This is a genomic window from Salinicola halimionae (assembly GCF_003206065.1).
Taxonomy (GTDB): domain Bacteria; phylum Pseudomonadota; class Gammaproteobacteria; order Pseudomonadales; family Halomonadaceae; genus Salinicola; species Salinicola halimionae.
Genome location: NZ_PZJQ01000004.1, coordinates 115,343 through 230,685, shown reverse-complemented (window position 1 = coordinate 230,685; position 115,343 = coordinate 115,343). Strand labels below are relative to the sequence as shown.

Sequence of the window (115,343 nt, the reverse complement as noted above, 5' to 3'; positions counted from 1 at the left end):
CGACGCGTGCATGGCGTGAGCATGATGACCCGTTGCCACCGTTTGCCGAGCATCACCAACGATGCCAGCATCATCGATCGGACTGACGCTGACGACATCATCGCTGTAGGAAGCGCCAAACAAATAGCTCCCGCTGGGATCGACATCGATATTCGCCATGCTGACAGGCAACGTGCCGCTCCCCTGCTCGGTGAGCACGCCGCTCGCGGAATCGAGACGATACGTCACGACACGATAGGGCTCGCTGCGTATCGCGGCGTACAGATGATGCTGATCGGGACTCAACGCCATGGGCATGACATTCCCCCCAGCCGCCGTCGTCACCAGCGGCTGGAGCGTACCCCGGTCACGGTCGAGCGTGTAGCTGGTGATCGTGCCGTCGTCGGCATTGGAGACATAAACGTAAGTGGCGGCTTGGGCCGAGGCTACGTGAGTCGAGAGCAGCATCCCGGTCATCAGACCGGCAAAAGCCATGCGTGAAGTCATCGGATTTCCGTTCGCGTTGAATGAGTCGGTTACGCCATTCAAGCGACTTTGTCATACAAACCCCATTCATCTTTGGTCGCGCATGTGCTTATTCAGGCTTCTCGACACGAGACATCGATCCAGGGTATCGCCATTAGACTCTCTCCGCCGGATCAGGCATCCGCGGGAACCGTGGCGGGTGCGCTTTCATATAGGCATGACAGGCGCGCAGAACGCGTACGTCGTCATGCTTGCCACCGGCCAATTGGAACCCCACTGGCAGACCGGCCTCGGTGAAGCCACAGGGCACGGAAGCCGCCGGCTGCTGACTCAGATTGAAAGGATAGGAAAACGGCGCCCACTCTTCCCAGTCGCGCATGTCGCGGCCCGGTGGCACTTCATGGCCGGCCTCGAACGGCCCGATCGGCACAGTCGGCGTCATCAACAGATGATACTTCTGGTTGAATCGCTCCAGGCACTCGGTGAAATTGGCCCTGCGGCCGAGAGCCTGAAACAGATCGAGTGCGCTCCATTGCTGCGCATTACGCGCGTTGGCAACCAGCCCGGGGTCGAGCTGTTGACGCTGCTTTTCGCTGCACTTCGACCAGAAATCCAGCGATGCGGTGAACCAGAGCTTCTGGAAAATATCGATCGGCGACTCGAAGCCCGGATGAATCTCTTCGACCTCGGCGCCCAACTGCTCGAGGTTACGGGCGGCTTCGCGCACGCGGGTGGCGACCTGCTCGTCGACCTCGGCATAGCCCAGTGTCGGCGAATAGGCGATACGCAGCCCGCGTAAATCACGATCGAGATCGGCCCCCCAATCCGCAGGCTGGCCACGAGTGGCGTAGGGGTCGCGATAATCGTAGCGTCCGATCACGTTGAGCATGCGTACGGCATCGTCGACGCTACGTGTCAGTGGCCCGATATGAGACAGTGACGGCTCGGTAGCCGGTGGCCATTGGGGCGTCCAGCCATAGGTCGGCTTGAACCCGAAAACGCCGGTGAATGAGGCGGGAATGCGGATCGAGCCACCGGAATCGCCACCCTGGTGTAGTACGCCCATATTGAGCGCGGCAGCGGCAGCAGCGCCGCCGGAGGATCCTCCCGGTGTCAGCCGGGTATCCCAGGGATTGTAGGTCGCCCCGAACACCCGGTTGTCGGTCACTGCCTTCCAGCCGAACTCGGGCGTATTGGTCTTGCCCAGAATCACGGCACCTGCTTCCCGGAGCATCCGGGCCGGGGGGCAGTCCTCTTCACACAACGCCTCCGACGAGGTCAGCGAACCGCCACGCGCCGGCATGCCGGCCACTTCGGCAAGGTCCTTCATCGACACGGGAATACCATCGATGGCGCTCAGCTGCTTGCCTTGACCCCAGCGGCGTGCCGACGCTTTGGCAGCCTTTTCGGCGCCCTCGTGATCCACATGAACATAAGCATTCACGGCATCGTTGAAACGATCGATACGGCCTAGCGCCGCCCGTGTTGCCTCGAGCGGAGATGCCTCACCGGACCGATATAATCGCTCGAGCTTTCCGGCGTCCATGTTTCCAAGATCAGCCCCCAGATCGGTATTGCTCACAATCCCTCCACGTCCTGTGCTACACGATTTTTGTCACGCTCAAGCCTAGTCGGCGATTCAGCGGCGGCGCAACGTCGATATCGGGAGCGGCTTTACGCCATCGGGCGCTTCAAAAGTCGTGCTCGGCTGCACTCGGTGCCGGGGAATCGGCATTCATACGTTGCAGATGCAGCCGGCGAACCAGGCGAATGACCGGTCGAATCAGCATCTCGACGCTGCCGATCACGAACAGCCAAGTCCCGGCATAGGCCAGGGAATCATAGAAAAAGAAGATACTGCCGATGACGAACCAGACACCGATCAGGATATCGTTGGCAATACTCAATATTTCGTAGCGTTGACGAATGACGAGCTCGTCACGGCCAAAATGAAGCGTCAACGACTCGTTGCCGGCAGACGTCTCGGCAGGCTGTCGGGAAATACGACTCATGATCACGCGACTCCGTTAAAACTGGAAGACAAGTCGGAGCAGTCTGGCTCAGCCCGCCGGGACGCGCAAAGAAGATGCTGCTGGGAATCGTCGAACCAGGAATCGTCGAATCATATTCACTGGCTCCCCGACAGATTGTCTTCCATGATGGGTTCAGACGAGACGACCTGCTCCTGGCAACCCACATGACGAGGTGAGAGTCCGTGCCCCATTCGACGCAAGCGCAACATGAGCGGACACCCGCTGCCGACAACACCACGATGTTCATTTTTGGCGCCGGCGGAGATCTGGTGAAGCGGCTATTGATCCCTTCACTCTATAACCTGGACCGGGATCGACTGATCGACCTTGAAATGCAAATCGTCGGAATCGATCTCGCCGAGCATGACGACGACGGATTTCGCACGCATCTCAAGCAGTTCATCGCCGACAAGGCCGCAGATAATCACTCGGAAGGTCGTGGCAATACGCTGGACGAATCTCGCTGGGCCGAGTTCGAGAAACGGCTCCATTATCTGCAGGGTGACTTCACCGATGAAGCCATTTATCACGAGATCAAAGAAGCCATTGTCTCTTCTGGTAGTGATAATGCGATCTTCTATTGTGCAACGTCTTCCCGGTTCTTTAGTGACATCGCCAAACAACTAGGCCAGGCCGGATTATTGACCGAGCAGGGCGGGAATTATCGACGGGTCATCGTCGAGAAACCTTTCGGACATGACCTCGAATCGGCACAGGCATTGAATGCGAACCTGCTAGAGGTCATGAAAGAAGACCAGATCTATCGGATCGATCATTTCCTGGGCAAGGAGACGGTTCAGAACATCCTCGTTGCCCGCTTTGCCAACGTGCTGTTCGAGCCATTCTGGAATAACCACTACATCGATCACATTCAGATCACCGCAGCGGAAACCGTGGGCGTCGAGGAGCGTGCGGCTTTCTATGACAAAGCTGGCGCCATGCGCGACATGGTCCCCAATCACCTGTTCCAGCTACTCGCCATGGTTGCCATCGAACCGCCGGCCGCTTTTGCCGCCGACGCCTTGCGCAGCGAAAAATCCAAGGTGTTGGGTGCCATTCGCCCCTGGACGACCGAGGAAGCCGCTCATCATTCCGCCCGTGGCAGGTACGAAGCCGGGCAAATGGATGATCGGCAGGTACCGGGCTATCTCGAGGAGCACGGCGTCGATGCCGACAGCCAGACCGAAACTTTCGTCGCCATGAAAGTGATGGTCGACAACTGGCGCTGGGTCGGCGTGCCGTTCTACCTGCGCACCGGCAAACGCATGAGCGCGCGGGATACCGAGATCGCGATCTGCTTCAAACCGGCACCTTATGCCCAGTTTCGCAACACCGATGTGGAACGGATGGCGTCCAACTGGCTGATCATCCAGATCCAGCCCAACGAAGGAATGTGGTTCGATTTCCAGGCCAAGCGGCCCGGGCCCGAGCTAGAAATGGACACCGTCAAGATGGGGTTCGCTTACAAGGACTTCTTCGACCTGCCTGCCGTCACCGGCTACGAAACATTGATCTACGACTGCCTGACCGGCGATCAAATGCTGTTCCAGCGCGCCGATACCATCGAAAACGGCTGGCGTGCCGTGCAGCCTTTCCTGAAAGCCTGGTCCCAGGAATCCAGCGCCGAGGAGCCAGGGATCGAAGGTTATGCCGCCGGTACCGACGGCCCCGACAGCGCCCACGAGTTGATTCAGCGCGACGGCCGGCTATGGCACAAGGTCGGCGAGCCCACCGGGCCCGGCGTCGCGCCGGTGCCGAGTGGCCGGTGAGGCATTACCAAACCCTGCATCATCTCTAGACATCCTCAGGAGCACTCCATTGAACGTGGAGTGCTCTTCTTTTTTCTAATCCTTCTCGCCCACTCCCACGCCGCCTGGCTCATCCCCGGGCTCAACGCGTTAGCGTCACTGATTCGTGTCAATCTGACCGCATTGAGGCTTCTCTCGAAAGAGCCCCGTGAATATCGTTAGCCTCACGTCACCTCGAGCAGAAGCTGTGGATTCGGCAACCCATGCACTAACGTGCAACAAAGCGCATAAAATTGCACGCAAAATGCAATATAATGCATTCTGCGTGCATGAAAACGTACGGGCCTGAAGCAAAGCGCTTCAGGGTAGCGTTCCCTAGCAGAGAGTCCCCATGTTCAACGTGCCTGAAACTCGTCAGCAACGTCTGCTCGATATGCTTGCCAGCGGTGATCCGTTGGTCGCGCAGGAACTCGCCGAGGCGTTCGGCGTCTCGTTAGACACCATCCGTCGCGACATCATCGCGCTGGAGCAGCTGGGCAAGGCGCATCGCGTCCGCGGTGGCGCCGTGCCCACCGCACCGATATCGCCGGCCCTGCCGTATCGTGTCGTCCCTCCGACGTCGGCCATGGACGCGATCATCAGACGCGCCCTCAGAGAGATCGATGACATCAAGACGCTATGGCTCGATGGAGGAACCAGTGTGCTTGCGTTGGCCGAGAAACTGCCAGCTATCCCTGGGCGACTGGTCATGACCCCCTCCCCCTGGATTGCGGTGGCATGTCAGAAAAACGGGGTAGAGGTGTACATGCTGGGAGGCGCGCTGAGCCCGAGCGGAGGTATCAACGTTGGTGAGACTGCCGTACTGACTGCTTCGACCACCTACGCGGATCTCGCCGTGCTAGGTGTCTGCGGCATCGACAGTGAATTCGGCCTCAGCGCCGACAACCTGCAGGAAGCACAGCTCAAACGCGCCATGGCAGAGGCCGCCGAGAGCACTATGGCACTGGCGTCACGAGACAAAATCGGCAGACGCGCGCGTCATCGGGCGCTCGAATCACAGTCGCTGGACTATCTGGTGACTGACGCCACCGAGGCCGAGGTAGCCGCCTTCGACCACCCAAAACTGGAAATCTTGCATGCCTAGCGTCAAGAAGACCTGGATCGCCGTCGCCGCAATGTTTGTCTTGAACGGAGGACTGTTCGGCACCTGGGCGTCACGCATCCCCACGGTAGTCGAACGCCATGCCCTCGATGGCGGCCAGCTGGGGCTGCTTCTGTTGACCCTGGCCGCCGGGGCCATCGCCTCGTTTCCGCTAGCCGGACGGGCCTCGGATACTTTCGGCGCGGCGCGTGCGACGCTCGTCATCGCACTGGCTTACACAATCGCGTTGATCCTGATCGCCTGCGCGCCCAACGTCTGGCTGACCGGCGTGGCCTTGTGTCTGTTCGGCGCCGGCCATGGAGGCATGGACGTCACCATGAACAGCTGGGCCGGCGAGGCCGAAAGACATATCGCCAAACCGGTCATGTCCACGTTTCACGCCATGTGGAGCCTGGGTGCCGGCGTCGGGGCGGTGGGCGGCTACCTGGCGACAACATTCGAACTTGGTCTGATGGCGCATTTCGCGCTGGTCGGCATCGCGTTCTGGGCTCTGACCACTTGGCTCGCCGCGATCGGCTGGCCATCAGAGACTCGCAAGCCGATCAAGGGAGCCAGGCGCTTTCCGCTGCCCCATGGCGCTCTTTTCTGGATCGGTCTCGTCGCGATGTGCGCCGCTCTCGGAGAAGGCGCCATCGCCGACTGGAGCGCGCTGTTTCTGGTCAGCGTCACCTCGGCGACTCAGGCTCAGGGGGCGCTGGGTTACGCGGTGTTTTCGGCGGCAATGGTCGTCATGCGCTTGTTCGGAGCGAGCGTCATCACTCGCCTGGGGGAAGTTCGTGTCGCCCGGCTCGCCGGTTGTTCGGCCGCAGCTGGCGTTCTGCTGGCAGTCATTCCCGCCAGCTTTACGACGGCGTTGGCGGGCTTCGTGTTGCTCGGGCTGGGCTACGCGCTGATCATGCCGCTGGCCTTTTCACGCGCCGCCAACGACCCGCATACTCCGCCAGGTGTGGCCATCGCGAGCGTCGCTACCCTCGGCTACGGTGGGATCCTGATCGGCCCGCCGCTGATCGGCTTCACGGCGCACTTCATCACGCTGCACTACGCCTTCGCCCTGCTCGGCGTTCTGGCACTGGTGATCGTCGTCAAGGCCTCGGCGCTGAAACCGGCTCCTCGAACTAGCCTCGAGAAAGCACCGGAAGACTCACCCCAATCTTAAACAACCCATGATTCCAGCGGTGCTGGCGTTCACTTCATCAGCCGGCCCAGCGCAAAACCGGCAATCGCGGTGTCCTGCACGCCGGTGCCGGTGAGGTCGCAGACGGTGATCTGGGAAGCCGCGCTACGCAGGCTCTTGCCGCTGGCGATCACGCGGCCCAGCTCGTTGACGGCAAACGGCGGTTCGTGGCCGGCGTAGGCCTTGAGCTCACCATTGTTCTCGCTCTGCGCCCGGGTATCGACGACGTAGTGATCGGCTCGCTCCATCACCGAGGTATCCAGCTCGCGCTTATCGGGGCTATCCGAGCCCATCGCGGTGACATGAACGCCCTCGCGTAGGTGCTCGCCGCTCAGCAACGGTTCCCGCGAAGGCGTGGTGGTGACGATGATGTCCGCTTCGCGGCAGGCCTCGCCGATATCGGTATGGACCGCTACGGTCAGGCCGTAGGTTTCCTGCATTCGCGCCGCGTAGGCCTCGGCTTTGGCAACGTCCCGCGCCCACACGTCGAGGGTGTCGATATCGCGTACCAGCTTGAGCGCGGCGACCTGGAGTTCCGCCTGCAGCCCGGCACCCAGAACCGTCACGCGACGGCTATTCGCACGCGAGAGATGCTTGGCAGCGATGGCGCCGGCCAGCGCGGTGCGAATATCGGTGAGATAGCCTTCGTCGAACAGCACCGCCTCGACCAGCCCGGTCTTTGCCGAAAAAACGATCATCAGGCCGTTGAGACTCGGCAGGCCCAATTTCGGGTTATCAAAGAAACCCGGGCTGACCTTGATCGCGAATCGCGAGTTGCCCTTGATATGGGCGGTCTTGACGTCGACCTCGCCGTTGGCCTCCTCGATCGCCATCGACAGAATCGGCGGCTGCACCACGTTGCCTTCGCCCAGCGCACGAAAGCCTGACTCGACGGCTTCGAGAGCAGCGTGATCGAGACTGACGACGTCCTGAATCTGTTGTCGGTTATAGAGTTCCACCGGGGTAGCTCCTGAGTCCGTTCATTTGAATTCGTAGCATCATTCGGGCGATCAGCGCTCTGGATAGTCGAGCATGGCGCGAGCACGCATCAGGGTTGCGGCGTCGACGCCATTACCCGAGACGATCAGCGCGACCTTTTCGCCCCGAATATCGATGGTGTGCTCGTCGATGGCGGCCAGCCCGACCACGGCGGCGCCCTCCACCAGCATCTTTTCCTGCTCGAAGAAGTGCAGCATGGCGCGGGCAATCGCCGTTTCCGACACCTGGTAATGGTCGTCCATCACCTCGCGCACCAGCTCGAAGGTGCAGCGGTTGTGAAGCCCAATGCCTCCACCCAGAGAGTCGGCAAAGGTTGCCTCTTCTTCGACGTCGACCGGGTGGCCAGCGGCCAGGCTTTCGATCATCGCCGCACCCTCCTGCATGCTGACGCCGGAGACGTGGATCCCCGGGTTGATGCCCTTGAGCGCGCGGCCGACCCCGCCGAGCAGACCGCCACCGGAGAGGCCAATCAGCACACGGTCGAGATCGGGGACGTCTTCCATCAGCTCGAGCCCGATGGTGCCTTGCCCCGCCGCAATCAACGGATCGTCGAAGGGTTCGATCAGCGCCATGCCCTCCTCGTCGACGAGACGCCGCGCCTCGATGAAAGCATCGTCCTGAGAACGACCGATCACGCGGGCTTCCGCGCCCAGTGCCTCGATAGCGGCCACCTTGTTGGCCGGTACCAGCTCGGAGAGGCAGACGATCGCGCGAGCGCCGAGACGCTTCGCGGCCCAGGCCACCGCGCGGCCGTGATTGCCTGTGGAGGCCGTGGTCACGCCACGTTCGAGCTGTTCTGGCGACAGCGACGCGATCTTGTTGAGCGCGCCTCTTAGCTTGAACGCGCCGCTCGGCTGCATGGTTTCGAGCTTGAGGTAGACTTCGGCATCGAAGCGCGCCGACAGATTCTGCGACAGCAACAGCGGCGTACGTGCTGCCTGTCCGGCGATGCGCTGACGGGCCAGGTAGACGTCGTGAAGCGTGACAGGGTCGGACATGCAAACTCCCAGATCGATAGACGAACGCGGCAGGATGGAATGCTCCACCCTGCCGCAGGTTCGCGGCGTCATCAAGACGCCGTAACGTGGCTTATCTGCGTAGCTTGCCTCTTTACCCGCTCAGCTTGCCTTCGCGCGTCAGCTCATCGGTCACCTTGTCGATGGCACGCTTGGCCCGCGCGATCACTTCATCGACCTGGCCACGATCGATCACCAGCGGCGGCGCAAAGCCGAGAATGTCACCGTTAGGCATGGCGCGGGCGATCAGGTTCTCTTCCATCGCCGCGGCCGCGACCCGGGCACCGACCTTGAGCGAAGGATCGAACGGCGTGTACTCACCCTTGGTTGGCGCGAATTCCAGCGCGGCCATCAAGCCCTCGCCACGCACGTCGCCGACCAGCGGGTGCTCGCCGAAGGTCTTCTTGAGCTGGGCATTGAAGTAGGCACCGGTCTCGGCAGCGTTACCCACCAGATTTTCGCGCTCGATGATATCCAGGTTGGCCATGGCGGCAGCGGCACCCAACGGATGGCCGGAATAGGTCCAGCCGTGGCCGATCGGGCCGTATTCGCCGGTGCCATCTTCCAGCGCCTTCCACACCCGTTCGCCGACGATTACGCCGGAAAGCGGCTGATACGCGCTGGTCAGTCCCTTGGCGATGGTGACCAGATCCGGCTTGATGCCGTAGTGCTGAAAGCCGAAATCGCTGCCCAGCCGGCCAAAACCGCTGACGACCTCGTCGGCGATCAGCAGGATATCGTGACGCTTGAGCACGGCCTGAATCGCGTCCCAGTAGCCTGCCGGCGGCGGAATGATGCCGCCAGTACCCAGCACCGGCTCGCCGATGAAGGCGCCGATGGTTTCCGGCCCCTCGCGCTGAATCAGCGCCTCGAGCTGCTCGGCGCAGTAGGCGGAGAACTCCCGCTCGCTCATATCGCCCCGTTCCCGGCGATAGTAGTAAGGGGCTTTGGTATGTAGCACGCCATCGATGGGAAGGTCGAAATGCTGATGGAACGCGGGCAAGCCGGTCAGCGAGCCTGCAGCGATGCTGGAGCCGTGGTAGCCGCGCTGACGCGCGATGATCTTTTTCTTCTTCGGCTGTCCGGTGACGTTGTGGTAGTAGCGCACCAACTTGATCTGGGTCTCGTTGGCGTCGCTACCGGAAAGTCCGTAATAGACCTTGTTCAAACCATTGCCGGCGAGCTTGGCGATGCGCTCGGAAAGCGCGATCAGCGGCTCGTTGGAGTGGCCGACATAGGTATGGTAATACGCCAGTTCCTTGGCCTGGGCATAGATCGCCTCGGCGATTTCGGTGCGCCCGTAACCGATGTTGACGCAATAGAGCCCGGCAAAGGCGTCGATCATCTCGCGGCCGTCGCGATCGACGATGGAGATCCCCTTGCCACCAGTGATGACGCGTCCCGGCGCATCGCCGTGGGCGTAGTCGCGCAGATGAGTGGACGCATGGAAAACGTGGCGGCGATCGTTGTCGATCAGGGTACGGGTATCGGTCATAACCTTTCCTTCCCAAAATGAAACGCCGCCTGTTGTGGGCAGCGTTTCAGGCGGCGGGCGCAGCGATCGGAGTGATCCTTGTGTCATACCCGCTATAAAATCGATCAATCTAAGAGTTGCTGGCAGAGGGCATATTGCCGAGACAGTAATACTTGGTGTCGAGATATTCATCGAGTCCGGCAGCCCCGCCTTCGCGGCCGAGCCCCGACTGCTTGACGCCACCGAACGGAATCGGCGCGCCGGTCATCTTGACGCTGTTGACGCTGACCATGCCGTACTCGAGCCCGCGCATCAGCTTCCAGATACGCCGCACGTCGTTTGTATAGACGTAGGCGGCCAGACCGTACTCGGTGTCGTTGGCGAGCCTAAGGACTTCGTCGTCATCGTCGAACGCACAGACACCGGCGACCGGAGAAAAGGTCTCCTCGCGGAACACGCGCATCTCCGGCGTGATGTCCGCCAGCAACGTCGGCATGAAGAAGTTCTCGCCGGGCGCCTGGTCCTCTCCCCCCAGCTGGCGCGCGCCCTTGCTGACGCCGTCCTCGACGAATCCCTTGGCCATGTCGACCGCGCGCTTGTGAATCAGCGGGCCGATATCGTTTCCCTCCAGGCCGTTGCCGACCTTGAGCGCCTGCATGTGTACCAGGAAACGCTCGATGAAGGCGTCGTAGATACCGCGCTGAACGAAGATGCGGTTGGCGGCGAGACAATCCTGCCCGGCGGTCTGGAACTTGGCGGCGACCGCTTCTTTCGCCGCGGCATCCGGGTCCATGTCGTCGCAGACGATGAACGGCGCGTTACCGCCCAGCTCCAACGACATGCGTTTGACGCTGGAGGAGCTCTGACGCATCAGCAGCTTGCCGACACGAGTCGAGCCGGTGAACGAGATGTTGCGGATGCGGTTGTCGTTGCATAGCACTTCGGAAACGGTCGCCGGATCGCCGGTGACGACGTTGAACACGCCCGCCGGGATACCGGCCCGCTCGGCCAGTTCGGCCAGTGCCAGCGCGGAATAAGGCGTCTCGTTGGCCGGCTTAACGATCACCGTGCAGCCGGCAGCCAGTGCCGCCCCTGCCTTGCGGGTGATCATCGCCAGCGGAAAGTTCCACGGCGTGAACATCGCCGAAACGCCGACCGGTTCCTTGATCGTACCCAGCGCCGCGTTGGGAATATGGCTGGGGATGGTCATGCCATAGGCGCGCTTGGCCTCCTCGGCGAACCATTGAATGAAACTGGCACCGTAGTCGACCTCACCACGCGAGTCGTCGAGCGGCTTGCCCTGCTCGTAGGTCATCAGCAGCGCCAGATCTTCCTTGTGCTCGTGCAGCAGGCGATACCAGGTGTATAGCTTTTCGGCGCGCTCATGGACGTTGATCGCCCGCCATTCGGCGAAAGCGTTCTCGGCCGCGGTCACCGTGTCGGTGATCTGCGCCGCTTCCAGCAGCGCGCAATGCCCCAGGACTTCGCCCGTGGCAGGATCGACGACCGCCTCTTCGCGGCCCTCGCTGCCGTGAGTCCATTTGCCATCGATATAGGCGTACTGCCGAAAAAGTCGGGGATCGTTGAGTTTCATATCGCCTCCTGCTTGGGTCTGGACAACAAAGGCTGTCGGCGGTGAGCAGAACGTAGTGCCTATCCTGCGAGTACGATCATGGTATCGAGTCGGCGGCAGAAAACTTTTCGTCTCGATCGCTTTGCGGCACGCTTTCTTTCGAAAGGCCGCTCAGGAGTTGCGGTTTTTTTGGTATTCGAGCGTCGCGATCGAAAGCCTGGTTATTGGATAGTCGATTGAACAAACATTGCCGCTCCATGCTGGACGGCGAGTCAGCTGGGAGAAACTGATGACACCGCGCTTCAAGCAGATAGATCACATACACGTTCATGTTCTCGACAGAGCGACCGCCGAAAAGTGGTACGCCGACACGCTCGGCTTAAAGCGACTTACCGAATTCGAGCAGTGGGCCACTGCGGATGGCCCATTGATGATTGCAGACGATGAGCGAGCTGTTTGTCTCTCGCTTTTCGAGCGCCCGGCCAGCGACAGGCACGCCACGATCGCATTCGGCGTCGATGCTGCGGAATTCATTGCTTGGAAAGAGCATCTCGAGAAATATTTGGAACGACCACCGAAACTCGAAGACCACGAATTATCGTGGTCTCTCTACTTTAAGGACCCGGATGGCAACCCTTTCGAGATCACTTCATATGACTGCGGAAGGCTCAAACACCATCTAATGAGCTAGTCAGGTATTGAAGGTAGTAACGGCGGCCCTTCGCGCTTGACCGTCTTGGTGACGATGTAAGTGAAGTAGCGCTCGATGCCGAGATCAGAAACGAGCCAGGCATCGATCAGGCGCTGATAGGCGTCGATGCTGTCGGCAGCGATCTTGACCAGATAATCCACGCCGCCGCCGACCGCGACGCATTCGGCAACGACAGGCTCATCGCGCATGGCGCTCTCGAAACGCTGAAAGCTTTCGGCATTGTGCTGCTTGAGCTCGATCTGCACCCATACCGGCGTGCGTTTGACGATGGCGTCGGGATTGATGCGGGCGCTGTAGCCTTCGATGACCCCGGCTTTCTCCAGCCGCTTGACCCGCTCCCAGCAGGGGCTGACGGAAAGACTGATCGCCTCCGCCAGCCGCGACTTGGTGATCCGGCCGTCGCGGCTGAGGATCTCCAGAATCTTGAGGTCGTAGCGATCAAGCTTCATTCGACCAGCTTCGGGGCCGATGAACGAGCTTCGGCCGGCTTCGGGGCCGATGAATGAACTGCGGCCGGCTTCGGGGCCGATAAAGATTGCGCGCGCTCCAGCGACTCGACCACTTCCGCGACCACAGCGATGGTATCGCCCATCCCGACCTTGGCCGGGAACCGCCGAGCGATCAGCACTCCATCACGCTGGGCACGATATTCGACCGGTTCGGCCCCGGTGCGACTCATGTCGTAGACCCGCGCCAGCACGTCGCCCTGCTCGACCATTTCCCCCAGCGATACCGTCAACTCCAGCAGACCGGAATGCTCGCTCTGGACGTAGCAACTGGCATCCGGCATATCGACGTAGATCATGGGTTCGGTCGGCTTTTCTAACTCGCCTTCGACCAAGCCCGTTTTCAGCAAACCATAGTGCACCAGGAAGTTGCGCACGCCGCGCTCGGTCAGCGCCAGACTCTGTGGCGTCGAGGTGCCGCCCCCGCCGAGCTCGGTAGTGACGAAGGTCTTGCCCTGAGACTCGACCGCGGTGTCGTAAAGCTTGGTGGCGTCGAGCTCGAACATCATCATCGCGTAAGGCGCGCCGAAGGCCACCGCACCGGCGAGGCTGGCACTCTCCTGAGCGAGATCGTCGAGCCGGTGCGCCGCGGCGAACGGCACGATGTCCAGCGTGCGACCGCCGGAGTGCAGATCCAGCGCCACGTCGCACATCGGTACCAGCACCCGAGTGAAATAGTCGGCGATCTGCGAGGTCACGCCGCCGTTGGGATCGCCGGGAAAGCTGCGGTTCAGATTACCGCCGTCCAGCGGCGAGGTTCGTTTGCCAGCCTCCGCCGCCGGTGTGTTCATCATCGGCACGATGATCACGCGGCCCCGCACGTCTTCTGCCTTGAGCGTGCTGGCGAGCTTGAGCAGCGAGGTAATGCCTTCGTACTCGTCGCCGTGATTGCCGCCGGTCAAGAGAGCCGTCGGCCCTTCGCCGTTGGCGACCACGGTAATCGGGATCATCACCGCGCCCCACGCGGAGGTGTCGATGGAGATCGGCAGCTTGAGAAAACCGTGCTGAACGCCTTGGGCGTCGAAGTCGACGGTGGCGCTGATCGGGCTGGGACGCTGAGATGCAGACATGCGCAGGCTCCAAAGTGGAAACGGATGACGCGCCCTAAGCTCATCGCTGACAGGCGCGTCATGGAAAGGTAACAGGAATGCCGGGGCGATCCGTCAATGCGACCTTATCTTACGAACAACTGACGCGTCTTATTTGACGAACAGCTCGCGGCCTATTTGACGAACAGCTGGCGAGGGAAGTGGCAAAGCGGCTCGGCACCGTTTTCGGTGATCAGAATGCTCTCGGTGATTTCGAGCCCCCAGTCGTCCATCCACATACCGGGCATGAAGTGGAAGGTCATGCCGGGTTCGAGAATGGTCTCGTCGGACGGGCGCAGACTCATGGTGCGCTCGCCCCAGTCCGGCGGATAACTGATCCCGATCGGATAACCGCAGCGCGCGCCACCCCGGTCGAAGCCGTATTTGTCCATCGCCGAACCCAGCGCCAGGGCGATATCGGCGCAGCGATTCCCCGGCTTGGCTACGGCCAGGCCATTATCGATGCCTTCGAGCAGGGCGGATTCCCCCCGGATGAAGTCCTGCGGCGGTTTTCCCAGGAAGACGGTGCGCGACAGCGGTGCGTGATAGCGCTTGTAGCAGCCGGCAATCTCGAAGAATGTACCCTCCCCCTTGCGAAACGGGGTGTCGTCCCAGGTCAGGTGGGGCGCGGCGGCATCGCTGCCGGTGGGCAGCAGCGGCACGATGGCCGGATAGTCACCGCCGTATACGGTGCCATGCTCGTCGGTCCAGCCTTCGGTGCCCACACGATAGATCTCGGACACCAGCTTGCTCTTGGCCAGGCCGGGCTCGATCATCTCGATGATCCGCGTATGCATGCACTCGACGATACGCGCCGCCGTGCGCATGTAAGCGATTTCCTGGGGCGACTTGATCGCCCGGCACCAGTTGACCAGCGCCGTGGCGTCGATCAGCTGAGCATGCGGTAGCTCCTTGAGCAGGCTGACGTAAGCCTTGCCCGAGAAGTAGTAGTTGTCCATTTCCAGACCGACGTTGCCGGTATGCCAGCCATACTCCGGCAGCACTGACTGTGCCAGGTACTCCATCGGATGCATGTCCGGATTCTGAACATAGTAGTCGGGGTAGTAGCGCACGCGCTCGGCGTCCATCCAGCAGGTACGCCAGGCACCGTTGGCATCCTGGCGCCGCCCGTACCAGACTGGCTCGCCTTCCAGGCCTACCAGCACACACTGGTGCACGTAGAACGACCAACCGTCATAGCCCGTCAGCCAACCCATGTTGGAGGGGTCGCTGACGACGAGAACATCGATTCCGCGATTCGCCATCGAAACACGCACTTTGTGCAAACGGCTGGCGTACTCTTCACGCGAGAAAGGCAAGGAAACCTGAAACATGGCGTCACTCGACTAACGGGACTGAATGATCGAGACATCGGCCATCGAGGGGATCGGGTCGAATGTCCTGCCGCTTGCCGACCGGGTGAGAAATTGTCATGATTTAAACTACTGTATTCATGACAATTATCGGTCAATGCATCGGCGACGATAGTAGCATCGTCGCTCAGCGTGCCGTCAAAGGCTTTATTGCATCATGACAATCGACCTGACGCCCTTTCTCGGTGGGCACGGCCCCAAATACCTTTCCATCGCCCGCGCACTCGCCGAGGCGGTCCGCCACGGCGTGCTGACCCCCGGCATGCGCTTGCCTACCCATCGCGAGCTGGCCGAGACGCTCGGTGTCAGCGTGCAGACGGTATCTCGGGCCTATGAACAGGCGGAAAAGAGCGGTCTCGTTCAGGCGCGTGTCGGTAGCGGCACCTGGATTCGCGATGCCGAAGGCGACTCCGAAAACGAATACCTGCGCGCCCCGGCTGCGGTCACCGATGCCGCGCCGATCGATCTGTCGATCGCCCATCCCGTGTGTCCACCGTCTCATCATCGGCGCTTTCGGCAGGCGTTGGCGGAACTCGCCGAAACCGCCCACGCCGACGTCATCGGCGCCTGTCGCCCCATCGCTGGCTTGCAACATCAGCGCGAGCGCGCCAACGCCTGGCTGAAGGAGCGCCTCGGCGTCCCCGGTGAGACCGACGACCGGCTGCTCTGCAACGGCGCCGCCCACGGGCTGATGCTGGCGATCGCCACGGTCGTGCAGCATGGCGATATCGTGCTGACGGAGACACTGACCGACCACGGCCTTATCGCCCTGGCGCGCACGCTCGGCTTTCAGTTGCACGGCGTGGCGATCGACGAACAGGGCGTCATTCCCGAAGCGCTGGAGGCGGCCATCGTCAAATACCGCCCGCGCGCCGTCTGTCTGACGCCGACCCAGCTCAACCCCACCGGGGCCACCATGGAGAACGCCCGGCGCGATATCGTGGCCGATATCCTGCTGCGTCACGACGTCTGGCTGATCGAGGACGACGTCCATGCATTGCTGGAACCCGCGGGGTTGATTCCACTGACCGCCCGCCTGCCCCAGCAGAGTTTTCACGTCACCAGCCTGACCAAGGCGACGGTACCCGGGCTGCGTGCCGGCTACCTCAGCGTGCCTCGCGGCCAGATGCATCACACCTTGCCTCGCCTGCGTGCCACCAGCTGGATGGCGACGCCGCTGGTCTTCGAAATTGCGGATTACTGGCTGGCCAGCGGCATGGTCGACACCCTGGCGCATGAGCAGCGCCAACTGCTGGCGGAGCGTCAGGCAATGGCCGCCCGCAAGCTGGCGGGCCATGCCATCGAATCGCGCCCCAGCAGCCTGCATATCTGGCTGGCGCTGCCGGAGCCATGGCGCGCGGAAGAGCTACAGCAGCAGGCGCGTCAGGAAGGCGTCGCCATCACCACCGCGCAGCCGTTTCTGGTCGAGCAGTCCGCCATGCCGCGCCGCGTGCGTATCAGTCTGGGGGCCGAGCCGGACCTGGCGCGTCTCGCCAGCGGGCTGGACGTGCTGAGCCAACTGCTGGGCGAAGCGCCGCCGCCGATGCTGGAAATCGCTTATTGAAGGCCACGAGCTGCGCAAACAGCGTCAACTGATTAGCAAACCCGCCAAGCTGCACGCATCGATTTCTTTCGCCATGGACAACCTGCCATGATGGCGAACGCCAACAATAGAGCCGCAACGGAGCCGAGATGCGAGTCCTGATCTATCACAACGATGCCGAGCAATGGCGCCACATTCTGCGCGAGCGCCTGCCGACCGCCGAAATTTTCGTCGCGAAGGACAGCGGCAACCCGCAGGTCGATTACCTGGTCGCCTGGAAGCCGCCAGCCTCGGTCTTCGACGAACAGACGGCGCTCAAGGGCATCGTCAATCTGGGTGCCGGGGTGGATGCCCTTTTACAGAACCCCTCGCTGCCCCGCGAGCTCCCCATCGTCAAGCTGCGCGACGCCGGTATGGGCGAGTTGATCGGCGACTACGCGCGCTACGGCGTGCTGCATTTCCAGCGCGACTTCGACCGCTATCGACGCCAGCAGGCGACGAGCGAATGGCGCGAGGTTCCGGTCGTCGACAAGCCCGACTGGCCGATCGGCGTGCTGGGTCTCGGCGCCATCGGAACCCGTGTCGCACAGATTCTCGCTACCGATGGTTACCCGGTCCATGGCTGGAGCCGCTCTCCCAAGAAGATCGAAGGCATCAACTGTCATCATGGCGATGACGGGCTCGACACGCTGCTGCGACAGGTCAAGACGCTGATCACGCTGCTACCGGATACCCCGGCCACGCGACACATCATCGACCGCGACAATCTGGCCAAGCTCCCCGCCGGTGCCAGCCTGATCAACCCCGGTCGCGGCACGCTGATCGACGAGCCCGCCCTGCTCGACGCCCTCGGCGTGGGAGAGTCCGAGGGTCGTCTGCGCGGCGCTCTGCTGGATGCGTTCCCGAATGAACCGTTGGCCGCAGACAGCCCGCTATGGCGCCATCCGCGCATTCTGATCACCCCGCACATGGCCGGACCGACCCCGATCGGCGCCGCCGCCGACCAGGTCGCCGACGCGCTGGATGCGATGTCGAAGGGCAAGGCGGTCAAGACCATCGATCCCGACGCGGGGTATTGAGCGGCTCGGCCGGGGGAACCTGGCCGAATGATTAGCGTCTCAGAGGCATCCTCTTTTCATGATCGGAGCTTCGATGCCGACGAGCGTTTTCAAACCCCGTTTCACTACCCTGATGCTGGCAGTCCTTTTTCTCTGGAGTGGTTCGGTGTTGGCCGCGCCGACGCCATTCACCGCCCACTATCAGCTCGACATCAACGGCTGGCCGGATGCGACGATTACCCACCAGCTATCGCGCGTGGGCAATGACTCGCATCCCGGCGATGTGTGGCAGAGCGCCATGAGCGCCAGCCTCAAGGTCGCCAGCGGAGAAGAGCGCGGGCGCTTCCAGTTGGACGGCGATCGCGTGCAGGCGCTGGATTACACCAGCGCTTATTCGCTGGTGGGGATCGGCGACGAATATCATCTGGATCGGTCGCAGCTGCAGTCACTGCCGGACCGCCAGACGGCACTTTTCGAGCTGTCGCAGAAAGCCCCCGCAGCCCGCTGTGCCAGCCCGCAGGTTTCGCCCTGCGAGCTCGACTACCAGAATCACAAGGGCAAGACCGAAACACTCTACTATCGCGTCATCGAGCAAGCCGACATCAAGACACCCGCCGGTAATTTTCCGGGCGTTACCGTGGACACCTGGGATCCGGAAAAGCGTGACCGCCATCTCTACTTTACCTTCCATCGCGAGATTCCCGGTCTGCTGCTGAAGATGCGTTACGTCCGTGAAGACGAGGAACGCAGCCATCTGACGCTGACCGACCTCACTCTCTCCAAGTCCGACAGGATCAAAAACGAAAGACCGTAACGTCCTGGCGAGCAAGAATTGCTTGGCTTTTCTTCCCTCTTCAGCCCGTATCCTCTAGAGTCTTTAGCCATTCACGGGCGCCGATTTATCGGCGTCCGTTTTCGTGTTGTGCTCGCTTTCCCTTGATCCCGCGCCTGGAGTCGGCATGCTGCTTGGACTGTTGTGGATTCTGCTCCCTCTGATCGTGGGCTACCTGATTCCGGTCCGGCAATCTGGCCTTCGCCAGATGATCGACCGCGGCGTCAGCGCGTCGGTCTACGTGATCCTGCTGTTGATGGGCATCAGCCTGGGTGGGCTCGAGGATCTACTCGGCCAGCTCTCACGTATCGGGTCCACGGCACTGGTCCTGTTTCTGGTGATCTCGCCGATCAACCTGCTGGCGCTGGCCTGGTTGTCGCGTCAACGACTGGCGCGTCGGAAATCGCAGATGAATAGCGAAAACAGCGCAGCTCCCGCTGGCAAATTGCAGGCAATAATGGGGTCGTTGCAGTTGGCGGGCGTCGTGCTAGTCGGCGTATGCCTTGGTGCTGGCGCTCAGGCTCTCGGTTGGCGCCCGGCCGCACTGGCGGAAACACTCGCCACCTGGGCACTCTACGTCCTGCTCTTCCTGATCGGCTGTCAGTTGCGCAATTCCGGCCTCGGGCTGCGCCAGATTCTGCTCAATCGGCTGGGGCTGGCGATCGCGGTAACGGTCTTCCTGAGTTCGATGCTGGCGGGGCTGATTGCCGCGCCACTGCTGCAGCTGCCCTGGAACGAAGGCATGGCGATGGCGGCAGGATTCGGCTGGTATTCGCTCTCCGGCATCCTGATCGGCGATCAGCTCGGCCCGGTTCTCGGCGGTGCGGCGTTCTTCAACGATCTGGCGCGGGAACTGCTGGCCTTCCTGCTGGTGCCGCTGTTCATTCGTCGCGCGATGCCGCTGGCCATCGGCTACGCCGGCGCCACCTCGATGGATGTCAGCCTGCCGGTGATCCAGCAGTACGGCGGCATCACCTGTGTACCGCTGGCTATCGTCAGCGGCTTTCTGCTGTCGCTGTTGTCACCGCCGCTGATTCTGTTGTTGCTGTCTTTCTAACTCCGAGCTTTTCTTCTGACCTCACCAACAGCCATGCCTACGACCATGGCCCAAGGGAAAGGGTCAAACCTGGCATGATAATCTGATCCGAAGTTACCGGTAACAATTGCAATAACAGCCGATCATGGCCATCGACTTTCGGGGACTCCCATGCCGCGTCGTTCGTCAGGGCGCGTCACGCTTCAGCATATTGCCGAACGTGTCGGCGTCACCAAGATCACGGTGTCACGCGCCCTGCGTGAGCCCCATCTCGTCTCCGCGGCGCTGCGTTTACGGATCGAATCCGCCATCGACGAGCTCGGCTATATTCCCAATCATTCCGCCGGCGCGCTGGCCAGCGGCCGCTCGCACAGCGTGGCGCTGCTGATTCCCTCGCTCTCCAATTCGGTGTTTTCGGAAATTCAGCGAGGTATCGAGGAAGGGTTGAGTGAAGCCGGTTACCAGGTACTGATTGGCCACACCGGCTACTCGATTCTCGAGGAAGAACGGCTGATCGACACCTATTTGCGCTATGGCGTGGAAGCGCTGATTCTTCCCGGCTCCCGCCACACCGATCATGCTCGCCGCCTGCTCACGCGCGCCCGCGTACCGGTGGTCGAGACGCTGGAACTGACCGAAACGCCGCTGGACATCAACGTTGGACTCGACCAGCACGAAGCCGGCAAGGCGATGACGCAAACGTTTCTCGATCAAGGCTATCGTCGGGTCGGCTTTCTCGGCGCACGCATGGATTATCGCGCGCAGTTGCGTATGGCGGGATGGGAAGCAGCCATGCAACAGGCGGGACTCTCGACCGAGCGCTGCCTGACGACGCCCCATCCTTCGTCTTACCGGCTGGGTGGAGAGATGCTGGCGTCGATGCTGGAACGCTGGCCGGATCTGGAAGGCATCTTCTGCGGCAACGACGATCTCGCCGCCGGGGCGCTGTTCGAGTGTCAGAGACGTCGTATGAACGTCCCGGGTCAGTTGGCGCTGGCAGGCTTCAACGGCCTGGACATCACCGAAGCGACCTCACCGCCACTGGCGACGGTGGTAACCCCGCGACGCCGTATCGGGGAGACCATCGCCACACGCTTGCTGGCCCGACTTCAGGGAGCACCGCCAACCCCGATCAGCGAGAACCTGGGATTCCAGATTCGACGTGGCGGCAGCCTGTGACGAATGTCTCGAATCCAATGATCACAGCGTGGCGTTTTACCGCTCCGCGGCCAGAAAGCGCTTCTCGAGTTTCAACACCGCTTCATTGACCACCTGATCGAGGGTACCGGTGATATCGACGGTGACGGCTTCGTCAGCGCCCGGTGCCTCGAGCGTCGCCAGCTGGCTGTCGAGCATCGCTTCGCCCTTGAAGAAGTGATCCCGACGCGACTGAATGCGCTGCAGCAGCAGCTCGCGATCACCGGCGAGATGGACGAAGGTCAGTGCCTCGTCCCCTTTTCGAAGGATATCGCGATAACGACGTTTCAATGCGGAACAACCGATGACCAGCGTCTCCCCTTGCGCCTGGGCTTCAGCCAGAAACTCCGATAACCGGTGCAGCCACCCGGCTCGATCGTCGTCGGTAAGAGGTTCGCCTTGGGACATCTTGGTGACACTTTCCGGTGAGTGATAGTCGTCTCCGTCCAGGAAACGCCCTCCCAGTGCGGTCGCCAGCCGCTGTCCGACTTCGGTCTTGCCGCAGCTCGATACGCCCATCACGACGATGCGCTGACCCATCTTTGCGTCCATGACGTTGCCTTCCGATTGATACGTGTGTGAATGATGCATGAGGGAATCATGCATAGATGATTTTTGCACAGGCCGTCATGCCTGTGTCATTGATGTCGGTTCGCCGCCGACTTTCCTCTTTCTGTTGTCTTCCATCCCTGCCCCCTTCCATCCCTGTTCTCTTCTATAGCGCTAGGCAGCTTCGATCGATTCGAAAACTCAGGGCCTGAAACCAATATGACGATTGTGTGCCCTAAACCAATTCAGCCAGGCTTGTCTCTACATCTTTAGGCGCATTGTTGGGATCATATTGTTACCGGTAACATCCATTTTCTCCAACTCCACCGCGAAGCACAACGCCACCAAGGACGTATATCCAGTCCTTGCATCGCTTGTTCTCACCAAGGATTTCACTGCCATGGATAGCCCCACTTCCCTGATACTTGCCGCGCTGGGCAGCATCATCGTGCTGCTTTATCTGGTCATGAAATTGCGCCTGCACGCGTTCGTCGCCCTGCTCGTCGTCAGCGGGCTGGTCGGACTGTTCACCGGCATGGACGTCGACCAGATACTGGACACGGTCGAAAAAGGCATGGGTGGCACGCTAGGCTTCGTTGCCACCGTGGTCGGCCTGGGTGCCATGTTCGGCAAGATGCTGGAAGTCTCGGGCGGTGTCGACCGTCTGGCCAGCACGCTGCTCGATAAATTCGGCGAAGATCGCTCTCAGTGGGCGATGGGCGTCACCGGCTTCCTGGTGGCGATCCCGGTCTTCCTCGATGTGGCGTTCATCATCCTGGTGCCTTTGATCTATGCCCTGACGCGCCGCACAGGCCGCTCGCTGCTTCATTACGGCATTCCGCTGCTGGCCGGTCTTGCGGTGACGCACTCGTTCATTCCGCCGACGCCAGGCCCGATTGCCGTCGCCAAGCTGATCGGCGCCGATCTCGGTTACGTGATTCTGTTCGGTGCCATCGCCGGTCTGCCGGCCATGATCATCGCCGGCCCGCTATTCGGCCGCTGGATCGGCAAGCGTATCGATGCGCAGATCCCCGAGTACATGGAGCTGCCGAAAAACGACATCGATACCATCGGTCTGCCCAGCTTCAAACTGATCCTGTCGATCATTTTGCTGCCGCTGGCACTGATCGTGCTCAACACCGTTTCCGGGTTGATCCTCCCGGACGACAGCTCGCTACTGGCAGCCCTGACGTTCCTGGGCCATCCGTTCGTGGCACTGACGCTGGCCACGCTGCTTGCCTTTACCCTGCTTGGAACACGCCGTGGCATGACACGTGAACAGGTCATGGAGGTTGCCACCAAGGCGTTGGAGCCGGCCGGCATCATCATTCTGGTCACCGGCGCCGGTGGCGTGTTCAAGCAGGTGCTGATCGATTCCGGGGTGGGCGAAGTGATGGGCAACATCATGGCCGACAGTGCCCTGCCCCCGATTCTGCTGGCGTTCCTGATCTCCGCCGCCGTGCGCGTGATTCAGGGGTCGGCCACGGTCGCCATGATCACCGCCGCCGGTCTGATGGCGCCGGTCATCACCACGCTCAATCTCGATGGCCCGGTGCTCGGCCTGCTGGTGATCTCGATCGCTTCCGGCGCCACGGTGCTGAGCCACGTCAACGACTCCGGGTTCTGGCTGGTTAACCGCTACTTTGGCCTCACCGAAGCACAGACGCTGAGAAGCTGGACGGTGATGGAAACCATCATCGGCCTGGTCGGACTGGTCATGTCGCTGATCATCGGGTTGTTCCTCTAAGCCGGCCTATTGCCAAAACTATCGCCTAAAGCGAGACAATCGAATGCAAAGCGCCCGCTGCGTGAATCACGTAGCGAGCGCTTTCGTTACCGATGTCGGCCTCTCTTTAGCGCGCTCCCAGTGCTTCCCGCACCGTTTCCTCACGCCGCCGTGAAAGCTCCTCGCCAAGCGCTGGCCCGCGAAAGCCTTCGTCGAGCAGCGCCTGGGGCAATATCTGCGCGGCCAGCCGCCAGGCCAGTGCCAGGTCGTCCGCCAGTTCGCCGTCGTCGTGCGCGATCAGGGCCAGCAGCGGCGCCACCCGCTCCGGCCGTCGCCAAGCATCGATGGCGTCGAGCCAGGTCATGATCGCTTCGGCGCGATCACTTTCGGCCGCGGGTCGCCCCTCGCCCAACTGCTGACGCAAACGGCGAGACAGGGCGGCGAGACGCATGGCATCCCGGTACGCATTGGGCGCCTTGACGGCGTCGTTGAGCCGGGCCTGTTCGACGTCCTCGAGATGCTCGCCGAGTCGCGCCCAGCGCCACAGCGCCTGCTGCGACGTCGTGGACTCGTCCGGCACGCGACCGAGCCTGGCAATCACGTCGGCCAGTGCCGGCGTCGCCAGCGGCGGCATCAGCTCGGCCAGTGCCCCGCAGTCGTCGAGCGTCTCGAAGTAGGCGCCGGGGTCGGCTTCGCCGAGGGCCTTGTGTGTCTCGGTCCAGACGCGTTCGGCGACCAGATGACGCATCTCGCCACTGGCCACCAGCTGACCCATCAGCGCCTGGGTTTGCGGGGCGATCGTGAAACCCAGTTTGCGATAGCGGGCCAGAAACCGGGCCGCCCGCAGCACGCGCAGAGGATCTTCGACGAACGCCGCCGAGACGTGCTTGAGCTGTCCGGCGGCGAGATCGGCGGCGCCCCCATAGGGGTCGATCAGCTCGCCGTCCGGCGTCTCGGCCATGGCGTTTATGGTGAAGTCGCGCCGCGCGAGGTCAGCCTCCAGCGTCACGTCGGGGCTGGCGTGAATCTCGAATCCGGTATAGCCGTGGCCGTGCTTGCGCTCGGTGCGCGCCAGCGCATATTCCTCAAAGGTATCGGGATGCAGAAAGACCGGGAAATCCCGGCCGACCGATTTGAACCCGCGTTGACGCATGATTTCCGGCGTCGCACCGACCACGACCCAGTCGCGATCGCCGACCGGCCACCCCAGGCGAGCGTCGCGAACAGCGCCACCGACCAGATAGACTTCCAGTCCACTGAGACGAGGATCGGGACGTGAATCGGGTTGCGTGTTCATCGTCTGGCTCCGTAGTCAAGTTCGGGGCAAAAACTTAACGCTCGACGTTTTCGGGCCGGCGATGCTCCCAGTCCACGAATCCACCATCCAGGCTGTAGACCTGGTCGAAGCCCTGGTCGGCGAGCCAGCTCGCGGCTTGCTGGCTGGAGTGGCCGTGATAGCAGACCACAACCAGTGGCGTCTCGCCGGGCGTCTTGTCCACCAGCTCAGCTACGGTGGTGTTATCGAGATGGCGGCTGCCGGGGATATGGCCTTTCGCAAAGCTCAACGGGTCGCGAATATCGACCAGCTGCAGCGAGCGCCCTTCGCTCAGCCATTGCGCCAGCGTCGTCGGGTCGAGATGTTCGAAGGACTGGGTCATGGATCACTCCTGGATTGGGCTCGGGACAAGATAGAGGGGGCTCGGGATGAAATAGGTGAGGCCCGAAACGAAATAGACTGACCCCTGAGCTAAAAAAGGTCGGGCTGGGCGAAACAGCCCGGGCAACTCAGCGACCGACAGCGCTGGCAAGTACTTCGATGCGTTCGCCGCTGGCAAGGTCGATAGCGGTCAAAGTACCACCCCATACGCAACCGGTATCCAGAGCTTCCACGTCGATCCGGGCCCCTGGGGTGTGCCCCTCCAACGCGGCCCAATGGCCGAAAAGCAGCGCGGGCTCATCACCACCGACAACGTCACCGTTACGCGGATAGGTAAACCAGGGTGCGTAGCCCGCCGGGGCGCTGTCGAGCCCCTCCTTGGCAGCGAAGTCCAGGGTGCCGTCGTCGGCAATGAAACGCATGCGGGTGAAGACGTTGATGATGGCTCGGATACGATCATGACCGGCCAAATCAGACGTGAATCGTGCCGGAACATTGCCGTACATCACGCTCAGAAAATCATCCACATCATCGCCACACAGAACGGCTTCGGCCTCGGCGGCGAGTTCGCTTGCCTTAGCGATCGACCACTGCGGCAACAACCCGGCGTGGGTCATCACATAGTCTCTGTCGACATAGCCATTTTGAATAGAGCCGCGGGCAACAGGGTCTCGCCCACCATCAGCAACCATCAGCGGCTGACGGCGCAGCCATTCCAGCATCTCGGTTCGATCCGGGGCATCGAGAATCGCTGTCAGCGTGTCATGGCGCTTGAGCTTGCCGTGACCACGGGCCACCGCCAGCAAATGCAGATCATGGTTGCCAAGTACCACGCTGGCGGCACCATCCAGCGCCACGCTCCTGCGCAGGCAGCCGAGCGAATCGGGGCCACGGTTGACCAGATCGCCGGCCAGCCAGAGATGATCCCGCGAGGGCGAGAAATCGAGACGCTCGAGCAAGGCTTCGAACTCGGCGTAACAGCCATGCAGATCGCCGATTGCGTAGGTGGCCATACTCTATCCTCGTGATGATGGTCCGATCCTGGCCCAGAATCGAATCCCGATCGGAAGCAGCCGATAGCGGATGCTAGCCAAGACTGCCGATAATCAGTGGATCTGATTGGGTCCGGCCAGACGAAACGGTGCGATGGCGACATCGAAGGAGGCCTGGCTGGACAGATCGACACAGGTATAGCTGCCCTGCATGACGCCCACCGGACATTCGATCACCGCACGACTGGTGTAACGGAAGCTGTGTCCGGCGGCGATCGTCGGTTGCTTGCCGACCACGCCGTTGCCGCGCACTTCCTGCACCTTGCCGTGGCCCTGGGTGATCTTCCAGTAGCGCGACAGCAGCTGTACGCTGCGCTCGGATTGGTTGTGGACCGTCACGGTGTAGCTGAACACGAAGCGCTTGTCGCTGAGCGACGATTCGTCTTCGCGAAACTCCGGCTCGATGTCGACCGTGATGGCAGGAGGCGCTTCGCTCATGACGGCTTCCCCGTTACAGGATTGCTCGTTGAATGAGTGTCCATCGGATCGCCGTCCGTCGCATCCGCGGCCGTCAGATAATTACTGATGGCGACCAGCTCGTCGACGCGCAGCGTCTGCGGGCGGCGCCCGGGATCGATACCCAACGCTTCCAGGGCCTCGACGTCGATAATCCCCTTGAGGTTGTTGCGCAGTGTCTTGCGCCGCTGACCGAAGGCCTGTCGCACCACATCGGAGAAATGCGCCTCGTCATTGGCCGGTGACGGCAGCTCCGAAAACGGTGTCAACCGCACGATCGCCGAGTCGACCTTGGGCTGCGGCACGAAGGCATCCGGCGAAACCACGAACAGCGATTCGACCTCGCAGTGATATTGGGTCATCACCGATAGCCGGCCCCAGTTGGTCCCTCCGGGTTCTGCCGCGAGGCGCTCGACCACTTCCTTCTGCAGCATGAAATGCATGTCGGCAATCGCCCCACGGGACGCCAACAGATGGAAGATCAACGGCGTCGAGATGTTGTAGGGCAGATTGCCCACGACTCGCAACTGCCGCCCGTCCTTCTCGGATAGCTCGTGAAAATCGAACTTGAGCGCGTCGCCTTCGTGGATCGTGAAATCAGGATAATCGTAGAACTGGACCCGCAGACCGGGGATCAGATCCCGGTCGAGCTCGATCACCTCGAGCGCCCCGGTGGCCTCGAGAATCGGGCCAGTGAGGGCGCCCTGCCCCGGCCCGATTTCCACCAGGCGATCCCCGGCACGCGGGCCGATGGCCCGCACGATGCGCGAGATCACTCCGAAATCCTGGAGAAAATTCTGACCGAAACGTTTCCGGGCGCGAGGCAACGGGGAGCGATCGGAGGAGCGTGTAGACATGAAAAACGAATTCCTTCAGTGGGCGCGGGCGGTCATCTGACGAGCAACCTGCAATGCGACCCGAAGGCTACCCACGTCGGCCAGACCACTTCCGGCAAGATCGAGCGCGGTGCCGTGATCGACGGAGGTACGCACCATACCCAGACCCAGCGTGATATTGGCGGCCTGCCCGAACCCGGCATATTTGAGTACCGGCAAGCCTTGATCATGGTACATCGCCAGCACGGCGTCGGCGTGATCGAGATGGCGTGGCGTGAACAACGTATCCGCCGGCAGCGGGCCGACGATATCGAGACCCGCCGCACGCAGCCGGTCCAGCGCGGGGATGATGATCTCCAGCTCCTCTCGGCCTAGATGACCGTCCTCGCCCGCATGCGGGTTGAGTCCGCAGACCAGTATCCGAGGAGCGGCGATGCCGAACCGCCGAGTCAGCTCCTCGGCCAGAATGCGGGTGACGCGAGTCAAGCCCGCATCGGTGATCGCGCTGGACACTCGGGAGAGCGGTAGATGAGTCGTTGCCAATGCTACTCGCAGCGGCCTGACGGTACGTTCGGTGGCCAGCATCATCACCACCTCATCGACACCACAAGCATCGCGCAGATATTCGGTATGCCCCGTGAAACCGGCGTGTCCGCCTTCGATGATCGCGCCCTTGTGCAGCGGTGCGGTCACCATGGCATCGGCCACTCCCCGCCGACAGGCCTCGATGGCGACATCCAAGGTCTTCAGCACGTAATCGGCGTTGGCGGGTTCCAAACGACCCGGTGTCGAAGGTGTCGCCAGCGCCACCGGCCATACCGGCAGCCGGCCGTTGACCGGCACCGGCAGCGGATCGCCGGGGTTCACAATCTCCAGCTCGATCGGCCAGCCCAACTGCCGTGCGCGTTCGGCCAAGAGATCAGGATCGCCCACGGCGACCACTGCCGCCTCGAGTCGCTGCCAGTCACGAGCCGCCGCCAGGGCGAGCTCGGGACCGATACCGGCGGGCTCGCCGGTGGTCAACGCCAGTACCGGGAATGCCATCAATCGTTATCGAGGCGGTTGTCGATATAGGCGCTGGCACGGATCTCCTGGGTCCAGGCCTCGATCTCGTCGCTGACCTTGCGCTGGAAGATCGCCTGGCTGGCCTGATCTCGACTCATATCGCCACCGTCACCACCGCGAGTATCAAGCAGCTTGACCAGGTGGAACCCACTGGGGCTGCGAATCGGCTCGCTGACCTCGCCCTTGGAGAGATCGGGAATCACGTCGGCAAAAACGGACGGAATCTGTGCCGCCTGTCGCCAGCCGAGATCGCCGCCTTCGAGTGCCTGGGAATCATCGGATTCGGCCACTGCCAATTGCTGGAAGTCGGCGCCATCCTGAAGCTGCTGGTAGACCTTCTGCGCCTCTGCCTGAGCCTGGGTCACCTGATCCGGTGTCGGCGACTGCGGCACGGCGATCAGTATCTGCGCCAGATGATAGGCGACGTTGCTATTCTCGCTGCGCTGCGACAGGAAGCGGTCGACTTCACGATCGGATACGGTGATCTTGCTGGCCACCTGGCTCTGCTGAACCTGCCGAACCAGCAGCTCACGGCGAACCTGTTCGCGGACTTCGGCCAGACTCTGGCCCTGCTTCTCCAGCGTATCGGCGAACTCGTCCAGGCTCATGCCGTTGTTCTGGGCGATACCGCGCATGGTGCTGTTGAGCTGGGTCTCGTCGATGCTCAGCTTGGCGTCGTCGGCCATCTGCAGTTCGATCTGTTCGACGATCATGCGATCCAGCACCTGGCGTTCCAGCGCCTGCTCGGGCGGCATCTGGATATTGTTGCTTCGAAGCTGATCGCGCGCCTGGGCAACACGACTTTCGAGCTGACTGTGCATGATGGCATCGTCGTTGACCACGGCAACGATACGATCCAACGGCACGACCTCCGCCATTGCGGGCAACGGGGATAACAGCATTCCCAGCGCCAAGGGGATCCATACTCTAAGACGCATGCCTACCTCTCTTGCTTTGATGGAGAGGCGGATCCCGAGGGGCCCGCCCTATACGTTAATTGACTGACGTTAGTGAACTGAATGGTTCGTGGCTTGACTGGCGTTCGTTGGCCGACGGATCGACGTTCGTTGATCGACGAACGTCGACAGCCTGTTTCTCTATTCGTTCGGCTATCAGCAGGCCGCACGACGATCAGAACTGCGTCGCCTGGTAACCCGGTACCGATCGCGCGAAGTAGCTGTCGGCATTCTGACCGACGCCACCTAGCCCCTTGAACACGAAGCGCAGAAACAGACCCCGGTCAGAGTAGTCGTCGTCGATGGTGCTGGCGGTGTCATTGTCATCGACCCACTCACGCCATACCACCTGCACCGCACTACAGCAGCTATTGAACTGGACGCCGGCCAGCGTTTCCAGATCGCGACTGTTGGTGTTGTCGTACAGATAGCGTCCGATCAGATCCAGCGATGACGTCGCCTTGTAGGCGAACGAGACGTCGAAGTCTTCACGGTTGTAGTTGAGTCGGTCCTCTTCATCGCCGGACGGATCGAAACCTTGGAGCTGCCAACGATAGCCAAGGTTCACTACGTGACCGGCCGGGCTCAGATACTGGAGATAGGCCGAAGCCTTTTCGGTCTTGGAGCGGTCCGCATCGTAGAACCATTCGTAACGCGAACGCCACTGGTCGTTGATTCGCCAGTCCAACTGGGTGATGACCGGTGAACGATCACGCGTGGCCCGGTACCAGTCTTCGTAGTCGGTTTCCTTGTTCGGCAACGTATCCGGATCGCCCTCGATATCGATATTACGATCGGAGAAGTAGGCGCTCTGTCCCACCGAGAGGGACAACCGCTCACGTCCGGTATCGTCCTCGAGGAATCGCGTCGAAGCCCCGTAGGAAAGCTTGTTGACGTCGCCGACGCGGTCGGATCCGGTAAAGCGATACGGCGACCATAGCTGACTCCAGGAAATCGCCCGCTCGTCGGTATCAAAGTCCGGGAATTCCGACTGGTCGCGTTCCGGCACGTAGGCATAGTAAAGACGCGGCTCGAAGGTCTGCTTCCACTGCTGATCGAACAGCGACACGTCGCGCTCGAAGATCAGGCCTGAATCCAGCGACGATACCGGCACCGTGCGCGAGAGACTCTCGTCGCGGTCGGTGTCTCGGTTGCCATAGTCGAGCTGATAGTTGGTCTGCCACAGCTGGAAACGCGGCTCCAGGAAGCCCCAGCTGGGCTGTCCACGCCAACCGACGGCAGGCGTCAGATTGACGCGAGAGCCATTGGCCGCTTCGCGCAGACGAATCTGGCGCGTGTCGCCGGTCTCTTCGTCTTCCCAGAAGCCGTCGCTGTCGACACCGTGCAAGTCGCGCCAGAAGTAGGTCGCGTTGGAATTCCACTCCTGATAGAAACCGTTGTCCTGATCCCAACGCGCATTGGCGGTCAGGCTCGGTAGCTTGTAGTAAGGCCTATCATCCTCGTCCAGCGGATAATCCAGACGCTGGTAGCCCTGCGCCCGCGCATCGAGATTCCAGGTCGTGCCCTGATAACTCAATCGCGCCAGCCGCTCGAGGTATTCGGTGTCCTGCTCGCCGAAGTCGCGTCCGAAATCTTCGAAATAACGCCCGTCGCTGGCAGCGCCATAGCGCATGGCATAATCCAGTCGATCGGTGAACCGGCCGTAATGGCTGTAGTCGATGTACCAGCGATCCTCGCCATCGAAAGCGTCATTCGGATCGTTGGGGTTCTCGTTTTCACCGCCGCTATCGTTGGGCAGGTAGGCGCCTTCGATGGTCCCCTGATCGCTGCCGAACAGATAGCGGAACTCACCGCCCAGCATGAAGCCGTGATCGGTGATGGCACGCGGCGTGATCGTGGCGTCGTAGTTGGGAGCCAGGTTGAGATAGTAAGGCTGGCTGTAGTCGAGACCGTCACTGGAGATCCCCATCGTCGGCCACAGGAAGCCGCTCTGACGCCGATCGTCGATCGGGAACCTTACCCACGGCCAGTAGAAGACCGGGACGTCGCCCATCTCAAGCCGCGCATTGGAGGCTGTGCCGAAACCCTGTTCACGATCGATGGTGACGTCACTGCCGACGATACGCCAGAGGCGGCTATCCGGTGCGCATGTGGTGAAGCTGGCTTCGGTCATGCGATAGCGGCCGTCGTTGAGACGCTGCATCGATTGAGCATCACCGCGCAGACGCTGATCGTGGACCACATAGTGAGCGTCGTCGATACGAGCGGCATCGCTGTCGAGCGATACCTGGCCCTCTCCGCCCCGCACCAGCATGCCGGGATAGCGGATCGTGAGCGGACCTTCGGCAAATGCCGTATCCCGAGCCGCGTTGACCCGCACCTGCGGCGACTCCAGCTGGCTCTCGCCGCGACGCAGCACCACATTCCCGCCCAGAATGGTTTCGCCATCGTCGCCATACTCGGCCGATCCCGAGTTGGACAGCACTTCTTCGGGAGTCTTGCCTTCGGGCAGGAGATAGCCCGGCTCGATATAGCGGCCACCACACAGTTCGCCGGCCGGCGCTTGATCGCCCCATGGGGCCCAATCCAGTTGATCCGCCGGTAATGGCGCGGGGGGCGCCGCCTGAGCCGTCGATGAAATCAGGCCAGTCAGGGCAGTCCAGACCAGTCGCTTGCCCATGTCCTCTGTGTCCTTGCCGAGTGAAGCCGGTAGTATACAGACCTCGACGGGAGTTGCCGCGAAGCCATTCCTTATTGAACCGTCTGGGCCTTGGCCGAGCCATCCAGCGGAATCCGACGAGGCCCTTCGATTTAGTGACCCAAGCGATTCAGCGAGGCGTCTAAATATGGCGGTGACTTCGTGTCCGTCGCCGCCTATGCGATTTGGCGACGCTGGGCAAACGCGGCACACTGGCCACCAGCCGCGGTGCCATCGTCACGGTCGTTCTGCAAGATGCCGTGGTGCCACCAAGGTGGCGCACGGTTCGCACCGCGAGCCCACAATGGAGCCCAGCATGCGGTGCCATTCCCGGCCCGTCAACTCGCTGCGGCGCCGGCTAACGCCGATGCAGCATAACTACCGTTATCACGATCGCTACACGACCCCACCAACGACCGGAAGCCTGCATGACCTTGCGCCTTGATGCTCTTCGCCACTGGATCGCTGCCCGACATCATCTTTCACCACAGACGTGTCGGTTGGAGGCGGTCGCCGGTGATGCCAGTCTTCGCGGCTACTGTCGCGTGATCTTCCCCGACGCCAGCACCCGGATCGTCATGGATGCGCCGCCGACGCTGGAAGACAGCCAACCCTTCGTGGCCATCGGGCGTGAGTGGCACGCGGCGGGCTTGCCGGTGCCGACGATTCACGCCGTCGATCTCGAGCAGGGATTCATCGAGCTCGACGACCTCGGCAACGACAGCCTGCACCACCACTTCGATACGGACGCCGGCGCCCGCGCGGCCACGATGCGGGCGCTAGACGTGCTCGACGAGATCGAGCAGCACGCCCCGAGCGCGTCGCTGCCACGGTATGACCTCGACTTTCTCGAAGAGGAGATGGATCGTTTTCCCGAGTGGGGCCTGACACGCTGGCTCGGCATCGAGACGCCGCCGCAATGGCCGACGGTCAAACGTTACCTGCTCGACACTATCGCAAGGCTTCCCACCGTCGCCGTGCACCGCGATTTCGATGCCATGAACCTGATGGTTTACCGGGACCGACTGTGGGTCATCGATTTCCAGGGCGCGCTGGCCGGCCCGCTCGGCTACGATCTGATATCGCTGCTGCGAGGCCGATATCATCGCTGGTCGCGGCGAGAGATGGATGACTGGATCGAAGATTTCCACCAACGATGTGCCAAGGCCGGGCGAATCGCACCGGATCTCGACGTTGAAGGCTTCCGGGCCGGGGTCGAAGCGATCGGTGCCCAGCGTCAGCTCAAGATCCTGGGCCAGTTCTGCCGCCTCTACCTGCGCGACGGCAAGCCGCGCTATCTCGAATGGCTGCCCCACTTCTACGCCCATCTCGACGAAGGCCTGGCCGCACTGCCGGCGCTCGGCGAATTCCACCGCTGGCTGCGCGATACTTATCGCCCGGCAATGGAGGCACGCCTGGCCGAGCATCATGCGGCCATCGGCAGTGGAGCCTCATCATGAAAGCGATGATTCTCGCCGCCGGCCTCGGCACGCGGATGCGCCCTCTCACCGATCACTGCCCCAAGCCGCTGCTGCCGGTGGCCGGCAAACCGCTGATCGTCCATCATCTCGAGCGCCTGGCGGCAGCAGGAATTCACGACATCGTGGTCAACGTCAGCTACCGCGCGCAGCAGATCATCGACACGCTCGGGAACGGCGAGCGTTACGGCGTATCGCTGACCTTCAGTATCGAGGAGACACCGCTGGAGACCGCGGGCGGGCTACGCCAGGCGCTACCCGAACTGGGCGAGGCCCCTTTCGTGCTGGTCAACGGCGATGTGTGGACGGATTTCCCGCTCGAGCGACTCGCGTTGACCAAAGGCGATCTGGCCTCACTGGTGATGGTGGACACGACCGATTTCCATCATCGCGGTGACTTTCATCTCGATACTCGCGGCCGCCTGCATGCCGAGGGCGAACCGCGACTGATCTATGCCGGCCTGGGTATCATCCACCCCAATCTGATCGCCGAACTGCCGAACGGCGCCGTCGCCAAGCTTGCCCCGCTGCTGGTCGAAGCGATGCAGGTCGGCCGTGTCGGCGGCTGGCATCATCGCGGCGACTGGGTCGATGTCGGCACCCCGGCTCGGCTGGCCGAACTCGAAGCGCGCCTGGTTTCGAATTCAGCCGCGCCCCAACCCGGCGCCACCGGTCTTGATGACGCCTGGCAATCTTGATGTTGCCCAGATAGAACAGCCGATTGGCGGGAATGTTATCCTGCCGTCATCGACCCACGAACGATTCGATACGCGATTCGACACCGAATTCCACAGCAAGGAACCCTCGTCATGAAAGCCACAGTCAAATGGACCGACGGTCGCCAATTCGTCACCGAATCCGGCAGCGGCCATAGCGTCGTCATCGACGGCAATCCCAACGATGGCGGTCGCAACACCGGCCCGCGTCCCATGGAAATGGTGTTGATGGGGCTGGGCGGCTGCACCTCGTTCGATGTCATTCAGATTCTCGAGAAGGCACGCGCCGACGTCACCGATTGCGTCGCCACCCTGGAAGCCGAACGCTTCGACGGCACGCCCAGCGTATTCACCAAGATCCACGTTCACTTCGTCGTTACCGGCAAGGGGCTGAAGGACGCCGTGGTCAAGCGCGCCGTCGACCTCTCCGCCGAGAAGTACTGCAGCGCCTCGCTGATGCTGGCCAAGGGTGGCGTCGAGATCACTCACGATTACGAGATCGTCGAAGGCTGAGATCGGCCCGCGCGACGCCGGATCGCGTTCTCCCCAAACGCAAAAGCCAGCGACGTCGCTGGCTTTTGCGTTTTCAGAAAGACGAACGTCAGATTCGATAGACGCTCGTCGTCATGACCTTCGACACCAGCCGCATGCCCCATTTCAGCGGCAACGGAAAGCGCTGGCCACCGGACTCGAGCGCCGAAAGCTCATGCTGCGCTTCGTCGATGCGCATCTGTTCCAGCACCGCTCGCGAGCGCTTGTCGTCGATCGGCAATTTACGCAGATGAGCTTCGAGGTGCCGCCCGACCTGCTCCTCCGTCGCCGCGACGAAGCCGAGACTCACTCGATCGCCAATGGCACCGGCCAATGCGCCCAGCCCGAAAGAGGCGGCGTAGAACGCCGGGTTGAGATAGCTGGTGCGACTATCGAGCTCCTGCAGACGCTGATCGCACCACGCCAGATGATCGATCTCCTCCGCAGCCGCCTCTTCCATGCGCTTACGAGTCTCGGTCAGCCTGGCCGTCAATCCCTGGCCCTGATAGAGCGCCTGGGCACACACCTCGCCAGTATGATTGATGCGCATCAACCCCGCGACCTGATGACGCTGCTCCTCGTCCAGGGCGCTTTCGGGCTGGACGTTGGCCGGCGAGGGTCGACTCGGCTGGGCGGCCTTGGGCACTAGCGTGCGCAGCACGGTATCGAACTGGTGAATCAGATTATCGGCGCGAGAAATCTGGCGAGTCATCGATGCCTCCTGGCAATCTAGCAGCTGAACAAGGTCGGTCACTGTCGGCGAACGGGTAGAAGATGCGCCTCAAGCGCGTCTTCATTCAGCCCGGCGGCCATTGCATCGAACGGCCACCCAGCAGATGCATGTGGATATGATAGACCGACTGACCGCCCGCTTCGTTGCAGTTCATCACCACTCGATAACCGTCTTCGGCGAATCCGAGCTGCTTGGCCAGCCTGGCCGCGGTGTACTGTAGCCGCCCGACCAGCGCCAGATCGTTTTCCTCGATGTCATTGAGAGTGGCGATCGGTTTCTTGGGGATGATCAGAATATGTGTAGGCGCCTGCGGATTGATGTCGTTGAACGCCAGCACATCGGCGTCTTCATAGACGATATCCGCGGCTATTTCGCGATCGATGATCTTGCTGAAGAGTGTCGGCTCCATGAAAACTCCTGAGTTCGAGATGATTCGCCGGTATCGGCGGCTGGACCTCAGCGAAAGCGCCGCTGAGCCAGCAGTTGGCGCACCTGGGGCGCGAGGATCAGATCCATCGCCAGCGACAGCCGTGCGCCTGGCACGACCAGCGTGTTGGGGCGGCTCATGAAGGCATCATGAATCATGGTGACCAGATAAGGAAAGTCGACGGCCGCTGGGTCCCGAAAACGAATCACCACGAATGACTCTCCGTCGTTGGGCACATCCTGTAGCTCGAACGGATTCGAGGTATCGACCGTCGGCACACGCTGGAAATTGATGTGCGTTCGCGATAGCTGAGGCTGGATATAACGCACGTAATCGTGCATGCGGCCCAGAATGGTATCGATGACCGCTTCCTGAGAATAGCCGCGCAGCTTGGTATCGCGATCGATCTTCTGCAGCCATTCGAGATTGATGGTCGGCGCCACGCCGATCAGCATGTCGACGTGCCTGGCAATATCGACCTCATGGGTCACCAGCCCGCCATGAAGCCCTTCGTAGAGCATCAGATCCGTGCCGCTGGGAATCGGCTGCCAGTCGGTAAAGGTCCCGACCTGCCAACCCGCTTCGATCATGCGCTTGTCTTCGGCATGGATGTAGTGGCGATAGGTTCCCTTGCCGTTCTCGCCATACTCCTGAAACAGTCCGTCGAGCTGATCGAGCAGATTCGCGTTGACCGAAAAGTGCGAGAGCTCGGCCTTGCGTTCCGGTTCGGTCTGCAGAATCTGCGCCAGCTCCGCCCGCGAATAGCGGTGGAAGGCATCACCGTCGATGAACGCGGCGTGCACGTCCTCACGCGCGAACATTCGCTCGAAGGTTCGCTTGACCGTGGTGGTACCTGCCCCCGAGGAGCCGGTCACCGCGATGATCGGAAATTCACGCGACATGCCCGGTCTCCCTCGCGACAGGATTCGACGAAATCCCGTGGCCGCTCTTAGGCTCGAACCGTGGTGCGGATGTTAGCTGACGCGTCACTCGCGGCATGGCGGCTTTCCTTGATCTTCGAGGACGTCTTAGTTTTCAAGACGACCGGCTTCTTCGGGACGTTCGACGTCTCAGGACGACTGACGCTCTCTGGCGATCGCGCGATAAGCGATATCCCGGCGATATTCGGCGCCAGGCCAGCGAACGATATCGACACCGGCATAGGCCTGCGCCGTCGCCGCGCCAACCGTCTCGCCGAGAGCGGTCACACATAGCACGCGGCCGCCGCTGGTGACGACGCGACCATCGTCGCTGACTTGGGTTCCGGCATGAAACACCTTGCAACCGGTGGCATCCGCCGCGTCGAGCCCGGTGATCTCGTCGCCCTTGCGATAGCTGCCGGGGTATCCCTCAGCTGCCAGCACCACGCCGACGGCGGCACGTGAATCCCACTCACACTCGACCTGATCGAGACGCCGATCGAGTGCGGCCTGACAAAGTGCCACCAGATCGCTTTTCAACCGCATCAGAATCGGCTGGGTTTCCGGATCGCCGAAACGGCAATTGTATTCGATCACCTTCGGCGCGCCGTCGGCATCGATCATCAACCCGGCGTAAAGGAAACCGGTGTAGGGATGCCCTTCGGCGGCCATGCCACGAACAGTGGGCAGGATCACCTCATCCATGATGCGTTGATGGACGCTCGCGGTGACCACCGGCGCCGGCGAATACGCGCCCATGCCGCCAGTGTTGGGGCCGGTATCGCCATCACCGGCGCGCTTGTGATCCTGGCTGGTCGCCATCGGCAGCACGTGCTCGCCATCGACCATGACGATGAAGCTCGCCTCCTCGCCATCGAGAAACTCTTCGATGACGACCCGTGCGCCGGCGTCACCGAAGGCATTGTCTTCGAGCATGTCGCGAATCGCCGCTTCGGCCTCGACTTCGGTCATCGCCACGACGACACCCTTGCCTGCCGCCAGTCCGTCGGCCTTGATCACGATCGGTGCGCCCATCCGCTCGAGATAGGCGAGTGCCGGCGTGACATTGCTGAAGGTCTGATAATCGGCGGAAGGGATCGAGTGCCGGGCCAGGAAGTCCTTGGTAAATGCCTTGGAACCTTCGAGCTGCGCAGCACCCTCGCGGGGACCGAAAACGGCCAGCCCCGCTGCCTGAAAGGCATCGACGATGCCGGCCACGAGAGGCGCTTCCGGCCCGACAATCGTCAGTTCGACGGCGTTGTCGCGAGCAAAGGCGATAAGCCCCTCGCTATCCATGACGTCGATGGCAACGTTGGTCAGCTTGGATTCGCGCGCGGTACCGGCATTGCCCGGCGCCACGAAAACCGTCTCGACCTGCGACGATTGTGCCGCTTTCCACGCCAGCGCATGCTCGCGTCCGCCTCCACCAATGATCAAAACCTTCATCGCTAGCCTTCTTGTGCCGAGCCTTGGCTGGCTGTGTGTGAGGATACGTACGAGAAGCGTACGTATGAGTAGAGTCTGTCTGAAAGAGTAAAGTGGGCATTATGTCAGAAAGGTGTTCCGCTCGCCGCTGTGTTCAGGGTCCGCCCCTTCGGGCAGAATGGCCGCCTGCTCGAACCCTTTTCACGACGCCTCGAACCCCGCCCATGAACTTGATTCTGCTGCAACCCGAAGAGTGGGAGAACGACACTCACGCCACCATCCGCGATCCGCGCCGCCTGCATCATCTTCGCGAAGTACATCGCGCCGAACCCGGCGATACACTGACCGTGGGCGCCCTCGAAGGCCTGATGGGGCGTGGCGAATTGCTCTCGTTGAGCGATACCGAAGCAAAATTCCGGATCGTTCTCGACCGCGAGCCTCCAGTGCCACTGCCGGTTCACCTGCTGCTGGCGCTGCCGCGGCCGCGCATGCTGGCCCGAACGTTGGAGCACGTCTCGGCACTGGGGGTCAAGCGCGTGACGCTGATGCACACTCGCCGCGTCGAGAAGAGCTATTGGCAATCTCCCGAGCTGAAGCCGGAAAAGATCCGCCAGCATCTCCTGCTGGGGCTGGAACAGGCTCGCGATACCCGGCTGCCGGAGATCACGCTGGAAAACCGTTTCAAACCGTTCGTGGAAGATCGATTGCCGGCCCTGCTCGAGGGCCAGCGCGGCCTGCTGGCGCATCCCGGCCGGAGTCAGGAATGCCCGCGCGGGATCAGCGATCCGACGCTACTGGCCATCGGGCCTGAGGGTGGCTTCGTCGATTACGAGGTCGAAAAATTTCTCGAACTGGGCTTCGAAGGCATTCATCTGGGAGAACGCATTCTACGAGTGGAGACCGCCGTTACGGCGTTGCTGTCTCGACTGTTTTGAGTCGATGACCTGCCAGGGTCGGGCAAGCAGTAACCGACAGACCGGACGAAGGGCAAATGCACCGGACGCCGGTTAGTCGCCCTAACCACTCGCGGCCGATAACCGACCCGTGACGCGCAGACGACGCTGCCAGTCGGCGGGATCGCGCGTCAGCTCGACGTTCAGAAAGCGCTTGAGGGCCGCGCTCAGATTGTCGAGCTGGCGTGCTGTCGGCGAATCCAACAGCGGATGGATGCGTCGATCGCAGGCATCGTGAAGCCAGAGCAACAGCGGCAAGGGGTTGGCGGAAGCCGGCGACGCAGCGAGGGACATCAGGGCGCGCTTGACGCAGCGATAGAGATCGGCCGCATCGACCCCAGCCGTGTCGACCCAGAGCATCCAACCAGTCACCGCCGACGCAGGGGTGCCCCGTACCGCTTGCCAACGCCGGTTCTCGATGGAAGGGAGTTGCACCAGGGCTCGCATCAGCAGGTCCTCCCCCGGCTCGCCGATCACGCCCAGCATCAAGGAGTCGGCGCACTCCGCCCAGACACGTAGCCCCGCGGCCTGATCGGTCACGCCGCAACCGTTCGACCGGGAGACGCGACGACTCCCGCCTGGGTCAGCGCATCATGGGCACTCAAGGTATCCATCAATGCTTCCAGCAGCGCCTTGGGCCGACGCCCACAGCGGCGCTGTGCAATGCCGGACAGACGCGCGCGGACATCCATCGCCCAGGCGGCGTCTTCCGCGCCCAACCGCAACGCCATCGCGGCCAGCATCGAAGCCAGATGCCAACGCTGCTCCCGATCCTCCATCAGACCCCGCTCCCCCATCAGTCGATCAGCCTGTCGAGCCAGCCCGGGCAACGCTTCCGCAACCACGGCCTGGGGCAGACGCGAAGCCATATCGAGCCCCGTCTGGCTGCTGCTCAACCAATAGCGCCGCGCGAGTCGACGGCCATCATCGACATCCCGGATCTCGCCATACCAGGCGACTACGGGCAACCCGTGCGAATCCTGCCGGCGTTGACTGACACTTGTCTCCAGACGCGTCAGGAGGAGGCTGGCGGTGCGCCCCTGATGGCGAACGGGTTGCGGTTCGACGGTCTCACCGAGCGCCATCGCCTGAGACAATGTCAACCATTCGCCAGCGTGGCGAATGCGGCGAGCGCCAGTCACCACTGCCAGCCAGCCGCGACCGGCGGCGTCGAAGCGTTCGAGGTCAACAACCGCCGGAAGCTGCATCATCAGGTGCCAACCGGCCCCCAGCCTGTCGGCCCAGCGCAGCTGTTCGACATGACCCGCGGGTAACCGATGTCGCGGCCAGCTCAACGGCTGCGGCATGCCCTGATGGTTCAGCGAGATCAGCGGCATGGCCCGTTCGATACCACTGACGGTGGAGGTCTTCGACCAGTAAAGCGCATGTGGAGCGTCGGCCGCCGTCAGCAGGCCCTGCTGAGTAGCGTCAGCCATCAATTGGGCGAACTTGTCGGGGGCGACGTCGGGGCGTTTAGCCCGTTGCCAGATTTGCTCCAGCAGCGTCATGCCCAGATTGTGCTGTCTCAAGGTATCGAGAGTCGCCGCCAGGGCATCGCTCTGGCGCAGCACGCCTCGCGATAGCGCCTGCTGTCGTGCCTGCTGTGGAAGTAATTCGCGCCCAGCCGGATCGCCGGAAAACGCGGACTCCCCCGCCAGCGATAGCGCTTCATGCAGCAACGTCTCGGCATCCGCGCGCTCGAGATCTTCCGGCACTCGTTGCCCACGCGAGACGTAGCAGAGCTTGAGCCGGTGACGCATGACCACGTCCAGCACGCTACCCAGGCGGGCCGCTTCATCGAGCTTGGTCAGAATGCAGCCCCACAGCGGCTCTCCCGCCTCCATCGACGCCTGCTGCCAGGCCTCGATGACCTGCGCCAGGGTATCGCCATGACTGGCCGCATTGAGCACCAGCACTCGCCGGACCGTTGACGGGCCGCTGCCCAGCCGCGCGATCTCGCCCATCAGACGCTGATCGCGCTGGCTCATGCCGACGGTGTCGATCACCGTCAGCTTTTTCCCCGAACTGCGCGACAGCAAGGCGCGGCGCGGCTGGGTCAGACGCGTCAGCAGATCGCCGAGATCACCGTCGGCTTCCAGCGCGTGGACTTCCGTGCCCAGCAGCCGCGCATAGATGCGCAGCTGTTCGGCAGCGCCGATCCGGTAACTGTCCGTCGTCACCAACGCGACATCCTTGGGACCGTGACGCATCACATAGCGTGACGCCAGCTTGGCCGTCGTGGTGGTCTTGCCGACGCCGGTGGGCCCGACCAGTGCAAACACGCCACCGGCTTCGAACAAGGCGTCCTCGTCCTCCAGCAACGACAGCCGCGAGCGCAACTGACGCACCAGCCAAGCCTTCACCGCGGGCGATTCAGGGGCTTCGTCGCGCAATTCCTCAGGCGGATCCTGCAAGACGTCGTCGGCAAGCGTGGCGCTGAACCCGGCCTCTATCAGATGCTGACGCAATTCGGCAGTCAACGTCGGTGTACCGGATGTCGCGGCTGCGGTGCTCTCACGCAACATGGCGCGAACATCGTCGAGCAGCTGTCGGTTGAGCGCCTGCAGGGCCTCCATGGCGGGATCGGCGGCCGGCACTGCCACTGAGGCTTCCGCCGCCGAAGGGTCGAGAGAGGAAAGTGCCTGCTCATGCTCCTGCTCGGGCATGGCAATGATCTCGACTCCGCCTTCGACGGATCGGTTGGAGAGAATCAATACCTGATCCCCCAGCGTCGATCTCACTTGACGCATGGCTTCGCGGCTATTGCTGGCAATGAAACGCTGGACGCCCATGGTTTCCTCGGAGGTTCCAGGCAGCCGATTGGTTATCGCGGGCCACCTCTAGAAATCGCGCGCATAGTCTGCCAGCCGAAGAGCCCAGGGGAAGGGCCGGAATGGCATTGAAATCGGCGCCAATTCGCAGCGCGAACGAGCCCGACGAAGACCGAGGATCGTTATGGAGGTCGTTATGGATAGTGTCAGCGTCTGAAAACGTGATGGCTGACAGGAGAATGAATAGAACAGACCGGCGCCATGGATCGGGCGCCGGGTCGGCAGCATCGGTCAGCTCTCGATCAGCTGCTGAATGAGCGACTGAGTGGGATAGCCGTCGGGAACGACGCCGATACTGCGCTGATAGGCGCGCAGTCCAGCGCGAGTGTTGGGGCCCACCAGACCGTCCGGCGTACCGACCTCGAAGCCGTGATCGTTGAGGCCCTGCTGCATGCGACGAATACGATCTCGCGACAGGGCCGGCTCGGTCCGCGGCCATTCGCCCTGGATACCCGGACGCCCGGCCAATCGATCCGACAGTGTCGCGACGGCCAGCGCGTAACTCGTCGATGCGTTGTAGCGCATGATCACGCGGAAATTGTGTCCGACCAGAAAGGCCGGACCCTTGGCGCCGGCAGGCGCGATCACCGAGGCCTGTTCGAAGTTCGGAAGCGCACTGCCGTCCAGGCGCTTCACGCCCTGGGTCTGCCATGCTTGGGTGGCATGACGAACCGACAGCTCGGTCTGCGAGTAGTCGAAGTCGTGCGGTAGCGTGACCTCGACGCCCCAAGGCTGACCACGCTGCCAGCCGGAAGCGTCCAGGTAGTTGGCGGTCGATGCCATCACATCGGGAATGCTGCCCCAGATATCGCGTCGGCCGTCGCCATCGTCATCCACCGCATAGGCCAGAAAACTGCTCGGGATAAACTGCGTATGGCCCATGGCACCGGCCCAGGAACCGCGCATGCGGTCGCGATCAATATCGCCGTTTTGCAGAATCTTCAGCGCAGCCATCAGCTCGCCACGCGCGAATGATTGACGTCGACCGTCAAAACCCAGCGTGGAAAGCGCGTCGATGGTCTCGAAGTCACCGAAATTGCTGCCATAGTTGCTCTCGATACCCCAGATGGCGACGATGACTTCGCCGGGAACGCCATAATGCTGCGTGACCTCATTTGCCGTTGCGCGATTGGCAGCGAGACGCTCGCGACCATTGGAGACGCGAGTCGACGATACGGCCGTATCGAGATAACTCCAGATCTGACGAGTGAACTCCGGCTGGGATCGATCGAGCTCGAGAATCCGCGGCTGATAGCTCGCCCGATCGAAGGCCTCGGCCAAGGTCGCCCGATCGATGCCCTCCGCGGCTGCACGCTGGCGAAAATCGTCAACCCAGGCATTGAACTTCGAGGCATCCCGAGAAACGTTCGAGCTGGCCTCAACGCCCTCATCGGCCGTTGCAGACTTGGACGCTGGCGGGTTCGATGGTTGGGAACCGGACGATGTCGTTTGGGATGAGTTCGCTCCGGACGGGTTCGTCTTGGAAGCCGCGCCGGAGGGCGACGCGGAAACCTCGCTCGCATTCGCGTCCGAAGCGCTCGGCGCCGTTTGTGTATCGGCAACGCTCTGGCATCCCAGGAGGGCTAAACAGAGGCAGAGCGAGAGTGTGGCGGAGGCCTTGACCGGCAATGAACGCTTCACGAGACCGCTTCCTTAATGCTGGGGTTATTCCAAAATGATGCTGGACGCCGGCGAATCTCGCCAGCGCGCAGCATCCGCAGTGTAGCGCATCCCATCGTCATGGGAATTCGAGGATGACGATGATGGGACGTCAGAAGCTCATCAGCCAAAATCCGGTTTCAGACACCGCCGGTGTGCTCCGCTGCCGGGCAACTAGCGTCGCGCCCTATGGCTAGGTGTATATCGGCGTGGTAAAGTCGGTTCAACGCTACCGCTCGGATCTCGTAAATAACTAATATTTTCAATGATTTCGCTGCGTGCGAATGATGTTCGAGCGTTTTTCACGAATCGAGCGTTTCCCGCAAGGAGGAGACACCATGCCGGGCCACATGCCTAGCCAGCTATCGCTGACATGCGCGACCTATCGCATCGGTGCCCAGATTCGTATCGGTTTCCAGGCTCGTATGAGTTTCCAAACTCCGTCGTCCCTTACTGGCACGATCCAGGACCAGACGCCTGCGTGGATGCTGGCCCCTCGCGGCGCTCGCCGTCCCTACCTGACCGATCCGCCTCAGCGCCTCTGATCTGGCATGGGAGCTCGCACGGGGAGCCACCGCCGCGTTCCCTGCTTCGCCAGTCTCATCGTTTGGTAGACCCATGCTCATGCCGCCTCGCGCGGAACAAGCCCACCAGGTCCTCGCTTCAGCTCTCGGTCCCGGCGTCATGATGCCATCCTCGTGGGATTGGCGACATCGCTTACACTGAGGCGGGCAGCGATCGCAGCCCCGGTGCGACCCAAGCGAGAATGAAGCTCGACCCCTCGGTCTGAGGCCATGTGCCAGCCCGGTCTCGAGCCTCCCTGATCCCAGAATAGAGCGACAATTTCATGTCACTGCCGCTGATCGTTCTGCTGCCGCTGTTGGGCAGCCTGATACCCTTGCTGAGCAACAACCAGCACCGCACCCTCAGTGCCTGGTCCACGGCGCTACTGCCGGCGATTGCACTGGGTATCGTCATCGCACATGCGCCGGGCGTGATATCGGGAGAGGTCTATCACTTCAGCATCAGTTGGGTGCCGCAACTGGGGCTCGATCTGGCGTTCCGGATCGATGGCCTCTCGCTGCTGTTCCTGCTACTGATCCTGGGCATCGGACTGCTGATCATTCTGTATGCCCGTTACTACCTGTCTCCCGACGACAGCATGCCGCGCTTCTACGCCTATCTGATGCTGTTCATGACCTCGATGATCGGCATCGTCATGGCCGACAATCTATTGTTGCTGTGGGTGTTCTGGGAGCTGACCAGCCTGTCCTCCTTCCTGTTGATCGGCTACTGGTACCAGCAGAGCGAGGCCAGACGCGGCGCACGCATGGCGCTTGTCGTTACCGGCATGGGCGGACTGGCGATGCTGGCCGGGTTCCTGCTGATCGGCCATATCGTCGGCACCTACGACATGCAGACCGTGCTCGACAGCCGCGATCTGATCCAGGCCGACCCGCGCTACCTGCCAGCGCTGCTGCTGGTTCTGCTCGGTGCCTTCACCAAGTCGGCGCAGTTCCCGTTCCACTTCTGGCTGCCGCATGCGATGGCGGCACCGACGCCGGTATCGGCGTTTCTGCACTCTGCCACCATGGTCAAGGCCGGGGTCTTTCTGCTCGCCCGCATGCATCCGGCGCTGGCCGGCTCGCAGCTGTGGCTCTACATCGTCACGCTCACCGGCCTGGTGACGATGATCTACGCGGCCTATTTCGCGCTACTGAAGTACGATCTCAAGGGAGTGCTGGCGTTCTCCACCGTCAGCCACCTGGGGCTGATCACCATGCTGTTCGGACTGGACAGCAAGCTGGCGGTCGCTGCCGGTTTGTTCCATATCATCAACCATGCCCTGTTCAAAGCGTCGCTGTTCATGTCGGCAGGCATCATCGATCACGAAACCGGTACGCGCGACATCCGCAAGCTGAGCGGTCTGAGACACAGCATGCCGGTGACTGCGGTAGCGGCGGGACTGGCGGCGGCATCCATGGCCGGCGTCCCCCTGCTCAACGGTTTCATCTCGAAGGAGATGATGCTGACCGAGGCGTTGGGGACCGGCATTCTCGGCGGCCTGGCCTGGCTGATACCGGTGCTGGCGACGATCGGCAGCGTACTGTCGGTGGCCTACTCGCTGCGCTATGTGCGCAATATCTTTTTCGGCCCCGAAGCCAAGGAGTTGCCCAAAACACCTCACGAAGCCCCGTTCTTGATGCGACTACCGATGCTGGTCCTCGTTGGCCTCTGCGTCATCATTGGTCTAATGCCGGCACTGATAGTCACGGGGCTGCTCGATGCCGCCGCTCAGGCCACGATCCTGTCGCCACGTCCGGAGCTTCATCTGTCGATATGGCACGGCTTCAATCTGCCGCTGCTGATGAGTGCCATCGCCTTGGCCGGCGGTGCCGGGCTCTATGCGGTGCGCCGCAACCTGTTCAACTTTCAGCGCCAGTTTCCGCAACGCAATGCGCTGATGACCTTCGAGCACAACGTTCGTCGTCTCCTGCACTGGACACAGAGGGCAATCGATCGTCTCGAGAACGGTTCACTTCAGCGCTACATGCTGTGGCTGATCATCGCCGTGCTGTTCCTGACCGGCAGCGGCCTGCTGGATCTCGACCAGTTGCAGGGCCCGCGTCAGCTGCAGGCTCTCGATGGCCTGTTGATGGTCGGAGCCGCGATCACCATCCTGGCCGGACTGGGCACGGCGATCCTGCATCGCCGCCGGCTGGTATCGTTGATGATGCTGTCGGTCGTCGGCCTGATGGTCTCGCTGGCTTTTGCTCGCTTTTCGGCCCCCGATCTCGCGCTGACGCAGCTGGCGGTCGAAGTGGTGACGGTGATCCTGCTGATGCTGGCGCTGTTCTTCCTGCCGCAGCGCACGCCCAAGGAATCCAGCGGCCCGAGGGTGGTCAGGGACGTTCTGGTGGCTGCGGGCTTCGGCGGCGTGGTCGCGAGTCTCAACTACGCTCTGCTGACCCGGCCACTGGACACCATCTCCGGCTTCTTCCTCGAGAACAGTGTCAGCGGCGGCGGCGGCCACAATGTGGTCAACGTCATTCTCGTCGACTTTCGTGGATTCGATACGTTGGGCGAGATAACCGTGCTGTGCATCGCAGCCATCGGCATCTACAAGCTGCTCAATCGTCTGCGCCTGTTCATGCCGTCGAGCGACAGCGAGGGCCGCCCCTGGTCGAACGATCTCCACCCGATGCTGTTGGCGACGGTATCGCAAACCCTACTGCCGCTGGCGCTGCTGGTCTCGGTTTATATCTTCCTGCGCGGCCATAACGAACCCGGCGGCGGGTTCATCGCCGGGCTGGTCACCGCGGTCGCGCTGATCCTGCTCTATATCGCCCGCGGCGTGGATTGGTCCCAGCAACGGCTGTCGTTCCAGTATCAACCTATTGCCGTGACGGGCGTTGCCATCGCCGCGCTGACCGGACTCGGCAGTTGGGCCTTCGGTCATAACTTCCTGACTTCCGCCTTCGGTCACTTCTCGATCCCCTACATTGGCGAGCTCGAGCTGGCAACGGCGATGCTTTTCGATCTCGGGGTCTATCTGACCGTCGTCGGCGCCACTCTGATGATCCTGGCCAACCTGGGCAAGTTGACGACACGACATCGTCCCAGCAAAGACAATGAAAAGGAGACCGTTTGATGGAAGCGCTATTTGCCACCGTGACCGGTTTCCTGGCCGCCAGCGGCCTCTACCTCGCGCTGCGGGGACGCACCTTCCCCGTGGTCGTGGGGCTGACGCTGCTCTCCTACGCGGTCAACCTGTTCCTGTTTTCCACCGGAGGCCTGACCACCAACGGTGCTGCGGTCATCAAGGAAGGTGTCAGCTACTACGCAGACCCGTTGCCCCAGGCTCTGGTGCTGACGGCGATCGTCATCGGCTTCGCCATGACCGCCTTCTCGGTGATTCTGGCGATGCGCGTGCGCGGCGATCTGGGTAGCGATCAGGTCAATGACCAGCGCGGCGAAGAGTCGAAGGAGGACAAGTCATGATGCACCACTTGATCACTCTGCCGATTCTGCTGCCGCTGTTGAGCGGGCTGCTGATGCTGGTCAAGCGCGACTCGGTCGTGCTGCCCCGCCGAGCGATAGCCCTGAGCAGCACGACGCTACTGCTGGTCATCAGCGCCATGCTGGTGATCCAGAGTGATAGCGGGGAAATCACCTATTACGCGCTGGGCGACTGGCAGCCGCCGTTTGGCATCATCCTGGTGCTTGACCGACTCTCTGCGCTGATGGTGTGCCTGACCAGTTTCCTGGCATTGGGCAGCGTCGCTTACGCCTGTGCTGGCGATGACCGCAAGGGCAGCAATTTTCACGGTCTGTTCCAGCTCCAGCTGATGGGGATCAACGGCGCCTTTCTGACCGGCGATATCTTCAACCTGTTCGTGTTCTTCGAGGTGCTGCTGATCGCCTCCTATTCGCTGCTGATGCATGGTGGTGGCAAGGATCGCACCCAGGCCGGCTTCCATTACGTGGCGCTGAACCTGGCGGGGTCGGCGATGTTCCTGATCGCCCTCGGTGTGCTTTACGGCACCACCGGCACCCTCAACATGGTGGACATGTCACAAAAAGTGGCAACGCTCGATCCCAGTCGTCTCGGCCTGCTCAAGGCGGGCGCCTTCCTGCTGCTGGTCGTGTTCGGACTCAAGGCTGCGATCTTGCCGCTCTATTTCTGGTTGCCGCGTGCCTACAGCAGCGCACCGGCACCGGTGGCGGCACTGTTTGCGATCATGACCAAGGTGGGGATCTACGCCATTCTGCGGGTCTACACGCTCATCTTCGGCGGTAGCGCGGGGGAACTCGCCAATTTCGTTCAGCCCTGGCTATGGTGGTTCGCGCTGGCGACCCTGGCGCTGGGCGGGCTGGGCGTGCTGTCGGCGCGCGACCTTCGTAGCCAGGTGGCCTATCTGATCCTGATCTCGGTGGGCACCCTGCTGGTCGGCGTCAGCATGAATCGCGAGGCCTCACTCGCCGCCCTGCTCTACTACATGATCCACACTACGTTGGTCACCGGCGGGCTGTTCCTGCTCGCCGATGCGATCGGCGAACAACGTGGCAAGGCCGGAGCGCGCATCGTTCCCGGGCGCGGCGTCACCCAACCGGCGTTGCTGGGACTGTTCTACTTCGCAGGCGCCATCGCCGTCATCGGCTTGCCACCGTTGTCGGGTGCCATCGGCAAGGTGTTGCTGCTCGACTCTGCCCTGCCCAGCGAACAGCCGTGGCTATGGTCGCTGCTGCTGCTCTCGAGTCTTGCCGGCCTCGTCGCCATGTCGCGCAGCGGTTCGGCGGTATTCTGGAAGGCGACCCGGGGCGATGAGGATGGACCACGCCTGAAAGTGGCCATGCTAGCCGGCCTGATCCTGCTGATCGGCGCTTCGCCGGTGCTATCGATCCTGGCCGGTCCGATCACTCGATTCACCGATGCCAGTGCGACGCAACTGCTCGACCACAGCGCCTATGTCGAGGCGATACTCTCCCACAACGTCGTTGCCGGAGGTGATTCATGATTCCTCCCACTCGCTGGCTACCGATGCCGGTTCTTTCCATGTTGCTGCTGGTCGTATGGCTACTGCTGCAGCACAGCATGGCGTTGGGCCAGTGGATTCTCGGCGGCGTCCTGGCAATCCTGATCCCGGTCGTGTGTCGTCCATTCTGGGAACGCCAGCCGACCATCAAGCGACCCATGAAGCTGATTGGCTATTTCTTCCGGGTGCTGGGCGACATCGTGGTCGCCAATATTCAGGTCTCCAAGTTGATTCTCGATCCCCGTGGCCAGATGCGCCCGGCCTTCGTCGAATATCCGCTGACGCTGAAGGAAAATTTTCCGATCACCATCCTGGCCAGCACCATCACCATGACGCCGGGCACCGTTTCGGCGCACTTGCGTCTGGATGGCCGGACCTTGCTCGTTCACGCCCTGGACGTGGGTGACATCAACGCCTTGATCGACGAAATTCACCAGCGCTACGAGCGCCCGTTGCTGGAGATCTTCGAATCATGATCGATATGGCCCTGTGGATCGCTCTGGCACTGTTCTGCGCTGCCATCGTGCTCAATTTCTACCGTGCAGTGGTGGGACCTAGCCTGCCGGATCGTATTCTGGCAGTGGATACCATGTACATGAACTCGATCGCGCTGATCGTGCTGTTCGGTATCTGGCTGAACAGCAAGGACTACTTCGAAGCGGCACTACTGATCGCTATGTTGGGCTTCGTTAGCACCATCGCCGTCTGCAAGTACCTGCTGCGCGGCGATATCATCGAATAGGAGGCGGAAAGATGCTGGATACGATGATCGAAGGCGTGATCGCCTTCATGCTGATCGCCGGTGGCGCGTTTGCCTTCATCGGCTCGCTGGGCCTGACGCACCTGAAAGACTTCTACATGCGTCTTCACGGCCCTTCCAAGACGACGACGCTGGGCGTCGGCTGCACGCTGATAGGCGCACTGATCTACTTCAGCCGGGAGGATGGACCGGTGATTCAGGAGTTGCTGATCACCATCTTCGCGTTCATCACCGCACCGGTCTCGGCGCATATGCTGGCCAAGAGCGCACTGCATCACAAGCTCAAGCCGGACCCCCGCACCCGTGGCAATCCGGTCGAGCTGGAAAGTGAAAGACCCAGACACACGATCGAGGAAGCCCCGCAGGGCGACTCTCCCCTCCCCTAGGAGAAACATGAGCCTGGAGAAAACGGGACTCGTCCGGCGCAGCCGGCTTCACCAGCCAGCGGTGTGCTGCTCGACCAGATCGGCCAACAGGGTGATGTGCTCGGGGCGTTCGTTGAGCGCGGGGATATAGCGGTAGCGCCCGCCCCCGGCTTCCTGGAAGTAGTGGCGATTCTCGGCGTCGATCTCCTCGAGCGTCTCCAGGCAGTCCGCCGCAAAAGCCGGGCTGATGACGTCGACACATTCGGTCTTGTCCGCGCCCCACGCCTTGAGGGTCTCGTCAGTGTAGGGCTTGAGCCACTCCTCCCGCCCGAATCGCGACTGATAGCTCTGGAACCACTCCCCCTCGCCCAGCCCCAACTCTTCGGCCAGCAATCGGCTGGTCTTTTCGCAATGTCTGGCATAGGGGTCGCCGTTGTTGACGTAGCGCTTGGGGATGCCGTGATAGGACATCAGCAGGCGGCCGCGGTCGCCATGGGTATCCCAATGCTGGCGCACGCTCGTGGCCAGCGCAGAGATGTAGCCGGGGTGATCGTGATAGTCACGCACGAAGCGCAGTTCCGGCAGATGCGGACAGGGCTCCAACGCCTTGGCCAGGCGTTGGAATACCGCGCCGGTCGTCGTACGTGAAAACTGGGGATACAGCGGGACGACCAGAATACGCTCGACGCCAGACTTGCGCAGCCGGAGCCCGGCTTCTTCCATGCTCGGCTTGCCGTAGGTCATGGCCAGCTCCACCGGAATCTCCTCGCCTCTAGAACTTGCCAAACGTGCCTGCAGCGCTCGTTGCTGACGCCGGCCGATCGCCAGCAGCGGCGACCCCTCTTCCTGCCACACCGAGGCGTAGGCCTTGGCGACCTTAGGGGGGCGAATGCGCAGGATCACGCCATGAAGAATGGGCCACCATAGCCAGCGCGGTGCATCGATGACCCGTGGATCACCGAGAAACTCACCCAGATACTGTCTCACGGCCTTGGGGGTGGGCGCCTCAGGCGTTCCCAGATTGACCAGCAGTACTCCATATCGGGCCGCCATCACACCACTCCTTTCCCTGCCATCTTTTGGTGAAATTCTATCACTGCCGGTTTGCACGAACCCGATCATCTTATACGATCAAGCCCATGTGTATAAGTTATGGATAACTTCATGTCGAAACCGCTGATCCTGATCATGGGCGATCAGTTGAGCGAGGAACTGGAAGTCCTCGCTAACGCCCCTCCCAACGCCGTCATCGTCCTCTGTGAAGTCCAGAGCGAAGGCGACTACGTACCTCATCATCCTCAGAAGATCGTCTTGATATTGTCGGCGATGCGTCATTTTGCCGATACCCTGCGCGACAAAGGGTATCAGGTTCACTACAGCGCGCTCGACGACGATGACAACCGCCAGGATTTACTCGACGAAGCCGAGCGCCTCGCCGACGCCTATGGCTGCGACGAGATCCGTGTGACCCATCCGGGCGAGTGGCGGTTACTCGAGCGCATTCAACGTCGCGGCACACGTTGGCGACTGTTCGAGGATTCACGTTTTTACTGTTCGATCGGGGATTTCGGCGAGTGGCTGGAAGGGCGCAAGCGCTTCCGAATGGAAGATTTCTATCGTCAGATGCGCCAACGCACCGGCCTGCTGATGGAAGATGGCGAACCCGCCGGGGGGCAGTGGAACTTCGATCACGACAATCGTCGGCCCATCGACGGCGACCTTGCCTTTCCCAACCCACCCCGACACCGCCAGGACGAGATCACGCGTGCTGTCACGACGTTAGTGAAGACACATTTTGGTGAGCATTTCGGCACGCTGGAGGGGTTCAACTGGGCCGTGACCCGGCGTCAGGCGCTGAGTGATCTACGTCACTTCATCGCTAATGCGCTGCCGGACTTCGGTACCTACCAGGATGCCATCAGCGATAGCGAACCACTGCTGTTCCACTCCCGGCTGTCGGCCTCGATGAATATTGGCCTGCTCTCTCCGCGGGAGGTCTGCGAAGCGGCTCAGACAGCCTGGCAGCGGGGGCAGGCGCCAATCAATGCGGTGGAAGGATTCGTGCGTCAGATTCTAGGCTGGCGCGAATACGTCCGCGGCATTTACTGGCAACGAATGCCCGACTACAAGAGAGAGAATCGACTCGACGCCCAGCGCGGGCTTCCTGACTTCTACTGGACCGCAGAGACCGATCTGCGCTGCGTGCGCCGTGCGCTGGAGATGACGCGCGATAACGCTCATGCCCATCACATTCAGCGGCTGATGGTCACCGGTAATTTCGCACTGCTTTGCGGTGTCTCGCCGGCGGCGCTATGCGACTGGTATCTGGCAGTCTATGTCGACGCCTTCGAGTGGGTCGAACTCCCTAACACGCTGGGCATGACCCTATACGCCGACGGCGGCTACCTTGGGTCCAAACCCTACTGCGCCTCGGGCAAATATATCGACCGCATGTCGGATCACTGCCGTCACTGTCGCTACGATGTCAAACAGGTCACCGGCGAACATGCCTGCCCCTTCAACAGTCTTTACTGGCATTTTCTGGAGCGTCATCGCGAGCAACTGCGTGGCAATCACCGCATGAAGCTCATCTACGGCAGCTGGGATCGCATGCAGAACGACAAGCGGGCGGCGATACTCGATCAAGCCGGGGAGTTCATCGACTCACTCAATTTTGAAGCCGCCTACGGCACAGGAGACCACGCCGAGGGCTATCGACGTCGCTGGAGCTCGAGCTAGCGGAAGAACGCGAAGACTGACGGGGAAGGATTGAATCGGCTGCAAATTGGAGAGCGGGGTCGGTAAGAAAAACGTCCCTCCGATGCGGGGCAAGTCACTGCAGGGACTCGCCGGAGGGAAACTGGGGTTGGTGAATGAACGATGGCGGCTTTGCGGTCTAAGTGATCAGAAGACCAGCGGCATCCGGGATAACAACGGGTCATGATAGCGCGGTTCGTGCCCGACGATTTCGTCGTTGGCGACCTGCTGAACCAGATAGGCCCGACGAATGCCGGCCTGCCTCAGCTCGCCATAGACGTCTTCGAGGGAGCGAAAGAGCATCGGTTTGCCGCATCGGGTCAAGAGTTGCGTGGCACCATCGTCCGGTTCCAGCATGACCTGATAGTAGCGGCTGCCGGCGTGGGCAATGACACGAATTTCGAAGCTTTCATGTTGTCGCTGATAATGTTCGAACTCCTTGAGTTCCATGGTTCCCTCCTCTATGCGGGTTGGTAATGACTGAAAATTTCTCGCTTCGGGACTCTCAGGTTCAAGAGTCTCGGATATAAGACTTTCTGCTTTCGACATCGTTCCGGATCGTCCTTCAGCAACGTCACGACGAGACATGGAAAGACAGACGCCACGCCACGGCGATCCAGGAGGATCGACATGGTGAACCTGGACGTCGGGGCGGGTAAGGGTTGCCGGAATCTTCCAAGGATTCGCTCGAGGAGCGTCACGAGGCGGAAACGACCAAGCATTGTGTCGGAGATCACATTCATGCCCGACATTGAACGGCAATGTTGTGACAGGAACATGACAGGCGCCACCATCGGCGCCTTCAGAAACGTTGATGAAACATACGATACGACGTTCGGTGTAAGGCCGAGCGCGTTATTGATAGGCCGACGGATCGATGGCCTTGCCGAGCGAGTTGCGATCGACCCATTTCCCTGCCTTGGCTTCCTTGTAGCGAAATACCACTCGGTCGCCGACGGTCACCGGGATTTCCGAATCCTCGGTCTGGTAACTATAGAGCTCGCCATCGACGGTCAGCCAATGACGATAGAGATCCGGCATACCCAACCATTCCTTGAACGGCCCTTCCCGCTCATGCTTCTCCAGTTGGCCGCGTACTTCGATCTTGGGTGTACGTTGACGACGACCCCGCTGAAAACCGCCTGCCATGGTTTGACTCCTTGATGTCTTTCCAACGTCGGCACCGCCGACGCGCTTCAGTTTGTATCGAGCGAAAGTATCGATTGACGCTTACCGAACTATGCTTATCGAACTACGCGTATCGGCTTACTCGCAATGCTGGCCTATTCATAGTGCTGACCATAGCTATCCGGCGCGAGATCCTCGAATCGCGTGTACTTGCCGATGAATGCCATGTGGACGGTCCCGATGGGCCCGTTACGCTGCTTGCCGATGATCAGCTCCGCCAGCCCCTTGTTATCCGGATTGTCGGAATTATAGACCTCGTCTCGGTAGACGAAGGCAATGACATCGGCGTCCTGCTCGATGGCCCCGGACTCACGCAGATCCGACATGACTGGACGCTTGTTGGGTCGCTGCTCCAGCGAACGGTTGAGCTGTGACAGCGCCACCACCGGGCAACCGAACTCCTTGGCGAGCCCCTTGAGCGAGCGCGAAATTTCAGAGATTTCCGCGGTACGGTTCTCGGAAAGCCCCGGCACCTGCATCAGTTGCAGATAGTCGATCATCACCAAGCCAATATTGCCGTGCTCGCGAGCAATCCGTCGCGCTCGCGTGCGCAACTCATTGGGTGACAGTGCCGGCGTGTCATCGATGAATAACTGGCGATCCTTGAGAAGGTTGACGGCCGAGGTCAACCGTGGCCAGTCCTCATCTTCGAGCTGGCCGGTTCGCACTCGCGTCTGATCGATCCGTCCCAACGATGACAACACACGCAGCATCAGTGATTCGGCAGGCATCTCCATCGAGAAAACGACCACCGGCTTGTCGTTGGAGACCACCGCATGCTCCACCAGATTCATGGCGAAGGTGGTCTTACCCATCGATGGGCGACCCGCGATGATCACCAGATCCGAAGGCTGCAGTCCCGATGTCATGTCGTCGAGATCGCGAAAGCCGGTCGAGATCCCGGTCATCTGGCCCTTCATGTTGAACAGCTCATCGATCCGGTCGACCGCCTTGGTCAGCAGATCGCTCATGCCGATCGGCCCACCGAACTTGGGTCGCGATTCGCTGATCTGGAACACCAGCCGTTCGGCTTCGTTGACCAGGTCATCCGGGAGCCGGCCTTCCGGTGAATAGGCACTGTCGGCAATCTGACGCGAGGCCTGGATCAGTTTGCGCAGGGTTGCCCGCTCACGGACGATATCGGCGTAAGCACGAATGTTGCTCGCCGAGGGCGTGTTGCGCGCCAGTTCCGCCAGGTAGGCAAGCCCACCCACACTTTCGAGCTGATCGCGCCGCTCAAGGGCTTCCGACAGGGTCACGACATCGAGCGGATGGGAGCTTTCGGCAAGTTCGGCCATTGCGTTGAACGTCAGCCGGTGCTCGTGACGATAGAAGTCGTCCGCGACCAGACGTTCCGACACCGTATCCCAGCTGCTGTTGTCGAGCATCAACCCGCCGAGCACCGATTGCTCCGCCTCCAGCGAGTGTGGAGGCATCTTCAGCTGCGCGGTTTCCCGATCGTTGTCGACGCGTTGATTCATGCTTGGCATTCACCCTGTATCGTGCGCTGGATACGCAAGAATTCTCTGGCGCTCATTCTACCCAGTCGAGCGCGAGCACTGCCACGTCGACGGCCACGAAAAAGGCACGCAGGGCGTGAGCCCTGCGTGCCTTGGCCAGACGTCGCGATCAGCGATCGTAGTCGAGGTTTACTCGGCCACTACCACAACACGCACGCTGGAAGTGACTTCGGCGTGCAACTGCAGCGCGATGTCATATTCGCCAGTCTGACGAAGCGGGCCTTCCGGCATACGCACTTCGCTTTTGGCAACTTCGATACCGGCCTGAGCCATGGCTTCGGCCAGATCGCGCGGTCCAATGGAGCCGAACAGCTTGCCTTCGTCACCCGCCTTGGCCACCAGAGACAGCTCGATTTCCGCGAGCTGAGCGGCGCGCGTTTCAGCCTGGGCCTTACGCTCGGCCGCTTGCGCTTCAAGCTCGGCACGCTGCGTCTCGAATGCTTCGACGTTATTTTTGGTTGCCGGTACGGCGATGCCGTAGGGAACCAGGTAATTACGACCGTAACCAGGCTTGACGGTGACTTTATCACCCAAATCGCCCAGTTTGCCGACGTTATCGAGCAGAATGACTTCCATTCTCGTGAACCTCTCGTCAATCACTGCGTGTCAGACGACCGCGAAAATCCGCGAAGGTATCTACCAACGCCAACAGCAGTACAATCAAAATCGTGGGCCAGGTGGTCAACAGCAAGGCATAGAAGCCTACCAGCCAGAACCCGCTCATTCCCTTCAAACCAATAAACCCATGCACCAGCGCCACGCCGGCGACCAGCAACGGCACCCAAGCCAGCAGGCTGGCAGCAGGGACGGCGAACACGACACCGACCGCCATCAATCCCAGCAGCATTAGCAGTTGTCGACGTGAGAGCCTCAGCGCGTGAAACTCTTCACGAAAACCGCCGGGGTTATAAAGCCCCGCCTGCCAACTTCTGGCCAGTGCCAGGCAAGCAATACCCGCCATTAGCACCACTAGCCCTGTCGCACCGCCGATCACCAGCGTCGCCATCCTCTCGGTGTCGATGCCCTGCGCCGCCAGCTGATCCAGCATACTGGCGACCTCCGACGAACTTCGTCGCAGCTCGTCAAGTAGCGGGCCAGTACCGCCGGTCGGCACGAAGATGCCTAGCTGCACCATCGCCATGCAGACGACGCTGCCGACGATCAATGCTTCCGACCAGCGCGTACGCGATCGCAACACCGTCGCCATCAACGTCACCAGCAAGATGCTGGACAACGGCACCGCATCGCCTTGAATCCACCACCAACCGGCGGGAATCGCTGCGGCAATCAGCACCGGTGCGGCGGGGCTCATGCCTCGGCGCAGCGTGACTAGACCCGCAACGGCTGCGCTGAACCAGAACAGCCATGGCACCAGCGCTGTCAGTGCGGCCGCCACTAATGCTTGCGGCGTACCGCGCATGATCCAACGGGCCAATGCCAACATGAGACCTCGTCAGGGTTTACCGGATCAGGGTTTACTGGTGGCTGTCGGAGTACGGCAGCAATGCCAGGTAGCGCGCCCGCTTGATCGCGGTGGACAGCTGACGCTGGTAGCGTGCCTGAGTACCCGTGATGCGGCTGGGAACGATCTTGCCGGTCTCGGTGACGTAGGCTTTCAGCGTATCGATGTCTTTGTAGTCGATGTACTTCACGCCTTCGGCAGTGAAGCGGCAGAACTTACGGCGACGGAAAAAACGTGCCATGAGAATCTCTCCTTAGCGAAATCGAATCAGTGGGTTTCTTCAGCAGCTTCGGAACGCTCGGGGCGCTCAGAACGCTCACGATCGCCACGCTCGGAGGGCTTGTCGTCACGACGACGGCTCTTTTCTTCAACCGGCTTCATCATCGGCGAGGCTTCAGTCACGGCCTCTTTGCTGCGCACGATCATACTGCGGATGATGGCATCGTTGAAACGGAAGATATTCTCGATCTCGTCGAGAGTCTCGCCGCTGCATTCGACGTTCATCAGCACATAATGTGCCTTGTGAATCTTGTTGATCGGGTACGCCAGGTGGCGACGGCCCCAATCTTCGAGACGATGCACGGTACCGCCGTTTTCGGTCACGAGGCCGGTGTAGCGCTCGACCATGGCCGGAACCTGCTCGCTCTGATCCGGATGGACCATGAACACGATTTCATAATGACGCATGTTAGCTCCTTTCGGTTTGGCAGCTTCCGCGCGGGCCCTCGTTTGAAGGGGTGCCACGAGAAGCAAGGAGTCGATATCGGACCGCGGTGCAGGACCACGTTGACATCCAGATATTCAGACCAATTGACGCCTTACTGGGGCAAGACCGCACGAATCAGGCGAAGCTGACCCATCGTATTACCCGAGACGAGACGCGTTCCATGAGCATAGCCTGCCCACAGAACCGCGCAATTGTAGAGACCAAGCGCGCTCGGTGCAAGCTCAACCGGGGCTGGCACGCCCGCGTTGACGGACGGCTTCGAACAGACAGATGCCTGTGGCGACCGAGACGTTGAGACTGGAAACACCGCCCTGCATTGGCAATTTGACCAGCCCGTCACACGCTTCGCGGGTCAGCCGGCGCATGCCCTTGCCTTCCGCCCCCATGACCAGAGCGCAAGGGACGGTGAAATCGGCATCGTAGACGAGGACATCGGCCTCCCCGGCCGTACCGGTGATCCAGACCCCCAACTGCTTGAGCTTTTCCATGCAGCGGGCCAGATTGGTGACCTGGAACACCGGCACGATCTCGGCTGCACCACAAGCGACCTTGCGCACGGTCGCGTTGAGCGGGGCCGACTTGTCCTTGGGAACGATCACACCATCAACACCGGCGGCGTCGGCACTTCGCAGGCAGGCACCGAAATTGTGCGGATCCGTCACCCCGTCGAGAATCAGCAGCAGTGGCGGGCGACTCTCCTGCCATTGCTCGAGGCGCCACCACAGGGTGGTTTCGTTCTCCGCAACCAGCGGCTCGGCAAAGCCGATCACGCCTTGATGAGAGGCCTGACTCGAGATCGCGTCGAGTGCATCTCGCGGCACCCGCTTCAATTCGCAACCACCCGCATGGGCCTGTTGCAGCAACGACTCGAGACGCTGCTCGGCGTGACCCTGTTGAATCCATAGCAGTCGCGGCGGCTGACCCCGCTCGAATAGTGCACGCACGGCATGGACGCCGTAGACGGGCTCGAGCCCGTCCGGCATCCGCGGCAGATCCTGCGGCCTGCCGGCTTGACGTCGATGGGTTTGACGACTCATAACATCACCGACCTAGCGCCGCGAAACGGCAAATCAAGACGCTCATCGCTTGCCTCGACGCTGTCGCGGTCCACGGGAGCGCCGCTTGGGCGCCCCATCCTCTTTATTGCCATTCGCGTCGGCACTCGCCGCGTCGTTACCCGTCGCGCCGCTTTCGGCCGAGGCGCCCTGACGCTCACGCTTGCCAGGGCGATTCTTGCTCGCTGACGGCTTCCTGGCCCCACCACCGCCATTCGACGAGCCGTTCGGCTTCTGGCCGCGCGGCGCGCGGTGATGACGGGGGGCGGCATCGGCAAGATCGAAATCGATCTTGCGATCGTCCAGGTCGACACGGGCAATGCGAACGGTGACACCATCACCCAGGCGATAGGCCACGCCGCTACGCTCGCCTTTCAGACGATGCTTCTCGGCTTCGTAGTGATAATAATCGGACGGCAGCGAGGTCACATGCACCAGCCCCTCGACATAGACATCGTCAAGACGCACGAAAATACCGAACTGGGTCACGGAAGCGATGGTGCCTTCATAGACTTCGCCGACCTTGTCGGAGAGGAATTCGCACTTCAGCCAGTCGGTGACGTCCCGCGTCGCATCGTCGGCGCGGCGCTCGGTCATCGAGCAGTGCTCGCCCAGCTCGATCATCTGTTCGAAGGTGTACGGGCACCAGGTCGTGGGTTTCTCCACCGGCGCGCCCTCGGCCCGGAGCACCGTCTGGGTCTGGCGCGGTCCTCTAATGACCGAGCGAATCGCACGATGCACCAGCAGATCGGGATAACGGCGGATCGGCGAGGTGAAATGTGCATAGGCCTGATAGGCCAGTCCGAAGTGGCCATCGTTCTGCGGCGAATAGACGGCCTGACTCATCGAGCGCAACATCACCGTCTGAATGATATCGAAGTCCGGTCGCCCCTGAATCGCCTCGCGCAGCGCCTGATAATCCTTGGGCGTCGGCTCGTCGCCGCCGCCCAGCGTCAGCCCAAGCTCACCAAGGAAAATACGCAAATTCTCCAGGCGCTCGGAGGCAGGCGCCTGGTGCACGCGATAGAGCGCCGGCAGATCGTGTTTGTCGAGGAATCTCGCCGTGGCGACGTTGGCCGCCAGCATGCACTCCTCGACCAGCTTGTGGGCGTCGTTTCGGCTACGCGGAACGATCTTCTCGATCTTGCGCTCATCGTTGAAGACGATCTGCGTTTCGGTCGTTTCGAAGTCGATGGCGCCACGCACATCACGCGCCTGGCGCAATACCTTGTAGAGCGCATGCAGATTTTCGAGCGACGGCACCAGCTCACGGTAATGTTCCCGCAGCGCCGCACCCTCTTCACTCTCCGGCTCCTGCAACATGGCGCCGACCTGGTTATAGGTCAGCCGCGCATGCGACTGGATCACCGCTTCATAAAACTTATAGCGACTGATGGTACCGTTCTGCGAGATGTTCATCTCACAGACCATGGTCAGACGATCGACGTGTGGATTGAGCGAGCAGAGGCCGTTGGAAAGTAGTTCCGGTAGCATCGGCACGACCTGGCCGGGGAAGTAGACCGAGTTACCGCGGACGTAGCCCTCGTTGTCCAGCGCACTGCCGCCCCTGACGTAATGGGAGACGTCGGCGATCGCGACGACCAGCTTCCAGCTGCCGGATTTGGTCTTCCAGGCACAGACGGCGTCATCGAAATCCTTGGCGTCTTCGCCGTCGATGGTCACCAGCGGCATCTCGCGCAGGTCGATCCGAGCCGCCTTGTCCTCGTCCTCCACTTCCGCGGACATGCCAGCGATCTGATCGTCCACTTCCGGTGGGAAGTCCGCAGGAATGTCGTGTGAGCGAATCGCGATGTCGATCTCGAGTCCCGGGTCCATTCGCTCCCCGAGGATCTCGACCACCTCGCCAACCGGCTGTTTGCGGGTTTCCGGCTGCTGAGTGATCCGGACCGAGACGATCTGACCGTCTTTCGCCCCGCCGCTGACGCTGTGCGGCACGATCACTTCCTGACTGATCCGCGAATTTTCGGGAATCAGCACCGCGAACTCGGAAGTGTTCTGACGGAATACGCCAACCAGCGTCTGAGTATTGCGCGCCAGCACCTCGGCAATGGTGCCTTCGGCGCGGTTACGCCGATCCCGGCCGCTGATACGAGCCAGCACCACATCGCCATTGAACACCCGACGCATTTGACGCGGCGGCAACACCAGGTCGGGCTTGACGCCGTCATGGCGAATCAGAAAGCCCATGCCGTCCCGATGGCCCTGCACGCGCCCCTTGATCAGATCAAGCTTGTCGATCAACGCATAGGCACCCTTGCGATCCTTGAGAATCTGCCCGTCTCGCTCCATCGCCGCGAGCCGGCGACGCACGGCCTCAAGCTGGTTCTCATCTTCGAGCCCCAGCATGGCGCTCATGTTTTCGTGAGTTATCGGCTTGCCGTATTCTTCCAGGCGCGCGAGCAGGTACTCGCGGCTGGGTACGGGACTATCATATTTGTCTGCTTCACGAGCCGCGTGCGGATCGTCATCCAATGTCCAATGAGTCATGCAACCATCGTCCTTGCGTTGAGCCTACTGGGCTTGGGCTGTGGAGAGAATTCACGCGGCGGGCGGCTTGAGCCGTTCAATCTTTTTGGATTCATGCCCCAAGTATAGCGGTCACGCCTGCCCGACCCAACCATGCACTGCGCAAACGGATCGATAGTCATGGCAACGACCCACCTCGGGGGGCCGAGATGGCAAGGTTCGCGAGGCATAAATCGCCGACAATGTGACGCTTGCATTCGAACGCAAAGCCGGTATCATGCATCGCGCCTTGGCCCAGATGGCGGAATTGGTAGACGCGCTAGCTTCAGGTGCTAGTGTCCTTATGGACGTGGAGGTTCAAGTCCTCTTCTGGGCACCATCGCTTCCGGCGATGGATTTTTCAGAGCGTACACGCTCGATGAAAGAAAAAGGCTGGATAAGGCCCGGATGGCGGAATTGGTAGACGCGCTAGCTTCAGGTGCTAGTGTCCTTATGGACGTGGAGGTTCAAGTCCTCTTCCGGGCACCATTGCAGAACTCATATCAGATACGAATGCACTCAGGTTCGCATCAGATATAGAGGCAACAAGTTCATGACACGCCCAGGTGGCGGAATTGGTAGACGCGCTAGCTTCAGGTGCTAGTGTCCTTATGGACGTGGAGGTTCAAGTCCTCTCCTGGGCACCATGTGTCATGTACTGCAGAATCGACCCTCCAGCAGCAATCCCTTCGCGACAGCAATATCCCTTCGTCAGCACCCGCTATTGTTATTAGTCATACCTCTGGCGTTATTAGCCATGCCACTGCCTCGGCGGAAGCGTTCTCTCGATGGTTTCATTCACGCACCGTGGTGTCGAAATGGCTGCATCCATGACGCATGAATTCGGCCATTTCTTATCTGAACGCCTTTGCCTCTCATCGAGACCCGGCGCCAATTCGCTTCGATCTCACTGATAACGGCCCGGCCGGGTCGAGACGGCTTCCAACCCCCAGCCGTCCGTCTCCACCTGACCTTCCAGTTGACGCTCCAGCGGATCGGCCAGTTGCGGGAAAAAGTCCAATCCGGTTCGCGCCTCGATTTCGTCGATCGTGATCAAAAATCGCGCCAGCGGCTCGTTACCGCTAACATCCTGCGGCATCAAAAATGCCAATGCCCGCGGCGTCTTGCCAGGCACGATCAAAATCTTGTAGAAGCCCACGGGCACCTGCGAAAACCCGACTCGATGCAGCAACTGGTTATCGAAGATCGGCCCGGTAACGACCCAGACGCTGCCAAAGCGCGGCACGAAATCGTCGATGACCGCCTCCTCCAGGCGCTGCCACAGCTGCCGGTTGAGCTTGGGTCGCTGAGGCGTGATATTGGTCATCAGAAAACTGGCCATCTGCCCTTCGCGGCCATGGACGACCGACATGGCGTAGTTCGGTGCCAGATGACCGCGATCGTACCCGCTGCGGGTGTAATCATCGCCGGAGATCGGCCACAGACTGCGCCAATCGGATTCGAAATGATCGGGACGCGGCAGGCTGTGGGGATTGTCGACCCTATTCAGCGCGTAGCCCACCCACAGCGGCTCGGCCCGCACGTCCGACCAGCCGACCAGAAACCCGTCGTTGCGAAGCACCCGATTCCAGCCCCGCCAGTCGTTCCATTGCCAATCGGGAACGCCCATCCAGCTTAGCCGGTCGCGGACACCGCCTTCGTGCCAATACCACAGTCCGCTGATGACCACGACGAAGATCAGACCGACTCGGGACGAGCGAGCCAACTGCCCCAGCAACCCTCGCCGTTGACGACGCGCCACCCTGACCTAGAGTCCGACAGAAAACATGGCGTCGAGATCGTGGCGCGAGTGCACCTGCATGGCATTGAGCGTTTCGGTGTCGCGAATGCCCTCGACGCTCATTAGACGCTCTGTCACTAGCGTGGCCAGCGACTCGAAGTCCCGCGTGCGGGCGATGGCGATCAGATCATAACGACCGCAGGTGGAATAGACTTCGCTGATTCCCTCGAGGTCGGCAAGCCGCTCGGCCACGCCTCGAATCCGGCCCTTTTCGACATTGATCAGAATAACGGCGTTCTGCATGTTCCTCTCCCAACGAGCCTGCCCACCGAGCCAGCCATCGGGCTATGTCTCGCGCTCCGCGGGCCAAGAATGAAATTGACGGCGCGAGTATATCAGCTCTATGGCCCTCCGCCTTCGCGTGCCGGTAGCCATCAATTCGCCCTGTCCGTGACGAATTTCAATCATGTCGCGGTACCCGGTGTAACCGCCCTGACTGTTGTGGACGCATCACGAGCCATCGCATAATTTCGGCAACGAGATCATTCAGCAATGAGAGGCAGCCCATGCCACGCCAGCGAGTCGGAGAGTTTCGATACAGGGGGTCACGATGAAAAAGCCACAGAATAGTCGGGACGATGGCGTGCCCCACGCAGAGCGTCGCCGCTTTTTGAGACACGGCGCCTGCGCATCCGGCTTGCTGCTGCTGGGCTGGCGAGCCCTGCCCGCACTGGCTCAGGACAGGCCGATGCTAGACCCCAGCGCCTATCAGGCCCGGGCACTCGACTATGTTCAGGACGCCGCGCGAGCGAAGGACAATCGTGTGTACGAAGCAGGCCAGCGATGCGGCAACTGCGAATTTTTCACCGCCTCGACGCAAGCTTGCGGTTTGTTCCCCGACCACCGGGTTGCCACCAATGGCTGGTGCAGTAGCTGGACGTCCGAAGATTCCTGATATCCGCGCCAAACGTTCTTTCCCCGGCTCTCGTCAATGGTTTCCCCTGACTATTGGCTGCTAACCATTTTCCGGATGTGGCTGACCTCGGACGGCATTGCGTTGACCACTTGTCGTTTAGCCATCAAGTCTTCCCGGCTCGACCCTGCCGGTGGCGCCGTGCGATCTCGCCATCACGCCGATTCCCGAGCCGGCTCGGGGATCGGCCACTGATAGCGACGCACGATCTCTCCACCCTCCATCGATTCGAGCTTGATCGGGAACCCCCACAGTTGATGCAGGTAGCGCATCACGGGAAACAGACTCTGCCCTAGCGGTCGCCGCCGGTCCTGCACATGGCGAAGCGTCAGCGAACGGTCTCCGCGGATATCGGCCTCCCAGACCTGGATGTTGGGCTCTCGGGCCGACAGCGCGTACTGCACGCTCAGCGCGTCGCGGATGCGTCGATAGCCTCGGTCGTCGTGAATCGCTTCGATCTGAAGGCTATCGTCGCGATCATCATCGACCAGGCTGAACAGCTTGAGATTGCGGATCACGTTGGGAGAGAGGAACTGCTGAATGAACGACTCGTCCTTGAAGTTCTGCATCGCGAAATGCAACGTCTCCAGCCAATCGCTGCCGGCGACATCCGGGAACCATTCGCGATCCTCGCTCGTCGGCGACTGACAGATACGCTTGATGTCGCTGAACATCGCGAACCCCAGCGCATAAGGGTTGATCCCGCTGAAATAGGGGCTGTCATAGCCCGGCTGGGCGACAACGGAGGTGTGCGACTGCAAAAACTCGAGCATGGTGCCTTCATCGATCAACCCGTCGTCGTACATGCGATTCATCAGGGTGTAGTGCCAGAAAGTGGCCCAGCCTTCGTTCATCACCTGTGTCTGACGCTGAGGGTAAAAATACTGAGCCAGTTTGCGCACGATACGCACGATCTCGCGCTGCCAAGGTTCCAGCAACGGCGCATTCTTCTCGAGAAAATAGAGCAGGTTTTCCTGCGGCTCGCTGGGATAGCGTCCATGACGGTGCAGGCCCAGGGGATCGTTTTCATGGTCGTGCAGCGGACTCTGGGCGAGTTCGCTCACCGGTACCGGGATCGTGCTCCAGAGCCTGTTGACCTGGGTCTGCAGGTAAGCCTCGCGCTCTTCCTGACGTCGCACCTCTTCCTCGGCCGAGATCGACGAAGGACGCTTGTAACGGTCGACGCCGTAATTCTGCAGCGCATGACAGGCATCGAGAAGCTGCTCGACCGCCTCGACACCGTGGCGCTCTTCGCACTGGGCGATGTATTTCCGCGCAAATACCAGATAATCCACAATCGCCGAGGCATCGGTCCAGGTGCGAAACAGGTAGTTGCCCTTGAAAAAAGAGTTGTGACCGTAGCAGGCATGGGCAATGACCAGCACCTGCATCATCAGCGAGTTTTCTTCCATCAGATAGGCGATACAGGGATCGGAATTGATGACCAGCTCATAGGCCAACCCCATCTGGCCGCGCCGGTAAGCTTGCTCGACCGACAGGAATTGCTTGCCAAATGACCAGTGATGATAGCCGACCGGCATGCCCACGCTGGCATAGGCATCCATCATCTGCTCGGAAGTGATGACCTCGATCTGATTGGGATAGGTCTCCAGCCGGTACTCTTTGGCCAGCTCGGCAATGGCGTGCTCGTACGCTTCGAGCGTCTGGAAAGTCCAGTCCGAACCGGTGGCTATGGGCTTGCGTTGCGTCATCGCTCTCCTCCTCGCTGCGTTCCGTTGCACCCGGGCCGATATCAGCCCTGGGCGCGCTGACGGAAAAGCTCACGAAAGACCGGATAGATATCTTCCGCCTGGACGATCTGTTGCATGGCAAAACGCTCCGGGTAGGCCGCCCTGACCGTATCGTAAGCCTCCCATAGCGCCTGATGGGCGTGAGGCGTGATTTCCACGTAAGTGAAATATTGCAGCTTGTGCATCAGCGACTCGTCGAGCAGCTCAAGACAGCTCGATGAGTCGTCGTCCCAGTTGTCTCCGTCGCTGGCCTGCGCCACGTACAGATTCCACTGTTCCGGCGCGTAACGCGCCTCGATGATCTCGTCGACCAGCGTCAGCGCGCTGGAAACGATGGTGCCGCCGGTCTCCCGCGAGTAGAAGAACTCCTCCTCGTCGACCTCCTTGGCTACCGTGTGATGACGCACGAACACCAGCTCGACCTTCTCGTAATTGCGCTCGAGAAACAGGTAGAGCAACAGAAAGAAGCGCTTGCCGATATCCTTGTGGGCCTGGGTCATGGACCCGGAGACATCCATGATGCAGAACATCACGGCCTGGTTCGATGGCATGGGCTGATGAGTCAAGTGGTTGTAACGCAGATCGTAGGTGTCCAGGAACGGGATCGATCCAATCCGCTTTTCCAACCGCGCGATCTCGGATTTCAGCTCCTCGATCCGCGCCGGATTGCGCAACACAGGATCCTTGCGCTCTTCGGCCACCAGCGCCTCCTGTGCTTCGCGAAGGGCCCGCTTCAACGGCGCTCGCATACCGATCCGCCGAGCCTGTGCCTCGCGCATCGAACGCACGATATTGATGCGCGCCGGCACGCCCTCCTTGGAGATGCCCGCACGCACGGGGCGGGTTTCTTCCAGCACCTGCAACTGCTTGCGCTCGAGGTGCGGCAACTCCAGCCCATCGAAGACGAAATCGAGAAACTCCTCCCGTGACAGAGAGAACACGAACTCATCCATGCCCTCGCCTTGACCCGACGCCTGTCCATCGCCGCTGCCACCACCACCGCCACCACCGGGACGGCGCAACCGATCGCCCTCGGCGAACTCCTTGTTGCCAGGGTTCACGACCGTACGTCGGCCGCCCGGGCCATGCTGGAAGGAAGGTTCGGAGATGTCCTTGGTGGGGATCGAGACCCTTTCACCACGCTCCATATCGGTAATCGAGCGTCGATTCACCGACTCCTCCACGGCACGCTTGATGTGAGAGCGATAGCGTTGCAGGAATCGCTGACGATTGACCGCGCTCTTGTTGCGTGCGTTGGGGCGTCGATCGATGAAGTAGCTCATGGCACCTCCCGCAGAGTACTGCGATAGCGGCCATCCAAGGATGGCCCCTACCCTGGAAGCGCGGCTAGAAACGAAGCCGCTCCTCAGCTGACGTCAATTGACGATCTACTAGTGCGACTTTCGCACCCGCAGATACCACTCGGACAGCAAACGCACCTGCTTCTCGGTATAGCCGCGCCGGACCATACGATCGACGAAATCTTCGTGCTTGCGCTGGTCCGATACGGACGCCTTGGCGTTGAACGAAATCACCGGCAACAGCTCTTCGGTATTGGCGAACATCTTGTGCTCGATCACACCTCTGAGCTTCTCGTAAGACTGCCAGCTGGGATTCATGCCGTTATTGTGGGCGCGGGCGCGCAGCACGAAATTGACCACCTCGTGACGAAAGTCCTTGGGATTGGAAATGCCGGCGGGCTTCTCGATCTTCTCGAGATCCTCGTTGAGCGACTGCCGATCGAACAGCTCGCCGGTTTCCGGATCGCGATACTCCTGATCCTGAATCCAGAAGTCGGCGTAGGTGACGTAGCGATCGAAGATGTTCTGACCGTATTCGGTGTAGGACTCCAGATAGGCGGTCTGGATCTCCTTGCCAATGAAGTCGACATAACGCGGCGCCAGATATTCCTTGATGAAACGCAGGTAGCGCTCGTGAACCTCCTTGGGCAGCTGCTCTCGCTCCAGCGCCTGCTCCAGCACGTAGAGCAGATGTACCGGATTGGCGGCGATTTCGTGAGCGTCGAAGTTGAACACCTTGGAGAGAATCTTGAAGGCAAAACGCGTGGAAAGCCCGTTCATGCCCTCGTCGACACCGGCCGCGTCGCGGTACTCCTGGATCGACTTGGCCTTGGGATCGGTATCTTTCAGATTCTCGCCATCGTAGACCCGCATCTTGGAATAGATACTCGAATTTTCCGGCTCCTTGAGCCGCGAAAGCGTCGAGAACTGCGCCAGCATGCGCAGCGTATCCGGCGCGCAAGGGGCTTCGTTGAGTGACGAATGCTCCAGCAGCTTCTGATAGATCTTGATCTCTTCGGAGACGCGAAGGCAGTAAGGCACCTTGACGATATAGACCCGGTCGAGGAAAGCCTCGTTGTTGCGATTGTTGCGGAACTGCTGCCACTCGCTCTCGTTGGAGTGGGCCATGATGATGCCTTCGAAGGGAATCGCGCCCATGCCCTCGGTGGGGTTGTAGTTGCCCTCCTGCGTGGCCGTCAGCAGCGGATGCAGCACCTTGATCGGCGCCTTGAACATCTCGACGAACTCCATCAGCCCCTGGTTGGCCTTGCACAGGCCACCAGAGAAACTGTAGGCATCTGGATCGTCCTGGGAATAGAGCTCGAGCTGGCGGATATCCACCTTGCCCACCAGCGACGAGATATCCTGATTGTTCTCGTCGCCCGGCTCGGTCTTGGAGACCGCGATCTGGTTGAGCCGGGACGGATGCAGGCGCACCACGCGGAACTGGGACAGATCACCCCCGTACTCCTTGAGCCGCTTGGCAGCCCATGGCGACATCGGCCCCCGCAGGTGACGCTGGGCGATGTTGTACTCTTTTTCCAGGAGCTCGCCGTCCTCTTCCGGCGAGAACAGTCCGAGCGGCGACTCGTAGACCGGAGAATCCTTGATCGCGTAGAACGGCACCCGCTCCATCAGCAGCTTGAGGCGCTCGGCCAGCGATGATTTGCCGCCACCGACCGGCCCCAGTAGGTAGAGAATCTGCTTGCGCTCCTCGAGCCCCTGGGCGGCATGGCGAAAATAGGCGACGATCTGCTCGATCGCCTCTTCCATACCGTAGAACTCGGCAAAGGCGGGATAGCGACGAATGACCTTGTTGGAGAAAATGCGCGACAGGCTGGGATCCTTGGCCGTGTCGATCGCTTCCGGCTCCCCGATGGCATTCAGCATTCGCTCGGCAGCGTTGGCGTAGACCCGAGGATCCTTTCGGCACAGCTCTAGATATTCCTGCAAGCTCAGTTCTTCTTGCTGAACCTGCTCGTAACGGCTCTGCACGTGATCGAAGATGCTCATGGAAGCCTCCTGGTCGTGACCCCCGACCGCACAGGACGAACGTCCTGCCCGACGGGCTAGCTGACTATCAGCATAGACAGATGCACGAAGCGCCGGGTAGACCCATTTTGCGAGTCTTTTCAACGCAGCGTCGGAATACACGCTTTAGAACACGCTACCACGATCCGGTTTCGTTGCACGGGGAATTTGCGCCGACAAAATGCGCAACTTTTCTTAGTCGTCGCTAAGTAAAAGAAAAATCTGGAAAATTTCTTTCGCGAGCCGAAGAGGTTGGGGATTGAGAGGGACTCGGCGTCCGGATCAGCGGACGCCGGTCAGTTTCACGTGTCGTCGAAGGCGGCGCGCGCATCGGCCAGCAACTGATCGAGCAGCTCGGAGGTCGTGTTCCAGGAGCACACGAAACGCGCGCCACCGGCACCGATGAAGGTGTAGAAGGTCCAGCCCTTGGCGCGCAACTGCGTGATCACCGGCTCGGGCAGACTGACGAAGACGCTATTGGCCTGTGTCGGGAACATCAGCGAAGCGCCGGGCAACGAGGCGAGCCCGTCGGCGAGATACCGGGCCATGGCGTTGGCATGGTCGGCATTGCGCCGCCACGCACCGGATTCCAGCAGGCCCAGCCATGGCGCGGCGATGAAGCGCATCTTGGAGGCCAGCTGTCCGGCCTGTTTGCAGCGATAGGCAAAATCTTCGGCCAGCTCCTTGTTGAAGAACAGGATGGCCTCTCCCATCGGCAAGCCGTTCTTGGTACCGGAGAAACAGAGCACGTCGACGCCTGCCTGCCAGGTCAGCTCGGCCGGAGATGCATTCAGGGCACTGCAGGCGTTGGCGAAGCGTGCACCGTCCATGTGAACACGCAGGTCGTACTTGTCCGCGACGGTGCGGATCGCCAGCAACTCCTCGCGAGAATAGACCGTTCCGACTTCGGTGGCCTGAGTGATCGAGACGACTCGCGGCTTGGGGTAGTGGATGTCGTTGCGCTTCACGACCAGCTTCTCGATCCCCTCGGGGGTCAGCTTGCCGTTTTCACCGTGACTGGTGAGCAGCTTCGAACCGTTCGAGAAGAATTCCGGCCCGCCGCACTCATCGGTCTCGATGTGAGCCAGTTCGTGACAGATCACGCTGTGGTAACTCTGGCCCAGTGCCGCCAGCGACAGCGAGTTGGCGGCGGTACCGTTGAAGACGAAGAAAACGTCACAGTCGTAATCGAAGAGCTCACGGAAACGATCCGCGGCACGATGAGTCCAGGCATCGTTGCCGTAGGCGAGATCGTCGCTGGCATTCGCCCGAATCATATAATCGAGGGCTTCCGGGCAAATGCCGGAGGTATTGTCGCTCGCCAGATAGCGAGGGCTGCAATCGGATGTCATCTGGGGGTCCTTGTACGATCCCTCCACGGAGAAAAGCGATCCAGAAACCGTGACGGTAATGAGAATCGCGTTTTCTGAGGGTCAGGCATGGGGTCGCAATGCGTCGCGGCCTGAATAACAAGAAGCGCGAACCCGGGAAGCGACGGGGTACCCGTCACACGGCTCGCGCTCACTGGTGAACCCTTAGTCTAACACCTGTCCTCGAGCCTCGGCAGCGCCGGGGCACTTCCCACTCACGCTGCCTCAACGCAGTCGAGTCGAAAGAGGGATCTCCGCACGGTCTGGGCTAGCGCTCGCGACCGTTACAGCAACGCCGCCAGGCGCGTGCCTTGATCGATGGCACGCTTGGCATCGAGCTCTGCCGCCACATCCGCCCCGCCGATCCGATGCACGCGCCTATTTGACGCCACCAGCGCGTCATAAAGCGCACTCTGCGACTCCTGACCCGCACACACGACGATCGTGTCGACGGACAGGACGCGCGATTCGCCGTCGACGTCAAAATGCAGTCCCTCGGCATCGATACGGCGGTAGGTACAACCCGATAACGTCTCGACCCGACGCGCCCGCAACGCCGCCCGATGAACCCAACCGGTGGTCACGCCGAGCCCCGCGCCTGGCTTGTCGGTCTTGCGCTGCAACAGCGTGATCCGCCGTGACACGGCGGGCAGGACTCGCGGCTTCAGCCCCCCGGCATTCTCGACACTCATATCGACACCCCACTCGTCGCACCAGCGCTCGATGTCCAGTGCCGGCTGCTCGACATGCGAGAGCAGTTCCGCGACGTCGAAGCCGATACCTCCCGCTCCGATGATCGCGACACGACGCCCTACCCGCTCGGGGTGTTGAATCGCCATCGGGTAGGAGATCACGCTGGAATGCTCGATCCCTTCGATGTCGAGGGTGCGCGGTCGGACACCGGTGGCAACGATGATTTCGTCGAAATCCTTCAACCGATCGATATTGGCCTCGGTATCGAGACGCGACTCCACGCCATGGCGTGCCAACTGGGTCGTGAAGTAGCGTAGCGTCTCGGAGAACTCCTCCTTGCCGGGTATGCGCTGTGCCAACCGGAACTGGCCGCCGATCTTTGAATCACGCTCGAAGAGCGTCACCCGATGCCCCCGCTCGGCGCAGGCAATGGCCGCGGCCAACCCAGCCGGACCGGCGCCCACAACCGCGATCCGTTTGGGGAAGTCGGTCGGGGTCAGCGTCAATTCCGTCTCGTGACAGGCGCGCGGGTTGACAAGACACGAAGTCAGCTTGCCCTTGAAGGTGTGATCGAGGCAGGCCTGATTGCAGGCGATACAGGTATTGATCTCGTCGACGCGGCCCTGCTCGGCCTTGGCAATCCAAGCTGGATCCGCCAGAAAGGGGCGCGCCATCGATATCAGGTCGGCATATCCCTCGGCCAGCACGGCTTCGGCGACGGCGGGCATGTTGATCCGGTTGGTCGCGATCAGCGGGATCGAGATGGCCTCGCGGACTGCACGACTGGCGGCCACGAAGGCGGCGCGCGGCACGCTGGTGACGATGGTCGGCACACGCGCTTCGTGCCAACCGATGCCGCTGTTGATCACGTCCGCCCCGGCATGCTCGATCGCCTGCGCCAGCGCCACGATCTCGTCCCGGGTGCTGCCCTCTTCCACCAGGTCGATCATCGACAGCCGAAAGATCAGCAGAAAGTCCGGATCGCAACGTTCCCTGACGCGGCGCACAACCTCGACCGCGAAGCGCTGCCGACGCTGGCTGTCGCCGCCCCAGGCGTCGTCACGATGGTTGGTACGCCGACACAGAAACTGATTGATCAGGTAACCTTCCGATCCCATGATCTCGACGCCGTCATACCCGGCACGCTGGGCGAGCCGGGCGCAACGCACGAAATCCTCGACCTGCTGTTCGACATCGGCTTCACTCAGCGCACGCGGGGTAAACCGACTGATGGGGGCGGCGATCGCCGAGGGCGCAACCAGATCCGGTGAGTAGGCGTAGCGGCCCGCGTGCAGAATCTGCAGGCAGATGTGAGCACCGTGCGCATGCACCGCTTCCACGACGGGACGATGCTGCTCGGCCTCGACGGCCTCGGTCAGCTTGGCGGCTCCCTGGAACACCGCGCCTTCCGCATTGGGTGCAATCCCGCCGGTGACGATCAGGCTGACGCCGTGACGCGCCCGTGCCGCATAGAACGCTGCCAGCCGCCCGAAGCCATTCGGCGCTTCCTCCAGATTGGTATGCATCGACCCCATGACTGCACGATTACGCAGCGTCAGCGAGCCAACTTGGAGGGGACGAAAGAGATGGGGAAAACGCGTCACTTATTGGCTCCACTCATGTCCAGGCGCACGCCGCAGGCAGCGGCTTTCAAACGCGCGTATGAACGGCAGTGTAACGGAAACCTCGACGAGGACCATTCCACCAAAGCGGTACCATTGTACGAAGATTATCTATGCTGACAGTTGGACGATACGGACAGCTAGACGCGATGCGGACAGCTAGATCAAGCCGACACAGCGGGAAAAAAAGCAGGATAAGGAGGATTGCCGTACTGAAGTGCCAGAATCCGCGATTTGTTCGCGGCAGCACATGGCAAAAACAAGAGATGAAAGTTGAATCAGAAGACGTTATTGGCGGACCGGACGAGACTCGAACTCGCGACCTCCGGCGTGACAGGCCGGCATTCTAACCAACTGAACTACCGGTCCGCTATGGTGGGTGGTACGGGACTCGAACCTGTGACCCCCAGCATGTGAAGCTGGTGCTCTAACCAACTGAGCTAACCACCCAAACGTCAAACAAACTCAATACAACCAATGATACCAGTGCGAAGCGTGGCGGACCGGACGAGACTCGAACTCGCGACCTCCGGCGTGACAGGCCGGCATTCTAACCAACTGAACTACCGGTCCACTCTATGCATCGAGAGCTTGAGTCAAAACGCAGACCCACGATACTGACTACGCAACTAGCAAAACCTACTATGCAACTCGCAAACGACACCGTAAGTCTTGTAAGACATACTCATGTCGGTGGAAATGGCGGACCGGACGAGACTCGAACTCGCGACCTCCGGCGTGACAGGCCGGCATTCTAACCAACTGAACTACCGGTCCGCATTTTCCAACTGCTTTTCTTGCAACCGCTTGCCTAGCTATCACGGCTTGCAACACGTGAACCCAGGCACTGCGAAAACGCAGTGGTGGGTGGTACAGGGTTCGAACCTGTGACCCCCAGCTTGTAAGGCTGGTGCTCTCCCAGCTGAGCTAACCACCCGTGGTCACGTGGCGCTGCATTCTACCTGTGACCGGTTCAAAGTCAACAGCTTTTCGCGCCGCTTTTCTCTATCCGGATCATTCACTTGCGCCCAGCCGCCGTGCCACGCGGCCAACAGCTTCATCGATCAATGTCGACTGTGTCTGCGCATGACGTTTGAGGGTCTGCCAATCGTGGTCTCCCCCCTCCAGGAAGTGGCATTCGACCTGGGCCGGAAAATCATAACCTTCGACCTCGTCACGTCGCCCGAACGGATCGCGCGTCCCCTGGAACAGCAGCATTGGACAGGCAATCTGCGGCCAGTGATCGAGCCGTAACAGCTCCGGCTTTCTAGGAGGATGAAACGGATAGCCGCATAGCACCAAGCCCGCAATGTCGATACGCGTCGCCAGCAGGCTCGCAACTCTTCCGCCCATCGACTTGCCACCGAACCAGAGCGGCGTATCGCTATCGAGCGTCCTGATAGCCCGATGCCATTCGCCAAGTTCCGCGACCAGCGTCTCGATTCTGGGCGGGGGGCGGCGCCTGCCCTCTCGGCGCATGGTAGTCATGTAGCCGAACTACACTGCGACGATCTGAATACCGCACGCGGCCAGCCGCTGACGCAATTGGCTCAAGAATTCGGAGTCGTGTCCGGCGCCCGCGCCATGACACAGGATCAGACGCCCAGACATCGCCACGCCCTCGACGATAAATCCGCCCAGCGCGGTTTCATGACGTGAGCCATCGCCTGCATCCAGCGCCTTGCGCAAGGTTTCGCGATCCTGGATCTCGAGTGTCGGTGCTATCACCACCTTGGTCATCGTTTTGCCTTGTCGAAGAAACTTTGTCGAAAAAAAGACGACACCAACCTGGCATCGATCCCCGCGATGGCAGCACCGGCATTCCCAGCGAGTATCGTTTTTGCGTAGGATGACAAAACCTGATCGATCGGTCAGATTCGATCGAACCAACGATACGTTCTTCAACGACAACAACTCGGGACAATTCATGGCCTTGAACGTTCTCGTCATCGGTGCCGGCATGGGCGGGCTCACCGCTGCCCTGGCGCTGCAGCAATCGGGCCACCGGGTCGAGGTCGTCGACCGGGTCACCGAACTTCGCCCGGTGGGCGCCGCCCTTTCGGTCTGGTCCAACGGCGTCAAGGTGCTCAAGGCTCTCGGCGTGGGCGATGCCGTCGAGCAGGCCAGCGGACGCATGAGCGCCATGGCGTATATCTCCCGGCACGGCAAGCCGCTGACCCAGTTTAGTTTGCAGCCGCTTTACGACGAGGTCGGGCAGCGCGCCTGCCCCATAGCCCGAGCGACGCTTCAACAGCTGCTGCTGGACGCCGTGGGGCCCGAAAATGTCACACTCGGTCTGGCCTGTACCGATTACCGCTGCGACGATGACGGCGTGGAGGCAACTTTCGCCGAGGGTTCGATGCGCCGGGCCGACCTGATCGTGATTGCCGACGGCACTCACTCGATGCTACGCGAACGAGCGCTGGGTCATCCCGTCGAACGCCGCTACTGCGGCTACGTCAACTGGAACGTGCGCGTCGCCGCGTCGCCGGATCTAGCGCCACTCGACCAGTGGGCCCAGTACGTCGGCGACCATCAGCGTGTGTCGATGATGCCGATGAGTGGTGATGCTGACACACCCGAATTCTACTGCTTCTTCGACGTGCCGCTCCCGGCTGGGTCGACCAACGTCGCCTCTCGCTACCGAGAAGAGCTCTCCGAGCACTTTGCGGGCTGGGCGGAACCCGTTCAAAAGCTGTTGGAACGTTTCGATCCCGATGCCATGGCCCGCGTCGAGATCCATGACATCGAACCACTGGAAACGCTGGTCGGCGAACGCGCTGCGATTCTCGGCGATGCCGCCCACGGCATGGCGCCGGACCTGGGTCAGGGTGGCTGTCAGGCGATGGAAGATGCCTGGGTGCTGGCTCGGATGCTGGACAATGCCGAGGGCGACATTGCCGCGGCACTCAAGGCCTACGACGAGGCGCGCGTCGAGCGGGTCGGCCAGATCATCACCCGGGCTCGTCAGCGCGCGGAGACGACCCACGGCGCTGACCCGGTCGCCACGCAAGCATGGTATGCCGAACTTGCCGAGGAAGACGGCACCCATATCATGAGCGGCATGAGCAAGACCATTCTGGGCGGCCCGCTAGCCTAGGCAGGGTCTAAAAATGTATCTTCCCGACGCCAAAAACCCGCTGAAGATCACCTCCGGCGGGCCTATCACCTCGTATCACGACTCTGTATTCGTTCAGGCTTCGCGAGCGAGCAAATCGAGGGTGTCGATGCGCGTCTCCTGCCGCTGGCGCTGCTTGGCTTCCAGCCCCTCGAAATCGAACAGATTGCGATCCGCGAGCTGCGACGGGGCGACGTTGGTTACCGCCTTGAACATCGTCTCGAGCCGCCCTGGATGCTTGACCTCCCACTCCGCCAGCATCTCCTTGACCACCTGTCGCTGCATGTTGGGCTGCGAGCCGCACAGATTGCAGGGGATGATCGGAAACGCCATTTGTCGCGAAAATTCGGCGATATCGGCCTCACGACAGTAGGCCAACGGCCGAATGACGATGTTCTTGCCATCGTCCGACAACAGCTTGGGCGGCATCGACTTGAGCGAACCACCGAAGAACATGTTGAGAAACAGCGTCTCGAGAATGTCTTCGCGATGGTGCCCAAGCGCCACCTTGGTCGCCCCGATCTCTTCGGCGAAACCATAGAGCGAGCCGCGACGCAGACGCGAGCAAAGCGCACAGGTCGTCTTGCCCTCCGGGGTTTTCTCCTTGACCACCGAATAGGTATCGCGCTCGAGGATATGATAACTCACCCCCCTGGCATCGAGATATTCGGGTAGCACGTGCTCGGGGAAGCCTGGCTGCTTCTGATCGAGATTGACCGCAACCAGCTCGAAATCGACCGGCGCGTTACGCTGCAGATTCATCAGAATCTCCAGCATGGTGTAGGAGTCCTTGCCGCCGGAAAGGCAGACCATCACCTTGTCGCCTTCATGGATCATCCCGTAGTCGATGATCGCGTTGCCGACCTGGCGGCGAAGGCGCTTCTGCAGCTTGTTGAACTCGTATTTCTGGGTACCGGTAGATGCTTGCATGGATCGAATGACACGCAGGGATATGGAGGCGCGCTCATGCTATCACTGCACCCGGTGACTTGCGATGCCGAGCCCGACGACAGGCTCCTAACTCGGCACCAGCGCCCCCTTCTTCAGACGGATGTACATCAGGGCCGTGGTCACTGCATCGCCAAGCGCGGTGTGGCGACCGATCACCGGCACCTTGAGCGCCTCAGCCACTGCTTCGAAGTTCACCGTCGGCTCCAGTTGCGGCCGCGTCCGGTGCATCTCGCGCAGATAGACCTGGGCCATATCGAGACATAGGTTGGGCAGGCCGAAACCGAACAGCGGCCGCAGATGGCGGTCGATCACCGCCAGGTCGTATTCGATGCACCAGCCGAGCAGCGGGCGGTTGCCGATGAAGTCGAGGAACTTTTCCAGCGCTTCGTCCAGCGTTTCGCCATCGCTCAGATCGATGCCGCGCATACGATGGATCTTGATGGAATCACCGCGCAGGCTGGCCGGCGGCTGAAGGCGCAGGTCCAGCGAGCCGCTGGTCAGCACCCGCTCGCCCTTGATGCGGACTGCGGCGATCGAGACCAGTTCGGCGGTCCTGGTGTCGAGACCGGTGGTCTCGCAGTCGATGGCCACCATTTCGTCACCGGCGTAGGACCTGAACAGCCCGCCATAGCGGCCATCGGCCTGGCGGCGGCGATCGGCCGCGCGGCGTAATGAACGTATCATCGTAGCCCTCGTCAGTATTCGAGATGGAAACGGTGCGTCAGGCGTTGCTGGAAATCCTTGACGATATGCAGCGCTTCGCGCAGCAGGTCGCGCTCCAGCGATGACAGATTCTGAACCATGACCAGATTGGGTTCGTCGCTGTTCTCCCGTCCGCCGAGTTGCGCCAGCTGTTGCCTGAGGCGCAGTTCGGTGAACAGCGTCAGCGCCTCGCCGAGATCCGCGGCAAAGTCCGCTTCCAGCCGCCCTTGTCCGGCAAGTACCTCCAGCCGGGCCAGGGTCGATGTCGCCGTGACGCGGCATTCCAGCGCCAAGGTACGCACCCCGTGGACGATCGGAAAGATGCCACCCTTCTTGATGTCGATGCCGTGCCTGGGTCTCTTGAGCGTGCCGAAAAGAGTCAGCGGCGCATTGAAATGCAGCGCGGCCCGAGCAAAGTAGGAAAGCAGCAATTCATCGTGCGAGCAGCTCGCCAGCAGATGCTCGCGCAGGCGCTCCAGCAAACGGGTATCGCCGGCCACACCGGACGCATCGAGCATGATGGCCAGATTCATCAGCGAAGCGCCGTCACGCCGCTCGGCCCAGTGCGAGATCGTCCGCCGCCAGCCTGACTCGCTGTTCACCCAGGCCGGGTTGGAGACCATGATATTACCCGGGCATGGCGGATAACCCAGCGTGTAGAGCGTTTCGGTCAATCGCTGCATGGCGACGGCGCACTCCGCCCAATCGGCGTCATCGGCCACGATCAGCGCGTTGTCCTGATCGGTCTTGAGAATCTGCTCGCCACGCCCTTCACTGCCCATTACCAATAGACAGCTCTGAGTGCGATAGCGAGGCTCGATGAGAAACTGGAAGGCCTTGTTGACGATGCGTCCGTTGAGCGCTGCCAGCAGGTCCATGACGAAGCGAAGCTTGATCCCTTGGGACATCAGCGTCTGAACCATCCCCGGTAGCCGCGCGCTGGCGCGAGCCAGAGCCTCGAGATCGTCAGCCTTCTCAAGCTCGAGACTGACCATGTAGGAGCGGCTCGAGAAATAGCTGAGCACATCGGTCAGCTCGACCACGCCTACCGGCCGACCCCGTTCGACCACCACCACTCTGGCCACCTCATGACGGGTCATTTGTACCAGCGCTTCGAACAGATACTGATCGGGGCCGGCAGAAACCAGTTCGAAGTGGGCGATGGCGAAGACCGGACGCTCCTGCGTCGCGCCTTCCATCACCAACGCATTGAGCAAATCGGTCTTGGTGACTACACCGAAGCGACCGGCCTTGCCGACCAGCAGGCTATCAGCATGGTTCTCGTTGAGCTGGGCGACCGCCGCGGCGATACTGGTGGTCGCATCGACGATCAGCGGCGCCCGCATGCAATCGCTGATTCTTGCGAGCATGAAGCCCGCCATATTCACACCGCTTTCGACGCGACGCTCGGCTAACAATCGGGTCTTTTGCGCCAGCCCGCGACGGAAAAATTCGGCAAAAGTCGGGTAATCGCCGCATAGGCGCTCGAAAAGTGCTTTCGGCATCACGTAGCAGAGGCTTTCCTGTTCTGCCTGGAAGCGATAGCGACTGGTGCCGTTGAGGATACTGATAGCCCCGAACAGGTCGCCGGCAGTGTAATGGGCAATGCGCGACTGTCTATCCGGCGCATGAGGGTCGAGCTCCGCGACTTCGCCCTTGTGGATGATGTACACGCACTCGCCTGACTGGCCGGCTTCGAGAATGACCTCGCCGCTATCGAAATAGATCAGGTCGACGCCACGAAGCACGCGCTTTCGCCCGCTATCGTCGAGCAGCGTAAAAGGTGGCTGAGAAAGGTCGATGTCGACCATCATGCGGCCCCGACCATGGCGGCGACGGTCTGCTCTAAATACCGTATCGTTTCAGTCACGTGAGCTTACCCTTGAAAAGGCTCCATCGAGTCGAAGTCCAGGCGAAAGTTAAATATCGATGATGCTTTGCAGACTCATTTCCCGTAACCCTCACATTATGTCTTGTATGCCACGCCGATACCGTTTAATGATAATTACCATTTGGGGATTAGCCCAACCAATCGCCACTTGACGACGAAAATTAGACCATCGGCCTATAACTCCAGACTGAGCTCATCACCCTCTTCTATTTCCACCGAGACTATCGTCTTGTAAAAGCTGAGGTGCATTCGCAAACACTTCCTCCAACTCACGACCAACTAATTGTATATAAACAAATAATAGCGAATTTTTTTCTAGCGATACTAAGGTAGGGTCTTTAACTTCTTGTTTTCGTTGTCCAATATTGCTATTGAGTTACACAGAGCAATCGCATGTCGGTAAATGCCTCTCGTCAACGAGTCATGCGCGAAGGAAGGACGACTTTAGTCGCTATGCCATGAGTGATCGAAAAGCACTAATCGGTCGAACCATTCCCGCGCGTCATTCGCACGCACATGAACCGTTCATGATTAATACAGCTGTAGAGGAGCGGTTGCCCTACCGGGTACGCATAACCTAAGAGCCACTTCCCACCTCGAATGACGCGGAGAACGATAATATGGCAGATGACAACTCCAACGCTGCTGCCTATTGGAAGGCGAATCTTCGCCTGATAACCGGCTGCCTGATCGTCTGGGCGCTGGTGTCCTATGGCTGCGCCATCCTGTTGCGCCCCCTGCTCGCCGGTATATCCGTCGGCGGTACCGACCTGGGTTTCTGGTTCGCTCAACAGGGATCCATTCTGATCTTCATCGGCCTGATCTTCTTCTATGCCTGGAAGATGAACCGACTGGACAAAAAATTCGGTCTTGGGGAGTAAGCCTGCATGAGTCAATTTGCGATCAACTTTCTCTTTGTAGGGGGCTCTTTCGCCATCTACATTGGCATAGCGATCTGGGCCAAGGCCGGTACGACCAAGGACTTCTACGTTGCAGGCGGCGGGGTGCACCCGATCACCAACGGCATGGCGATCGGCGCCGACTGGATGTCCGCCGCCTCGTTCATTTCCATGGCGGGCATCATCGCCTCGGCAGGCTATGGTGCTTCCACCTTTCTGATGGGCTGGACCGGTGGCTATGTCCTGCTGGCACTGCTGCTGGCACCGTACCTGCGCAAGTTCGGCAAGTTTACCGTCCCCGAGTTCATCGGCGACCGCTTCTACAGCAAATCGGCGCGCATGGTAGCGGTGGTCTGCCTGATCGTGGCCTCGCTCACCTACGTCATCGGACAGATGGCCGGTGCCGGCGTGGCCTTCTCGCGCTTTCTGGAAGTCGACGCGACCACCGGTCTGATCATCGCCGCAGTGGTGGTGTTCTTCTATTCGGTTCTGGGAGGCATGAAGGGCATTACCTATACCCAGGTGGCTCAATACATCGTGCTGATCGTCGCCTACACCATCCCGGCGGTGTTCATTTCGCTGGAACTGACCGACAACCCGATACCGCCACTCGGGCTATTTTCCGATCACAGCGCCTCCGGCGAGCCTCTGCTGTCCAAGCTCAACGAGGTCGTTACCGCGCTGGGCTTCAATGAATACACGGCGATGGTCGACAACAAGTTGAACATGGTGCTGTTCACGCTCTCGCTGATGATCGGTACCGCGGGGTTGCCGCACGTCATCATGCGCTTTTTCACCGTTCCCAAGGTTGCCGACGCACGCTGGTCCGCCGGCTGGGCGCTGGTATTCATTGGCCTGCTCTACCTGACGGCGCCGGCCGTGGCCTCGATGGCCCGCCTCAACCTGGTGACCACCATCTATCCGGACATGGCCGCTCAGGTCGAGAACTACGAGGACGCCGCTGCCAATCCTATTGCTTATGCAGACCGTCCCGACTGGATTCGTACCTGGGAGGAAACCGGGCTGATCACCTTCGAGGACAAGAATAACGACGGCAAAATTCAACTCTACAACAACGCCGCCGACTTCTCCGACCGCGGTTGGCAAGGCAACGAGCTGGAGGTCAGCAACGATATCCTGGTGTTGGCCAACCCCGAAATCGCGAACTTACCCGGCTGGGTGGTCGGCCTGATTGCAGCGGGCGGCCTGGCGGCAGCGCTGTCCACTGCGGCAGGCCTGTTACTGGCGATTTCCTCGGCGATCAGTCATGACCTGATCAAGGGAGCGATCAACCCCAAGATCACCGAGAAAGGTGAACTGCGGGCAGCGCGCATCTCGATGTCCGTGGCCATCGTCGTCGCGACCTACCTCGGCGTCAATCCGCCCGGATTCGCCGCTCAGGTCGTGGCGCTAGCCTTCGGTATCGCCGCCGCCTCGCTGTTTCCAGCGCTGATGATGGGGATCTTCTCCAAGCGTATCAACGATAAGGGAGCGATCGCCGGCATGGTGTCGGGTCTGATCTTCACCTTGGTGTACATCTTCGTATACAAAGGCTGGTTCTTCATTCCGGGGACCAACAATCTGCCGGATACCGATGCCAACTGGGTGCTGGGCATTTCGCCGCTATCCATCGGCGCCGTGGGCGCCATCCTCAACTTCGCTGTGGCCTATATGGTTTCCAGCGTCACCGAGGAGCCGCCGCAGGAGATCCAGGATCTGGTGGAGAGCGTACGCTATCCGAAGGGGGCTGGCACCGCGATCGATCACTAAGCGACAATGCCTCCCTGACGAGCCAGGCTAACTGGTTCCAATCGAATCGGGCTTCCCAGCGGGAAGCCCGATTCTTTGAGCAAGGACTCACTATGATATGGCATTTGGTCGCGGCAGCCTCCGCTAGCCTGGGGGCCGCCGGCGTAGCGCTGTTGCTGCGCATGCTCAGCGGCAAGCGCCTCCCACGCTGGATCATTCCGGTCTGCGCAGGCCTGGGGCTATTGGCCTACCAGATCAACTACGAATACGACTGGTATGGGAACAAGCGCCAGCAGCTGCCCGAATCAGCACAAGTGGTATCGACCGATGAAAGCCGGATGCTGTGGCGCCCATGGACTTACCTCTACCCACTGACCACGGCGTTCAGCGTCGTGGATCGGGACAACCTGGTGAAATCGCGAGCCGACGGCGAGCGACTCGTCGAGTTCATTCTCTATCGTTTCGAGATGCAGTATCGCGACGTGCTGACACACCAGGCTTACCTGATGAATTGCAGCGCCCGGGAAAGCGTCCCGCTCGTCGGCGACAGTCGCCAGCCCGACGTCGACCGCTTGCGTCATCTCGCAAGCGACGACCCACAACTCGAGACGGTATGTTCCGAGGGCTGACGCGGCACGCGTCACCATTGTCACAAAGCCCGGGATCGCGGCTGCCCTCATGGTCGGCATTGCCCTAGAATGGCCGCAGTTCAAGGGAGAGAATTCATGTTTCAAGGCGGGTTGTTGATCGTCGTGGCATTGCTCTACGTCGCCACGCTGTTCGCGGTTGCCTGGCGGGGAGACCGCCACGCCAGGCGTCACGGCCCGGCGAATCGTCGGCCCATCGTCTACAGTCTGGCGCTGGCGGTTTACTGCACGTCCTGGACCTTCTACGGCAGCGTCGGCCAAGCGGCGACATCGGGCTGGTCATTCGCCAGCATCTTCTTTGGCCCGGTACTGACGTTTCTGCTGTTCTGGCCAGTGATCACCAAGATGATCCGCGTCGCCAAACGCCAGAACGTCACCTCGATTGCCGACTTCATCGCCTCTCGCTACGGCAAGTCGCAGTCACTGGCCGCGTTTGCCAGCCTGATCGCGCTGATCGGAACACTGCCCTACATTGCCCTGCAGCTGAAAGCGGTTTCCACCGCATTCCAGGTGATGACCAGCGATGGAGAAGCGATCAAGGCCCCGATCGTCGACGACACCGCTTTCTACATCGCCATTTTCATGGCGGCCTTTGCGATCCTCTTCGGTACCCGAGATACCAACGCCACCGAACACCACGAGGGGTTGATTCAGGCGATCGCCTTCGAATCGGTGGTCAAGTTGCTGGTATTTCTGGTGCTAGGCGCCTACGTCACCTGGGGCATGTTCGATGGCCTGGGCGAACTTCTGACGCGTGCCGATACTTATCTGAAGTTGCAGCAGCAGCTGACCGAACAGAACTTCGATACCGGCTTCTGGACCCAGACACTACTCGCGATGCTGGCGGTCTTCTGCCTACCGCGCCAGTTCCATATCACGGTGGTAGAAAACACCCATGCCGATGACGCCAAACGGGCGCGCTGGCTATTTCCAATCTACCTGGTGGCGATCGGCTTCTTCGTTCTACCGTTGGCCGCAGCGGGGCTTACGCTGTTCCCCGGCGGCGACCTCTCGCCGGATAGCTACGTTCTCGCCCTGCCTATCGTCGCCAATCAACCTTGGCTTGCGATGATGACCTTCGTCGGCGGCCTGTCGGCGGCCACCGGCATGGTGATCATGGCCGTCGTCTCCAATGCCATCATGATCTCCAACGAGATCGTGCTGCCAGCACTGTTCCGGCTGCGCTGGTTCGAGCAGCAGCCACGGGACTACGGCCGAATGGTGCTGCGAGCCAGACGAATCACCATCGTCGTTATTCTCGCCCTCGCCTACCTGTTCTATCAGCTGGTGGCCGAATACAGCTCACTCGCCGCGACCGGCCTGCTATCGCTCTCCGCTGCGGCGCAATTCGCTCCGGCGGTGCTCGGGGGGCTTTACTGGAAACGGGGCAATCGTCTCGGCGTCGTCACCGGCCTCAACGTCGGCTTCGTGATCTGGGCCTATACCCTGCTGATGCCGGCATTGATCCAGGCCAATCTGCTACCGGAAGCGTGGCTGGTTGGTGGCCCTCTGGGGGTGACGTGGCTATCGCCGCTACACCTCTTTGGCCTCAACGTCACCGACAGTTTCGCCCACGGCGTCATGCTGTCGCTGGGCTTGAACCTGTTTTTCTATATCTTCATCTCGCAGCTGACCCCGCAACGCGTGGTCGATCGTATTCAGGCTTCGCTGTTCGTCGACAGCATCGAGACTCGCCAGACCACGGTCAATCGTCCCTGGACCGGCGCCACCACCGTCGGCGATCTCAAGGTGCTGTGCGAGCGCTTTCTGGGCAAGTCGCAGGTCGAGCGCGCCTTCGAGGACTACGCCGGGCGTACCGCCAAACCGATGGAGAACAACACCCGGGCATCGATCGACGTCATCCAGTTCACCGAACGCTTGCTGGCCTCGGTGCTCGGCGCTTCATCGTCACGCATCGTGGTCAACTCTGCGCTGCAGGGGCGCGGCATCGGTATCTCGGACGTCATCTCGATCGTCGACGAAGCATCGCAGGTGCTGGAGTTCAACCGCGCCCTGCTGCAGGCCACTATCGAGAACATCAATCAGGGCATCGGTGTGGTCGACCAGAACCTCAACCTGGTGGTCTGGAATCAGCGCTATCTGGAGATTTTCCGCTTTCCGGACAATCTGATTCGTGTCGGCACGCCGATGGAAAAAGTCTTCCGCTACAACGCCCACAATGGTGAATACGGGCCCGGCGATCCGGAAGAGCACGTCGAACAGCTGATCGACAATATCCGCAGCGGCAAGCCCCATCGCTATGAACGCTATCGACCCGACGGCAGCGTGCTCGAGGTGCTGGGTAATCCGATGCCGGGCGGCGGATTCGTCTACACCTACCAGGACATCACCCAGCAGAAGCGCACCGAAGAAGCGCTGATCCGCTCCGAGAGCAACATTCGCATTTACACCGATAACGTGCCGGCGCTGATCGCCTACTTCGACAAGGAGTGCCGTTACCTTTTCACCAACCGCGCCTACGAGGCGACGATGGGGATCGATCGCAATGCGGTGATCGGTGAGCGCGCGGAAAACGTGCTGCCGCCGCAGACCGCACGTCAGCGCATGCCCTGGATGCAGCGCGCGCTGACAGGCGAACGGGTTACCTTCGAGATCTCGCTGGACGACGGTGATGGCGGCATACGCTACATGCTGGTGACCTATACCCCGCATTTCGGCGAAGGCGGGCGCATTCTCGGTTTCTTCGCGCTCTATCAGGACATCACCGAGCGGCGCCTGGCCGAAATCGCGCTGCGCGAGACCAACGAAAATCTCGAGGAGCGCGTACGAGAGCGCACCCAGGCACTCTCCGAAGCCAACGCGGCCCTGCGCCAGGAGAACCGCGTGCGTGCCGAGGCCGAATTGGCCCTGCGACAGGCCAAGCAGACCGCCGAGGATGCCAACGCCTCGAAGACCCGCTTCCTGGCAGCGGCCAGCCACGATCTGCTGCAACCGCTGAACGCAGCGCGGCTTTTCACCTCGGCGCTCGGCCAGCAGATCGAGGATGTCGACCACAGCCGTACCATCGGCCATATCGACAATTCCCTGCAGGCCGCCGAGGAACTGCTGGGTACGCTGCTCGATATCTCCAAGCTCGATGCCGGCGCGCTGACACCTCGCCGCAGCCAGTTCCCGCTGGCGGATATCCTGCGTCCGCTGCGCGCGGAATTCGAGGTCATGGCGGATGATCGCGGTCTCGACCTGGAAGTGGTCACTACCAGCCTGTGGGTCGACAGCGATGCCCAGATGCTACGCCGGATCGTGCAGAACTTTCTTTCCAATGCGCTGCGCTACACCCAACAGGGTCGTGTCCTGCTCGGTTGTCGGCGTCATGCCGGATGCATGTTGATCGAAGTGTGGGATACCGGTCCGGGGATTCCGGAATCCAAGTTGAGCGAGATATTCCAGGAGTTTCGACGACTCGATCAGGCTTCGCGACACAAGGAGAGCGAACGCGGCCTGGGGCTGGGGCTGTCGATCGCCGAGCGCATGAGTCGGGTACTGGATCATCCAATCCGCGTCCGTTCTCAGGTTGGTGCAGGCACGGTGTTCTCGGTTTCCGTGCCGCTGGTGCCCGGCAGGCGCGGCGCCGCCAAACCGGAGGAGACGGCCTCCAGCAAACGGGTCAGCAACAAGCTGGGGGGCACGCGTATCCTATGCATCGACAACGAGCGCCTGATTCTCGAAGGGATGAAAGCGATGCTGGAAGGCTGGGATTGCGAAGTCTATACCGCCACCTCGATCGGCGGCGCCAAATCGGCGATCCGAAATATGGGTGGCGATCCGGACGCTATCCTGGCGGACTATCATCTCGACAACGAAGTCACCGGAATGATGGCGCTTGAAGCGCTGGAAGAGCTCTTTGAACAAGCGGTGCCGGGCATCGTGATCACTGCCGACCGTACCGAAGAGGTCGCCGAGGAAATCAAGCGCGGCGGTTATCAGATTCTGCTCAAGCCGGTGCGCCCTGCAGCCCTGCGCGCGCTGATGACCCGCACGCTGCAGGCGAGTCGCGCGGCGAGACTGTCGGGGGACGACGAATCCTGAGTAAGCGACTCATTTCGATCCCGCCACCCAGCGACGCCTATTCAGGCCGGCGCTGAGCGATGAATCGTTCAACCGGGGCTTGCGACATGGATGTCGCAAGAGGCGCGCTGGGCAGGATGCCCTTTTGCGCCGACCCGAGTTGATCGATTCAGTGCTCAGGGTTTCGCCGGTCTGTGGCGTCAACGAGAGGGGGAGCGGCGAGGGGGCGAGCGTTAAGCCCCCTCGTCATTACGCAGATGAGTTCGAGAAGTACTCGGCAGTAAGGTTCCCACCGATTTCGAATCAGTCGCAGTACCCAGGATATTCACGTTCCCGTCGCTACCGTCCGCCTCATAATGACAAAAGCCCCGCCAACCTATCGGTTGGCGGGGCTCGTCGCTCGTGCCCGTGATAAGGCTTCACGCTTACTCGTCGAGGAACGAACGCAGCGGCTCAGAACGCGATGGGTGACGCAACTTGCGCAACGCCTTGGCCTCGATCTGACGAATACGCTCGCGGGTGACGTCGAACTGCTTACCGACCTCTTCCAGCGTGTGGTCGGTATTCATGTCGATCCCGAAGCGCATGCGCAGCACCTTGGCTTCACGCGCGGTCAGACCGCCGAGGACGTTGCGAGTGGCTTCGATCAGGCCTTCTCCGGTAGCGGAGTCGATCGGCAGCACCATGGTGCTGTCTTCGATGAAGTCACCCAGGTGCGAGTCCTCGTCGTCGCCGATGGGCGTCTCCATGGAGATCGGTTCCTTGGCGATCTTGAGAACCTTACGCACCTTGTCTTCCGGCATCTCGAGACGTTCGCCCAGCTCTTCCGGCGTCGGCTCGCGACCCATCTCCTGCAGCATCTGCCGCGATACGCGGTTGAGCTTGTTGATCGTCTCGATCATGTGCACCGGAATACGGATGGTGCGCGCCTGATCCGCAATCGAACGCGTAATCGCCTGGCGAATCCACCAGGTGGCATAGGTCGAGAACTTGTAGCCACGGCGATATTCGAACTTGTCCACCGCTTTCATCAAGCCAATGTTACCTTCCTGAATCAGGTCCAGGAACTGCAGACCGCGGTTGGTGTACTTCTTGGCGATCGAGATGACCAGGCGCAGGTTGGCCTCTACCATCTCTTTCTTGGCGCGACGCGCCTTGGCCTCGCCGATGGAGAGGCGCCGATTGACCTCTTTCAACTGCCCCACGCAAAGCTGGACCATCTCTTCTTCGAAGCTGATCTTACGCTGCGCGCGCTGAATGTCGCCGCGGAACGGCTCGAGACGATCGGCATACTTGCCGTTCTTGGCGAGGAAGTCATCGAACCACGTATTGGTGGCTTCGCTACCCAAAAACGAACTGATGAACGTCTTGCGGGGCACTTTCCCCTGCTTGACGAACACCTGCATGATCGACTTTTCCTGGCTTCGAACCTGATCGACACTGATCCGGACCTGACCGACCAGACGCTCGAAGTGCTTGGGCGACAGCTTGATCGGAGAAAACAGTTCAGCTAAACGACCCTGTGCGGCATTGGCTTCTTTCGAGCCACGTCCGTGCTTGTCGATGGCCGCCTTGGCAGATTCGTTCTGTTCGCGAATCTGTTCAAAACGAACCCGAGCTTCTTCAGGATCGGGACCGCCTTCGCTGGCGGTGTCGTCTTCTTCTTCGCTGTCTTCGTCGTCTTCGTCGTCTTCGCCACTGGCGGTGGTTTCGACCTCTTCCGGCATCTCGACTTCGGCAACACCGGGGATCCCTTCATCAGGATCGATGAAACCCGAGAACAAATCCGACAGGCGTCCGGGAGCCTCCTCGTCCTGGGTCTGATCATAGACCTTGAGGATGGAATCCACGGCTCCGGGGAGGTAGGACAGAGAAGACATGACTTCTCGCAGGCCTTCTTCGATACGCTTCGCGATCTTGATTTCGCCTTCGCGAGTCAGCAGCTCGACCGTACCCATTTCACGCATGTACATGCGCACCGGATCGGTCGTGCGCCCGACATCGCTCTCGACCGCTGCAAGCGCCGCAACAGCCTCTTCCGCCGCCGATTCATCAGCTGAATCGTCGGACATCATCAGCGTGTCTTCGTCAGGTGCCTCCTCGACGACATTGATCCCCATGTCATTGATCATGGAGATAATGTCTTCCACCTGATCGGGATCAGCGATATCTTCGGGGAGGTGATCGTTCACTTCGGCATAAGTCAGGAAACCCTGCTCTTTGCCGCGTGCGATCAGCTCCTTCAAACGTGACTGCTGTGCATTTCCAGCCATAGAAACCCTACTCGACGAAGAAGAATGAAGCACCTGGGGATGACAGCGCGCCGCCCAAAAGCCGACTAGTATAGCGCGCCCCCGCTTTTTGCTGCCAGCTTCTATTACCTTGCCTGCCAGGTGTGCTAGTGTGCTTGGTTAACCTATTTGGTGGCGATCGCCGCCATTTCAACCTTTTCGACCGCGCTCTCGGTTGATAACCTCACTGATTGACCACTTCACGCTTCCCTGCCTTGGTAGTCCAAATTTCGCGACGCCATTCGACGTCTGACACCTTCTCTAACCCTCAACCTTTCACTCTACCCTGCATTGGAGCCGGAACCGCCGGTCGCCAGCCTTCCAATAAGCTCTCGCAGCCGCTGCTTCTCGTCACTACTTAGCGCACCCGGCTGACGGCTTTTTTCCAGCAAGTGACGATACTCTTCGACCGGACTCAAGCGCTCGCTCTCGCGCTGCAGATAGCGCACCCAATTGTCCAGCTCGCTGGGTCGGACATCGCGCGGGATGGCCAGTTCACGACGCGCCAGTTGATCGAGGCGCTCGCCGTCGGTGCTACCGTGAAAGTGCGCCAGTAACACCTGAGGACTGCGGTAACGCCCAGCGCGCAATAACTGCACCACTTCGCGGCACAAACGACCATCTGGCGCCTCCATCGGGCACCAGTCGAGCGTTTCCGGCAATCTATCGGCCAATCCCGGCTCATGCAGCAGTAGATGCAATATCCGAGCCGGAATGCTCAGGGAAAGCGTAGCAGTTCCTGAGCGAGATGCCGGATACGCGCGCGATCTTGCCGAATGTTGTCTCTTATCGACCGTCTCGCCGGCGTCTGAAACCATTCCGACGTCATCTTCTGCCACCGCCATCAGGGCCTCGTAGCCACCGGCATCCGGCGCCATCGTCTGACGTGACACGGATTCGGCATGCGTCGTCAGCCAATCGACGAAATGTGACTGTTCGATGCCGCTTCGAACCGACAGTTCCCTGACCAGCAGGGATTTGAGTACGCCCTCGGGAAGGCGCTTGAGAGCCTCGAGCACCGCGGTGACGAAACGCTCCCGCCCTTCCACCTGCTTGAGATCATGCCCCTCGGCCGCTTGCTCGAACAGAAATTCCGACAGCGGGCTGGCGCAGGTCACTCGATTCTCGAATGCCTCCTGACCCTCCTGGCGAATCAACGTATCCGGATCCTCCCCGTCGGGCAGAAACAGGAAGCGTACCTGACGGCCATCGATCATCGACGGCAATGCGGTCTGCAGCGAGCGACGTGCCGCCTGCCGCCCAGCGTTGTCGCCGTCAAAGCAGAACACCACTTCGTCCACCAGCCGAAACAGACGCTGCAGGTGGTCCGTGGTCAGCGCCGTGCCCAACGTGGCACAGGCATTGCGGATCCCGAACTGTGCCAGCGCGACGACATCCATGTAGCCCTCGACCACCAGCACGCGAGAAAGTTGGCGATTGGCCTGACGCGCCTCGAACAGTCCGTAGAGCTCGCGCCCCTTGTGGAAGACCGGCGTTTCCGGCGAATTGAGATACTTGGGCTTGGCATCTCCCAGCACTCGACCACCAAACGCAATGGTGCGGCCTTTCCAATCGCGAATCGGGAACATCACCCGGTCACGAAAACGATCATAGGTGCGACCGGTTTCTTCACGGTGCACCAGCAGCCCGTATTCAACCTGGACTGCTTCGCTGACTCCCTGCTCGAGCAGGTATCGCTTGAGCGACTCCCACTCGTCCTCGGCGTAGCCGACACCGAAATCGCGAATGACCTCCTGGCTCAGACCGCGACGATCGAGATACTCCCTGGCCTGACGCCCGCCCCCCAGCGCCAGCCTCTCTCGGAAGAAGCGTGAGGCCAACTCCAGCAGGTTGACGCCTTCCTCGCGTTTCTGCTGGCGCTGACGCGCCCCCGGATCCTCGCCGCCATCCCGCTCGACCTGCATGCCTGCCCGTGAAGCGAGCTGCTCGACGGCTTCAGGAAAGCGCAAATTGTCGAACTCCATCAGGAAACGCAGGGCATTGCCGTGAGCGCTGCAGCCGAAGCAGTGGTAGAACTGCTTGTCATGGCTCACGGTAAACGACGGAGAATTTTCCTGATGAAACGGGCACAGGCCGCTATGGTTGCGACCACTCTTCTTGAGCTGCACGCGCTCGGAGATCACATCGACAATATCGGTACGAGACAACAAATCATCGATGAAGCGCTGAGAAATCTGTCCGGCCATATCGTCGGGACGCTCTGGAGAATCCGGCTGCAGGCAGGCCGTGACAATGGGCCCAGCGCTGCAATGTCTGTCGTGAAGAGAGAACCGTCAGGAAAATGTTGCCTGGGTGCCGTTTTCGACAAATGGTAGCGGGACAAAAACAAACGGCCACCTGAACGGCGGCCGTTTGATCGTCCCTCTGGAGTGACCGAAGTCACCCACAGTACGGATCAATACAAGCGTTCGAAACGCTTACGCTCACGCTGCAACTTCTTGGCGTGACGCTTCACCGCAGCAGCAGCTTTACGCTTGCGAACCGCAGTGGGCTTTTCGTAAGTTTCGCGACGGCGGACTTCAGAAAGAACTCCGGCTTTTTCGCAGGAGCGTTTGAAGCGACGCAGCGCGACGTCGAACGGCTCGTTATCACGTACTTTAACAGCGGGCATGAAGCACTCACCTACCTTGGGAATTGAGTTCGGTTTGAACGCACGCCCCTTTCGACGCGCAACCCGAGATACTCGAAACCACGCTACGAAGGGCATGAATACCTTTCGCGTCGCAACCTCGGATTTACCCGGTCCGGTTCTTTCCAGCTAGATTCGAGTCGTCATGACCCAGATCTTTCCGGATAGACAGCCGAGAACGTGTTGAAGGCGCACGACCCAGTCCTGCAGAGCAGAGCATTCTAGTCCCGCCCCCTAACCAATGCAAATGACTTTTCGGCAGCGTAAACTAGCGCACCTTCCGCATCCCGACCTCGACGGACATCCGACTATGCGCGTGCTGGGCATCGAAACTTCCTGCGACGAAACCGGCGTCGCTCTTTACGACACCGACGTTGGCTTGCTGGCCGACGCGCTTTACAGCCAGATTGCACTGCACGCCGAATTTGGCGGTGTGGTGCCGGAGCTGGCCTCTCGCGATCACACCCGCAAGCTGCTGCCGCTGGTCGACCAGGTGCTCGGCGACGCCGGGCTGACCAAGCACGATCTGGATGCCATCGCGTACACCGCCGGTCCCGGGCTGGTCGGCGCGCTGATGGTCGGCGCCTGCACCGCACACGGCATGGCTCGCGCGCTCGATATTCCGGTGCTGGGCGTGCATCACATGGAAGGGCACCTGCTGGCACCGATGCTGGAAGAGAACCCGCCGGCATTTCCGTTCGTTGCCCTGCTGGTCTCAGGCGGTCATACCCAACTGGTCGATGTTCGCGGCCTCGGCGACTACCGGCTGCTGGGGGAGTCGGTCGACGACGCGGCCGGCGAGGCCTTCGACAAGGTCGCCAAGATGCTCGGTCTGCCCTACCCCGGCGGCCCTCAGGTCGCCGCACTGGCCGAGCGGGGTCGCAGCGAACGCTTCCGCTTTCCCCGACCGATGACCGACAGGCCGGGGCTCGATTTCAGCTTTTCGGGACTCAAGACTCACACTTTGACTGCGCTGCGCCATCTTCGCGAACAGGATGCACTCGACGACCAGGCACGCGCCGACGTCGCCCGTGCCTTCGAGGACGCCGTCGTCGATACTCTGGTGATCAAATGTCGGCGTGCCCTCAAGGAGAGTGGTCGAGAACGGCTGGTGGTCGCCGGTGGCGTCAGTGCCAACCGGCGCCTACGTGAAATACTGGATGCCGCACTTGCCAAGCTGGGCGCCAGGGCTTTCTATCCGCGGGGGCGCTTCTGCACCGATAACGGCGCGATGATCGCCTATGCCGGTGCGCAACGCCTCGCTGCTGGCCAACGCAGCCAGACTCTGCAACCTCGTCCGCGCTGGCCACTGGCCGAGCTCACTCCTCCCGCGGCCTAGTCTCCCCTGGCTCAGCCTTCTCTGGCTCAGCCTTCTCTGGCTCAGCCTTTCGAGAGCCGGCACTGCCCGTGACAAAATTTCGACGATCGCGTCGCGCGTCGTCTTCATCGCAAGAACCAGTGGGAAAAGGACTGGTGGCAAAAGGATCGGAGCCGAAAACGTCGGCCAGCGCCGGCTCCGGAGTCTCGCGACGCCGCTCCTGCCACAGGCGGATGTTCCAGGCGTGCCTTGCCAGCACCAGCATCGAGAACACGCAGATGACGCCCGTCATCGGTGGCGCCAGCCAGTAACTCAACAGCGGTGCCATCAGCGCCGTCGCTAGCGAGGCCACCGCCGCGGTGCGCACGCGCCAGGCCAGCAGGAACCAGCACAGGGCGCAGATCAGAGCGACCGGCGTCGCCAGCATCAGCAGCACACCGAAAGCACTGGCCACCGCCTTGCCACCGCGCCCTCGATGCCAGACCGGGCAGCTATGCCCGATCAGCACGCCAAGTCCCACCAGCCCCTGTGCCCAGACCGACAACGACAGCGCGCCCGACAACCACAGCACCGGCATGCCCTTGACCGCATCGACGATCAGCGTCAGCAGCGCCGGCCGCCAGCCAAACGCTCGCAGCACATTGGAGAACCCCGGATTCCCGGATCCGGCAAGGCGCGGATCCCGCAAGCCCCAGGCACGACAGACCCAGATCGCGCCAAGCAGCGAACCGCTCAAGTAGCCGGCCACCATCAGCAGACCGGTAACGAGGACCGAGGGCAAAGGCATCAATCTCCTTGTTGGCGCGGGCCGGGCATCATCGAGAGGCCCTGATTCTGCCACTCTCATCGCGTACAATCGACGCCACCTTGGCCGGGGCCTCGATCGACACGTCTCATTGCCGACAAGACCGGCCGCCAATAAGACCCGCTGCTGACGAGGACATTGCGTGGATCAGATATTGATCGAGGGCTTGAACCTGGAGACAGTGATCGGCGTCTACGACTGGGAGCGTACGGTGCGCCAGCGCCTGGAGCTTGACCTGGAGCTGGGCACCGACATCCGCCCCGCCGCTCGAGAGGACGACCTCACCAAGACGCTGGACTACGCTGCCATCTGCCAGCGCCTGACGACCTACGCCGATACCAATGCCCACGGCCTGGTCGAGACCTTCGCCGAACGCGTGGCGGCGATACTGATCGATGAATTCGGCATCCGCCAGCTGCGCGTGACCGTCCGCAAACCGGGCGCTGTGGCAGCCGCGCGCACTGTGGGCGTGCGTATCGAACGCAGTGTCGATTGATGGCTCTGGTCGTTCTCGGATTGGGCAGCAATATCCAGCGTCAGCGACATCTATGTCGTGCACTGGATGCACTGACGGAACTCGCCGGCAAGGAATCGCTGCGATGTTCCCGGGTCTTCGAAAGCCCGGCAGTCGGCTTCGACGACGATCGACCGTTCTATAATCTGATCGTAGCGTTCGACACCGAGCTGTCGCCGAGCGCCATTACCGACCACTGCAAACGCATCGAACGGGATAACGGCCGCCCACCAGGGCCTGCCAAGTTCATTGCCCGGACGCTGGATATCGACGTGCTGTTATGGGGCGATGTCGTCGGATGTCACGGCGAAGCCCGTCTGCCGCGCGAGGACATCACTCGCTACGCCTTCGTACTCCACCCACTGGCCGAACTGCTGCCCTCTCATCGACACCCGATCACTGGTCGCACTTTCGGTGAGATGTGGGCGACCTTCGACGCGACCGACCAGCCCCATTGGGCGGCTGACTTCTGCTGGGGCGATCGTTGGATTTCCCGCGCCGACAAGTGCTGATCATCCTGATGTCCGTCTGTGCATTCGCTCCCCGCACCATCCGTTGCTGGAAAGCCGACAGCCGGTGCGGCAATCTCCACAATGTTTGCCTATTGCCTGAACCGTCGTTGCCTCGCCTTGCACCACACTCTAGAGATCGATGCCACCCGTGAAAAAGCCAAGCCCCATGTCTTTATCGCTCAGCAGCCGACGTGACTGGCCACGACTATCACGTCTCAGCATCAAGCTCTTCGCCATCATTCTGATCACCAATGTGCTGATCAGCGGGCTGGTATTCGTGTTCGTCTCGCGCAGTCTGGACGAAGGTTTCGTCAACTATCTCGAACGCAGCCAGTCGACGCGTGCCGAGACGCTGGCCAACGCGCTGGGCGAACAGTGGACTCAGCGCGGCAGCTGGCAGTGGCTACGCGATAACCCCCGCGCCTGGCAAAGCCTGGTCCGCAGCCAGCTCTGGTCGAGCGAGAGACGTCCCCCCAGCGGAATCGACCGCCAGTTTTCCGATGCGCGCGGTTACGTGCTGCTCGATGAACTGAGCAACCCGGTCATCGGCGAGCCGCTGCTCAAGCCGCCCCCCCAGGACCTCGATCTGGATATGCCTCCCCCGCCGGAACCGCACTTCGTGCCGATCCGCAGTGGCGACAAGCTGGTCGGTCAGTTGGGCTACCTCCCGCCGGAGCGGCTGATGGCGCGCATGGATCAGATCTTTCTCGAGCGTCAGCAGCGCAATCTGACCATCATCGTCGGCTCGCTGTTCCTCACCTCGCTGCTGCTGGCGGGCGGACTGGCCTGGTGGCTGGGTCGCCGCGCCCGTCTCATGACCCTGGCCACTCGCCGCTTGACCCTCGGGGATTACAGCGTGCGCCTTTCCGAACGCGGCCGCGACGAGCTCTCCCGTCTCTCCGCGGACTTCAATCAGCTTGCCGAGACGCTCGAGGCCAATCGCCGCGCCCGCCAGCGCTGGGTCGCCGATATCGCTCATGAACTGCGCACGCCGCTGGCGGTGCTGCGCGGCGAAATCGAGGCCATGCAGGACGGCGTGAGACCGCTGTCGGCGGATAACCTCGGATCGTTGCAGCAGGAAGTCGATCAGCTCGGTCATCTGGTCGAGGATCTGCGCCTGTTGGCCCAGAGCGACGCTGGCGCGCTGGATATGCATCTCGTTCCGGTGGATCTCAAGGAGTCGCTGGAACAGCGGCTCGACGACAGCCAGGCGCGTCTGGAAGGCCACGGGCTTTCCCTGCAGCTGGAAACTGAATCACTGTGGGTGCGTGCCGACAATCAGCGGCTCCGCCAGCTCTGGGACAATCTGCTGTCCAACACCATTGCCTACACCGACAGCCCCGGCACGCTGCGAGTCACGCTGAAACGCCATGACAATCGAGCGGAAGTCACCTGGGAAGATACGGCGCCGGGCGTGTCTGACGACGAACTCCCCCGCCTTACCGAGCGCCTCTACCGAGTCGAGGGATCGCGCAATCGTCGGAGCGGGGGGAGCGGCCTGGGTCTATCGATCGCCCGCGCGCTGATCGAGGCTCAAGGCGGCACTCTGATCCCGTCTACCTCATCGCTGAGCGGCCTGCGTTGGACGTTGACCTTCCCGCTGGATCTTCCCGACAACGTACCGGCCGACGTGGGAGCCGAATCGTTTCCGGGGCTTGCCCAGGAACGCTCCGACGAGCGCGTCCGAGATCGAACCAAGGAACGACCCGATAAATACGGCAGTCATGCCAACTGACCTGGAGCCGGCTTGATGAACGACCCCATTCTGATCGTCGAAGATGAACCCAAGATCGCGCGCCTGGTCGCCGACTATCTATCGAAGAGCGGCTACGCCTCGGATCACATCGATCACGGCAATGCCGTGATGGAGTGGCTGGAAGAGAACCAGCCGATGCTGATACTGCTGGATCTGATGCTGCCTGGTACCGATGGCCTCACGCTATGTCGCCAGATCCGCGAACGGTTCCCCACGATACCGGTGATCATGCTGACCGCTCGTGTCGAAGAGGTCGATCGTCTGTTGGGGCTCGAACTGGGCGCCGATGACTATATCTGTAAGCCCTTCAGTCCCCGCGAAGTGGTAGCCCGCGTCAAGGCGGTGCTGCGCCGCAGTCAGGGCCTTGCCGGTGCGGACGAAAAAAGTGCCTCAGCAGCGGACCGGCTGACGCTGGACGAGGATGGCTGGCGCGCCATGGCAGGCAGCGAGGACCTGAATCTCACCGCTGTCGAGTTTCAGCTTCTGAAAGTGATGATGCACAGTCCGGGCCGGATATTTTCCCGCGATCAATTGATGGATCACATGTATCGCGATCATCGCATCGTCTCCGAACGCACCGTCGACAGTCACGTCAAGAAGCTCAGGCGCAAGATCGCCGATATCTGGCCCGAGCGAGACATCATTCGCTCCGTCTACGGCGTCGGTTACAAGTATCAGCCTGAAGAATGACGTCGAGCGTCGCACTCGGAAACGACCACCAAGGCATATCGCCGCGACCGCTTTCGAGGGCGATGGTCATCTAGACGGGAAGGGAGGCGTTTTTGAGGAATCCATCGGCATCCGCCTTGGAGAAGAACATCAACGTCACCGTGAGCTCGGGAAACTCGGGTAGCGTCTCGCGCATCACGGTGGCCACGATTTTCGCCGCCGCATCGGCCGGATAACCGTAGATGCCAGTCGAGATGGCCGGGAATGCCAGCCGCGTGAATCGGTGTTGTCCCGCCAACTGCAACGCCTTGCGGTAGCAATCAGCCAGCTGTGAGGAACGATCTTCCGACGTTGCGAAGACGGGGCCTACCGTATGGATCACATGAGATGCCGGAAGTCGAAAACCCGGCGTCAAGACGACTTCTCCCGCGGGCAGTCCATCCGGCAATGTCGTGCGCCGCAACTCGCGACACGCCTCGAGAAGTTCCGGGCCCGCTGCCCGATGGATCGCCCCATCGACGCCACCTCCACCTTGTAGACTCTTGTTGGCGGCGTTGACAATGGCATCGCCCTCGAAACGAGTGATATCACCCTCGGCGACGACCAGACGGTCGCCCTGCCAGTGGATCTTCATCGTATATCTCCGGTTGGCCGCTGATATTGGTCATGACGACGGGATCGAATAAACGTAAACGGTTGGCAACGATCGAATCGTTGCCAACCCGTCATTACCAACCCGCTCTTGTTAACCCGCTGCTGTCAAGAGAGCGTAGGGCGCGATACCGACGCGCGCGAATCAGGACATCTGACGATTGGCTTCGGCAGGTGCGGATGGTGCTTTAGCGGGTTCGGTCGTGATATCTGGGGCCGGTGTCACACCTGACTCGCCACGCTTGAGCAAGGCGTAGCCGACGCCCGTGATCGCCGCACCGGCCGCGATGGCCAGCAGATAGAGCAGCGCCATATTGACGGCGTTCGGAATCAGCAATACGAACAGGCCACCGTGCGGCGCCATCAGCTTGACGCCGAACCACATCGATAGCGCCCCGGTCACCGCGCCACCGATCATCGATACCGGAATCACGCGCAGCGGATCCTTGGCGGCAAACGGAATCGCCCCCTCGCTGATGAAGCAGAGTCCCAGCACGAACGATGCCTTGCCCGCCTCGCGCTCGGCTTGCGCAAAACGGCTGCGTCTCAAAAACGTGGCCAACCCCATGCCGATGGGCGGCACCATACCGGCGGCCATGATCGCCGCCATCGGCATGTAGGTCTCGGTCGAGAGCAGCCCCACGCCGAAGGTATAAGCCGCCTTGTTGACCGGACCGCCAAGGTCGAAACACATCATCGCACCCAGCAGTACCCCCAGCAGTACCGCGTTGGTCGATCCCATGTTGTTGAGAAACGCCGTCAGTGCCGACAACAGCGCCGCTACCGGCGTGCCCACCACATAGATCATCACCAACCCGGTGAACAGGCTCGCCAGCAGCGGAATGATCAGGATCGGCTTCAGCGACTCCACGCTGGCCGGCAGTTTGACGTAGCGGATCACCGCCATGGCCGAGTACCCGGCCAGAAAGCCGGCCAGAATCCCGCCGATGAAGCCGGCTCCCAATGTCGACGCGAGCATCCCGCCGATCATCCCCGGGGCGATACCCGGCCGATCGGCAATGGAATAAGCGATATAGCCCGCCAATACCGGCACCATCAGCGCGAAGGCCGTGCCGCCGCCGATCTGCATCAGTGCCGCCGCCAGCGTGCCTTCCTGCTCGTAGGCCTTGATTCCGAACACGAACGAGAGCGCGATGCACAGACCACCCGCCACCACCATCGGCAGCATGAACGAGACACCGGTCAGCAAATGCTTGTAGAACCCGCGCTCTTTAGCGCTTTTATGGGATCCGCCGCTCTTGCGCTCGCCGCCGCTGCTCTCCTCGCTACCAGCCGACTCCACCTCTGCCTCGCCGAGCGCTCTCTGGATCGTCTGCTGCGGCTGCTTGAGCGCAGTACCGGTGGAAGTCCGGTAGACCCGCTTGCCCGCAAAGCGCGCGTCGTCGACTTCGATATCGCAGGCCAGCAGCACGATGTCGGCCGCCTCGATATCCGCCTCGCCGATCCGATTCTGCGCGCCGACCGATCCTTGCGTCTCGACATGAATTTGATGCCCCAGCGCCCGCCCGGCCTGCTCCAGCGCCTCGGCAGCCATGAAGGTGTGCGCGACACCGGTCGGACAAGCGGTTACCGCGACGATATGTTTCGGCCCCGGTTTATCGACTGTCGCCATCGCCACCGGTGCATCTACCGGCTCGTTGGTGATGTCGAACGCTACCGCTTCGCGGGCGGCGCGTTCGAGAAACGCCTCGGGATCGGGTAAAGCCTGCTGGATCGGTGCGCGAAAGAGCCGTTTACCGACAAAGCGTGCTGGCTCCGGCACTCGTTCCGCGGCCACGACGATCAGATCCGACGCGGCGATCACCTCACTGGAGACCGGCGTGACGGCTTCAAGTTCGCCGTGCATCTCGGTCTGGGACTGCCAACCTCGTCGCTGCGCGGCCTGCTCCAGACGTCTTGCGGCCAGGAAGGTCGTCGCCATGCCGCTGGGGCAGTCAGTAATCAGAATGACGTTCATGCGTTCCCCGTTCATGCGCTCCCCGTTCATACCCCCCTCCCGACGCGCGCTTCGCCGCAGCGATCGACGCTCGTCTGTTGCAGTAATTGCTGGAAATCTCCGGCGTGCGGATTACCGACGCCAACGTGGCGCACCGCTTCGGCCGCCAAGGCGGTCGCCTGGCGCAATGCCTCCTGCGGCTCGAGCCCCTCGACCACCCCGTGCAGCATCGCGGCCAGCAACGTATCGCCGGCGCCTACCGTACTTCTGACTTCGACTCGGGGCGGGAGGGAGCGCCACTCTCCACGCCGACTGATCCACAGCACGCCCTCGGCACCCAGCGACAGGATCGACTCCTCGACGCCGGCTGCGTGAAGACGCCGGGCAGCGTCGAGCTGAGCAACCGGCTCCGTCAGCGGGCCGCCGGCCCAGTCGGCCAGCTCCTGCTCGTTGGGCTTGGCTGCACTAGGGTGTACTGCCAATGCCGCCGCCAACGCCGGCCCGCTGGTATCGATCCAGACCGGAGTGCCGCTGGCCTTGAGCGCCTCGATCAGCGCCGCCAGCGCCGCTGGCATCACGCCCGGAGGCAGACTGCCGGTGACCACGACGGCGGACGGATGCTCGGTTTCACAGCGCGCGACCAGATCGGCCGTCAACTCGGCCAGTGCCTCGGCGGAAACCTCGAGACCGGGGCCATTGACGTCGGTCACCCGCCCGTCATCTTCAGCCAGCTTGGCGTTGATCCGGGTCTCGCCGGACAGACGCAGGCTGGCATCTTCGATCCCGTCACGCTGACAGGCCTGGACGAATGCCGTGTCGTTGTCAGCCCCCAGAAAACCGGACAACGTGACGCGGTGGCCCAGCGAGACCAGCACCTGCGCCACATTGAGCCCCTTGCCGGCCGCCGCGAGGTGGGTCGAGCGGGTGCGATTGACCGCGCCCGGCTCGAGCTGCGGCAATTGAATCGACAGATCGAGTGCCGGATTGAGCGTCACCACCAGCAAGTGAGCCATTACAACGCCTCCAGCGCATCGCGCACGGCCTGACTGGTGGCCTGGGCCAGCGCCGTCTTCGCGTGCAGTCGGGCGCTCTCCTGAGTGATCTCGCGCAGGCGGGCCTTGACCATCGGCACTTGCCGCACCGACACCGAGAGCTCGTCGACGCCAAGCCCTACCAGCACCGGCACTGCAGCGGCATCGGAACCCAGTTCGCCGCAGACGCCGACCCACTTGCCCTCGGCGTGGGCGGCATCCACGGTCATCTGGATCAGCCGCAGTACCGCCGGGTGCAGTCCGTCCGCCTGCGATGACAGCTCGGGGTGACCGCGGTCGATCGCCAGAGTGTACTGGGTCAGATCGTTAGTACCGATGGAGAAGAAATCGACCTCCGCCGCCAGGCTCGGTGCCAGCAGCGCGGCGGAAGGAATCTCGATCATCACGCCGACCTGGACGTCAGGCGCGCCGATCTCCTGTTGGAGTCGATCGACGATCGCCTTGGCCTGACGGTACTCGTCGATGTCCTTGACCATCGGGAACATGATCCGCAGCGGACGATCGCCGGCGGCGGTCAGCAGTGCCCGCAGCTGGGTTTCCAGCACCTCAGGGCGAGTCAGTGCCAGCCGGATGCCACGCAGGCCCAGAAACGGATTGTCTTCCGCCGCCACCGGCCAGTAAGGCAGCGGCTTGTCGCCGCCGACGTCCAGCGTGCGTGCCACCAGCGGGCGGCCGTCGAGCGCGTCGAACGCGCGCCGATATTCACCGACCTGAGTCTCCAGATCAGGGGCAGCCGGGTGCGCCATGAACAGGAATTCGGTTCGCAACAGCCCCACGCCCTCGGCGCCCTGTTCAACGGCGTCAGCGGCGTGGGCGGTATTACCCAGATTGGCGGCGACCTCGATACGCCGGCCGTCGGCCGTGCGCCCCTCTTCGAAGCGCTGTCCGTGCGCTTCGCGGCGCAGTGCCTCGAGCTCCTTGAGACGTAGCTGGGCGCGATCGCGGCGTTCGGCACTGGGCCTTACGATCACGCGGCCGAGATCGCCGTCGAGAATCAACTCGTCGTCGTTGGCGAGCGTCAGCGCTCGCGTCCCGGCTCCCACCACCGCCGGTATGCCCAATGCCCTGGCCAGAATTGCGCTGTGCGAGGTGGCACCACCACGAGCGGTCAGCAGCCCACGCACCTGTGCGGTATCGAGACGCGCCACGTCGGAAGGGCCGATATCGTCGGTGACCAGGATGTAGGGGCGCTGCGGTGGCGTCGGCATTTTCACGCCGCAGAGTATACCCAGCACACGGCGACCCACGTCACGCAGGTCGGCGGCACGCTCGGCCAGCAGCCTATCCGCCAGCGCTTCCTGAGCTCGCGCGGCGGTGTCGATCGCCTGCCACCACGCCGCTTCGGCGCTCAGGCCTTCACGCATGCCTTCGAAAGCAGCCTCGTGCAGCTCGGGGTCGTCGAGCATCTCGGCATGCATCGAAAGAATCTCGGAGACATCACCGCCCTTGGCGGTGCCGATCAGCACCCGTAGCTGATCGCGCGCTTCGATCAGGCTCGCTCTCAGGCGCTCGCGCTGGCGCTCGGCGTCGCCCTGCTTTTCCGATGCCAAGTCCCGCGCCCGCTCGGGATAGTCGAAGCTCGGCGCGCGCATCACGAAGACCGGCGCGATTGCCAACCCCGGAGAAGCAGCGGTGGCCGGCAGTACCGTATCGTCCGCGATGGGCTCCTGCGCCACCTCGCTCGACATTTCGCCCGCTGTCTCGCGGGCGGCGTCAGCTCGCGAGCCGTAACTGCCACTGGCGCCGTCCGACAGCGGGCGTACGGATTCACCGAGTCCGGCTTTGACGGTGTCGACCATCGCTGCCAAGGCCACCTCAGCCCCCCCGCCCTCGGCGGAGAAGATCAACGTCTGACCGCGCCGAGCGCCAAGCCCGATCACTTTGGTCAGGCTGACGGCGGAGACGGTCTCCGCTGCACCTTCCATCAAACGCACGCGTACCGGCAGGGATTGCTCGCGGGCTGCCTGAACCAACAACTTGGCAGGGCGGGCGTGCAGGCCGTGGGCGTTGAGCAGCGTCACGCGGGCCGTTTCGGCGCGGCTCGATTCGCCGGACAGTCGTGCCAATACGTGATCGGCATCGGCATCGACCAGCGTCTCGCCCTCACCGCTATCCAGCAGATTCGCCAGCCGTCCCAGCAATTCATGGTGGGTATCATTCTGGGCCGCGACGCAGAACACCCCGTTGACGGCACCGCGCGGCCCGCTGAATGCTCGCTCCGGCGTCGCCAGTGCCAGCGCCGGCTGGCTGACGCCAAGCGACGCGCTCACCAGCCACAGGCCCTGACCGAGAGAGACCGGCTCCTGTTCGGTGATGGCGGCCACGAAGCGCGCGTCGACGCACTCGGCCTGTCGCAGCCGCGCGGCGGCGGCCAACGCCAGCTCGAATCGATCTCGTGCCGGGAATCCCAGGCACAGCGTCCCGGCATCAAGGCGCGCCCTGACCTTGGGCTTGGCGAGCAGCGCGACCATTGCCTCGGCCGTATCGGCGCTGGCGAGACGCTCGGCAACGCTCTCGTCGTCGAGCACATGCGTCAGCCGCCGCAGCACGTCCAGATGTTCATCGCTGGCGGCGGCGATCGTTAACAGCAGGAACACCTTGTTACCATCGTGCCAGGTGACGCCTTGGGGGAACTGCAGCAGTCGAACGCCGGTGCGATGGATCTGCTCGCGGCTCTCCGGCGTGCCGTGGGGAATGGCGATACCACTACCCAGGAAGGTCGAGCCCTGCCCCTCGCGGGCATGCAGAGCATCACGATAACTTGCCTCGACCAGACCGGCTTCATGCAGCGAAGCGGCAGCCTGATCCAGCGCACTCTGCCAGCTGTCGGCTTGGCAATTGAGCGCTGCGTCCTGCGGCTGGAGGGTCAACATAACACTCTCTCCGAATGAGTCAGTCGATGCACGTAGCATGATTCGGCAAGGCGGCCGATACAATCCAAGCGAAGCAGAACCTTGGCTGTTGCTGAATCGTGTCACCTCAAATGATAAACATGCTCCCTGTTCGTACGCTATTTGACAAGCTAGACCTTCGCCGCAGCTCTTCGCGCAGACCTTGGCCAAAGCTCTTCGTCGCGGACCAGCTCGGATATCGTCGACCGTAAAAATCAGGCTGGGCCGGAAAAGCCCGACGCGGTATCGTTCCAAGCCGTGCGGATGCGTCACCGTCGATCATGAACGTTGCAGGAGTCTTGCATGAAGCTTGCCGATATCGCCCGTCTGGCCGGTGTTTCTCGCACCACCGCGAGCTACGTACTCAACGGCCAGGCCAGGACGCGCCGCATCAGCGAAGCCACGGTGGCACGGGTGCTGGCGATCGCCAACGCCCATGACTACCGAATCGATGCCCAGGCGGCGGCGCTGCGCGGGGGCGACAGCCGTACGTTGGGCCTGATCGTGCCGGATCTGGAAAACGGCAGCTACGCGCGCCTGGCCAAACGGCTCGAGCACGGCGCGCGCCAGCAGGGCTATCAATTGCTGATCGCCGGCTCCGACGACGATCCCCAGAGCGAGCGCGACGTCGCAAAGTCGCTGCGCGCCCAGCGCTGCGATGTACTGCTGGTCGCCAGCAGTCTGAGTCCCCAGGACCCCTTCTATGCCGATTTATTGGCCCAGGGGCTGCCCATCATCGCCATCGATCGCCCGCTGGACCCCGAGCGTTTCGTCAATATCGTGACCAACGGTCGCGCCGCCGGCGAGATGCTGACACGCTCGGTGCTGGCCGCCGGTGTGTCGGACGTGGTGTGGCTGGACGCGGTGCCGGATCTGTCGATCAGCGCCGAGCGTCGACGGGGTTTTCTGGATGCCTTGCGCGACGAGCCAAAGTATCACCCGCGCTGCTTCAGCGGCGAACGCTACGATCGTGACAGCGGCGCTGCGCTGATGCGTCGATTGCAGAGCGATGGCGGTTTGCCGGACGCCATCGTCACCGCTTCCTATACGCTGATGGATGGGCTGCTCGATGTATTGCTCGAGCATGGAGCGCCGCCGGCCAAACTGCATCTGGCGACTTTCGGCGACGACCGCCTGCTCGATTTCCTGCCGTGCAAGGTCAACTCGCTCCCTCAGGATCACGATCGTGTCGCCGAACAGGCGTTGACGAGAGCCATGCAGGCGGCCAGAGGGCAGTACACGCCGGGGCTGGACGTGATCGATAGGACACTCAAGCGCCGGCGTTGAATGCCTGCACGGCGATCGTCCTCGAGGAGTATGTGGGTGAAAGCCGCGACTCAAGTATGCTTAAGCTCTGCCTGAAACCGGCGAGCACCGCCATTTTCAGCCAGCGCGCAGTCCACAGACGCTTTCAGGAACGATACCTTGTCAGACGACCTCCCCGACATCCTGGCCGGGCCGATACTCCGCCGCGCCGCGCCGCAGCGACTGGTGTTATGGTTGGCCGCATCACGCCCGCTCGAATTCCAACTGACACTGATCACCGATGACGTTGCTCGGCCCCATGACCTGGAGGCGGCGACGACCCGCATCGCGGTCGGCACCCACGCTCACCTGCACCTGATCGATCTGCAACTGGACGATGCCCTGCCCCAGGACGCGATCATCGCCTACGATCTTGCTTATCGCCTGAGTTCCGAACGGGAGAGCACCGGGTGCGAAAGTGCCGAACGGGAGAATGCCGAAAAGGAAAGTGTCGACTGGCGCTCGATGAAAGACTGGGGCGAGTCGCTGTTCTACGACGATGAGCCACTGCCGACGCTGGTGTTGCGTTCGCGTTACGACAATTTGCTCCATGGCTCCTGCCGCAAACCGCATCATCCCGGTCAGGACGGCCTGGCACGTGCCGACCGCTGGCTGAGCGAGCGCCACGCTGACCACGACGCCCGTCCGGCAGCGTTATTGATGACCGGCGATCAGATCTACGCCGACGACGTTGCCGGGCCGATGCTGGCCGCCATTCATGCGCTGATCGCCCGCCTCGGGCTTTACGACGAATGTCTGGAAGGCACGGATATCGCCAGCGGCAGCGAGCTCTATGCCCGCGACGAGACATACTACCAACGAGATGAATTGCTGCCGGCCATTCGCTCCACCGAGGCGCTACGCGAAAAATTCTTCGGCGGCGTTCGCAAGCCGATCTTCACCACCGCCAGCGCGGAAAATCATCTGATCACCTTCGCTGAGCTGCTGGCGATGTATCTGCTGGTGTGGTCGCCGACACCGTGGCGGCTGCTGACGGTGGAAATGCCGGAACTCACTCCGGAGGAGCGGGACCGTTATGGAGACCAGCAGCCACAAATCGACGCTTTCGTCGCCGAACTGCCGAGCGTGGCGCGGCTGCTAGCTCATCTGCCCACGCTGATGATCTTTGACGATCACGACGTCACCGACGACTGGAATCTGTCCGCCGCCTGGGAAGCCGCGGTCCACGAGCATCCGTTTTCGCGTCGGATCGTGGGTAACGCGCTAATCGCTTACCTGTTATGTCAGGGATGGGGCAACGATCCCGACGGCTTGACCGAACCATTGAATGCCAGCCGCGAGTGGCTCGACTCGGCCGGCGACGACGGCCGGCTCGACTGTCAGGCGCACAATCAACTCGTGACCCGACTGCTCCGCTTTACCGGCTGGAGCTATACCCTCGACTCGACGCCTCGACTGGTGGTGCTGGATACACGTACCCGACGCTGGCGCAGCGAACGCCATCGCCATCATCCCTCGGGTCTGATGGACTGGGAGGCATTAAGTGAATTCCAGCAGGCGCTGCTCGAAGAGCCGTCGGTGATCATCGTTTCTCCGGCCCCGGTCTTCGGGGTCAAGCTGATCGAGGGCATCCAGCGCCTGTTCACCTGGTTCGGCAAGCCACTGCTGGTCGATGCGGAGAACTGGATGGCCCACCCCGGTGCGGCACACACCATGCTCAATATTCTGCGCCATAGCCGCACACCGCAGCGCTACGTGATTCTCTCCGGCGACGTCCACTACTCCTTCGTCTACGCGATCACCATTCGCCAGCGACGCAACAGTCCCCGGATGTGGCAGATCACCAGCAGCGGGCTCAAGAACACCTTCCCCGATACCTTGCTCGACTGGTTCGATCGGCTCAACCGCTGGCTATACGCGCCCTGGTCACCGCTCAACTGGCTCACCAAGCGACGGCGCATGGCGGTGGTCCCCTATTATCCCGAACGTGCGTCGAAAGGTGAGCGACTGTGGAACCGCGCCGGGATCGGCCAGGTCCTGCTCGATGATCACGGCGCGCCACGCGAGGTAATGCAGCTGGGTGCCGACGACTGTGACACCCGTTTCCGCGAGGCCAGCCGATGAGCATGATCCGCCTGGCCCAGAACCAAGACCTGACGGCGGTCGAGGCACTGGTTACCGCCGCCTACGATCATTACGTCGCCCGCATCGGCAGGATGCCTGGACCAATGCGCGATATCGATGAGGGCCGCTATGCGCGCCATATCGAGGCCGGCTATATCAATCTACTGCAGGATCACGACGAGATCGTTGGCTTGATGGTGCTGATTCCCAAGCCAGACACGCTGCTGCTGGACAACGTGGCGGTCTCTCCCGCTGCACAGGGCCGAGGCTACGGCAGGATGCTGATGCAGGCGGCAGAAGCCCGCGCTCGCGAGCATGGATTCGACGACATCACGCTCTACACCCAGGAGCTGATGCACGAGAACCTGGCGATCTATCGGCGCTACGGCTATGTCGAGACCCATCGCGCCGAAGAGTTCGGTCTCAAGCGGGTCTATCTGCGCAAATCGCTGGTCTGAAGCGCCGTCACCTGGCAACGCCAACCGCTGCGTCCTGAGGGAACGCGGCGGTTAGCATTCAGCTCGTCTTCAGGCCTCGTTCAGACGGCGCGGGCGATCCCCGAGGGTCCGACGTCGCCGAACGTACCAGTGGTTCCTTCGACGTCACGTAGCTCGACCACGATCCCCCTTGCCGAGGCGTTGTCGACGAAGCGGTCGATGTCCTCGCGGATGTCCGGATCGATGTAGTTGGCGCCGATGGCGTCGATGATCAGCTCACCGTCGTCCGGCACGACATCGAGACACTGGCGCATCTCTTCCCGGTTGAGAAACGAGACGTCCTGCTGGAACTTGAGCAGCATGTGGTCGCCACGGCGGGTACAGGCAATCGCGGAACGGTAACCCGATTGCAGCAGGAAATAGAGACTGCACACCAACCCGACCAGCACGCCCATCAGCAAATCGGTCGCCAGAATCGTGATCACCGTGACGGTGAACGGGATGAAGCGACGCATACCCTCGCGATATTGATCGATGAACAGCCCCGGCTTGGCCAGTTTGTAGCCGGTATGCAGCAGGATCGCCGCCAGGGTCGCCAACGGAATCAACTCCAGCCACATCGCCAGAAACGCCACGCTGACCAGTAGCAGACTGCCGTGAATCAAACTCGACAGGCGTGTACGGCCGCCCGCGTTGGCATTGGCGGAGCTGCGCACGATCACCGCCGTGACCGGCAGCGCGCCGACCAGCCCGCAGATCATGTTGCCGACACCCTGCGCCTTGAGTTCTCGGTGCGGCGGCGAGTGGCGTTTGAGCGGATCGAGCTTGTCGATCGCCTCCAGACTCAGCAGGGTCTCGAGGCTGGCGATGATGGCGATGGTGATGGCGACCGTATAGACCGCCGGATTGGCTAGCGCGCCGATGTCGGGATGGGTCATCTGCCCGATCAGTTCCGCCGGGCCGGACAGGCCGCCAAGATCGATATGATGCCCGGCACTCAGAGCCCAGCCAGGCATCGCACCGCCGACCAGACGGTCGATGGCGATGCTGCCGAGCACCACCAGCAGCGGGCCGGGAATTAGCGCCAACGCACGATGACGCTTGATCATCGGCTGCTCCCACAACACCAGCAGCCCCAGACTGAACAGCGCGATCACGGTCGCCAGCGGCGAAATATCACTGAACAACGCTACCGGATCGGTGATCGCCGGCATGTCGTCCAGTGGATGCCCCAGTGCCATCGGGAACTGCCCCAGCACCAAAATCAAACCGATCCCCGCCAGCATGCCCTTGATAACCGAAGTCGGCACGAAGGCACCGATCCGGCCCAACTTGAAGACGCCCATCAGAAGCTGCAGTACGCCGGCCAGTATTACTGCGATCAGGAAAGCGGCAAAACTTCCAAGTTGCTCGATCGCATCCAGCACGATCACCGTCAGCCCAGCAGCGGGGCCACTGACGCTGAGCGACGAGCCGCTGAACATCGTTACCACCAGCCCACCGACCATACCGGCGACCAGTCCGGCGATGGGCGGCGCGCCGGAGGCCAGAGCGATCCCCAGGCAGAGCGGGATCGCCACCAGAAAGACGACGATCCCGGCGGGAATATCCCGGGAAAGATGCCGAAAGGAGAAGGTATCGGGCTTGTCGTGGAGCGCCGACGCGGCTTGTGTCTGTGTCGATGTCGTCATTGTCGTATTCTCGGATCCATGAGTCTCAGCGTAAAAAGCGTGACTTGTTTCTTATCGAGGGCAGGCTCTTAGCCGGCTGCCGCACGCTGCCAGCTCTGCTCGGCAAGTTCACCCTGCGCCCCACCGACCTCATGAAGACACACTTCGTCCAGATGCCCGCTCGCCAGATCGTAGACCCAGCCGTGCAGGCTCGGCGCATGACGCGCTTCCCAGCTGTCCTTGACCAGTTTCATCTCCGAGAGCCGTTCGACCTGTGCGATCACGTTGAGCTCGACCACGTGATCGACCTTTTCACTCAACCGTGAAAATCGCTCGAGCTCGACCCCATGATCGGCAACCAGACGCTTGACCTGCCCGAGATGCTTGTCGACATAAGGCAGTGCCTGCAGCGCGTCGCCGCCGCTCACGGCCGCCTGGATGCCGCCGCAGCCACGGTGCCCGCAGACGATGATGTGATCCACCTTCAACGCACTGATCGCGTACTCGAGCACGCTCGAGACGTTGGCATCGTCCTCATGCACCAGATTGGCAATATTGCGATGGATGAAGAGTTCTCCGGGTTTGGCGTTGCAGATCTGTTCCGCCGGCACTCGGCTATCGCAGCAGCCGATCCACAACGCCGATGGCGATTGCCCCTGGTGGAGCCGCTGAAAGACCTCCGGGTCGGAAGCTTTCATGTCGTCGGCCCAGGCCCGATTCTCGAGTAGCAGGCGGTCGAAAAATTGCATATCCAGCACTCCCGTACGGTAACGATCGATGAGCCTTGTCTGTGAGCGACCGGAAATATCAGTCGGTTTCGACACAAGGTTCTGATGAGTTCCACCTGGCCTATCGAGGGGTAGAAATCGGGCATGAGACGAAAGGCGCAGGCTTCGCTATAAGTCGTAAGGCGAGGGGCCAGGATCGGGCAAGCAAAAATCGCTTTGCTGGCTGCAAATTTTGTAAGGCTACGTGATTGAATGTTGATTCAGGAAAAACCGAGGTGGCCACGAAATCACGAGCTGATCGTGTTTGAGCGGCAGCTACCGACTGTCAAGAAACGTAATAACCGGGCGCTCCGACAATCGTCGGCTGTGGAGATGAACCCTGCATGACAGCAGGGTTCATAAGGACAAGGCGGACACGGGACACATCAAAAATTTAATAACATCTAATGTAACAGAACGCACGACAACCTTGCGTGAAGATGAACCGTTTTGCAGTAGGCCATTACCCGTCCGGGCGTGAACGTTACCCACGGATAACGTTCATCGACGGTTCATTTCAGCGCGCGAATTCCAGCACCTCGATCGGGTCGTCGAGGCCGATCTCTCCGCTATTTTCCGCGACGAGGTTCTGACCAAAATAGACCTTGCCTTTCTCACCCCGGCGATAGCCCGCCAACGTCTTGAGCGGCTCCTTGTCGATCCGCTTTTCACCACGCGCCGGATCGACCGTCACCATGGCGCAGCGTGCGCAGGGGGCGTCGACGCGAAAGGTCACCTCACCGACACGAATGCGCTTCCACCCATCCTCAGCGTAGGGCTCGGTGCCGGCCGCAACGAGGTTGGGCCGAAACTGCGCCATCACGTGGGTGCCATCGGTACGCACATTGAGATCTTCCAGCGACGCCTCGGAGATCAGCAACAGCGGATAACCATCGGCAAAGCTCACCCGAACGCCGATCGACTCACGGTAGCGCGGTGATCGATCGCCCAGCCATAGCAGCCGCGCGGGTTCTCCGGCAGCCTCGCTGAACCACTCGTCGAGAGAGTCGTGCGTCGTGGTTGCCGTGAAGGGGTCGGCCCACACCTGGGTGTCGAAGGGCTGTCCCGAAAACTCTTGCCGAGCCACGTCCACCGGCGGCAGCGTGCCGTGGGTCACGGTCAGGCGCTCGCCATCGAATTGCGCACGTACGAGCTGAAGCCCGGGATGCGTGCGCGCCGTGAGGAAGGTCCCGTCGGGCTTGACCACCATGAAGCGGCGATCGCCGACCAGTCCCTCTTCTTCGACCCGCGCGCGTTGCAGCGATGAGCCAGCGGTGGATTTGATCGGATAACGATGAATGGCAGCAAGCGTTGGCACGAAAGACTCCTGTCGAAAAGTGATGGCTCGAATCCAATGGAATTAGCGTTTGGCGGATCTCAGCCGACGCTGATACTCACGCTTGGCGTTCTGATAAACCTCGTCGTCGCGCACACGATCCAGACTCTCGCGGTAAAGCTCGGCTATGTGTGCCTTTTCGGCATCGGCATTCCTGGGCTGACGCGCACGACCGTCAGCATCCTTCTTGCGCCCGCCCGGATAGCGCGCATAGCGTCGCGCACGGGTGTAACCCATCTGAAGATACTTGCGCGCCATGTCCATGCCTGCGAAATCGTCTTGTCGACGATAGTCGAGGTAGCGATCGTGAATATCGGTAATGGCCTGCTTGGCGTCAGCCTCGTTGCGAATCGCCCACAGCGGAAGCAGTTCGTCCTTGTAGGGCTGCACATGAAAGACGCCACGCTCGCCGTGGCCGATCCGGTAGCACTCGGGGTGTTGGCGATAGTCGATGGACGCATCGGGGAAGCTCACGATCACCTCGTTCATGTTGACGATAAAACGATGCAATGACACCCAGTCGATCAAGGCGGACAAAAAAACGGTCGCCTCCCGGGAGACGACCGTCATGTTGCCATGCCCGCAATCCTGCGTCAGGCGGCCGCGACCTGTTCCGGCTTGCTGGCTTTTGGTTCACGCCGGCGCCGCTGGAGCAAGACGACCAATCCGAACAGGATCAGTGCCGGAATCCACATCAGCTCTTTCGGCATCTGAGACGTGGGGATGCGCACCGACACGATCTGCTGATCGAAGTCGAAGCCCAGCTTTTCTGCCTGACTATCGAAATCGGTCATGTCGACCAGCACCTTGCCGTCTTCCTGCATCAGATGCAGACCCAGGCTTTGTAGCCGCTCGGCACCGGTATCGCCTTCGGTCGCCGGCACCTGGACCACGAAACTGGTCGGCGCGCCGTAAGCATCGAGTCCGTCGATACGCGTCATCAGATGGCCTTCAGGCCCGATCTCACCCAGTGCCTGTTCGAACTGCGCCGGCGGCACCTCTTCGTAGGGTGCATCGACCATGTCCATCCAGAAACCGGGGCGGAACAGCGTGAAAGCGATCAACAACAGCAGCAGACTCTCATACCAGCGACTCTTCACCAGCATGAAACCCTGCGTCGCGGCCGCGAAGATCAGCATCGCCGCCGTCGCCACGATGAAGATGATGACACCGTGGAGCCAATCGACGTTGATCAGCAACAGGTCGGTATTGAAGATGAACAGGAAGGGCAACGCCGCGGTACGTAGACTGTAGTAGAACGCCTGAAAGCCGGTACGGATCGGATCCGCACCGGAAATCGCCGCCGCCGCAAACGACGCCAGCCCCACCGGCGGTGTCACGTCGGCCATGATGCCGAAGTAGAACACGAACAGGTGAACGGCGATCAGCGGCACGATCAGGCCATTCTGCTCGCCCAATTGGACGATGACCGGGGCCAGCAGTGCCGACACCACGATGTAGTTGGCGGTTGTCGGCAAACCCATGCCCAGGATCAGGCTGAGCACGCCCGTCAGCAGCAGCATCAGCAGCAGATTGCCCATCGACAGCGTTTCGACCAGATCCGCCAGCACCAGGCCGACGCCGGTCTGCGCTACCGCGCCCACGATGATCCCCGCGGTGGCCGTGGCAATACCGATGCCAATCATGTTGCGAGCGCCATCGATCAGACCTTCCAACAGGTCCTTACCACCGAGCTTGATGTCATTGGCCAGGTCGCTCTGACCACGGAAGAAGGCGTCGATCGGCCGCTGCGTCAGAATGATGAAAATCATGAAGGCGGTGGCCCAGAACGCCGACAGGCCGGGCGACAGACGCTCCACCATTAGACACCATACCAGCACGACAACCGGCAGAATGTAGTGCAGCCCCACCATCACGGTGGGCTTGGTCCGCGGCAGCGTGGTGATTTCAGAATTGGGATCGTCGATTTCCAGCGGCGGATAGTTCGAGCCCAGCTTGATCAAACCGACGTAGACGGCGGCCAGCATCAGAGCAATCACCCACGGGGCCGCCTCGCCCAACGCCGGCTGAAGCCAGCCGAGGCCGTAGTAGACGACGGCGGATACGAGCATCAAACCGACCAACCCGGTCAGGAATCCCAGAATCTTGCGCATCCAGGGACGAACCGGATTGCTGCTCTGCAGGCCTTTCATGCCGGCTTTCATCGCCTCCAGATGAACGATGTAGAGCAGTGCGATATAGGAAATTACCGCCGGTAGAAAGGCGTGCTTGATTACCTCGAGATAGGAGATGCCCACATACTCGACCATCAGGAACGCCGCAGCCCCCATGACGGGCGGCATGATCTGCCCGTTGACGGAAGAGGACACTTCCACCGCGCCGGCCTTGGTGGCACTGAAACCGACACGTTTCATCATCGGAATGGTGAAAGTACCGGTGGTCACGGTATTGGCAATCGAAGAGCCGGAGATCAAGCCGGTCAGACCGGACGCCACCACCGCCGCCTTGGCCGGACCACCGCGATAGTGGCCCAGCAGAGAAAACGCGACCTTGATGAAGTAGTTGCCCGCTCCGGCCTTGTCGAGCAGCGCACCGAACAGCACGAACAGGAACACGAAACTGGTGGACACTCCCAGCGCGATCCCGAAGACACCCTGCGTGGTCAGCCACTGGTGATTGACCAGTCCGTAGAAGCTCACCCCGCGGTGAGCCAGAATGCCTGGCATGTAGGGCCCGGCGAGGGAGTAGATCAGAAAGATCAAGGCAATGATCATCAGCGGCGGGCCGAGCGCGCGACGCGTCGCTTCGAGCAGCAGCACGATCCCGATGACGCCGACAATCACATCCTGCAGGATCGGGGCGCCGGGGCGCTGTGACAGCTGCGCGTAGAAAAAATAGAGATAGGAGGCGCAAAACGCCGCCACGATCGCCATGACCCAGTCGAGGATCGGCAGACGTTCGCGCGGAGAGCCCTTGAAAGCCGGATAGGCCATGAAGGCAAGAAAGACGGCAAATGCAAGATGGATGGAGCGCGCCTCGGTGGCGCTGAAAACGCCGAACCCGACCATGAAAGGTAACGGCGAGGCGATCCAGAGCTGAAACAGTGACCAGATTGCCGCCACACTCAGCAGGATGCGGTTCGGTGTTCCGGTCAGCTTGCGACCACCGGTATCGGTCGCAGCCAGTTCGTCCAGCTTGGCCTGATCGGGGCCGGAAGTCTTGTTGTCGGTCATGAGCAGATCCTGACTTGGCAGCCGATAGGCGAAAGGATATCGAAACGACATCATTTCGCGCTTGATTCGATGCGACGCCAGGCGTCGCGGGGACTCGATCCAACGGCGCGGCGGTTGTCACCAACCACCGCGCCAGAGAGTCAACGCATTCTAGGCAGAATGCCGCTGTGAGCGATTACAGCCAGCCCTGCTCTTTATAGTAACGCTTGGCACCTTCATGCAGCGGTGCGGACAGCCCTTCACTGATCATGTCTTCCGGCGTCAGGTTGGCGAAGGCGGGGTGCAGGCGCTTGAAACGATCGAAATTGTCGAACACGGCCTTGACGGTCTGATAGACGATTTCATCGTCGACGTCGGCAGAGGTGACGAAGGTGGCGCGAACACCGAATGTTTCGACGTCGTCCGGGTTACCCTCGTACATGCCGCCGGGGATGGTAGCCATGCTGTAGTAGGGGAACTTGTCGACCAGCCCTTTGACCACATCGTCATTCAACGGTACCAGG

The 115,343-nt window shown here is 61.4% G+C and carries 96 protein-coding genes, 8 tRNA genes and 1 pseudogene (2 of these 105 running past the window's edge); 38 read left to right on the top strand and 67 right to left on the bottom strand.

What is annotated here, in order from left to right:
- The 3 genes from DOM27_RS07015 to DOM27_RS07005 all read right to left on the bottom strand — a co-directional run.
- Positions 1-486, bottom strand: partial view of a lactonase family protein gene (locus tag DOM27_RS07015; RefSeq protein ID WP_110655339.1) — the beginning only. It extends 651 nt beyond the left edge of the window; only the first 486 of its 1,137 coding nucleotides appear in the window; it begins with the start codon at positions 484-486; its stop codon lies off the left edge, out of view.
- Positions 487-619: 133 nt separating this feature from the next.
- Positions 620-2,047, bottom strand: a complete 1,428-nt coding sequence (locus tag DOM27_RS07010; protein WP_223162302.1) for an amidase — start codon at positions 2,045-2,047, stop codon at positions 620-622.
- Between the two features lie 109 nt (positions 2,048-2,156).
- Positions 2,157-2,477: a YrhK family protein gene (locus DOM27_RS07005; protein ID WP_110655338.1), complete on the bottom strand. Its 321-nt coding sequence runs from the start codon at positions 2,475-2,477 to the stop codon at positions 2,157-2,159.
- Between the two features lie 203 nt (positions 2,478-2,680).
- Between DOM27_RS07005 and zwf the strand changes: the two genes are divergently transcribed.
- The 3 genes from zwf (at position 2,681) to DOM27_RS06990 (ending at position 6,564) form a co-directional block, all read left to right on the top strand.
- The gene (gene zwf / locus DOM27_RS07000; RefSeq protein WP_245392624.1) at positions 2,681-4,267 is read left to right on the top strand and encodes a glucose-6-phosphate dehydrogenase; all 1,587 of its coding nucleotides are present in this window, start codon (positions 2,681-2,683) and stop codon (positions 4,265-4,267) included.
- A gap of 370 nt (positions 4,268-4,637) precedes the next feature.
- Positions 4,638-5,390, top strand: a complete 753-nt coding sequence (locus DOM27_RS06995; RefSeq protein WP_110655336.1) for a DeoR/GlpR family DNA-binding transcription regulator — start codon at positions 4,638-4,640, stop codon at positions 5,388-5,390.
- A complete protein-coding gene (locus tag DOM27_RS06990; protein WP_110655335.1) occupies positions 5,383-6,564 on the top strand; it encodes an MFS transporter in 1,182 nt (393 codons plus the stop codon). Before DOM27_RS06995 ends, DOM27_RS06990 begins: the two co-directional genes overlap by 8 nt.
- 29 nt (positions 6,565-6,593) lie before the next feature.
- Here DOM27_RS06990 and DOM27_RS06985 read toward each other — a convergent pair whose 3' ends face one another.
- From DOM27_RS06985 to DOM27_RS06970, 4 genes are all read right to left on the bottom strand, one after another.
- On the bottom strand, positions 6,594-7,541 hold the full coding sequence (locus DOM27_RS06985; protein ID WP_110655334.1) for a cyclodeaminase: 948 nt from the start codon (positions 7,539-7,541) through the stop codon (positions 6,594-6,596).
- Positions 7,542-7,592: 51 nt separating this feature from the next.
- Entirely contained in the window at positions 7,593-8,579 is a 987-nt protein-coding gene (eutB, locus tag DOM27_RS06980) for a hydroxyectoine utilization dehydratase EutB (protein WP_110655333.1), read from the bottom strand.
- Positions 8,580-8,691: 112 nt separating this feature from the next.
- Complete coding sequence (locus tag DOM27_RS06975; protein WP_110655332.1) at positions 8,692-10,092, bottom strand: aminotransferase; 1,401 nt, start codon at positions 10,090-10,092, stop codon at positions 8,692-8,694.
- 109 nt (positions 10,093-10,201) lie between these two features.
- The gene (locus DOM27_RS06970; RefSeq protein ID WP_110655331.1) at positions 10,202-11,665 is read right to left on the bottom strand and encodes an NAD-dependent succinate-semialdehyde dehydrogenase; all 1,464 of its coding nucleotides are present in this window, start codon (positions 11,663-11,665) and stop codon (positions 10,202-10,204) included.
- Positions 11,666-11,933: 268 nt separating this feature from the next.
- On the opposite strand from DOM27_RS06970, the gene DOM27_RS06965 reads away from it, so the two are divergent.
- Entirely contained in the window at positions 11,934-12,335 is a 402-nt protein-coding gene (locus DOM27_RS06965) for a VOC family protein (RefSeq protein ID WP_110655330.1), read from the top strand.
- Here DOM27_RS06965 and DOM27_RS06960 read toward each other — a convergent pair.
- The 3 genes from DOM27_RS06960 to doeA form a co-directional block, all read right to left on the bottom strand.
- A complete protein-coding gene (locus DOM27_RS06960) occupies positions 12,332-12,805 on the bottom strand; it encodes an Lrp/AsnC family transcriptional regulator (protein ID WP_110655329.1) in 474 nt (157 codons plus the stop codon). The genes DOM27_RS06965 and DOM27_RS06960 overlap by 4 nt on opposite strands.
- Positions 12,802-13,932 carry a N(2)-acetyl-L-2,4-diaminobutanoate deacetylase DoeB gene (gene doeB / locus DOM27_RS06955; RefSeq protein WP_110655328.1) on the bottom strand — a complete coding sequence of 377 codons (1,131 nt, stop codon included), beginning with the start codon at positions 13,930-13,932 and terminating at the stop codon, positions 12,802-12,804. The genes DOM27_RS06960 and doeB overlap by 4 nt, the downstream gene beginning before the upstream one ends.
- Positions 13,933-14,084: 152 nt before the next feature.
- Complete coding sequence (gene doeA, locus DOM27_RS06950; RefSeq protein WP_110655327.1) at positions 14,085-15,284, bottom strand: ectoine hydrolase DoeA; 1,200 nt, start codon at positions 15,282-15,284, stop codon at positions 14,085-14,087.
- Positions 15,285-15,480: 196 nt separating this feature from the next.
- Between doeA and ehuR the strand changes: the two genes are divergently transcribed.
- From ehuR to DOM27_RS06925, 5 genes are all read left to right on the top strand, one after another.
- Positions 15,481-16,887, top strand: a complete 1,407-nt coding sequence (ehuR, locus tag DOM27_RS06945) for a MocR-like ectoine utilization transcription factor EhuR (RefSeq protein WP_110655326.1) — start codon at positions 15,481-15,483, stop codon at positions 16,885-16,887.
- Positions 16,888-17,015: 128 nt separating this feature from the next.
- Positions 17,016-17,945, top strand: a complete 930-nt coding sequence (locus DOM27_RS06940) for a 2-hydroxyacid dehydrogenase (RefSeq protein WP_110655325.1) — start codon at positions 17,016-17,018, stop codon at positions 17,943-17,945.
- 73 nt (positions 17,946-18,018) lie between these two features.
- The gene (locus DOM27_RS06935) at positions 18,019-18,738 is read left to right on the top strand and encodes a hypothetical protein (protein ID WP_157956729.1); all 720 of its coding nucleotides are present in this window, start codon (positions 18,019-18,021) and stop codon (positions 18,736-18,738) included.
- A 145-nt stretch (positions 18,739-18,883) separates the two neighbouring features.
- On the top strand, positions 18,884-19,813 hold the full coding sequence (locus tag DOM27_RS06930; RefSeq protein WP_110655323.1) for a LysO family transporter: 930 nt from the start codon (positions 18,884-18,886) through the stop codon (positions 19,811-19,813).
- A 150-nt stretch (positions 19,814-19,963) separates the two neighbouring features.
- On the top strand, positions 19,964-20,971 hold the full coding sequence (locus DOM27_RS06925; RefSeq protein ID WP_110655322.1) for a LacI family DNA-binding transcriptional regulator: 1,008 nt from the start codon (positions 19,964-19,966) through the stop codon (positions 20,969-20,971).
- A 36-nt stretch (positions 20,972-21,007) separates the two neighbouring features.
- Here DOM27_RS06925 and DOM27_RS06920 read toward each other — a convergent pair whose 3' ends face one another.
- Complete coding sequence (locus DOM27_RS06920) at positions 21,008-21,541, bottom strand: gluconokinase (RefSeq protein ID WP_110656372.1); 534 nt, start codon at positions 21,539-21,541, stop codon at positions 21,008-21,010.
- Positions 21,542-21,938: 397 nt separating this feature from the next.
- Here DOM27_RS06920 and DOM27_RS06915 point away from each other — a divergent pair, with 397 nt between their 5' ends.
- Positions 21,939-23,285: a GntT/GntP/DsdX family permease gene (locus tag DOM27_RS06915; RefSeq protein WP_110655321.1), complete on the top strand. Its 1,347-nt coding sequence runs from the start codon at positions 21,939-21,941 to the stop codon at positions 23,283-23,285.
- A 106-nt stretch (positions 23,286-23,391) separates the two neighbouring features.
- On the opposite strand, the gene DOM27_RS06910 is transcribed toward DOM27_RS06915, so the two are convergent.
- From DOM27_RS06910 to DOM27_RS06875, 8 genes are all read right to left on the bottom strand, one after another.
- Entirely contained in the window at positions 23,392-24,561 is a 1,170-nt protein-coding gene (locus DOM27_RS06910) for a tRNA nucleotidyltransferase/poly(A) polymerase-related protein (RefSeq protein WP_110655320.1), read from the bottom strand.
- Positions 24,562-24,595: 34 nt separating this feature from the next.
- Entirely contained in the window at positions 24,596-24,922 is a 327-nt protein-coding gene (gene glpE / locus DOM27_RS06905; RefSeq protein WP_110655319.1) for a thiosulfate sulfurtransferase GlpE, read from the bottom strand.
- 127 nt (positions 24,923-25,049) lie between these two features.
- Complete coding sequence (locus tag DOM27_RS06900) at positions 25,050-25,934, bottom strand: symmetrical bis(5'-nucleosyl)-tetraphosphatase (RefSeq protein ID WP_110655318.1); 885 nt, start codon at positions 25,932-25,934, stop codon at positions 25,050-25,052.
- Between the two features lie 93 nt (positions 25,935-26,027).
- Positions 26,028-26,411 carry a Co2+/Mg2+ efflux protein ApaG gene (gene apaG / locus DOM27_RS06895; RefSeq protein WP_110655317.1) on the bottom strand — a complete coding sequence of 128 codons (384 nt, stop codon included), beginning with the start codon at positions 26,409-26,411 and terminating at the stop codon, positions 26,028-26,030.
- On the bottom strand, positions 26,408-27,286 hold the full coding sequence (gene rsmA, locus DOM27_RS06890; RefSeq protein ID WP_110655316.1) for a 16S rRNA (adenine(1518)-N(6)/adenine(1519)-N(6))-dimethyltransferase RsmA: 879 nt from the start codon (positions 27,284-27,286) through the stop codon (positions 26,408-26,410). Before rsmA ends, apaG begins: the two co-directional genes overlap by 4 nt.
- Before the next feature lie 15 nt (positions 27,287-27,301).
- The gene (gene pdxA / locus DOM27_RS06885; protein WP_110655315.1) at positions 27,302-28,309 is read right to left on the bottom strand and encodes a 4-hydroxythreonine-4-phosphate dehydrogenase PdxA; all 1,008 of its coding nucleotides are present in this window, start codon (positions 28,307-28,309) and stop codon (positions 27,302-27,304) included.
- On the bottom strand, positions 28,309-29,268 hold the full coding sequence (locus tag DOM27_RS06880) for a peptidylprolyl isomerase (protein WP_110655314.1): 960 nt from the start codon (positions 29,266-29,268) through the stop codon (positions 28,309-28,311). The genes pdxA and DOM27_RS06880 overlap by 1 nt, the downstream gene beginning before the upstream one ends.
- A 193-nt stretch (positions 29,269-29,461) precedes the next feature.
- Positions 29,462-31,927 (bottom strand): LPS-assembly protein LptD, encoded by a 2,466-nt coding sequence (locus DOM27_RS06875; RefSeq protein ID WP_110655313.1) that lies wholly within the window; start codon positions 31,925-31,927, stop codon positions 29,462-29,464.
- Between the two features lie 446 nt (positions 31,928-32,373).
- Here DOM27_RS06875 and DOM27_RS06870 point away from each other — a divergent pair, with 446 nt between their 5' ends.
- The 3 genes from DOM27_RS06870 (at position 32,374) to DOM27_RS06860 (ending at position 34,652) form a co-directional block, all read left to right on the top strand.
- Entirely contained in the window at positions 32,374-33,405 is a 1,032-nt protein-coding gene (locus DOM27_RS06870) for an aminoglycoside phosphotransferase family protein (protein ID WP_110655312.1), read from the top strand.
- Positions 33,402-34,121, top strand: a complete 720-nt coding sequence (murU, locus tag DOM27_RS06865) for an N-acetylmuramate alpha-1-phosphate uridylyltransferase MurU (RefSeq protein ID WP_110655311.1) — start codon at positions 33,402-33,404, stop codon at positions 34,119-34,121. Before DOM27_RS06870 ends, murU begins: the two co-directional genes overlap by 4 nt.
- A gap of 111 nt (positions 34,122-34,232) precedes the next feature.
- Positions 34,233-34,652: an OsmC family protein gene (locus DOM27_RS06860; RefSeq protein WP_110655310.1), complete on the top strand. Its 420-nt coding sequence runs from the start codon at positions 34,233-34,235 to the stop codon at positions 34,650-34,652.
- Positions 34,653-34,740: 88 nt separating this feature from the next.
- Here DOM27_RS06860 and coq7 read toward each other — a convergent pair whose 3' ends face one another.
- From coq7 to purD, 4 genes are all read right to left on the bottom strand, one after another.
- Positions 34,741-35,382: a 2-polyprenyl-3-methyl-6-methoxy-1,4-benzoquinone monooxygenase gene (coq7, locus tag DOM27_RS06855; protein ID WP_110655309.1), complete on the bottom strand. Its 642-nt coding sequence runs from the start codon at positions 35,380-35,382 to the stop codon at positions 34,741-34,743.
- 85 nt (positions 35,383-35,467) lie between these two features.
- Positions 35,468-35,812, bottom strand: a complete 345-nt coding sequence (locus DOM27_RS06850) for a histidine triad nucleotide-binding protein (RefSeq protein ID WP_110655308.1) — start codon at positions 35,810-35,812, stop codon at positions 35,468-35,470.
- A gap of 47 nt (positions 35,813-35,859) precedes the next feature.
- Entirely contained in the window at positions 35,860-36,732 is an 873-nt protein-coding gene (locus DOM27_RS06845) for a phosphoribulokinase (RefSeq protein WP_110655307.1), read from the bottom strand.
- Between the two features lie 168 nt (positions 36,733-36,900).
- Complete coding sequence (purD, locus tag DOM27_RS06840; protein WP_110655306.1) at positions 36,901-38,196, bottom strand: phosphoribosylamine--glycine ligase; 1,296 nt, start codon at positions 38,194-38,196, stop codon at positions 36,901-36,903.
- Between the two features lie 203 nt (positions 38,197-38,399).
- Here purD and DOM27_RS06835 point away from each other — a divergent pair, with 203 nt between their 5' ends.
- Positions 38,400-39,110 (top strand): 16S rRNA (uracil(1498)-N(3))-methyltransferase, encoded by a 711-nt coding sequence (locus tag DOM27_RS06835; RefSeq protein ID WP_110655305.1) that lies wholly within the window; start codon positions 38,400-38,402, stop codon positions 39,108-39,110.
- 81 nt (positions 39,111-39,191) lie between these two features.
- Here the strand turns inward: DOM27_RS06835 and DOM27_RS06830 are convergent, their stop codons facing one another.
- The 3 genes from DOM27_RS06830 to DOM27_RS06815 all read right to left on the bottom strand — a co-directional run bounded on the left by DOM27_RS06830 (position 39,192) and on the right by DOM27_RS06815 (position 43,588).
- Positions 39,192-39,668, bottom strand: coding sequence for a hypothetical protein (locus DOM27_RS06830; RefSeq protein ID WP_110655304.1), 477 nt, complete (start codon positions 39,666-39,668; stop codon positions 39,192-39,194).
- Positions 39,665-41,920, bottom strand: a complete 2,256-nt coding sequence (flhF, locus tag DOM27_RS06825; protein ID WP_110655303.1) for a flagellar biosynthesis GTPase FlhF — start codon at positions 41,918-41,920, stop codon at positions 39,665-39,667. Before flhF ends, DOM27_RS06830 begins: the two co-directional genes overlap by 4 nt.
- Before the next feature lie 270 nt (positions 41,921-42,190).
- Positions 42,191-43,588: a lytic murein transglycosylase gene (locus tag DOM27_RS06815; protein WP_245392706.1), complete on the bottom strand. Its 1,398-nt coding sequence runs from the start codon at positions 43,586-43,588 to the stop codon at positions 42,191-42,193.
- An 877-nt stretch (positions 43,589-44,465) separates the two neighbouring features.
- Here DOM27_RS06815 and DOM27_RS06805 point away from each other — a divergent pair.
- The 6 genes from DOM27_RS06805 to DOM27_RS06780 are packed head-to-tail and all read left to right on the top strand — an operon-like array spanning position 44,466 to position 50,301.
- A complete protein-coding gene (locus DOM27_RS06805; protein ID WP_110655300.1) occupies positions 44,466-47,270 on the top strand; it encodes a monovalent cation/H+ antiporter subunit A in 2,805 nt (934 codons plus the stop codon).
- A complete protein-coding gene (locus tag DOM27_RS06800; RefSeq protein ID WP_110655299.1) occupies positions 47,270-47,620 on the top strand; it encodes a Na+/H+ antiporter subunit C in 351 nt (116 codons plus the stop codon). The genes DOM27_RS06805 and DOM27_RS06800 overlap by 1 nt, the downstream gene beginning before the upstream one ends.
- Positions 47,617-49,137: a monovalent cation/H+ antiporter subunit D gene (locus DOM27_RS06795; protein WP_110655298.1), complete on the top strand. Its 1,521-nt coding sequence runs from the start codon at positions 47,617-47,619 to the stop codon at positions 49,135-49,137. Before DOM27_RS06800 ends, DOM27_RS06795 begins: the two co-directional genes overlap by 4 nt.
- Complete coding sequence (locus DOM27_RS06790) at positions 49,134-49,631, top strand: Na+/H+ antiporter subunit E (RefSeq protein WP_110655297.1); 498 nt, start codon at positions 49,134-49,136, stop codon at positions 49,629-49,631. Before DOM27_RS06795 ends, DOM27_RS06790 begins: the two co-directional genes overlap by 4 nt.
- The gene (locus DOM27_RS06785; protein ID WP_110655296.1) at positions 49,628-49,897 is read left to right on the top strand and encodes a K+/H+ antiporter subunit F; all 270 of its coding nucleotides are present in this window, start codon (positions 49,628-49,630) and stop codon (positions 49,895-49,897) included. Before DOM27_RS06790 ends, DOM27_RS06785 begins: the two co-directional genes overlap by 4 nt.
- Positions 49,898-49,908: 11 nt before the next feature.
- Entirely contained in the window at positions 49,909-50,301 is a 393-nt protein-coding gene (locus DOM27_RS06780; RefSeq protein ID WP_188113691.1) for a Na+/H+ antiporter subunit G, read from the top strand.
- A 48-nt stretch (positions 50,302-50,349) separates the two neighbouring features.
- On the opposite strand, the gene hemH is transcribed toward DOM27_RS06780, so the two are convergent.
- Complete coding sequence (gene hemH, locus DOM27_RS06775) at positions 50,350-51,333, bottom strand: ferrochelatase (RefSeq protein WP_110655295.1); 984 nt, start codon at positions 51,331-51,333, stop codon at positions 50,350-50,352.
- A 111-nt stretch (positions 51,334-51,444) separates the two neighbouring features.
- Here hemH and DOM27_RS06770 point away from each other — a divergent pair, with 111 nt between their 5' ends.
- Positions 51,445-53,019, top strand: a complete 1,575-nt coding sequence (locus tag DOM27_RS06770) for a cryptochrome/photolyase family protein (protein WP_110655294.1) — start codon at positions 51,445-51,447, stop codon at positions 53,017-53,019.
- 165 nt (positions 53,020-53,184) lie between these two features.
- Here DOM27_RS06770 and DOM27_RS06765 read toward each other — a convergent pair whose 3' ends face one another.
- The 9 genes from DOM27_RS06765 to rnr all read right to left on the bottom strand — a co-directional run bounded on the left by DOM27_RS06765 (position 53,185) and on the right by rnr (position 61,497).
- On the bottom strand, positions 53,185-53,487 hold the full coding sequence (locus tag DOM27_RS06765) for a DUF6482 family protein (RefSeq protein ID WP_110655293.1): 303 nt from the start codon (positions 53,485-53,487) through the stop codon (positions 53,185-53,187).
- Between the two features lie 405 nt (positions 53,488-53,892).
- Positions 53,893-54,186 (bottom strand): hypothetical protein, encoded by a 294-nt coding sequence (locus tag DOM27_RS06760; RefSeq protein ID WP_110655292.1) that lies wholly within the window; start codon positions 54,184-54,186, stop codon positions 53,893-53,895.
- 134 nt (positions 54,187-54,320) lie between these two features.
- Positions 54,321-55,706, bottom strand: coding sequence for a replicative DNA helicase (gene dnaB / locus DOM27_RS06755; protein ID WP_110656369.1), 1,386 nt, complete (start codon positions 55,704-55,706; stop codon positions 54,321-54,323).
- A 168-nt stretch (positions 55,707-55,874) separates the two neighbouring features.
- Positions 55,875-56,321: a 50S ribosomal protein L9 gene (rplI, locus tag DOM27_RS06750; RefSeq protein WP_110655291.1), complete on the bottom strand. Its 447-nt coding sequence runs from the start codon at positions 56,319-56,321 to the stop codon at positions 55,875-55,877.
- A gap of 16 nt (positions 56,322-56,337) precedes the next feature.
- Positions 56,338-57,189, bottom strand: a complete 852-nt coding sequence (locus DOM27_RS06745) for a hypothetical protein (protein ID WP_110655290.1) — start codon at positions 57,187-57,189, stop codon at positions 56,338-56,340.
- 31 nt (positions 57,190-57,220) lie between these two features.
- On the bottom strand, positions 57,221-57,448 hold the full coding sequence (gene rpsR, locus DOM27_RS06740; RefSeq protein WP_035472385.1) for a 30S ribosomal protein S18: 228 nt from the start codon (positions 57,446-57,448) through the stop codon (positions 57,221-57,223).
- Between the two features lie 26 nt (positions 57,449-57,474).
- Entirely contained in the window at positions 57,475-57,894 is a 420-nt protein-coding gene (gene rpsF, locus DOM27_RS06735) for a 30S ribosomal protein S6 (RefSeq protein ID WP_110655289.1), read from the bottom strand.
- Between the two features lie 261 nt (positions 57,895-58,155).
- Positions 58,156-58,971: a 23S rRNA (guanosine(2251)-2'-O)-methyltransferase RlmB gene (rlmB, locus tag DOM27_RS06730; RefSeq protein ID WP_110655288.1), complete on the bottom strand. Its 816-nt coding sequence runs from the start codon at positions 58,969-58,971 to the stop codon at positions 58,156-58,158.
- Between the two features lie 42 nt (positions 58,972-59,013).
- Positions 59,014-61,497, bottom strand: coding sequence for a ribonuclease R (gene rnr, locus DOM27_RS06725; protein WP_110655287.1), 2,484 nt, complete (start codon positions 61,495-61,497; stop codon positions 59,014-59,016).
- A 271-nt stretch (positions 61,498-61,768) separates the two neighbouring features.
- Here rnr and DOM27_RS06720 point away from each other — a divergent pair.
- From DOM27_RS06720 to DOM27_RS06710, 3 genes are all read left to right on the top strand, one after another.
- Positions 61,769-61,855, top strand: a tRNA-Leu gene (locus DOM27_RS06720).
- Positions 61,856-61,917: 62 nt separating this feature from the next.
- Positions 61,918-62,004: transfer RNA gene (locus DOM27_RS06715), tRNA-Leu, on the top strand.
- Between the two features lie 71 nt (positions 62,005-62,075).
- Positions 62,076-62,162, top strand: a tRNA-Leu gene (locus tag DOM27_RS06710).
- 260 nt (positions 62,163-62,422) lie between these two features.
- Here DOM27_RS06710 and DOM27_RS06705 read toward each other — a convergent pair.
- Together DOM27_RS06705 and DOM27_RS06700 are read right to left on the bottom strand one after the other, a co-directional pair.
- The gene (locus tag DOM27_RS06705; protein ID WP_245392623.1) at positions 62,423-63,277 is read right to left on the bottom strand and encodes a DNA/RNA non-specific endonuclease; all 855 of its coding nucleotides are present in this window, start codon (positions 63,275-63,277) and stop codon (positions 62,423-62,425) included.
- 6 nt (positions 63,278-63,283) lie between these two features.
- Entirely contained in the window at positions 63,284-63,559 is a 276-nt protein-coding gene (locus DOM27_RS06700; RefSeq protein WP_075571652.1) for an Lrp/AsnC family transcriptional regulator, read from the bottom strand.
- 307 nt (positions 63,560-63,866) lie between these two features.
- On the opposite strand from DOM27_RS06700, the gene DOM27_RS06695 reads away from it, so the two are divergent.
- Positions 63,867-64,211 (top strand): high-potential iron-sulfur protein, encoded by a 345-nt coding sequence (locus tag DOM27_RS06695; protein WP_110655286.1) that lies wholly within the window; start codon positions 63,867-63,869, stop codon positions 64,209-64,211.
- Positions 64,212-64,384: 173 nt separating this feature from the next.
- Here the strand turns inward: DOM27_RS06695 and DOM27_RS06690 are convergent, their stop codons facing one another.
- From DOM27_RS06690 to DOM27_RS18265, 12 genes are all read right to left on the bottom strand, one after another.
- Positions 64,385-65,941, bottom strand: coding sequence for a SpoVR family protein (locus tag DOM27_RS06690; RefSeq protein ID WP_110655285.1), 1,557 nt, complete (start codon positions 65,939-65,941; stop codon positions 64,385-64,387).
- A 41-nt stretch (positions 65,942-65,982) separates the two neighbouring features.
- Complete coding sequence (locus DOM27_RS06685) at positions 65,983-67,263, bottom strand: YeaH/YhbH family protein (protein ID WP_110655284.1); 1,281 nt, start codon at positions 67,261-67,263, stop codon at positions 65,983-65,985.
- 108 nt (positions 67,264-67,371) lie between these two features.
- Positions 67,372-69,294 carry a PrkA family serine protein kinase gene (locus DOM27_RS06680; RefSeq protein WP_110655283.1) on the bottom strand — a complete coding sequence of 641 codons (1,923 nt, stop codon included), beginning with the start codon at positions 69,292-69,294 and terminating at the stop codon, positions 67,372-67,374.
- Positions 69,295-69,614: 320 nt separating this feature from the next.
- The gene (locus DOM27_RS06675; protein ID WP_110655282.1) at positions 69,615-70,664 is read right to left on the bottom strand and encodes a threonine aldolase family protein; all 1,050 of its coding nucleotides are present in this window, start codon (positions 70,662-70,664) and stop codon (positions 69,615-69,617) included.
- 302 nt (positions 70,665-70,966) lie between these two features.
- Complete coding sequence (locus DOM27_RS06670) at positions 70,967-72,979, bottom strand: NADPH-dependent 2,4-dienoyl-CoA reductase (RefSeq protein ID WP_110655281.1); 2,013 nt, start codon at positions 72,977-72,979, stop codon at positions 70,967-70,969.
- A gap of 310 nt (positions 72,980-73,289) precedes the next feature.
- A tRNA-Asp gene (locus DOM27_RS06665) sits at positions 73,290-73,366 on the bottom strand.
- A gap of 4 nt (positions 73,367-73,370) precedes the next feature.
- Positions 73,371-73,447, bottom strand: a tRNA-Val gene (locus DOM27_RS06660).
- Positions 73,448-73,493: 46 nt separating this feature from the next.
- Positions 73,494-73,570, bottom strand: a tRNA-Asp gene (locus DOM27_RS06655).
- 127 nt (positions 73,571-73,697) lie between these two features.
- Positions 73,698-73,774: transfer RNA gene (locus DOM27_RS06650), tRNA-Asp, on the bottom strand.
- An 84-nt stretch (positions 73,775-73,858) separates the two neighbouring features.
- Positions 73,859-73,934: transfer RNA gene (locus tag DOM27_RS06645), tRNA-Val, on the bottom strand.
- 77 nt (positions 73,935-74,011) lie between these two features.
- Entirely contained in the window at positions 74,012-74,485 is a 474-nt protein-coding gene (locus DOM27_RS06640) for an alpha/beta family hydrolase (RefSeq protein ID WP_157956728.1), read from the bottom strand.
- 9 nt (positions 74,486-74,494) lie between these two features.
- Positions 74,495-74,737: an alpha/beta family hydrolase gene (locus DOM27_RS18265; protein WP_110655279.1), complete on the bottom strand. Its 243-nt coding sequence runs from the start codon at positions 74,735-74,737 to the stop codon at positions 74,495-74,497.
- A gap of 187 nt (positions 74,738-74,924) precedes the next feature.
- Here DOM27_RS18265 and hpxO point away from each other — a divergent pair, with 187 nt between their 5' ends.
- Entirely contained in the window at positions 74,925-76,097 is a 1,173-nt protein-coding gene (gene hpxO, locus DOM27_RS06630; protein WP_110656367.1) for an FAD-dependent urate hydroxylase HpxO, read from the top strand.
- A 93-nt stretch (positions 76,098-76,190) separates the two neighbouring features.
- Here the strand turns inward: hpxO and ttcA are convergent, their stop codons facing one another.
- The 3 genes from ttcA to DOM27_RS06615 form a co-directional block, all read right to left on the bottom strand.
- Positions 76,191-77,045: a tRNA 2-thiocytidine(32) synthetase TtcA gene (gene ttcA / locus DOM27_RS06625; protein ID WP_110655278.1), complete on the bottom strand. Its 855-nt coding sequence runs from the start codon at positions 77,043-77,045 to the stop codon at positions 76,191-76,193.
- An 87-nt stretch (positions 77,046-77,132) separates the two neighbouring features.
- On the bottom strand, positions 77,133-77,750 hold the full coding sequence (locus DOM27_RS06620) for a 3'-5' exonuclease (protein ID WP_110655277.1): 618 nt from the start codon (positions 77,748-77,750) through the stop codon (positions 77,133-77,135).
- A gap of 11 nt (positions 77,751-77,761) precedes the next feature.
- Positions 77,762-79,579, bottom strand: coding sequence for a DUF294 nucleotidyltransferase-like domain-containing protein (locus tag DOM27_RS06615; protein ID WP_110656366.1), 1,818 nt, complete (start codon positions 79,577-79,579; stop codon positions 77,762-77,764).
- 700 nt (positions 79,580-80,279) lie between these two features.
- Between DOM27_RS06615 and DOM27_RS06610 the strand changes: the two genes are divergently transcribed.
- The 4 genes from DOM27_RS06610 (at position 80,280) to DOM27_RS06595 (ending at position 87,001) form a co-directional block, all read left to right on the top strand.
- A complete protein-coding gene (locus tag DOM27_RS06610; protein WP_110655276.1) occupies positions 80,280-80,540 on the top strand; it encodes a DUF4212 domain-containing protein in 261 nt (86 codons plus the stop codon).
- A gap of 6 nt (positions 80,541-80,546) precedes the next feature.
- Positions 80,547-82,328, top strand: coding sequence for a sodium:solute symporter family protein (locus DOM27_RS06605; RefSeq protein WP_110655275.1), 1,782 nt, complete (start codon positions 80,547-80,549; stop codon positions 82,326-82,328).
- 92 nt (positions 82,329-82,420) lie between these two features.
- Entirely contained in the window at positions 82,421-82,936 is a 516-nt protein-coding gene (locus tag DOM27_RS06600) for a hypothetical protein (protein WP_110655274.1), read from the top strand.
- Positions 82,937-83,032: 96 nt separating this feature from the next.
- Complete coding sequence (locus DOM27_RS06595; protein ID WP_110655273.1) at positions 83,033-87,001, top strand: hybrid sensor histidine kinase/response regulator; 3,969 nt, start codon at positions 83,033-83,035, stop codon at positions 86,999-87,001.
- A gap of 404 nt (positions 87,002-87,405) precedes the next feature.
- On the opposite strand, the gene rpoD is transcribed toward DOM27_RS06595, so the two are convergent.
- From rpoD to rpsU, 3 genes are all read right to left on the bottom strand, one after another.
- Positions 87,406-89,286, bottom strand: coding sequence for an RNA polymerase sigma factor RpoD (gene rpoD / locus DOM27_RS06590; RefSeq protein WP_280952124.1), 1,881 nt, complete (start codon positions 89,284-89,286; stop codon positions 87,406-87,408).
- A 266-nt stretch (positions 89,287-89,552) separates the two neighbouring features.
- Positions 89,553-91,478 (bottom strand): DNA primase, encoded by a 1,926-nt coding sequence (dnaG, locus tag DOM27_RS06585; protein ID WP_110655271.1) that lies wholly within the window; start codon positions 91,476-91,478, stop codon positions 89,553-89,555.
- 209 nt (positions 91,479-91,687) lie between these two features.
- On the bottom strand, positions 91,688-91,903 hold the full coding sequence (gene rpsU, locus DOM27_RS06580; RefSeq protein ID WP_075560838.1) for a 30S ribosomal protein S21: 216 nt from the start codon (positions 91,901-91,903) through the stop codon (positions 91,688-91,690).
- Positions 91,904-92,231: 328 nt separating this feature from the next.
- On the opposite strand from rpsU, the gene tsaD reads away from it, so the two are divergent.
- Positions 92,232-93,260, top strand: coding sequence for a tRNA (adenosine(37)-N6)-threonylcarbamoyltransferase complex transferase subunit TsaD (tsaD, locus tag DOM27_RS06575; RefSeq protein ID WP_110655270.1), 1,029 nt, complete (start codon positions 92,232-92,234; stop codon positions 93,258-93,260).
- Between the two features lie 178 nt (positions 93,261-93,438).
- On the opposite strand, the pseudogene plsY reads toward tsaD, so the two are convergent.
- Positions 93,439-94,026: pseudogene (gene plsY, locus DOM27_RS06570) on the bottom strand (glycerol-3-phosphate 1-O-acyltransferase PlsY); the annotation flags it as partial.
- A gap of 160 nt (positions 94,027-94,186) precedes the next feature.
- Here plsY and folB point away from each other — a divergent pair.
- The 4 genes from folB (at position 94,187) to DOM27_RS06550 (ending at position 97,516) form a co-directional block, all read left to right on the top strand.
- Complete coding sequence (gene folB, locus DOM27_RS06565) at positions 94,187-94,540, top strand: dihydroneopterin aldolase (RefSeq protein ID WP_110655268.1); 354 nt, start codon at positions 94,187-94,189, stop codon at positions 94,538-94,540.
- Entirely contained in the window at positions 94,540-95,070 is a 531-nt protein-coding gene (gene folK / locus DOM27_RS06560) for a 2-amino-4-hydroxy-6-hydroxymethyldihydropteridine diphosphokinase (RefSeq protein WP_110655267.1), read from the top strand. Before folB ends, folK begins: the two co-directional genes overlap by 1 nt.
- 166 nt (positions 95,071-95,236) lie before the next feature.
- The gene (locus DOM27_RS06555) at positions 95,237-96,805 is read left to right on the top strand and encodes an ATP-binding protein (protein ID WP_110655266.1); all 1,569 of its coding nucleotides are present in this window, start codon (positions 95,237-95,239) and stop codon (positions 96,803-96,805) included.
- 15 nt (positions 96,806-96,820) lie between these two features.
- Positions 96,821-97,516: a response regulator gene (locus DOM27_RS06550; protein WP_110655265.1), complete on the top strand. Its 696-nt coding sequence runs from the start codon at positions 96,821-96,823 to the stop codon at positions 97,514-97,516.
- Positions 97,517-97,586: 70 nt separating this feature from the next.
- Here DOM27_RS06550 and DOM27_RS06545 read toward each other — a convergent pair whose 3' ends face one another.
- The 4 genes from DOM27_RS06545 to ptsP form a co-directional block, all read right to left on the bottom strand.
- The gene (locus DOM27_RS06545) at positions 97,587-98,129 is read right to left on the bottom strand and encodes an O-acetyl-ADP-ribose deacetylase (RefSeq protein WP_110655264.1); all 543 of its coding nucleotides are present in this window, start codon (positions 98,127-98,129) and stop codon (positions 97,587-97,589) included.
- Between the two features lie 162 nt (positions 98,130-98,291).
- A complete protein-coding gene (locus DOM27_RS06540) occupies positions 98,292-100,124 on the bottom strand; it encodes a PTS fructose-like transporter subunit IIB (RefSeq protein ID WP_110656365.1) in 1,833 nt (610 codons plus the stop codon).
- A gap of 26 nt (positions 100,125-100,150) precedes the next feature.
- Positions 100,151-101,116: a 1-phosphofructokinase gene (gene pfkB, locus DOM27_RS06535; protein ID WP_110655263.1), complete on the bottom strand. Its 966-nt coding sequence runs from the start codon at positions 101,114-101,116 to the stop codon at positions 100,151-100,153.
- On the bottom strand, positions 101,116-104,028 hold the full coding sequence (gene ptsP / locus DOM27_RS06530) for a phosphoenolpyruvate--protein phosphotransferase (RefSeq protein WP_110655262.1): 2,913 nt from the start codon (positions 104,026-104,028) through the stop codon (positions 101,116-101,118). Before ptsP ends, pfkB begins: the two co-directional genes overlap by 1 nt.
- Before the next feature lie 321 nt (positions 104,029-104,349).
- Between ptsP and cra the strand changes: the two genes are divergently transcribed.
- From cra to DOM27_RS06515, 3 genes are all read left to right on the top strand, one after another.
- The gene (gene cra / locus DOM27_RS06525; RefSeq protein ID WP_110655261.1) at positions 104,350-105,333 is read left to right on the top strand and encodes a catabolite repressor/activator; all 984 of its coding nucleotides are present in this window, start codon (positions 104,350-104,352) and stop codon (positions 105,331-105,333) included.
- Positions 105,334-105,471: 138 nt separating this feature from the next.
- A complete protein-coding gene (locus DOM27_RS06520) occupies positions 105,472-107,436 on the top strand; it encodes an alkaline phosphatase D family protein (protein ID WP_110655260.1) in 1,965 nt (654 codons plus the stop codon).
- Positions 107,433-107,894, top strand: a complete 462-nt coding sequence (locus DOM27_RS06515) for a GNAT family N-acetyltransferase (protein WP_223162301.1) — start codon at positions 107,433-107,435, stop codon at positions 107,892-107,894. Before DOM27_RS06520 ends, DOM27_RS06515 begins: the two co-directional genes overlap by 4 nt.
- A gap of 80 nt (positions 107,895-107,974) precedes the next feature.
- Here the strand turns inward: DOM27_RS06515 and DOM27_RS06510 are convergent, their stop codons facing one another.
- The 6 genes from DOM27_RS06510 to DOM27_RS06485 all read right to left on the bottom strand — a co-directional run.
- Positions 107,975-109,564, bottom strand: a complete 1,590-nt coding sequence (locus tag DOM27_RS06510; RefSeq protein ID WP_110655259.1) for a SulP family inorganic anion transporter — start codon at positions 109,562-109,564, stop codon at positions 107,975-107,977.
- A gap of 68 nt (positions 109,565-109,632) precedes the next feature.
- Positions 109,633-110,292 (bottom strand): carbonic anhydrase, encoded by a 660-nt coding sequence (locus DOM27_RS06505; protein ID WP_110655258.1) that lies wholly within the window; start codon positions 110,290-110,292, stop codon positions 109,633-109,635.
- Positions 110,293-110,827: 535 nt separating this feature from the next.
- Positions 110,828-111,628 (bottom strand): MOSC domain-containing protein, encoded by an 801-nt coding sequence (locus DOM27_RS06500; RefSeq protein WP_110655257.1) that lies wholly within the window; start codon positions 111,626-111,628, stop codon positions 110,828-110,830.
- A 42-nt stretch (positions 111,629-111,670) separates the two neighbouring features.
- Positions 111,671-112,216 (bottom strand): DUF4385 family protein, encoded by a 546-nt coding sequence (locus tag DOM27_RS06495; protein ID WP_245392622.1) that lies wholly within the window; start codon positions 112,214-112,216, stop codon positions 111,671-111,673.
- A 23-nt stretch (positions 112,217-112,239) separates the two neighbouring features.
- Positions 112,240-114,840 (bottom strand): TRAP transporter permease, encoded by a 2,601-nt coding sequence (locus tag DOM27_RS06490; RefSeq protein ID WP_110656362.1) that lies wholly within the window; start codon positions 114,838-114,840, stop codon positions 112,240-112,242.
- Positions 114,841-115,015: 175 nt separating this feature from the next.
- Positions 115,016-115,343, bottom strand: partial view of a TAXI family TRAP transporter solute-binding subunit gene (locus DOM27_RS06485; RefSeq protein WP_110655256.1) — the 3' end only. It continues 647 nt past the right edge of the window; only the last 328 of its 975 coding nucleotides appear in the window; its start codon lies off the right edge, out of view; the stop codon is at positions 115,016-115,018.

Coding starts and splice junctions, on each gene's coding strand:
- DOM27_RS07005 (WP_110655338.1), bottom strand. CDS start 2,477: ATGAGTCGTATTTCCCGACAGCCTGCCGAGACGTCTGCCGGCAACGAG.
- DOM27_RS06995 (WP_110655336.1), top strand. CDS start 4,638: ATGTTCAACGTGCCTGAAACTCGTCAGCAACGTCTGCTCGATATGCTT.
- DOM27_RS06990 (WP_110655335.1), top strand. CDS start 5,383: ATGCCTAGCGTCAAGAAGACCTGGATCGCCGTCGCCGCAATGTTTGTC.
- eutB (WP_110655333.1), bottom strand. CDS start 8,579: ATGTCCGACCCTGTCACGCTTCACGACGTCTACCTGGCCCGTCAGCGC.
- DOM27_RS06975 (WP_110655332.1), bottom strand. CDS start 10,092: ATGACCGATACCCGTACCCTGATCGACAACGATCGCCGCCACGTTTTC.
- DOM27_RS06970 (WP_110655331.1), bottom strand. CDS start 11,665: ATGAAACTCAACGATCCCCGACTTTTTCGGCAGTACGCCTATATCGAT.
- DOM27_RS06965 (WP_110655330.1), top strand. CDS start 11,934: ATGACACCGCGCTTCAAGCAGATAGATCACATACACGTTCATGTTCTC.
- DOM27_RS06960 (WP_110655329.1), bottom strand. CDS start 12,805: ATGAAGCTTGATCGCTACGACCTCAAGATTCTGGAGATCCTCAGCCGC.
- doeB (WP_110655328.1), bottom strand. CDS start 13,932: ATGTCTGCATCTCAGCGTCCCAGCCCGATCAGCGCCACCGTCGACTTC.
- doeA (WP_110655327.1), bottom strand. CDS start 15,284: ATGTTTCAGGTTTCCTTGCCTTTCTCGCGTGAAGAGTACGCCAGCCGT.
- ehuR (WP_110655326.1), top strand. CDS start 15,481: ATGACAATCGACCTGACGCCCTTTCTCGGTGGGCACGGCCCCAAATAC.
- DOM27_RS06940 (WP_110655325.1), top strand. CDS start 17,016: ATGCGAGTCCTGATCTATCACAACGATGCCGAGCAATGGCGCCACATT.
- DOM27_RS06935 (WP_157956729.1), top strand. CDS start 18,019: ATGCCGACGAGCGTTTTCAAACCCCGTTTCACTACCCTGATGCTGGCA.
- DOM27_RS06930 (WP_110655323.1), top strand. CDS start 18,884: ATGCTGCTTGGACTGTTGTGGATTCTGCTCCCTCTGATCGTGGGCTAC.
- DOM27_RS06925 (WP_110655322.1), top strand. CDS start 19,964: ATGCCGCGTCGTTCGTCAGGGCGCGTCACGCTTCAGCATATTGCCGAA.
- DOM27_RS06920 (WP_110656372.1), bottom strand. CDS start 21,541: ATGGACGCAAAGATGGGTCAGCGCATCGTCGTGATGGGCGTATCGAGC.
- DOM27_RS06915 (WP_110655321.1), top strand. CDS start 21,939: ATGGATAGCCCCACTTCCCTGATACTTGCCGCGCTGGGCAGCATCATC.
- DOM27_RS06910 (WP_110655320.1), bottom strand. CDS start 24,561: ATGAACACGCAACCCGATTCACGTCCCGATCCTCGTCTCAGTGGACTG.
- glpE (WP_110655319.1), bottom strand. CDS start 24,922: ATGACCCAGTCCTTCGAACATCTCGACCCGACGACGCTGGCGCAATGG.
- DOM27_RS06900 (WP_110655318.1), bottom strand. CDS start 25,934: ATGGCCACCTACGCAATCGGCGATCTGCATGGCTGTTACGCCGAGTTC.
- apaG (WP_110655317.1), bottom strand. CDS start 26,411: ATGAGCGAAGCGCCTCCTGCCATCACGGTCGACATCGAGCCGGAGTTT.
- rsmA (WP_110655316.1), bottom strand. CDS start 27,286: ATGTCTACACGCTCCTCCGATCGCTCCCCGTTGCCTCGCGCCCGGAAA.
- pdxA (WP_110655315.1), bottom strand. CDS start 28,309: ATGGCATTCCCGGTACTGGCGTTGACCACCGGCGAGCCCGCCGGTATC.
- DOM27_RS06880 (WP_110655314.1), bottom strand. CDS start 29,268: ATGCGTCTTAGAGTATGGATCCCCTTGGCGCTGGGAATGCTGTTATCC.
- DOM27_RS06875 (WP_110655313.1), bottom strand. CDS start 31,927: ATGGGCAAGCGACTGGTCTGGACTGCCCTGACTGGCCTGATTTCATCG.
- DOM27_RS06870 (WP_110655312.1), top strand. CDS start 32,374: ATGACCTTGCGCCTTGATGCTCTTCGCCACTGGATCGCTGCCCGACAT.
- murU (WP_110655311.1), top strand. CDS start 33,402: ATGAAAGCGATGATTCTCGCCGCCGGCCTCGGCACGCGGATGCGCCCT.
- DOM27_RS06860 (WP_110655310.1), top strand. CDS start 34,233: ATGAAAGCCACAGTCAAATGGACCGACGGTCGCCAATTCGTCACCGAA.
- coq7 (WP_110655309.1), bottom strand. CDS start 35,382: ATGACTCGCCAGATTTCTCGCGCCGATAATCTGATTCACCAGTTCGAT.
- DOM27_RS06850 (WP_110655308.1), bottom strand. CDS start 35,812: ATGGAGCCGACACTCTTCAGCAAGATCATCGATCGCGAAATAGCCGCG.
- DOM27_RS06845 (WP_110655307.1), bottom strand. CDS start 36,732: ATGTCGCGTGAATTTCCGATCATCGCGGTGACCGGCTCCTCGGGGGCA.
- purD (WP_110655306.1), bottom strand. CDS start 38,196: ATGAAGGTTTTGATCATTGGTGGAGGCGGACGCGAGCATGCGCTGGCG.
- DOM27_RS06835 (WP_110655305.1), top strand. CDS start 38,400: ATGAACTTGATTCTGCTGCAACCCGAAGAGTGGGAGAACGACACTCAC.
- flhF (WP_110655303.1), bottom strand. CDS start 41,920: ATGGGCGTCCAGCGTTTCATTGCCAGCAATAGCCGCGAAGCCATGCGT.
- DOM27_RS06805 (WP_110655300.1), top strand. CDS start 44,466: ATGTCACTGCCGCTGATCGTTCTGCTGCCGCTGTTGGGCAGCCTGATA.
- DOM27_RS06800 (WP_110655299.1), top strand. CDS start 47,270: ATGGAAGCGCTATTTGCCACCGTGACCGGTTTCCTGGCCGCCAGCGGC.
- DOM27_RS06795 (WP_110655298.1), top strand. CDS start 47,617: ATGATGCACCACTTGATCACTCTGCCGATTCTGCTGCCGCTGTTGAGC.
- DOM27_RS06790 (WP_110655297.1), top strand. CDS start 49,134: ATGATTCCTCCCACTCGCTGGCTACCGATGCCGGTTCTTTCCATGTTG.
- DOM27_RS06785 (WP_110655296.1), top strand. CDS start 49,628: ATGATCGATATGGCCCTGTGGATCGCTCTGGCACTGTTCTGCGCTGCC.
- DOM27_RS06780 (WP_188113691.1), top strand. CDS start 49,909: ATGCTGGATACGATGATCGAAGGCGTGATCGCCTTCATGCTGATCGCC.
- hemH (WP_110655295.1), bottom strand. CDS start 51,333: ATGGCGGCCCGATATGGAGTACTGCTGGTCAATCTGGGAACGCCTGAG.
- DOM27_RS06770 (WP_110655294.1), top strand. CDS start 51,445: ATGTCGAAACCGCTGATCCTGATCATGGGCGATCAGTTGAGCGAGGAA.
- DOM27_RS06765 (WP_110655293.1), bottom strand. CDS start 53,487: ATGGAACTCAAGGAGTTCGAACATTATCAGCGACAACATGAAAGCTTC.
- DOM27_RS06760 (WP_110655292.1), bottom strand. CDS start 54,186: ATGGCAGGCGGTTTTCAGCGGGGTCGTCGTCAACGTACACCCAAGATC.
- dnaB (WP_110656369.1), bottom strand. CDS start 55,706: ATGAATCAACGCGTCGACAACGATCGGGAAACCGCGCAGCTGAAGATG.
- rplI (WP_110655291.1), bottom strand. CDS start 56,321: ATGGAAGTCATTCTGCTCGATAACGTCGGCAAACTGGGCGATTTGGGT.
- DOM27_RS06745 (WP_110655290.1), bottom strand. CDS start 57,189: ATGTTGGCATTGGCCCGTTGGATCATGCGCGGTACGCCGCAAGCATTA.
- rpsR (WP_035472385.1), bottom strand. CDS start 57,448: ATGGCACGTTTTTTCCGTCGCCGTAAGTTCTGCCGCTTCACTGCCGAA.
- rpsF (WP_110655289.1), bottom strand. CDS start 57,894: ATGCGTCATTATGAAATCGTGTTCATGGTCCATCCGGATCAGAGCGAG.
- rlmB (WP_110655288.1), bottom strand. CDS start 58,971: ATGAGTCGTCAAACCCATCGACGTCAAGCCGGCAGGCCGCAGGATCTG.
- rnr (WP_110655287.1), bottom strand. CDS start 61,497: ATGACTCATTGGACATTGGATGACGATCCGCACGCGGCTCGTGAAGCA.
- DOM27_RS06700 (WP_075571652.1), bottom strand. CDS start 63,559: ATGCAGAACGCCGTTATTCTGATCAATGTCGAAAAGGGCCGGATTCGA.
- DOM27_RS06695 (WP_110655286.1), top strand. CDS start 63,867: ATGAAAAAGCCACAGAATAGTCGGGACGATGGCGTGCCCCACGCAGAG.
- DOM27_RS06690 (WP_110655285.1), bottom strand. CDS start 65,941: ATGACGCAACGCAAGCCCATAGCCACCGGTTCGGACTGGACTTTCCAG.
- DOM27_RS06685 (WP_110655284.1), bottom strand. CDS start 67,263: ATGAGCTACTTCATCGATCGACGCCCCAACGCACGCAACAAGAGCGCG.
- DOM27_RS06680 (WP_110655283.1), bottom strand. CDS start 69,294: ATGAGCATCTTCGATCACGTGCAGAGCCGTTACGAGCAGGTTCAGCAA.
- DOM27_RS06675 (WP_110655282.1), bottom strand. CDS start 70,664: ATGACATCCGATTGCAGCCCTCGCTATCTGGCGAGCGACAATACCTCC.
- DOM27_RS06640 (WP_157956728.1), bottom strand. CDS start 74,485: ATGACTACCATGCGCCGAGAGGGCAGGCGCCGCCCCCCGCCCAGAATC.
- DOM27_RS18265 (WP_110655279.1), bottom strand. CDS start 74,737: ATGACCAAGGTGGTGATAGCACCGACACTCGAGATCCAGGATCGCGAA.
- hpxO (WP_110656367.1), top strand. CDS start 74,925: ATGGCCTTGAACGTTCTCGTCATCGGTGCCGGCATGGGCGGGCTCACC.
- ttcA (WP_110655278.1), bottom strand. CDS start 77,045: ATGCAAGCATCTACCGGTACCCAGAAATACGAGTTCAACAAGCTGCAG.
- DOM27_RS06620 (WP_110655277.1), bottom strand. CDS start 77,750: ATGATACGTTCATTACGCCGCGCGGCCGATCGCCGCCGCCAGGCCGAT.
- DOM27_RS06615 (WP_110656366.1), bottom strand. CDS start 79,579: ATGGTCGACATCGACCTTTCTCAGCCACCTTTTACGCTGCTCGACGAT.
- DOM27_RS06610 (WP_110655276.1), top strand. CDS start 80,280: ATGGCAGATGACAACTCCAACGCTGCTGCCTATTGGAAGGCGAATCTT.
- DOM27_RS06605 (WP_110655275.1), top strand. CDS start 80,547: ATGAGTCAATTTGCGATCAACTTTCTCTTTGTAGGGGGCTCTTTCGCC.
- DOM27_RS06600 (WP_110655274.1), top strand. CDS start 82,421: ATGATATGGCATTTGGTCGCGGCAGCCTCCGCTAGCCTGGGGGCCGCC.
- DOM27_RS06595 (WP_110655273.1), top strand. CDS start 83,033: ATGTTTCAAGGCGGGTTGTTGATCGTCGTGGCATTGCTCTACGTCGCC.
- dnaG (WP_110655271.1), bottom strand. CDS start 91,478: ATGGCCGGACAGATTTCTCAGCGCTTCATCGATGATTTGTTGTCTCGT.
- rpsU (WP_075560838.1), bottom strand. CDS start 91,903: ATGCCCGCTGTTAAAGTACGTGATAACGAGCCGTTCGACGTCGCGCTG.
- tsaD (WP_110655270.1), top strand. CDS start 92,232: ATGCGCGTGCTGGGCATCGAAACTTCCTGCGACGAAACCGGCGTCGCT.
- folK (WP_110655267.1), top strand. CDS start 94,540: ATGGCTCTGGTCGTTCTCGGATTGGGCAGCAATATCCAGCGTCAGCGA.
- DOM27_RS06555 (WP_110655266.1), top strand. CDS start 95,237: ATGTCTTTATCGCTCAGCAGCCGACGTGACTGGCCACGACTATCACGT.
- DOM27_RS06550 (WP_110655265.1), top strand. CDS start 96,821: ATGAACGACCCCATTCTGATCGTCGAAGATGAACCCAAGATCGCGCGC.
- DOM27_RS06545 (WP_110655264.1), bottom strand. CDS start 98,129: ATGAAGATCCACTGGCAGGGCGACCGTCTGGTCGTCGCCGAGGGTGAT.
- DOM27_RS06540 (WP_110656365.1), bottom strand. CDS start 100,124: ATGAACGTCATTCTGATTACTGACTGCCCCAGCGGCATGGCGACGACC.
- pfkB (WP_110655263.1), bottom strand. CDS start 101,116: ATGGCTCACTTGCTGGTGGTGACGCTCAATCCGGCACTCGATCTGTCG.
- ptsP (WP_110655262.1), bottom strand. CDS start 104,028: ATGTTGACCCTCCAGCCGCAGGACGCAGCGCTCAATTGCCAAGCCGAC.
- cra (WP_110655261.1), top strand. CDS start 104,350: ATGAAGCTTGCCGATATCGCCCGTCTGGCCGGTGTTTCTCGCACCACC.
- DOM27_RS06515 (WP_223162301.1), top strand. CDS start 107,433: ATGAGCATGATCCGCCTGGCCCAGAACCAAGACCTGACGGCGGTCGAG.
- DOM27_RS06510 (WP_110655259.1), bottom strand. CDS start 109,564: ATGACGACATCGACACAGACACAAGCCGCGTCGGCGCTCCACGACAAG.
- DOM27_RS06505 (WP_110655258.1), bottom strand. CDS start 110,292: ATGCAATTTTTCGACCGCCTGCTACTCGAGAATCGGGCCTGGGCCGAC.
- DOM27_RS06495 (WP_245392622.1), bottom strand. CDS start 112,216: ATGACGGTCGTCTCCCGGGAGGCGACCGTTTTTTTGTCCGCCTTGATC.
- DOM27_RS06490 (WP_110656362.1), bottom strand. CDS start 114,840: ATGACCGACAACAAGACTTCCGGCCCCGATCAGGCCAAGCTGGACGAA.